Here is a 109,758-nt window from a genome sequence, read left to right as displayed (position 1 = left end):
AATTGTACATTTTTCGGTATAAGTTAAGAAAGAATTCTCTTCTTTAAAGCTTGGTCTGAATTTGCTGCTCAGAAAGTATGTTTTCATCCCATAAAAATAAAACTTCCTAAGATTCGTTTTTTACTAATGTATCAGTTTTATGTTTTTATATTTTGTTTTGAAGGAGAGAGCGTATGAAATTAAGGTCCCAGCAAAGATTCGGTTTTACATTGATTGAGTTACTGGTAGTAATAGCTATCATTGCAATTTTGATTGCGCTGTTACTTCCAGCAGTGCAGCAGGCGCGTGAAGCGGCACGTCGTAGTACTTGCAAAAACAACTTAAAACAACTCGGACTTGCATTCCACAATTACCATGATACCCATAAGGTATTTCCTCCGGGGGCAGTCAACCCTGGCAGTCGACGTTGTGCATCGATTTTTGCAGATGACAATATTTTGAATCACACCTGTTATCAGATGCTATTACCATTTTTAGACCAAGCGCCTTTATACAATCAATATAACTGGTCAATTCCCAGTAGTCCTGCTCATTATTCAGGTGACTGTGCGCATACTCCTCCACCGTCAACCGCAAATCAATTTAGTGTATTGGATGCAAACTTACCTGTTTTTGTTTGTCCTTCTGATGCCGAAAACTCGATTGGAACAGGATCAACTACGGGGCACTACGCTTCGAATGGCGCGCACAAAACAAGCTATGGCGCTGTTTCGAATCGATATGATTCGGACATGTACCATTCGTGGAAAAAAGAAACCTATGCCTTGAAAGGAGCAATCGGGTTAAATGGTTCAGCTCAGATAGCGAATATCACTGATGGGACCAGTAATACAATTCTTTTGATGGAAACCCCACTGATTAAAACGAGCAATGGTTCAAATTTGTATCCGAACTTCGGTCCTTTCTGGGATACTTATACGCATACTTTTCTGATTCGTCCAACAGGTCAAGGTATTAACAGACCTAGGGATGCTGCATTAAGTCAGCGAGTTTATGCCTGGGGGGCTGGTAGTTCTCATGAAGGAGGCGTGCACATTTTGATGGCAGATGGCGCTGTTCGTTTTCTAAGTGAAAATGTCAATATGACCGCGGTAGTGCGAGCACTTATTTCTGTGAAGGGTGCAGAAGTAATACCGGAATTTTAACCGTATAACCTGTGTATAAACTGAGCCTCACCATGGCGGTAAATTTATCTGCATGGTGAGGTTTTTTAGAATATATGTTGCTTTATTTTCTGTTTTTTGACTGCTTCTTAAGAGGATACGAATAATGAATTCAACGAAGCGCCCGTTTCTTTTTTCTTTTTTTTGCGTATTGCTTTGTCTGGTTTTAGTTGGTTGTTTTGGAGGAAGTCAGGAACCACTTCCTGAACTTACTGATGTGATTGGAGTAGTGACTTTAGATGGGAAGCCTCTTGCTGATGCAAATGTGACATTTAATCCCAAAGAAGGTGGTCCCTCTTTTGCTTTAACGGATGAGAATGGAAAATTTACATTAATGTTTAATAAAGACACCAAAGGAGCGACTCCAGGCACACATGTTGTCAAAATTATTAAAGAAGAAAACGCTGAAGTGGCAGGGTCTAATCTAGTTCCTGCAAAATATAACGAAAACTCAACGTTAACAGCGGATGTAAAAAAAGAGGGGCCCAACGAATTTGAATTTAATTTAACCAGTAAGAAAAAGTAAGCTTTGCATGAAGTATTTAAATTTGGTAGAAATAATAAATTCTTTGATTTCGTTACCACCTGAATTCCTTCGTACTCTGTTCGTGGTAAATAAGTCGCGTTTGAGCTTTGCTGCCGCTAAATTGATAAACTATAGTTTTTTGCGGATCTTGTAAAAACCGGTGATGGATTTCCAGCCTAAAAGTAAAATGAAAAACCAGAGAAGATAATTCAATGTGTTTGGAAGAAGATAAACTTCAATGGGCAGCCAGGCATAAACAAGCAATCGAGGACGGATTAACCAGCTGTAGGGAATTGCCAAGGAACTGCGAATCATGGCAAAGACGATCACCAGTGTATAGAAAACAAGATACAAGCTACCTGAAATTACGTTGATCAGTCCGTAGTGAATCATAGTCATTGTCGTAAACGCAACGACGAGCTGGTCCGATGTGGTGTCCGTAAAAGATCCACGATTGCCAGCCATTCCCGTTAAGCGTGCTAAGGGACCATCAATCCCATCCAGCAAAACATGAAGTGTTAATAGACAAAATGCAAGTGGTTTTGCAAGATACCAGTTCAAAGCATAGGTAAAACAAAAGCTGAGACCACAGAGAAACGAAAGGAAAGTGAGATGGTTAGGAGTAATTCTCCATTTCACAAAGAGCTTCAGCAGGGGGAGTAACAACAAATGGCGTTGTTGCTGCGAAGTGTCCATCAATGTTTTTTCGCCTTTGGCGTAGACGGAAACTTTTCGTTGCAATTTCTCTTTTGAAGTCACGTACGTAATCCTTAAAGCGTTCAATTATTGCAGTTTGTTTGGTGAATAATTGTTTTTTCTTTAAGGCGTAAAAGAAGAGAGGGGATCACGTTTTATTTTGAAATATTCTCGAAGAAACGAGAATTCGTTGCTTCCAATAGTTGTAAATAGTGTTTTGCTAATTATTTAAAAGTGATGTGCTTCGCCGACTACAAATCGAACAATTGCTGTGATGACTAAACCAGCGACCATGATTAGAAAGCAGTTTCGCTTTCCACAATGTTCGATTAATGAGGCATGTTTCATTTCGTGCAGCGTGCCCATATATAGGAAAGTACCTGCTCCCAGCGAGAGCATTGTTGCTTTAACCAATGCCGTAGAAGCTGCAAATTCCTTGTGAACAAACCCACCCAAAAGGATTCCCAGCGGAGTGGATGAAGCAAAGAAGGTAAACAGGATCACGGTTTGTGATCGGGTGAGCGTGCTGCGAACCATCGTAAGCATCAAGGCGAAGGCAGCGGTTCCTTTGTGCAGAATAATGGCGATGAAAACGAGTGTGGCTGCGGTATTATCGCTCATCCCTAGCGTTGTGCCTAAAAAGAATGAGGGAAGTGCAATCATTGATGTCATGATCAACGGAATTCTCGCTGGCAAACGGTCGCTTTTTACCTTGATTCGTTCACACTCGATTGCATGTGTCGTCATGTGTTCCATAGCAAGCAAACTTAAAAAGGCGATAATGGCAATGACGGAACCGATTGGATAGTTCAACTCTGGAAGCTGTTGCCGAAAGATTTGAAATGCAGAAGGGAGTAACATCGTTAATGAAAGTGCAAGAAAAACACCAGACGAAAATGCTTCCCCTTGCGGAAATCCACCATTTGTGCGAACCTGTTCTGGTTTTGCAAAAGGAAAATATCCACCAACAAGGGAAATAAGAAGGATCGAAAAAAGATAAGTCCATTGAATTGTTGTCAACATAGGTAGGCCGAATAGATGGGAGTCAAGCTTGGTGAGTCAGCAGTGGAAAACGACTATATTATTCTGAATTATCTTCGAATGAATTTAACATTTTTTCAATGGCTCCAGTGGCTTTAACTTCTTCAAAAGTTTTACGAAATGTTTTCTTGGATTCAGGATCAAGATCGGGAGCATGCCCATGCTCCAGTATGTAGTCGCGCATCGATTCCAATGTTGCCTGGTCAAAATAATGATCGGTCATCGCCAGTGAGATGATCATTTCATCGTCTGTACGAGGTCTTGCCTGACATTGATCGCAGGGGACAAATGAGCCAAATTTCAAATGGCCACATTGGAAGCAGACTGCCGTCGTCATAACACATCTTTCTGATAATTACCGTCAGTGAATTCTCGAAAATTGCTTTGCTATTTAGTGATTTTGAAGTGCTGGGCTGATTGTAGCAAACTTTGCCCAGAAAATGCTGAAGAATTATAGCGTTTGCTTTTTATATCGGTAGATTTTGATATTATGAATATCATTCGGTCTTATTTCCAATAGTGATCTTTTTTGATTTACAGGATAGATCGAAATGTCTACTGACCTACTTTTGAGTTCACATCATACACGAGATCTCTCGTTGTTGACTTTTGAATGATTTCAGAACTGAGTGCAAGATGCATTTGCTTGATTACGGCGTGATTTTAGCCTATTTACTAGTTTCAGTAGGACTTGGTATCTATTTCGGTCGTAATCAATCGCGTAAAGAGTTTTTCGCTGCAGGTAAGTCTATGGGTTGGCTTCCTGTAGGTTTAAGTGTGATGGCGACGTTATTTTCGTCTAACAGTTTTGTCATGTACCCTTCCATTGCTTACGGAAGTGGGCTGCGAATCTGTTTATTTCTAGTTTCTGTTTCCCTGATGGCGCCGTTGATTTTATGGGTCTTTATTCCCGTTTATTCCCGCTTGAATTGCCAGACGGCGTATGAGTATCTGGAACGCCGATTTCATGTTTCGGTGCGTTCTCTGGCTAGTGGTTTGTTTGTTCTCTTACGTATTGGCTGGATGGCATCTGCCACATTTGCAGCTTCTGTGGTTTTGGCAAACGTAATGCAGGTCTCGCAAATTTCTGTGATAGTTGTACTGGGAATTGTTTCTATCTTCTACACAATGCTAGGTGGTTTGCGGGCTGTGATGTGGACTGATGTAATACAGTTTTTTATTTTCACCCTTACTATTATATTGACTCTCGGTTTAATTCTTAGTCAAACTGAACTGGGAGTTTCGGGCGTCATTTCGACTTATTTTGAAGGTCGGAGTAACTTGCTGGTTGATTTCACACCTTCTATGACGCTCGAGTACGGCAGTTGGGCTCTCTTGATCGGGCTGTTTCTCGAAGCACTTTCCGCTTTTGGGGCCGATCAAGTGGCCGTGCAGAGATATATCGCCGCTCGATCTGAGAGGACATCACAGGTCGGTTTTATGATTAATGTGATTGGGATGTGGACTGTGGTTCCAGGGTTACTGGCAGTTGGGGTTGGCCTTTATACTCATTATCAGCAATTTCCAGAAGAGATGGTGACGGTGCTGGCGACAGAACTCGACGGAGAGTTGCCTGATTGGAGAACGAACGGCACAGATCATGGAAATAGAATGCCTGTTCCCGAGTATTATCAATCGTATCCCGAATATGTTGCCGAAGATATTCGGGCATTGAATCTGCAAGATCAGGCTTTGCCTCAATATGTAAGGTTGCATTTTCCTCCTGGAGTGGTGGGCTTGTTTTTAGTTGCGTTGATGGCCGCAGTGATGTCCAGTATTGATTCGGGTATCCATTCTGTTACCACAGCATTAATGGTGGATTTTCGCGATCGTCATTTTGCACATTGGAAACCGAAAACGAATAAAATCGAAGTCTTGCAGGATCGCGCATTAGTCATTTTGATAGGTTTACTATCTGTCGTTTTGGCTTGCAACGTGGGTGAGATGGGAGATGTTTTCGCAATCGGAAAAAAAGTAACCGCCGGTTTTGGTGGTCCATTGCTGGCATTGTTTATAATGGCTCTTTTTTTTAAACGTTCTACCACAGCAGGAGTCATGGTGGGAACTCTGGCGGGAGCTGTGATTACAATTGCATTGATGTATGGTGCTTCAGATTGGTTTTCTGTCTGGTTTTGGCCGATCGGATTCGGTTTAACTATGGGGATAAGCTTACTTGTCAGTTTCCTGACAGGAGCTCAGCATCAAGATTCGGAGGCAGAACCACTTACTTTTTGGACTGTAATTCAAGGTCGACACCAAAAATAGTACAGATATAAGAGAGTGATTGTCAGATGAAGTATATGGAAATGACTGCAGTTGAACTCAAGAATGTTTCTCGCGATGAGACGCTTGTTGTTTTGCCAATTGCCGCAGTGGAACAACATGGTCCTCATATGCCAACTGGTACAGATACGATCATCACTACCGCAGTAGCTGAGCAAGTGGAACAGAAACTCAAAGAATCCGTATTACTATTGCCTACACTCTGGCTTGGTGCCAGCCAGCATCATTTAAGGTGGGGCGCGACTTTGACTTCACATGTAGAAAACTATGAAACTCTGCTCTGTGAAATATGTGAGTCGTTGTTGGATGATGGTTTCCGTCGTGTTTTGATCTTAAACGGACATGGAGGAAACATTGGTCCCATGCAAATTTCTTTAAGACGGCTTCAGGTAAATTATCAAAACTGTCAATTAATGGCGGCGTCTTACTGGTCTATCGCAGAAAAAGAGATTGCCTCCTTAATGGAAGGGCAATGCAAAACTGTTGGTCATGCCTGCGAGGCAGAAACCTCTTTGATCATGCACCTCCGTCCGGAATTGGTACACAAAGCAAAAATTGAAAACTTTGATGACTACGCTTTGGATGTGGTCGATGGGGTCTATCTCTGCAATGACATGTACCAGCGTACGCAAAAGGGGGCAACAGGTCGTCCCGATCTGGCATCTGCTGAAAAAGGCGAAAAGATGCTCTCATTGATTGTGGGACAAGTATCACATGTGTTTTCTGAACTCCTTAAGACCACTTTTTTTGAGTAGTGATTTAATTTTTTGCGAATTGCCTACAATTCAGATTAACCAAGATAAGGGTGCAGAAATTTGGATAAGTCCCGCGATTGCAAAGATTGAAGTACCTCTTCAGGTGTAGGCGCGGTTTTCAAATAATAGGATGCGACTTCATCTGTGAAGTCACTGTTTCGAGTGTATTTGAGTTCCTGTGATTTATCTTGAGTGACGGGATCAAAATCGAAAATCGTACCTGATTTCAAATGACTGAGTAATCCCTCATGAGCTGCCTTTACGGCTTGCATTCCCAGCACAAATGGTGTGGTTTTTTGTGGCTTTGGTAATGCGTGGAATAACATCGGGCCAGAATCCAGACCTTTTGTCAAAAGATGAATTGTTGCTCCCACATAATCGGGATTTCCCTCTTGGACTGCCCAGAAATTACAGCTGCTTCCACGATAGTATGGTGATGCCCCCATATGGATGTTTAAAGCTTTCTGGTTCACCAGGAAATCACAAAGGTCTCCTTTAATGAAACTACTCCCAAATACGATGTAGTAATCGCTTTCCAGGCCAGGCTTTAACGCATCCAGTTCTAATCGGTTCAGGTCGCCTAGCTTCATCGACAGTGATTTGACATTCAGTGGAGAAAACCGAGGCCGTCCGAAAATCTCCTTTTCTGCATTTAAAACATGACTGAAGTATTCTTGCATGACTTCAGACCGTTTGAAGAAGTCAGCAACTTGACCTGGAAAAATTGTGTTACATTCCTGGATTGCATAAACTTCATCTGCAATCGAAGCAAGTGACTCAATTAAGGAAAGGTGCCGAGGTTGATTGCTGGTGAAAACAGTGATTTTCATGCTGCAATCCTCTCCATAATATTAGCATGGTCTTCTCGGGGAAATTCCAGATTTGTTAAAGGATGTTCTTTCATGTTTGATCGGAAACCAATTTTGATTTCCAGGTCATTCAAAATTTCGATTGTATCATTGTTGTATGAGTTACATGGGTGTGACATCGTTACTGATGCTGAGTTTAGTAACTGATTTAACGTATCATAATTTGTTTCGTATTCATTTCGCTGGCCCTTCGCGGCTAAAGAGGCCAGTGCAGTGGGATGAGTATGAGAGTGTAGGCCAACAATATGATTTTTAGAATGTAGTTCAAATACCTGTTGCTTATTCATCCACAAATCACTCGAAAAACTCGGTATGTCAATCTTCCACTCGCGAATCATGACATTCTGGATTTCATTGTATGCTTTGACTCCTAATGCAATATCTCTCACGAAACGAAATCGCTTATCTTCATTTGTATAGAAGGGGAATTGACTAAGGTATTCATCTGCAGAAAAGTCTTTTAATGATTCTTCAACGGTTTTCTGGTATTTTGATGAAGCGACTGTCTGGAAAAAACTTTCATAAAAGTCATCAATATTATCAAAACAGACTGTTCTGAATTTTCGATAGATTTCAAGATTTTCCGTACCGCCTGTGATGACAGAAGAATAGACAAACCAGAAAGCACTCAAGTCAAATGATTCCAGAACGGGTAGTGCAATTTCATACTGGCATAGTAGTGCATCATCAAAAGTCAGACAGACGTCATTTGTAGAAAGTGAGCCTTGAACTGCTTTTTCTAACCATTCTCTAGCATGTAAAAGATGATGGTTTTGTTGATAGTGCTCTATGATTTGTGCAAGATCATCCTGAGAAATGGCGCCTTGCCCTTTGATATGTTTTTCATCATAAAAATGATGAAACATAATTCCATGTGGTCGTGTGTTTGAAGTTTTCAAGTGATACCTGCAAAAATGCTTGCTATGTTATGAAATTCTATTTCTTGAAGGCTGATGATTTAGCTTATGACTTAATCGTGAGGTTACATTTTTCTCATGCTGCTTTGATTGCTTTCTTGTTCTGTAGAGCTTGAATCACAACATTAGCAATGCGTATGTGAGATCGCCCATCACAGTTCCAGGCTTCGCGAATTGCTTTTCCGCGTTGGTGCTGTGTTTCAGTTGTTTCTTTTTTCAGTTGTGAAAGAGCATTGATTCCTTCATCAATGGTGATTGAGAAACTGCCCCAGTCAAAGAGGTGTAAGGGAATACCATGAGTTGGATAATCGTGATTTGAATGAAACAAGGCAACTTGCCGACCGAGTAAAGCTGCTTCTACAGAGACTGTTGATTTATGGGTGATTAATGCATCACAAGATTCAATTGTGAGTGGCAATGAAGTATTTTCATTCAGAAAAGATGCCTTCCCCAAACGTTTTATTACATTTTCTGCCAGACTACGATCACCGTTTGGGTGGGGTCGTACTGCAACCTTCAATGAAGGTCTCTGAGGCAAGACTTTTTCCAGACTACTGACAATCATCTCTTCGTGTTGATCCCAATTGGGCTTCATCGCATATAGTGCCAGAAGATCTTCAGGTTCAACTTGATGTTGAATCCGCCAAAAAGATTCAGGTTGACTTTTTTTGAGGGAGAATTCATGAACCCATTCGAAGTTCGGATTTCCGGTAACAACGAGGTTTTCCTTTTTTAAACCGCGATCTACCAGGATTGAGACAGCCTGTTTAAAAGGGACGCAAACACTGTCTGCCGGAATGTCGTTATACGGTTGTAGTCCAAAGAGATCGAGCACTCCTACTGAAGGAACGCCACGTTCAGCAGCAACATGAATTGATGCTAGTTCTGCTCTGGGAGAGTTTGTTGTTAAAAGCACATCTGGTTGTATTTGATCAAAAAAACGTCGAATCGGATTGAGAGGCAAAAACGCTTGTCGTCCTTTTTGCTCAAATGCAAGCTCTGCACCACCAATACCAAGCTGGTCTTCCAGGTCTGCGTATGAGAGACCCAAGTAGGAAATGGATTCCTTAAGCGAATTCACTTTATTCCCCTGATGCATTTTGGTCGCCAACCTTTTTCCATGTGCTAGGGCTTGGGTATCTTCAGGTCGGATGATGTCTTGGAAGCCTAATGGATCAAATCCGGCATTTCGCAATGGAGTGGCGGCAGTTGTCAGCCCAAGCACATGAACCTCGTAACCCAGTGACTCGAGATGTTTGAGAACAGGAATCAGCATGAGAACGTGTCCACCTCCATAACAGACCGCCAGGACACGATTCAATTTTTTGTTGGGGAGCATGATGAGTGATTCTGTAAAATTCGGAACGTTTCTCGTTAAAACATCGCAGATTAACTGAGAAATTTGAGATTCTGTCAAGATGAAACCTACCAGAGCTTACCCAACAAAACTCGAGGGAGCCCGCAGTTTAGATTTCCAACTTATAATGATCTTAAAATGCGTAAATCAACGCAATTTGTCGTTTGTCATAGAACGAGCCTGTTTACTGGTCTACTGTAGTATCTTCAGGGGAATTTAGTTCGAGTTTGAAAGTGTTGAAGTTGCTATAGTTAAATTGGCAGCGCTTTATAAATAAACAAAAGGAAAGTTCAAGAAACTGAGTTAGTGTGATAAAAGAAAAAGGCTGTCTTTCTAAACATTTGAATATATCTTTGATTAGTTCGGCTGAGTTTTTAATGAAGCAGTAGATTTATTTCTCTATTTGCCAGAAATTGATCTTCCTAAAAAACCCCACAATATTGAAAATGCCCGACTTCAAGTTCAGGAGAATTAGAATTAATCGGAAAGCAGTTCGTTTTACTGGAGGCTGGTATGCGAAACTTTGCGGGCAACGACATCGCTTTTATGTTTTTGTGATCTGAACACGGCTGTTCTAAGGGGACGGAAGGATTCGTAATGTGTGGTATTATTGGTGGGTATGATCGCGAGAATCGTCCCTTTGGCACTGCATTAGCAGAACAGGCTTGTGAAAGGATACTCCACCGAGGTCCCGATGATCAGGGATTTTATGAAACAGATGGTATGTTGATTGGAAACCGGCGTCTTTCCATTTTGGATCTCTCTGGCGGACATCAACCCATGTTTTCTGATGATCAACAAATCATAGTGGTTCAGAATGGAGAAATCTATAATTTTAAGGAATTAGCAGAGGGGCTTTCTTGTCGAACTAGCTGCGATACTGAGGTGATTTTAAGACTTTATGAGCGTGATGGGGAAAATTTTGTAAACCAACTAAACGGTATGTTTGCGATCGCGATTATAGATCGACGTAATCAATCACTTTTACTGTTTCGTGATCGAATCGGACAAAAACCTGTCTATTTGTATGATAATGGGAAGCGATTCTTGTTTGCTTCAGAGATAAAATCTCTTTTCGCAATGGGCGTTAAAGCAGAAATGAATTGGGAAGGGCTTGATGCTTATCTTACTTACAATTTTGTGCCTCCTCCTATTACTCTCTTTAAAAACATCAATCATCTGATGCCAGGGCATATGCTGAAGATCACCCCACAAGGCTCTTTGGTGCGTCGATGGTGGAACCTGGCAGAAAAGCCTGTTGAATCTCGAACAGAAGATTTTTGGTGCGAAGAAATTGTTGATACATTGCAGGCAGCTGTCAAGATCCGTTTGCGATCAGATGTTCCATTAGGGGCCTTTCTATCGGGGGGAATCGATAGTTCGTCTGTCGTTTCTCTAATGAGCAGAGAACTGCCAAATCCGGTTCAAACATTTTGTATTGGCTTTGATGATCCCCGATTTGATGAATCAAAATATGCACGAGAAGTTTCAGATCTTTGTAATACGCGTCACACTTGTGAGATTATGAATCCAAATCTCATTGCAACCTGGCCTTTGACTGGATATCACAATGATCAGCCACATGGAGATGTCTCCTTTATGCCTACTTACTGGGTAAGCCATCTTGCGCGGCAGTCAGTGAAAGTGGTTTTGACCGGAGATGGGGGGGATGAATTATTTGCTGGTTATGATGTTCATCGACATTTCTTTGCAAACCGGAATTTAATGATACCGCGCGAGGATATAGAAACGGATTACATAAAAGCAATTAGCTTAATGCAGCCTGAAGCTAAGAGCTTATTGTATTCTGCTGAAGCGAAAAGCAAGTTGGGTGAAGTTGATGCTACTATTTATGCTACTTCTCATCTTAAGGAGTTTCGTCACTTAGATCCGATAAATCAAGCAATGGCTTTGGACATAAGGTTATTGTTACCGGGAAATAACTTAGTGAAGCCTGATAAAATGGCAATGGCTGTTTCTCTTGAACCTCGTGCACCATATTTAGATTATCGAATGGTCGATTTGGCATTTCGAATTCCTGGTTTATTAAAACTTCGTAATGGGGTGACGAAATCGATTTTGAAGAAAGCTTGCGAGAGAATTCTACCTCAAAATATTATCTATCGGAAGAAGCAGATGTTTACGGTTCCAATTGGAGAATGGTTTAAGCGCGAATTATCCCCATTTGTCAATGAGGTTTTGTGTTCGTCTCGATCTTTAGAAAGAGGTTTGTTTCGGCCTGAGAGAGTTCGTGAGATAATTCAAGAACATCAATCGAATCAAGTCAATCATACTCGTTCAATTCGCGCGCTAGTAGCGTTTGAGCTTTGGCAACGAACATTTATTGATGAAACTTTTGACCACGCGCCTACTTATTCAGAGTTAGGAATCAATAGTCCGATTGATTTTCAAACAGATATGAAAAAGTCTGCTTAAGAAAGAATGTTTTTTTATAATCAATTCTATTTATAAAAGTGCTTTTCATGGATGACTTAAACCTCTCGCAAGAATCAATCAATACAAAAAAAACAGAAATAGGAAGCCCACATTTAATCAAAGAAGACCGAACTCTCTCTGGATTATCTAAAAAAAATGTATACTTCCTGAAACGCCCACTTGATTTTTTGTTAAGTGCGTTAGCTCTTTTGGTATTGTCTCCTGTTTTTCTTGTGATTGCACTGATTATCAAGAAAACATCGCCCGGTCCTGTCTTTTATAAACAAGAACGACTTGGGGTGAATGAAAAGCCATTTGTGATTTTGAAATTCAGATCTATGAGATCTGATTCCGAAGAAACAGGACCAAAATTTACTAAGAAAAATGACTTAAGAATCACAAAAATTGGAAAGCTTATTCGAAAAACGAGCTTGGATGAGCTTCCACAATTAATCAATATCGTTCGGGGAGAGATGAGCTTAATAGGTCCACGCCCCTATGTCGGATTTGAATTAGCAGACGTCTCAAAAGTAGACCGACAGATACGGGCGAGTGTTAGACCGGGGATCTCAGGTCTTTCTCAAGTTTCGGGTAGAAGCCAGCTTTCTCAAGAAACCACTATTTCATATGACCTGATGTATGCAGAAAACTGTAGTCTTAAGCTAGATCTAAGCATTTTGTTTAAGACGATCCAAAGAGTGTTATCTTGTAAAGGCACTAATTAAGCAAGCTTCGAATTCTGTATTATGTTTTATTCAGTGCTGTAGCTTGATAGCCGTCAAAAAAGTGCCTTCTAGTGCTTCTGAATTGACTCGATAAAATGGCTAGCATGATGATGGCCGGAATAAACGCCATCATGAGTATGGAATAAGCAAAAGATGATAAGAGTAATATTAGGGTCATACAATATGTCGTAAATAATAGCTGTGGATTGTGGGAGAATTGGCCTCGGTAGATATAGATGAAACTGGCCAACAGAACCACAAAACCAACGTGCAAGATTTTTAAAAGTAAGTGTTTTTCAATTTCAGGTTCTGCTGGTGGAAGAGGCATGTGATTGATAAACAATTCTAAAAAATCCCTGAGCCAACTCAAGGTCCCGTGTTGTGTCATAGCAAGGATGCCAGTTCCCCCTTCACCGAAGAACAAAATGTTTTTGTGTATCAGGCTGCATATGATTGGAGTATAGCATAGGAATAGGGTCAACACGTAGATTGCAAAGAAGGTATAGACCGTAGTCCTTTTTTTAAAGGCGTGCTTAAGAAACACTAACATGAGAGAGGCCGCAAGAAAATAGAATGAGATGGCTATTCCGCTGCTAATCGAAGAGAGAAAAAGTGCGAGTGAAATCAAGGATAATGAGATGAGAGATTTCTTATAGTCACTTTTTTTTTCCCAGAGGAAAACACTATAGATTATTAAGGAATACGCACAAAAGCCAAATATTAACCTACCATTCATAAACAAAGAGAGTAATGCAATAAAGAGAAAGATCATCAACTTGATTACCCAGATATCTTTTACTTTCTGGAAAAGTGCAATCGCGTTGGCAAGCGTAATTGAGATGATGACACACATCATTACAACACTTAAAGAAAAAATCTTATTGGGGTCTGCGTGAAGTAGGTTTGCTATCGGGTAGATCGGAGATACTAATAAAAATCGCATCCCATGTGGATGAAAGTAGATCGTTGTGAAATTGAGTTCTACACCTTGATTTCGCAAAAATTCAATTTGGGGCCATATTTGAAACTCCTTTACACCAAAGATAATGAGTAACAAATAAGTAGACAGGACTCCAAGAAATAATAATTTAACTAAATGGTTCGTTGATTGAGGGGGCATTGGTAGTCTCTTTGGACCAAAGAATTTAGACTCAACTGACTAGAAGTAGTTGTTGAAAGGAGGATTTGTAAACTTTGGAGATATGATTCTTTAGTTATCACAGGCTAAGATGAAGAAGTGATACTATTGAGAGGAGTGAAAGCAGTTTAAAAGATGTTTTTAAGCCTGTAAAGATAAATTGAATTCGATAAGGTAGGCAGTTTTGTTCAGAATTCACTATGTGTTAGGGGGGAAAGTGCTTCTGAAAGCACAGGGTGGGGTAAAGACCTCAAGAAAAAAACGGTTCATTTTGGATGTTATCTCGATAGGAAAGAAGACTTTTAAAAAGTATGGCAATGTAAATTCATTTAGTAAATTTTATTGATTTTTTTGTGCAGTGCTCGTGGCTTAGAGCCTCATTGGTAGTTTTAAGAATGATTTTTTCGCAGTATGTCGCTACTTGGACTCATTGGAAAATTAGTATCGCAATATATCTAAATTCATGCTATTGAAGCCTTGGATATATGTAGTAGTTCTTTCTATTTGGTGGGCACAAACGACTTTTGACCTTTATTTACAATACATTTAGGTAAAGTTGTCAAACTGGATCTAACACAATGCACATTTTTGAGGGTAATTTGAGGCAATCTGGTCCTCAATATTTGATGAATTTGAATCGGTCGCGATTTAAAGAGCAAGCTTACCAAACGGGAATTTTACTCTCAATCGCAACGGGATTTGCAATCCCTGTTTCAACATCATTGACATCGATTTTGAGCTTTGGAGTGCTTGTCTGTTGGGTTATATCAGGACAGTATTTAGTTTCATTTGAGATACTCAAAAAATATCGAGTTTCAACAGCATCAGCAGTATTCTTTAGTTTTCTGATGGTTGGCCTATTTTACACGCCGGAATCATTTTCGATTGCTGCCCGAAACTTATTTAAATATCGTCAGTTTATTTTAATTCCGGTCTACCTATCTTTTTTTCTTGATCCCCAAACACGGCATCGCGGCATTCAGATGTTTGAGCTAGCGATGATAATGACTCTGCTGGGGTCAATTTATTATACATTTTCTCCTCTCAATGGGTTAGATGACCCATTTGGTGATCGATCTATTTTTAAGAATCGGATCACACAGAATATTCTTATGTCGTTTTTAGTTTATCTGGCCGCTTGGAAGTTTTTAGAAAAGCCAAGGCAGTGTTGGCCTTATGCCATTTTAGTTCTTGTCGCAACCTTTAATATTATTGCGATGGTGCCTGGACGATCTGGCTATCTTGCCCTTGCTATTCTTATTTGTGTGTTGATGTACCAAAAAATGGGGTTAAAGGGACTCATTCCAGCAGCCGTTTGTGTTGGAGGAGTGGGGCTTCTTGCTTATAGTCAATCAGAACTATTTCAAGGTCGTATCAATCAAGCTATTAGTGAAATCAGTGAATATAGAGTTTCTAAAACACATCATAGAGGTGTTAATTTACGAATGGAGTTTTATGAAAACAGCTTACATTTAGCTAAGTCAAATCCACTGTTTGGCTCAGGAATTGGTAGTTTTAATTTAAAATATCATCAAATGATGCAGGAAAAAGGGCAAATTTCTACTGCGAATCCTCATAACGAATACATAATGCTGCTTGTTCAAAATGGAGTGATTGGTGTTAGTCTTTTTTTGACCTTCTTTTGGATTTGTTGGCGCGCAACGCGATCTATGATAGGTTTAGATCGAGCATTTGGACAAGCGGTCATAGCAGTGTATTTTGTAGGATGCTTGGTGAACTCTTTGATGTTAGATACAACTGAAGGTATCCTGTTTGGTTATTTGATTGGGATCACATTTGCCGGGGGAATATCTTCTGAGGAGGAGCGGAATTCTGTCCTCCCAGAATCATCTACTGAAACTGTGGAGCAGGCTATTGTGCGGAATGCCGCCTGATATCATGTTGGTTCATAATGAGTAGGCCTTAAAACAAAGCGTAAAGCAAGCGTTGCTTGCCTAGCTTACTTTCGTTCCACCTTTACACAAAAACTAGTTTTAAATATTATCCGTATTAGTAACGCTGGAAGTATTTTTGATTGCCTTAAACTTAATATTATTTTCTCTGTGATTGTTTTATTGCGATTGAAATAAAGACAACTAAGAAGGGGGCTATGGATGGCCGGTGTGGTTGGGTTGATCACAGCACGAGGTGGTTCGAAAGGGGTACCTCAAAAAAACATTAAATTATTGGCTGGGAAGCCGCTGATTGCCTGGACGATTGAGGCGGCATTACAGAGCCAGGAATTGGATCGCGTGATCGTTTCAACAGACGACAGAGAAATCGCGTCGATCTCTCGGCAGTTTGGTGCCGAAGTCCCTTTTGTTCGTCCCCTCAAATTGGCTTTAGACAGTTCAAGCCACGTTGATGTCGTATTGCATGCCATTGATTGGCTTGTAGAGCATGAGCAGTATAATACAGAATACGTGACATTACTTCAGCCAACTTCTCCCTTTCGTATCGCTGCTGACATTGATGGTGCAGTCAAATTTGCCAGAGAAAAAAACGCAAAAGCAGTTATTGGTATGATGGAGGCTCCTAGTCATCCTGTCTGTTTGCGAGGAATGAATGAAGATGGACTGTTGTTGGAACTTTTTCCTGAAAAGGAAGAGTCAGCACTCCGCAGACAATTATTGGCAGATGTCTATGCATTCAATGGGGCTCTGTATGTAGTCAGATCAGATTCATTTAAAGAAAATAAAACATTTCGTCCTAGTAATGAAACATACGGGTACAAGATGCCAACTGAAAGGTCTTGGGAAATCGATACCGAATGGGAATTTTTAGTTGCCAGCTTTTTGATGGAAAACCAAATTCAATCAGACTCCATTCGCAATGCAGCTTAGCGATTTTTACTGGAATAATTCGACCGTATTTATATTTGAATTGTTAAAATGATGCGCGAGTCGATTCCTTTATCGATACCGCATATTTCTGGAAATGAATGGAAATATGTGAAAGAGTGCCTCGATACGGGGTGGGTTTCTTCTGTTGGATCGTATGTAGATCAGTTTGAACAACGTATCAGTGAATATGTTGGTGTAGAATTCGGAATTGCAACGGTGAATGGAACCGCTGCGCTCCATCTTAGTTTGCTGGCTTGCGGTGTTCAGCCAGGCGATGAAGTCATCGCCCCGTCGTTTACATTTATTGCGCCTATTAACGCTATTCGCTACTGTGGTGCCTCTCCGGTATTTATTGGATCAGATCCAGAAACTTTAGGATTGGACGTTAACAAAGTAAATGATTTCTTAGCGCACGAGTGTGTTTTACGAAATGGAGAGCTGTATAACAAACAGAGCGGTAGAAGAATAATCGCTATTTTACCAGTACACATTTTTGGTCATCCAGTGGATATGTCACCTTTGAATGAAGTTGCTGGACAGTATGAACTTCCAGTTATCGAAGACGCTTCAGAGAGTTTGGGATCCGAATACTATGAAAGAAAAACAGGATCGTTGTCTACTGTGGGTTGTTTTTCGTTTAATGGAAACAAAATTATTACATGTGGCGGGGGTGGAATGGTCACTACGAATGACAAATCTCTTGCAAATCGAATTCGGCATTTGAGCACACAAGCAAACAAAAAACCTTTTGAATATGAGCATGATGAAGTTGGCTACAATTATCGCCTGACGAATATGCAAGCTGCCTTAGGGGTGGCGCAGTTAGAGCAACTTGATTCTTTTGTAGAAATTAAAAGAAAAAACGCAGCTCACTATCGTGAAATACTAGCAAACATACCAAACGTGGACTTGGCCTGGGAAGCATCATGGGCCAAAAGTAATTATTGGCTTTGCACTTTAATAGTTACTCCTGCAGACCGAATTCCGCTTATGGAATATCTACTTACACAAAATATTCAAGTGCGCCCCGCGTGGAAGCTAATACATACTTTGTCCATGTATCAAGATTGTCAGGTATATAAGATGGAAGAGACAGTGGCCGAATTTGAAAAATGTATTTCGATTCCCTCCAGCGTTCAACTTACCGCAGATGATATTCGATACGTGGTTGATCGTATTAAAGTATATTTTGATCAAAAATGAATAAAACATCGAATGCGATCATACTACTAGGTGGAGGTGGACATGCAAAAGTCCTGATCGATCTGATTACTGAAAGTGGTGATTTTAAAATCGTTGGAATTCTTGACCCGGAGTTGGAATGTGGAACACAACTGAAAGGGATAGAAGTTCTCGGAACAGATGAAGTATTACCTGAGTTACGCGATCAAGGCGTACAAAACGTTGCGGTTGCAGTCGGAAGCATTAAATGTAATTTATTGAGAAAAACACTATTTAACCGGAGCCGAGAATTAAATTTCCAGATGCCTGCGCTTATTCATCCTAACTCAATCTGTTCAGCCGATATTTCACTCTCTGATGGCGTGCAGGTTATGGCTGGTGCCATTATTCAAACAGATTCAATACTGGGAGAAGGAACAGTTGTTAACACAGGAGCACAAGTTGACCATGATTGTCAAATTGGGAGTCATGTTTTTCTCGGTCCAGGAGTTGTGCTCAGTGGAGGAGTCACTATAGGAAACAACACTTTTGTTGGAGCAGGGGCTGTTTTGATTCAGGGAGTGAGAGTAGGAGATAATGCAGTAATAGCAGCTGGAGCTGTTGTCATACAGGATGTTGAAGATGGTGCATTAGTCAAAGGAGTGCCAGCAAGATGAGTGTCTTTGTAATCGCAGAAGCAGGAGTGAACCACAACGGGAGTGTGGAAACGGCGAAAAAAATGATCGATGCTGCTACAGAGGCAGGGGCAGATGCGATTAAGTTTCAAACTTTCAAAACCGAAAAGCTTGTTTGCAAATCTGCTCCACAAGCGGAATACCAGCAAAGAAATAGCTTAGCAAATCATGAAGATTCGACGCAATTTAGTTTATTAAAAAAACTGGAAATCGACCAGAAAGCTCATCAGGAGCTTTTTGATTACTGCAAGCTGGCAGGGATTGTATTTATCTCAACACCATTCGATTTAGAAAGTGTTGATTTACTCAAATCGCTCGGTTTAAAAATTATCAAGGTACCTTCAGGTGAAATTACAAATTATCCCTACTTGAAGAAAGTGGGTAAAACGTTTGATCAAGTGGTGCTTTCAACTGGGATGGCCGACTTGGGAGAGATTGAAGATGCGTTGGAAATTTTAATTAATAGTGGCGTTGATCGAAGTAATATCACTGTATTGCACTGTAATACAGAATATCCAACTCCCATACAGGATGTAAACTTAAGGGCTATGTTAACGATCAAAAATGCTTTTGGTGTGAATGTTGGCTATTCAGACCATACATTGGGAATTGAAGTTTCCATTGCTGCTACGGCGCTCGGTGCCACTGTGATTGAAAAGCACTTTACGCTCGACAAGAATATGGAAGGTCCTGACCATTCTGCCTCTTTGGAACCAGATGAATTAATGATGTTAGTCCGAGGGATTAGAAATACGGAAAATTCATTAGGCAGCCCGATCAAAAAACCATCTGTTTCTGAATCAAAAAATAAGCCCATTGTACGTAAAAGTATCATTGCAGCACGTGCTATCAAAAAAGGAGAGTCATTCACAGAACTTAATTTGTGTGTAAAACGCCCTGGCACAGGTATCAGCCCGATGAACTGGGACAAGGTGATAAACCAGATTGCTAAGCGAGATTTTATTGAAGACGAAATAATCGATCTATGAAAAAAAAGACCGTCTGTCTAGTAACTGGTTCAAGAGCGGAATATGGTTTATTAAGGCCGCTGATAGATGAGATTATTTCCGAATCAGCTTTGAAACTTCAGATACTGGTGACAGGTTCGCATTTATCACCCGAGTTCGGACTCACTGCTCAAGAGATCGAAAGTGATGGATATACGATTGACGAAAAAATTGAAGTGCTAATGAGCTCCGATTCTCCGATTGGTATCTGCAAATCGATGGGACTGGGGTTGATTAGTTTTTCGGAAGCATTTGCTCGTCTCCAACCTGACTTGGTTATTGTTTTAGGTGATCGATATGAAATATTCAGCGCTGTCTCTGCCGCACATATCAGCCGAATTCCTGTAGCCCATCTTCATGGTGGCGAGATTACAGAAGGGGCCTTCGATGATGCTTTACGTCATTCTATTACAAAGATGAGCTATTATCATTTTACTTCTACAGAGGTGTACCGAAAAAGGGTCATCCAGTTAGGAGAAAATCCTGATCGTGTCTTTAATGTTGGCGCAATTGGCTTAGACAATATTTCACGTTTGAAATTGTTGTCTAAAGAAGAGTTCGAGAAGAGTATCGGATTTAAGTTGAGCCATCGAAACTTATTATGCACATTTCATCCGGTTACACTGGAAAAAAATTCTTCAGTTCAGCAAGTTCAGAATCTTCTTAAAGTTTTAGGACAGTTGGATGAGACAAATATTATTTTTACTAAAACAAACGCAGATACAGATGGTCGGGTGATAAATCAATTAATTGATGAATTTACAAGCATAGACACCAATCGATATAAGTCATTTGTGAGTTTAGGGCAATTAAGGTATTTATCAGCGATGCAATTTGTAGATGCAGTGATTGGAAATTCTTCAAGCGGTATCATTGAGGCCCCCAGCTTTGGAATTGGTACAGTCAATATTGGTAATCGCCAGAAAGGTAGAATTAAGTCTGACTTAGTTATCGACTGTGAACCAACTGAAACCGGTATAGCTGTAGCCCTGAAAACATTGTATTCTCCCAAAATTGACAGACTGCGGAACGTAGCGAAGAACCCTTATGGTGATGGTCAAACGTCATCCAGAATCGTGAAAATACTCAGGGATTCTAGCGTGGATGCTACGACACAAAAGAAATTTTATGATCTTGTCGTTGATTAGAAAAAAACAAAACTCGACTGAGTCAAAATGTAAACGTTCTTAAATTAAAGCCAAAGTATGGCGTTGCCTTGTGTTTAAAAGAGTAGGCCAGTGATGGACTCAATGGAAAAGTGCCTGATTAATGAATCTGTGGATATGAGACAGGCAATTCGAGCAATCGAATTAGGCCAAAAAGGGATCGCCGTCGTCATTGATGCAAACAGATGTTTGCAGGGGGTGGTCACCGATGGTGATGTACGTCGTGCATTGCTTGCCGGATTAAAACTAGATGAGTCTATAACTACCATCATGAATCGTAAGCCCACGAAGGCAGAAAGTAGTATGTCTCAGTCTTCGATTATTGAATTGTTGCAGCAAGGAGAATTGGAAGCGCTGCCTTTGGTCGACTCTAAAAATTGTGTGGTCGATGTTATTCTGCTGACGGATTTGACTCAAAGAAAAGATACTGAAAAGGCGGATGGTTTTAGTTGTGCATTAATTATGGCAGGTGGTGAAGGTCGCAGGCTGTTACCACTTACAGAAAATCTCCCGAAACCTTTAGTAGAGGTAGGGGGTATGCCACTTATCGAACGACAAGTCCGTAGAGTGGCTAGTGCTGGAGTTAATAAAATATTTATATCGGTCAACTATCTTGCAGGAATGATTGAATCGCACTTAGGAGATGGAAGTCAGTACGGTGTTGAGATTCAATATTTGCGTGAGAAACAGAAACTGGGTACAGCTGGAGCCCTATCTTTAATTCAGGATATACTTGATGATCCGTTGCTGTTGATGAATGGAGATGTTTTTACGTCAATTAATTTCCGGTACTTGTTGGATTTCCATTCGGCTCATCAACCTTTTATGACCGTGGCTGCTATCGATTATCATGTTGAAATTCCCTATGGAGTAATCAAAACAGAAGGCCCCTATGCGCAATATCTTGAAGAGAAACCATCTCAGCGGTTTTTGTGCAATGCGGGAGTCTATGCCATTTCACCAGAGGCAGTGAGTCGAGTACCCCAAAATCAATCCTATAACATGACAGATTTAATTGAGTTGAGTATTTCTGAGAAGTCTGGAGTCGCAGTGTTTCCAGTACATGAGTATTGGTCAGATATTGGAACTCATGACGAATTGAATAAAGCACGCACAGAGTTGAAAATTGTTAAAGAAACTTTGGGTGATTTAGAAGAGTTTGATGAGGGAGCAGTGAATATTGAACTAAATCATCGAAGAGCTGCTTAATCTCTTATAACCATACTTTTTAAATAAGAAAATATTAGAATGACTGAGTCATTAGCTGGTAAGCAAGTGCTGGTTACCGGAGCGGATGGTTTTATCGGGAGTCATCTAGTCGAGCAGCTTGTACAAAGCGGAGCCAGGGTTCGGGCACTTGTTTATTATAATTCATGGAATCAGATTGGCTGGTTGAATGATGTTTCCCATGAAGTTATACAATCTGCAGAAATCATCCAGGGGGATATTCGTGACGCTGAGCGAATCAATGGTGCAGTGAGAGGCTGTGACTATGTATTTCACTTATCCAGTTTAATCGCGATTCCTTATAGTTATGTGGCCGCACGTTCTTATGTAGACACAAATGTGACAGGAGCCTTGAATGTGTTACAGGCAAGCCGTAATTCAGATTGCTTGATAAGGTTAGTGCATGTTTCGACTTCGGAAGTTTATGGAACTGCACAACTTGTACCAATAGATGAAAATCACCCTTTAGTCGGTCAATCACCTTACTCAGCCAGTAAAATTGGAGCCGACAAGATGGCAGAGAGCTTTTATCTCTCGTTTGGATTGCCAGTTGTCACTGCGAGGCCATTTAATACATATGGACCAAGACAGACTGCCCGGGCAGTCATTCCCACCATTGCCAGCCAATTACAGTCTGGATGTGCAGAATTGAGATTAGGTGCACTAACACCGACGCGCGATTTTAACTTTGCGACAGATACCGCAGCAGGCATGATTGCATTGGCTTTATGCAAACAGTCTGAAGGGGAGGTAGTGAATATTGGTAGTGGCGAAGAATGGTCAATTGAAGAAACTGCTAAATTACTGATGGAAGTGACTGGAAGAGAAGTTCCCATAATCTGTGATGAGGATCGAATTCGGCCAGAAAAAAGTGAAGTCAATCGGCTTCTAGCTGATAACACCAAAGTCCGTCAATTAACCGGTTGGAAAAGTCAGGTCTCATTCAAAAGCGGATTAGCCAAGACTGCAGAGTGGGTCGGACGTAATATTCACTTCTTTAATGCAGAACGTTACACGATTTAACAAATTATGGTTTTGAAGAGACGACTCCGAAGGATTGGAGAATATTTATGCAACGGATTGTGTGGATCATAACATCATTTGAAAACCCTTTTAAGATTTCAGGAAGGTTTTAGATCAAATGATGGGGAGATCCCTTTCACTGGCAACACTGTTAGTTGCCGTTGCGATATTGCTGGGACGTTTAACTGGATTGTTCCGAGTGCTGGGGCTTGCTTCCGTGTTGGGAGTTTCACACGCAAATGATCTGGCGATACTCGTAATCTCCGTCCCTGATATTTTGAATGCGATGTTAATTGGTGGTGCCATGGCTGCAGTGCTAGTTCCTGAAATGCATCGGAGAAGTCAAAATATTTCAGAACAGAACGCTAATCAATTGATAGTTCAATCTTTCTTTGTTGTGGCAATAGTCTCCAGTTTATTTGCACTTACATTGGCTATTTGTTCGTCATGGTTTACTGAAATATTAGCTTTTGGATTTACATCTTCACAAATTAATGAAGCTAATAAGCTGATTATGATTGTTTTATTAGCTTTCCCCATTAGTGCCGTTACTGCGGTTACCGCGGCTGCTTTGCAAGGGCATCACAAACCAACGATTCCAGCATATGGCAACTTATTTTTTAACGTCATCCTACTAGTGGCAATTTTTTTCTGGGTATCACCTGAAAATATCAACGTAATTGCATGGGCTGTTGTGGTGGCTGTTTCATTTCGCTTACTAACTCAGATAATACGCTGCTTTATGGCTGGAGTATTTAATGGTGGATTTCAATCATTAACACGATTCTCCACTTTGAAGCGGAGCTTGTTGCTGAAATATTTCCATGCCCTGACTGCGATCGGGGTTGTCGTTGCTTTTCCAGTTGTGTCACGCTCTTTTGCCTCAGCATTTGAAGGTGGGATCAGCCTATTTGAATATGCATTAAAGCTGGTGGAATTCCCTCGTGGGTTGTTGGGGGCTGCATTAACAATGGTGATTTTCCCGCGAATAAGTCACGTTTTTTCTGAAGGAAACTTAGCCGAAGCTACAAAATTAATCAGCCACGCTGCGGGATTAATTCTCTTGGTAACAATTCCAGTTACTGTTGCCGTTTATGGTTGTGCAGAACCAGTTGTTTCTCTACTTTTTCAAAGAGGCTTATTTTCAGCATTAGATGTTATCAATACAGCAAAATTATTACAAATTGCCATTATTTCGATGCCGGCATTGATATTGTCGATTCTCACAATGAATGTGTTTTACGCAAGACATGAAACCGTGCTTCCATTCAAGATCAGTATTATTTCGTTGAGTTGTTTGATATTGCTGTCTCTGGCTGTAAGAGACTCAATGGGAGTCTCCGGACTCATGTTTGCATTTGTTATTACGAGCTGGTTTCACTTTTTAGCATTAACAATTTCATTGCAGGTAAAATTAAACGTCTCTGTTATTGATGGTGTCAAAATTAAGCACTGTGCTGCTTTAATCCTTTTAACATTATTTGGGATTTCCTTTTCAGCAATGATGGTCAAGTTTGTTTTAGAGCCAGTACTACTGATTGCTTATTCTTTAATTCTGGGACTGGTCTGTTTTGGAGCTGTCTTATTGATCCTGAAGAATCACTTGCCTCGTTTCCACAGGAGGCTATTTTAAAATGAAGTATTTATTTATCACTGATTGCCCAGAGATTGCCAGATATGTAGATCAATGTGGTGTTGATCGGATCTTCGTCGACTTGGAGTTTCTCGGCAAAGTCAAACGACAGGGAGGCCGTGATACGGTGATATCTCGGCACCGCAAGGAGAATATTTCCAGAATAAAAGCAGCGGTGAAACAAGCAGAAGTCTTAGTAAGGCTCAATCCTCTGAATCCTGATTCAACTGAAGAAATTGAAAATGCATTAGATCAGGGGGCAGATTGTTTAATGCTTCCCATGTTTCGGTCTGTAGAGGAAATTGAATGGTTTTGCCAGCGCGTGAATCATCGTGCCTCCGTTGTTCCTTTAGTTGAAACGGTAGGAGCTATGAAGAACCTGTCTGAAATTGTTCAGATTCCCGGTGTGACTCAGATTCATATTGGTTTAAATGATTTACATCTCGATTTAGAACTAAATTTTATGTTCGAACTGATCTCAAATGGCATGGTTGAAAAAATGGCTGAAATATGTCGAAATGTAAATATGCCTTTTGGAGTGGGGGGGATCTCGACAATGAATCAAGGGCTCGTTTCGGGAAAGCTGGTTTTGGGTGAGTATGCCAGACTGAGATCGGAGTGGGTGATCCTCTCTCGTTCGTTTCATCAGCGTGCAACAAGTTTATCCGAACTAAAGGAAAGAATTAATCTTCAGAAAGAACTTCAGGAAGTCAACAAAATTTACGAAATGTTAATAAAGAGATCAAAATCCGAAGTCGAACAAAATAAGCAACAGCTCTATCAGACGATTAATGAAGTTGTAATGCAGCACAAATTAAAAAGAAATGCATCATGACAACCGGATAGAAAATTATACAAATCCACAGACTGGCGTTAGCAGAATCTGTAAATAAAGGCCACTTTGTTCTGTATATAAAACGAGAAATAAATGACTGAAACACCCAATGATCAAATTATTGATCAACAGAGTAAAAAAATCTGTTTCGTGTTTTTGTTTTCTTTATTTGGAATATTCGGAGTCATATTTCTGACGAACTACATTGTCAATCCGTATGGTTATTACGCTACCACTATTTTTCGGCCATGACTTTTTTAACTTCGGCGTCAATTCCGCAATGCCTGAAGATTACCTCGCTATTTTGCGGTACTATGAAGAATGCTGTGGACAACCACCCAAAAGAGTGATTTTAGGGATAGATATCTACTCGTTTACTGACACGTTACCCATGGATTACCGTTTAGCTAATTGTCCTGAACTATTTAATAATCTACTTGAGTTACAGGGAAGGTCATTTCAAAAATAGAAAACTCAATTTTCTCGTCAGCGAAAATTAATCAAAGAAAAATTTAAATTTTATCTATTTAAAGATTAGATCTCTGAAGTTAGAGCTTTGGGATAGGAGAAAGGATTCTTCAAATATTCTGGTTTCTTTGCACAGTCGATTAATTCTCTGACTGACTGGATTGCCGGTGGTGGAGAGATTCCCGTGCCTGATATTATTTTGCACACCGGAATATCATTTTATACGTTTCAAACGATGAGTTTTTCGATTGATGTTTATCGTAGACAAGCAAAGCCAACAGTAAGTTTCTGGCACTTTGCTGCCTATGTTTCCTCAGCTCATTACCGGCCCGATTGTGTGTTATACGGAAATTGAAAGTCAACTAAATTCGATCTCTGAAAAGATAAATCAAAATCAGTTCGCCTTATCAAACTACGAACATTTCAGATTTCTGGTGACGTTGGCATATGACACTTTCAAACTGCTTGCGGGATTATTTGTTTATTCCTTTGGGGGGGAGTCGTGGAAAGCATTTGCGAACCTTATGCAATTTAGTGATAGTCATGTTTTAGGGGGCCTCTGGTATGGAGCAAATTGGACATTCGTGATTTGGAGACTCTATCATGGGGGATTGCTAATTGCCTATTTTGCATTTCGTTCCTGGATAAAATTCGAAATTCTTTCTTCGATAGGACAACTGGTTACATTTCTCCTGGTGGTAGTTGGTTGGGTTATCTTTCGGTCATCAGACATGACAATGGAGCTTCTATGCTAGGACTTCATTGTATTCATGGATCTCCTGAAGATTGGACAGCCATTCAAAAATCACTGCCACTTTTGATTTCGTTGTTATTCATCGTTTTTTGTCTTCCAAACGCATGGAATTTGAACTCTAAACCAGGATGGCAGATGGCGGTTGCGCTAGGGACATTATTTGCCCTTTGTGTTTTAAGGTTCAGTACTGAAAGTCCCTTTCTCTATTTTCAATTCTAAATTCGAGATAAATTGAGGCTTCTAAGGAACTTCTATTTCTCGCTATTAGTAGGACCTTGCTGTAAACTAATAGTAGTCTTTGCAACTGAATAGGTTACTGATCTATTTTTTAAATCAATATCTACTTGAAGGGCAAAAATAACCGATGGAATCTGTGTTAGTAACAGGTGGTGCTGGGTTTTTAGGAAGTCATCTCTGTGACCGCCTGGTTGAGCGAGGGAAGTATGTTATCTGCCTGGATAATTTCTTTACAGGAAGTAAACAGAATATTTTACATTTGATGGGACATCCTCGATTTGAATTAATCAGGCATGACATTGTTCATCCGATTCATTTGGAAGTCAGCGAGATTTATAATTTGGCTTGTCCTGCTTCACCAGTTGCCTATCAATATAATCCGATTAAAACTATCAAAACCTCGACAGTAGGTATGGTAAATCTCTTAGGATTAGCAAAACGTTGTCAGGCAAAAGTATTGCAGGCATCAACCTCTGAGGTTTATGGTGATCCTGAGGTACATCCACAAGTCGAAGAGTATTGGGGGCATGTGAATCCTATTGGCCCGAGAAGTTGTTACGATGAAGGGAAACGTATCGCCGAATCGTTGTGTATGAATTATCATGAAGCGCATCAAGTCCCAATTCGTATAGTGAGGATTTTCAATACCTATGGGCCGCGGATGGATCCCAATGATGGACGAGTGGTTTCAAATTTTATCAATCAGGCTTTAAGGGGGCAGCCTCTTACAATTTATGGTGATGGAACACAAACTCGATCATTCTGCTATATTGATGATTTAATCGATGGGTTTTTGAAAATGATGGCACAAGATGAGACGTCTGGTCCTATCAATTTGGGAAACCCTGTTGAGAATAGTATGTTCGAGTTGGCAGAGTCTGTGCTTCAAATTGTTAAATCAAAGTCGCAGTTAGAGTTTCGTCCTCTACCGACTGATGATCCCAAAAAACGCTGTCCTGATATCACAAAAGCGAAAACGCTTCTGAACTGGGAACCTCAAGTCTCTTTACATGAAGGGTTAACCAAGACAATAGCCTACTATCAAGACTTAATGAATCAGGAAACATCATGAGCCATATTCTGGTGACAGGTGCAGCGGGGTTTATCGGTTTTCATGTCACGTCCCGCCTTCTTTCTCAAGGGTACCATGTGGTTGGGATTGATAATCTGAACACACATTATGATGTGCAATTAAAGCGAGACCGCCTTCGGGAATTACAACAGAAATCGGCATTTCAGTTTCTTGAAACTAACGTCACTGAGGTGAAATCAATCTCACAACTTTTCCAGCAATTCACTTTTGAAAAAGTAGTGCATCTGGCTGCGGAAGTGGGAGTACGTAACTCCCTGGAAAGACCTTTGGATTATGTACAAAGTAATGTAGGAGGCTTTGTCAATCTTTTGGAATATTGTCGAGAAGCTCAGGTTAGGCATTTTGTTTACGCATCGTCCAGTTCTGTCTACGGAGCGAATCGAAAAACACCTTATTCCACACGAGATCGTGTAGATCATCCCATTAGCCTCTATGCAGCCACTAAGCGAGCTGATGAATTAATTGCTCATAGTTATAGTCATCTGTATGATTTACCGACAACAGGTTTACGTTTTTTTACAGTGTATGGTCCATGGGGGCGACCTGATATGGCGGTCTTCCTCTTTACCAAAGCAATTCTTGAAGGCACACCTATAAAAGTGTTTAATCACGGAAATTTGAAACGCGATTTTACTTATATCGATGATATTGTAACCGGAGTAGTTGGCGTGTTAGGAGATATTCCTAGTCATAGGCAAGGGCTGTCAGTCAATGAACTTATTGAGACAGAAGCACCTTACAGGATTTATAATATTGGGAATCATCAACCCATTGGAATCTCAAAATTGATTGACGTGATTGAACAACGAGTTGGTAAGCAGGCGATTCGTGAAAACTATCCAATGCAACCAGGAGACGTCTTAGAAACCTATGCTGATATCTCTGAACTCAAACAGGCGATACATTTTTCGCCATCGACTACGATTGAAGAGGGAGTAGATCGATTTGTCGATTGGTATCTCTCTTATTATTCAAGCTCACACTAAGTGTTGGAGCGTTAAGGACTTTTTGAATCTGAGAGCTTGATAGGAAAAGCGGAGAAAGATCTTTCAGAGATTCGCAATGATTTGAGGGATCAGCCGAGCTAATTTCTGTCCACCCTCTGCTGCGACTTTCAAGATCTTGCTGATTTCCACTGGTTCGAGAGCATCAGGCAGACAGATATCTGTTACTACAGAAAGCCCCAAAACCTTCATTGAGGCATGGTTGGCCACAATGCATTCTGGAACGGTCGACATCCCAACACAATCAGCCCCCATTTGTCGCAGCATTCGATATTCGGCGCGTGTTTCGAGGTTTGGCCCGGTCACTGCTACAAACGATCCGATTTGCGTACGAATCTTAAGTTCAAGAGCCATTTCTTCGGCTAATCCAATTAATCTCTGATCGTAAGGTTCACTCATATCCGGAAAACGAACTCCCAATCGGTCATCGTTGATACCTCTTAACGGGTTGTCTCCCATTAAGTTGATTTGATCTTCAATGATCATAATATCAGCAAGTTGATAATTGGGATTCATTCCTCCCGCAGCATTGGTAATGATCAGTGTTTCTACACCAAGCGCTTTCATTACTCTGACGGGAAATGTGACTTCTTTCATCGAGTAACCTTCGTAGTAATGAAAGCGACCTTCCATTGCGACGATAGGAGTCCCGTTGAGAGTGCCAAATACTAACTGACCGGCGTGTGACTCCACTGTTGAGTGGGGAAAGTGGGGAATTGTCTCATAATTGATTGAGATGTCTTGATTGATCTGTTGGCTTAAATCACCCAGGCCTGTACCCAGTATCAAACCGATTTGGGGATACTGATTAATTTGTGGATTCAGAAATTCAACAGCATCATTAATTTTTTCGACCAATCCTTGCATACAATTATTTCTTTTCAATGTTAGAAGCTAAGCGGCATGGAGAAGCAAAGTGACTCAAGCCGCTCACGATAGAATGAGTTGTATGAGACTGGCTGTTAATATTAATCTGAGGCTCACCTTTGGTGGTATTCAATGGTGAGCCTCTTTACTTATGGATGAGTGATTTAAAAATCATCGTCGTCATCGAACTCTTCATCTTCAATTTCGTCGTCATCGAACTCGTCATCTTCGTCATCGAATTCGTCTTCATCATCGTCGTCGAATTCATCATCGTCATCGAAATCTTCATCATCAAGGTCTTCCAGATCATCGAAGCCAATGTTTTCCTCATCATCGTCTAACGACATGAAAACAGTCGGAGTCTCTTCGGTAACAGTTTCGAGTTCTTCAGGGGATTCGATGAAAATTGAATCAGCTAATAACACAGTTTGATCCTCGTAGTTTTTAGTGCAATCTTTCCAAATTTCTAAACGATTTTTTACAAATACTAAAAGCCTGATGTCAATGTTCAATCGTGGGATTTCATTAACAATCATGAGGGAACTTTCCCTGTTTTGCGGGGAAATTTATTGTTCACGATATTCCCAATATTATATTTATTTTGCTTTGTCAAGTGCGAAAAAAATGAACTGAGGATATATAGAAATATTTCCGCCAGAGTAGCGGAATCACATGAGAAAAAACTCGTAGTTTTTCATTTTTTGGAATAAAAAATTAGCGCAATCTGAGGGCTTATAATCCCTATAGGTTTAAGGGTACTGACAAAATGAATAGTCTTTGATTTGGTTTTTTTAGTGGGAGTATTAATGATTTGTAAGCCAGTTCAATATTTAGTCTTCACTCAAAAAAGACTGCGCAACGCAGTATTTAGGGCAGGCAAAGTACAGAGGTCTAGAGGCTTTGAATCGCCCCTCCACAACTGGAACCGGCTCCTGCTGTGCATCCATAACAGTGTTGGTTGGTTACGATTTTTCTTTCATTCAATTCATTGTAGTGAAAGTCTCGGATATGTCGTCTGGTAGAGACAGAGACAGGGAGACTCAGCATCTGATTGAAGTCACAGTCGTAGAGAAAGCCCTGCCAGTCTACTGATAAGATAGAGCGGCACATGAGCCCTGAGACTGTCTCTGGATTGAATGCATTAATGAGTCGCTCCATATACTCTTCGAGCCGTCCCTGATTAACCAATTCACTGAGAAACCGACTGATGGGCATATTGGTGATGGTAATCAAATTTGTGAATTCAATATCGAACTGTTTTTTCAGTTCTCTTCGATAAGCCAACTCCAATTCCGATTGATCAGGGGGTAATGAAAATCCAACAGGATTATATACCAGGCTTAATTTCAATTCTGAATCTGATTTGCCATAACCAAGAGAGTTCAGTTTTTGTAAGGCTTGAACTGATTTTTTAAATGCACCGTTACCTCTTTGATCGTCCGTATTTTCTTCAAGGTAACAGGGAAGGGAAGCAACGAGTTCGACTTGATGGGTTGCGAGGAAATCAGGCAGATCGGTATAACCTGGTGCTAACAGAATTGTCAGGTTACAGCGATCGATGATTTGTTTTTTGAATTTAGTGGCCTCTGCAACCAAATTTCGAAAGTGAGGATTCATCTCAGGTGCTCCCCCTGTTAAATCCAGTGTTTGAAAACCAGGATTTTTTAAGGCTTTCAGGCAGTCCTGAATCGTTTCCCAAGTCATAATCTCTCTGCGATCTGGACCAGCATCAACATGGCAATGCTCACAGGTCATGTTGCAGAGTTTTCCCAGATTTACCTGGAGTGTATTAATTGTGTTTGCTTGCAGAGACGGAAGCTGATTTTGCGCTAGCTTTTGATCAAAATCAGGGTACTGATTTTGATTGTTTAACACAAGCAATTGTTGTTGAGGATCAGCGAGTTTGCTATGTTGTCGCAGTAGAGTTAATGAAGCCATATATCTTCCTGATAAGATGATTGCAGAATCAAATCTTCTGTCATGTCTTTTATTTAACAACACTCACTATCAGGACTGCAACAGGATTCCATGATTTCACTTGTTAAATCATAGTTTTTGCCCTTAGTTTCTCGAGGATGTCGAACAACATTTCGCCGACAGTCCATTTCCTGGGCTTCGTCTAGAGGTATATTTTGATAAGGTTCAACGGGAATAAAGTGTCCCTCATAAGGGGGAGCTTGTAGTAATTGATAGGTTTTATCGCAAACAGCAATTCGTTGTCCTCGAAAGTAAGTATGATGATCATCATCTTCAACTTTTTTAAATGGTCCACGATAAACCATTGCTTGATTTCTTTCGAGACACGGTCCTTGTTTGCCTTTATAAGCTGAGACCGTGATTGAGCGGAATTCAATTCCTTCAATGGTTTGCCAGGGAGTTTCTTCGCGTTTGAGAATTTCGATGCCATGGAAGCCGGCACTCTCAAATGCTTTTAAAAACTCATCTTCACGAAAAGCACCAGAGAGACAGCCCGACCAGAGCGTGGGGTCTTGTTTCAGATGTTGGGGGACGTCTTCATCACAGACGATATCGCTGATCACAGCTTTGCCACCACGTTTTAACACGCGAAAGACTTCTTCCAGCAGTTGACTGCGGTCACTTTCACGGACCAGATTCAGGACACAATTAGAAATGACGCAGTCGGCGCTCTCATCTGCAATCATGGGAGCTTCCTGACGTAGACGTTCTTCGAGATTCCTTAATTCCAGCCAACGCGCATGACTGTCAATCGGGTTGGAAGACAATTCCTGATTTAGCTGATCCAGATCCAATTTTAAGTCTTGAATCAAGCCACAACGGAATTCGACATTTGCGAATCCCAGTCGATCGGAAACCTGCTGTTGGTATTTTCTGGCTAGTGACAACATTTCTGCATTGCAGTCGACTCCAATCACTTTTCCTTCAGCTCCCACAATTTGCGAGGCGATGTAACAAATTTTTCCGCCTCCTGAACCCAGGTCGACAACAGTATCGCCTGCCGAAAGATATGAAGTTGGATCGCCACAGCCATAATCACGTTCCAGAATTTCCTCGGGAATGATTGATAAGTATTCGGTGTTGTATTCAACAGGGCAACACAGAGCTGGTTCTTTTTGATTTGCAGCATCGGCGTAACGTGAATAAACAGATTCTTCTTCTGTAGAAATCTGGTGTGCGTTCACTGAATTCATGGTTGTCTGAGTTCCTTTCAATTCCAATGTCAGTCTGTTGAATTCCCGGAAGAACCTTGATTACGATCTGGATCTAAATGACATGTTAGTATAATCATGTCAAAGAAGTCGAGAAATATTGTTGTTCCAGAGAGATAGCGACTTTTTGATATTTATAGTATCCATTATTATGGACAAAAAAACTGTGAATCAAATCACATTTTACAAGTTCAACCCGAAAAAAATGAGTTCAAGTCACGAGATGGTTTCAGAGCCTCAGCTTTCCGTAGTGATTCCTGTTCTGGATGGTGAAGATCATTGGAAGGCATTAATCAAGGATTTATCTTTTTTTCCGGACTCGACTGAATTTTTATTCATCGGTAGTGGTAACCAACCAACTGAGTTTGATGAACTGGTACATCAGTTTGAGATTGGTGGTCGAAGTCATTGGGATCGTTCTTCGACTGGCAGAGCAGTTCAAATGAACCGAGGGGCATCTGAATCGCATTGTTCTTATCTTTTATTTTTACATTCGGATTCGCGGTTGAGTGAACCGGCAGTTCGATTTTTGATACAGTCTTTGAAGTCGAGTCCTCATGCTTTGCATTATTTTAATTTAAAATTTCATGACCAGAGCCATTTTCTAATGCAACTTAACAGATGGGGGGTTTATTTTCGTTCACATTATTTGGGGATTCCATTTGGAGATCAGGGGCTTTGTCTGAAACGTGATCTGTTTTTTGAACTTGGTTGTTACGATGAATCGGTCTCTTATGGAGAAGACCATCTTTTGGTCTGGAAAGCGCGTCGAAATAGAATTCGTTTAAAATGCACTGGTGCAACGATTGAAACCAGTTCCAGAAAATATCAGCAACAAGGTTGGTTGAAAATCACTGCCACGCACCTTGTACTTACGGTAAATCAGGCCATTCCACAATTTATTCTTTTGTTAAAAGAACGTATTGGTTCATGGTAGCAAGGCAAGGCGCAATCGCCATCTTCGTAAAAACTCCTGGTTTTTCACCTTTAAAAACCAGATTGGCTCAATCCATCGGGCAAACTCAGGCAGAACAATTCCATACACTTTCGGCTAAAGCGGTTGAGGCAGTGGTTCGATATGTTTCAGAACGAGAACCTGTTGTTCCTTATTGGGCAGTTGCTGAGGAAGCGGCGCTGTCGAGTCCGATCTGGAAAGAGTTTTCCACTGTTTTTCAAGGAACAGGGGATTTAGGGATGCGCCTGGCGCACATTGATCAGTGCCTGTTCGATGCGCACGATTATATTATCTTTCTTGGCGCGGACAGTCCTCAACTTCCCGTTAGTTATCTGTTAGAAGCCATTGAACTCCTCTCAAAAAAAACTGATCAGCCTCAATTCGTAATTGGGCCCGCCATTGATGGTGGTTTTTATTTGTTTGGTAGCCAGGTCAGTCTGACTCAGAAAGAATGGCTCAATATTCCCTATAGCGCTTCCAATACTACCGAAAAGTTGCTTGAGCAGATCCAAAGACGTGGGAAGATCCATCAACTTCCCCTCTTGACCGATGTCGATACGATTGATGAACTTGAAATGATTGAACAGCAGGTTGAAATTGATAACAATCTTCTCTGGGAACAACATCAGGTTCTTGAGTGGATTCGGAACAGGAACTCGTTTGATTCTTAATCGTCTGCTTGCTTTTTCAGGAAGGGGCGCTTGGAAAGATCGACTTTTAATTCAGTGGAGTCAGCACGAGGCGAACTGCCTATAATGAGCATATATAGCGAGAACACGCCCAGCAGTGAGAGTAGACATCGTTTGAATAACACCGGATTAATTTGTGGTCCCAAAAGCGTCCCCAGTTTCATACCTAAAATGACAACTGGAATAAGGATGCAGGTGGTCAGCAACACTTCTGAAGTTGCCCATCCCATTAATGATAGTCCAATGACTCTAGAGATGGAGATCAAAATAAAAAAACCGAAAATGAACCCTTTATATTGATCTTGAGTCCATGGTTGACGAATTGCATAGATCACGATGGGAGGACCCGCAATACTTGTCGTACCCGCAAGGAATCCACTACAAAAACCAGCAAAAGTACCCCAGAGAGATGTTGGGTTTTGCTGTTCTTCCATAACAGCGGGTGTTCGTTTGAAAAATCCGTCAATCGTAATTAACAGAATCACCAGTCCGGTGCCCCGCACCAGGAGATCAATTTTAACGAGTGTAAAGATTAGCATACCCAATGGTAAGCCGATCAGCGAACCAATAATCGCGCCTGCCAGAATCCGGGCATTAGAGTGCCGACGATAATTCCAGAAAATCCAGATGACAGGCAATACAATACTGAAGGCGACCAGCAAGTTTGCCTCGCGAAAATTAATCACTAACGGCAGAGTAGCCATCGCGACAATCGCATATCCAAACCCGATGATACCCTGAATCAAAGCCGCAATGAAAACAATCGAAAGCACTATTAACCACAATTGTGGATCAGAAAACATCATTATCGTATACAAGTCATAATGAGTGATGCAGGGATGCATTACCCGGTTAAGCGAGAGTGAACGCAGCAGGAGGGAGTTGTTATTCCATCAATGCACTACCTTTGGTTTCTTTGGCAAAGAAGGGCAGGATAGCTCCAATAATATAGAGCATACTAAGGATTGTTGCAGTTTGTGCCAGGGTATATCCCCAATCTTTTTGCATCCAACCACCAATAAACAAGATGGGAGCCGCAAGAATGCGTCCTGCATTGAAGCAGAATCCTGTCCCTGTTCCTCTGAGACGTGTGGGATAAAGTTCCGGGAAGTAAATTGCATAACCTGCATGCATACCTAAAGTCAGAAAGCCAAAAACAGGTAAAAAACAGCCAATGACAACAGTATTATGGAAGACTTGAAAAAGCAACACCGTGCTGATCAGCCCACCAACGTGAAATAGAAAAAACGCGCCACGTCTTCCAAACCATTCACAAAGCGGCCCAAATGCTAACAGCCCCAATCCTCCACCGGTTGTTGCCAAAAACATACCCAGCATCTCCCACTTTTTTAAAGTCGCTTTGATAGTTTGAAAATATTCGTCTTTTTGTTCTTTCGGTACATCTATTTGCCCCTCAAAGTGTTCAATGATATAATCATTTTTGACCGAGTTCAAAAAAACATTTTTGCCATAAATGTGCACCCCCCAGAATGTTGCCAGTCCGATCGCTGCCAAAAGGACTCCAATGCATGTGCTCTTTATAAATTGCGGTAAAAACAGATTACTAATGCTGCCCATCGATTGGCTGGTATCTTGTTTTGCAGTTTCCTGTGCATGTTTCCAGGAATCCGGTTCTTTCAAGGATCGCCGAATCCAGATGATCAAAAATGAAGGCACAACTCCTAATGCAAATCCGATTCGCCACGGAAGACTAGGATAACCTGCTTCCTTGGCATACTCGAGAATACTTTCGTTCCCAATGATAAACGCACCAGCCAGAATCGCGAGGTATGTTCCAAGAACACTTGATGCATGAAAGATACTGCCAACCCGTGCGCGCGCTTTAGGGGGAAACGATTCTGCAACTAATGTACTGGCAACTGCCCATTCACCTCCTACTCCTAACGCGACCAGAAAACGAAAACCAGCGAGCTGCCACCATTCTTGGGAAAACGCAGAGAGACATGTAAATAATGAGTAGAATAAGATTGTCAGTGACATTGTCTTTTTGCGACCAATCCGGTCGCTTAAAGCACCAAATGCGATGCCTCCCAAAGCGCCTCCAATCAAAAAAGCGCCTAAGGCGACATTATTGTAAAGAGCCAGACGACCTTTAATCTCTTTTTGATGTTCCTCAACAGCAATGGGATTCTTTTGGGCTACTTCATCTAATGGTTCTGTTTTAATGAGAGAGGGCATGGCTTCGTTCATGCTAGCGACGAAGATTTGTCCTTCGAAGACATCAAAAACCCAACCCAGAGAAGCGATCGTCAGCACGAGCCATTGGTAACGAGAAATACCATGATACCATTTGTCTTCTTTCAGTTCGTTCTGCATCAAGCTGATTCTCTCAGATTAAGGTTCAAAAACATTGATCGCTTTATGTCCGCTCAGCACTAAACGCACATCTTGACAAACAGACTCAACCACGCGGTTTTGTGCTTCAAGAGTAAAGGCGGCGATATGGGGAGTTAAGATAACGTTTTCCATCTGGTTTAAAGGACTTTGTAGGGGAGGCTCAGTTTCTCTGACATCCAGCGCCGCACCGGCCAGTTTATGTTCCAGGAGTGCTTGCGTCAGGCCATGTTCGTCGACTACTTCTCCACGTGAGGTGTTGATAAAAAATGCGTCTGGTTTCATTTTGCAAAAATGCTGATAAGTCAACATTTTTCTGGTATTCGATGTCAAAGGGCTATGACAGGAGACGACATCTGCCTGGGAGAGCAGTGCATCCAGAGGCACAAGTTGTCCGTTTAATTGCTCGAGTTGCGGTGCATCTGCAGAGAGATAGGGGTCCGCTGCGATAATTTTCATTCCGAAAGCGTGAGCACGAGTCGCTGTCAAAGTTCCAATGCGGCCCATCCCAATCAGGCCGAATGTCTTACCATAAAGTTCAGAGCCGGTAAACTTGAGTCGATTCCAGCCTCCTGTCAGAGTATCCTGGCGTGCTTCGGGTATCTTTCGTAACAAGGAAAGCATTAAGCCAATCGTTAGCTCTGCCACAGAGAGAGAATTCGCATCGGGAGTAAAACAGACCACAATCCCTTTCTCGTGCGCATATTGTGTATCTACATTATCGAGGCCAGCGCCTGCTCGTGCCACGATTTTCAAATGAGGAGCAGCATCAATCAGCTCCTGGTTGACTTGTGTCTGATTTCTTACGATTAAAGCTTGGGTTTTCTGGATTTTCTGTTTGAGTAAATCTCTATTTTGCCAGAGGTATTCATCGAATTCGACGTCAAGATCCTTTATGAGGCGATTCATGGCCGCCCCTTGAATATTCTCGGTTACTAGAACATCGTTCATCTCAACGCTTTCCACTCTGGTATTTCAAAAGGTCATACATTTCAGGTAAAAAGAGAGAAGTCAATCGGCTGAGTGATATCGATTGACTGATCAGCGGGGGGGAGTTCGTATTTCAAACCAGATGCACAATTAAATAAAACAGCGCTTTCATCGGGGCTGATACGTCCTGATATGAGTTCCTGCTTATACGCTGCATAAGTTGCGGCCCCTTCCGGGCACATGAGGAAGCCTTCCTGGCGGGAGACTTCGTCTAATGCTGCGGTGATTTGCGCATCATCCACGGCAGTGGCGAACCCTTGGCTTTCTCGCACTGCCCGCAAGATTAGAAAATCACCAACGGCAACAGGTACACGAATGCCTGCTGCTACAGTATGTGCATTTTCCCAGAGATCGGCGTGTTCTTTGCCTTCGTCATATGCTTTTACCATTGGAGCGCATCCACTCGCCTGGACGGCAACCATACGAGGCAGTTTTCCTGTCAGCCAGCCAATTTCTTTAAGCTCGTTAAAAGCTTTCCACATGCCGATCAGGCCGGTTCCGCCGCCGGTGGGATAAAAAATGACATCGGGAACCTGCCATCCCATCTGGTCAGCTAGTTCCAGGCCCATCGTTTTTTTACCTTCAATACGATAGGGTTCTTTGAGTGTTGAGAAATCAAACCAGCCTACAGATTCTTTTCCCTGTGCAACGATCTTGCCACAGTCATTGATCAATCCGTTGACCCGCCAGACCTGTGCACCTTGCGCGGCAATCTCACGCACATTGATTTCGGGGGTATCTTCTGGGCAGAATATATAAGACTTCATACCGGCACGTGTTCCGTAGGCAGCTAGTGCTGAGCCGGCATTACCATTTGTGGGCATGGCTACTTTTGTAACGCCAAGCTCTTTCGCCATTGAGACTGCCATACAAAGTCCGCGTGCTTTAAACGAACCGGTGGGAAGTCGACCTTCATCTTTGATCCAGATTGAACCTTTACCACCCTGCAAATTCGGAGCAGGGATCAACGGAGTTTGAATTTCTCCCAAACTGACAATATTTTCTGATTTACGAACCGGCAGGAATTCTCGGTAACGCCAGAGATTTGCTGGGCGGCTTGCCAGGTCCGCTTGAGAGACTGACAGTGCAATTTGGTTTAAATCGTATTTAACCAGTAGTGGTTTTCCTGCCTGTGAAAGACCGTGCAATTGATCGGCTGCATAGTGGTCGCGTTCCATGCCACATTCAAGATGGGTTACAAAAGTAGGAGTCTCCGGGAACGAATCGTGCATTTGGTAAAACCTGTCGCTTTAGACGAAGTATCGAGGAGTATATAGTTGTAAAATCTTTGGGATAATATAGTTCTGTTATCCAGCTATTGCTCAAAAAGTCAACCCATTGACGTTGATGAATACCGTTTTGAATCTTTTCGATCCGGCCCTTTCCATCAATTTCGAGCTTTGTCTGGTGCAAGTCTAAACGAAGAGAGATAGACTCTCATTTCTAAGTGATTTCGCTGTATTGATTTGAAGAAAAAACGACCACCTGAATTCAGGTGGTCGTTAAAAGTGATCTACAGATATAAGAGTATCTGCCGTTATTCGATGGGGCCTTCAATACCGCCAGTATAATGCTCTCCGATGGGTTCTTCACCGTGGAGAACCTCAACCTGATATCCACCCTTGGAGCGGAAGTATAAGACGAGAATAAAGTAACCAATGGCCATGATCAGAGGCACTAACGCCGTACATTTCAATGCCATACGACCACCATAGATCCCTGCTTCATCTACAGGCTCCTTGTCTTCAGAAGCATATTTCTTTGCACCCTGCCACCATTCATTAAGTGCGGTAATATTTTTATCCGTTTTGCCTTCTTTTTTTAGTTGTGTGACGGTTTCTTCCAAATCTTTGCCATCGTTATTAAGAACACTTACTTTGGCTCCATCGAGCCCTTTAATCTTGGGCAAAAACAAGAAGCCACTTTTCTCTGCGACGGAATACCGTTCATACGCTTGAGGTGAGAGTTTTTCCAGATCTTTGGTAGCGTAATAGTCTTGATTATAACCAATTCCAGGACCACCCAAGAGACCGGCGGAAAGCATTCCAATACCGCCCATCGCTCCCATCGTAATCGCGCCCCCTTGAGGGAAACGTTCGCCAACGACACCAAGCATGGTTGGCCAGAGAAAAGTTTTTCCTAGACCATACACGGTGACCGCGATCCAGATCATATAAGCAGCTTCAAAAGAGCCAATCATGTATAAGCCAACAGCGCCAAAGCATGCACTCACACAGAGCAGACCCAGCGGGTTAATTCTTTCTACAATCGGGCCAGCAAAGAATCGCAGGACAAACATGATCAGGGATGCATAAACGAATAGAATCAGCCCCTGACCAGTCAGAATAGAATCTGTAATACTCGCAATCCAGCTATCAGTTCCTAGCTCTACATATCCCACACAAGCATGTAAGAAGAGTAAGAATATAAGTAATGGACTGGCAAATGTCATCAGCATCTGTCCGTAACTTACGCCGGCAGATTTGGCCTCCGAAAGTGGGAACTTTTCTTTAATGACAATGAATCCATAAATCAGAGTCGGAATCAAAAAGACCGCCATAGGTATTTCCCAGCGGAGTCCGGGAATCGTTTCTTTTAAATTACCATATATTGCGGCGATGATTCCACCAATAATCAATCCGCCAGGCCAGCCCGCATGTAAAATATTTAGGTAGTGGGTTTTCTGTTTAGGGTAGAGAGTGGCAACGAGCGGATTAATTACCGCTTCACAGAGACCATTGGCAACAGCAAACATAAACATACCAACGTAGAGACACCAGTAAGTTCCATCCTTACCTACGGATTCGAAAATCGGAGTTGCCGCAAAAGTCACTAATGCAGAAAGTACATGTAATATAAAAGCCAACAGCAAGATTGGTTTGTAACCAACATTGTCGGTAATGAGGCTGGCTAACAGAATCACAATTCCGAAACCAACAAGGCCACCTCCAGTAATTGTTCCCAGTTCCAGTTTAGTAAAACCGTATTGGGCACCCCAGTCCGCCAGGATACCTCCTCGGATTGCGAAACCCACGCCGGCGGCAATGAGTGTCATAAAGCTCGCAATAAACAGTGGTTTATTGTTATTCATAGTTGCAATTTCTTTGATTGAACAGGGCGAGAAACGGGTGTAATGTGTTTTACAAGCAGTATTAATTCAGAAGCGATTAAGATCGGAAGCTGATCAGGAATGGGTGCTTCGAATGGTCTTGATCACACGACAATAACACAAAACATACTTCATCTTGACTCTCAAATCGTGACGAAGCGGTGTTGCATTTTTTATCAGCAACGCCAGATTCTAACCAACCTGAAACAAATTTTCCACAATACATATGCTGGAATGCGAATGTTTATCAGATTCCCGGGGCTTACTATAAAGTGGGGGCTTTCAACCTGCGTAAAATAAGTAGTCGTTCACGGCGCTCTGCATTGATTCCGTCCGGCAGATTTAATTTCTGATCCGACCTGGAGAGTTTTAACAATCTTTGCCAGTGATCAAAGCCCATTCGTTTTCGTGGCCAATCCATTCTTTGCCATATTTTTAGAAAACATTGTCGAATGATATAGTCTGGAGTATTTTTAAAAACATCGCAATCTAATCGCCATATTTCCTGATTTTTGTCTAAGGTTGCGGCAGTCAATATCTGCTCCGCTTGTTCATCAATAAGCGTGCTCACTTCATCGGCCTGATGAGAGAGCCGGTTTAATGCTTGAATTACGTTTGAATTCAGTTCTTTTTTTAAGAAAGGTAATAATTCGTGTCGTATGCGGTTTCGAGTGAATTTGACATCAGAGTTAGTTTCATCTTGTCGAAATTCTTGAGAGCATATTTTTAAATAGTTGAGTATTTCTCCGCGGCTGATTTCGAGTAGAGGACGGATTAAAAAAATTCCCTTCTGCAAATGGCGAATACGAGGGATTCCTTTGAGACCTGAGATTCCAGTACCTCTGATAATATGGTGCAAGACAGTCTCAGCTTGATCGTCGCATGTATGTGCAATGGCAATTCGTGTGCACTGATTTTCCTGGGCCATGCGGACTAAAAAGTCGTACCGCACCTTTCTGCAGAGTTCTTCTAAACCTTCACCCGATTCTTGTTGAAGACGGCTTAGTTCCTGTTTTTCATAAACAAAAGGGATTGCCAACCGCTCACATTCGGTTTTGAGCCATTTCGCATCAGTGTCCGAGCGATTTCCTCTCAAGCCATGATTGAAATGCGCCACGGTTAACGAAGCAGTGTAGGATGAATTGCTTAATTGGTGTAATGCTTGCATTAAAGCAACACTGTCTGCTCCTCCTGAGACAGCGATCAGAATGCGATTTTCTAAAATAGAAGTAGGTGGACTTGCGTTAATATCTTTTAGGGATTCTGATTCAACCCGCCCTTCACATTCAAGTAACCCCTGTTTTACTGCTTGAACAAACTGGTTCATCGAGAAATTGAATTCTGGAAAGTGGGAGAGATTAAGAAGTTATAGTAATAGCTTCAGAGAGTGAGATTTGAGTTTCAGCCAATATTTGTAACTATATACTATCGAAACTAGATTTGTCTTGTTACCATAAATAATGGAAATTTAAGAGAAGTTTCACCTACGTTTCAGTTTGAGACTGATTCCGTCTTTTTTTGAAGATCTTATTCTCTTCAAATTAGGAGATGAGTAATTCTGTTTTTTACTAGAGGCGTGGGCGTTCACTTTTCATAATAATTTCATCGTTTTTTATTTTTTAGGTTTCCTTTCGGCATTTCTTGGTTTGTTAGGGAGCATTGTTACAGCGACATTTTTTGACTCAATGTGTGTTGAATAAATCACTGTAATTAAAGAGTTTTTAAAAGTAGTCCCAGGTTCAGTGGAATTGGAAAATCAACAATGTTTGGTATTCTCAATGAGACAATTTTAGCAATTTATGTTCTTCTTACTAAATTGGTGAGAGTATTGCCGACGCTGATTCGTTCTCGAGAGTCGTCTTCTTTTAAGAGAAGTCACTTTTGGGATGTTGAGTTTATGACTCAATTGAAACAGAGAAATGAGATCGTGCGTCGTTTTTTGTCTCGTTTGGGAATAGAGCAGCGGTCTCGTGTGCCCGTAAAGGTAAGATCTGACGAATGTCGTTTTAAACGTCGATAACTAGATCAAAATACGGACTATCTGTTTGTTGTATAAGTGTTATCCTGGGCTGCAAAAAATTAAATCATGTCATTGAATTCATTTCTTTAATCAGGCATATTTAATTTCAAAACTCTCTGGCGCTCCTGTCATCCTAAAGAAATTCCTGACAACATGATTTGTGCTGATCTGTTTATTCTCTTTTTGGAGTTTAAATCGAGATGAGTTCAATTTTGTCTCTGTTGTTTGCTAAGGCCATATAGCGGATAACAGGAAAGGGACTTTCACTATAGGCGCATAGGAAGCACCTGGAATATGTTTACTGAAGTTGCTATTGGGGCTGGCCTGGCGTTTATCGTCGGGGCTGTCATTGGTTATTTTTTTGATCGAATTCGCCGCGGATCCGCTTACCAATCGTATGCACAGATTCTGAAACAAGCAGAAATCGATTCAGAAAATTTGCTCAAGAGCCAAAAGCTGGAAGCCAAAGAAGAGTTGTTGCAACGTCGAGAAGCTCTTGAAGAAGATGTTAACAAACAACGAGAAGAGCTATGGTCGATTGAAAAGAAACTTAGTAAGCGAGAAGCCACTTTAGAGGACCAACAAGCAGATTTCCTCAAAAAGGAAGCCATGATTCAGGCAACTCAATCCAAAATTGCATCCCGATCCAAGGCGGTCGAAGCCAGAGAACAGGAACTCGAGCGCGCCCTTAAAAGCCAGCAAGAAGAGCTGTTTAAGATTAGTGGACTTGATCGAGAGACCGCTTCCAAGATGTTATTGGATCGTTTGGAAGGAGATTTGAAGAATGAAACCGGGGCACTGATTCTCAAGCATCAAGCTGAATTAAAACAGACGTGTGATAAAATTGCGCGTGAGACGATTGGAATGGCCGTTCAGCGGTTTGCCTCTGGTCATGTAGCAGAAACAACAGTTTCCACTGTGGAATTGCCAGAAGAAGAAATGAAAGGGCGGATTATCGGTCGCGAGGGTCGCAATATTCGCGCTTTTGAAAAAGCGACTGGAGTTGATGTGATTGTAGACGATACTCCGGGGGTCGTTGTCGTGTCTGCATTTGATAATGTGCGGCGTCAGATTGGTAAAATGTCTCTTCAGAAATTAGTCAACGACGGTCGAATTCATCCTGCTCGTATCGAAGAAGTTGTTGAGGAGACTCAGAAAGAGCTTGAAGAGTATATTCAGACAATGGGACAGAATGCATGTCAGGAAGTGAATATCTCAGGGGTGAATCCCAAGTTAGTCGACTTGTTGGGGAGACTCCATTTTCGAACAAGTTATAGTCAAAATGTGTTAAGGCATTCAATCGAGGTTTCTGCGTTAACTGGTATTATGGCAGAACAACTTGGTCTGGATGGTACAATTGCTCGTCGGTGTGGACTGTTTCATGATGTTGGAAAAGCAGCAGACCATGAGATGGAAGGGGGGCATCCTGCTGTCGGTGCCCAGTTGTTGAAACGATATGGAGAGTCGCAGGAAGTTGTACATGCGGCGGCGGGACACCATGATGATATTCGTCCTGATTATATCTATACCGTATTAGTAGCTGCCGCTGATGCGTGTTCTGCTTCACGTCCGGGAGCGCGTCGAGATACACTTGAGAAATATGTTCGACGTTTAGAAGAGTTGGAAACACTTGTTTGTGGATTTCCAGGTGTCGACCATACCTATGCCATTCAAGCGGGGAGAGAAGTGCGTGTTATTGTGGATTCAGATCAGGTAAATGATCGTGAAGCGGCAAAAATGTGTAAAGACATCGCAAAGGCGATCGAGGAAACGTTAACGTATCCAGGTGAAGTTCGTGTGACAGTCATGCGAGAGTCGCGTACGATTGAGTATGCCCGTTAATCGGTTAATTGTGCACGCATCAACGAGGCGATGGCTTGAGGGTTGTCGCCACGTTCTTGCTTTAAATGATTGATGACTTTTTTTCGTCGTTCAACTGAGTGATTCTGGTTGAGTTTAAATTTGCCTTCAATGCGGTCGATCTCAATCGTAAATCCGACGATCCCCTTCAGTAACTGATTGATAAGCGTAGAGTCTACATTTTGTATCGACCATTGAGCAGGTTGAGAGGCTTCAAAAAAGTCAACATATTGCTCAAGAATGTCCTTCAATTCTTTTGGATCTTCAATTTGGGAATAGCGTCCATAGACATGTACGGCGAGATAATTCCAGGTGGGAACCGTATCTGGGTTTTCGTACCAGGTTGGTGAGATATAAGCGTGGGGGCCATGGAAAATGGTGAGCACACTCTGGTGCTGTTTCATCTCGGCATGTGGATTCGCTCTTGCAAAATGACCAATTAATCTACCTTGTTTGCGATCAAGTAAAATAGGTAAATGGCTGGCAAATGGTTCATTATCCATTTGGGAAATCAGAGTCGCAAAACTGTGTTGTTCTATAAAATTATGAAGTTCATTCAAATCCGTAATGCTGAAAGCAGATGGCACATACATTATCGAATCTGTCCTCTGGAAGTTCTGTGGTAATAAACGATTTATCACATTGTGGTCAACGAAATTGGCTTTTACCAGTTTCATTTCTACCAAATCGAAGTTCTTAGGTATTGGACAGGCTTTTGAGCCTACAGGTTCAGGAAGCTATCAATTCTTTAACCGTTTATTTAACTTGGGAGTGATATAATCATTTGAATGTATAATTAGTCTCTTTACTAAGGAACTTGATAGATATGCCGTTTATTGACATCAATACAGTAAAACCGTTAGAAGTTCTTCCTGGCTGCAAAATGCGTACTCCCTATGGGGAAAATCTGATGTTGTCTTATCTGGAAATGGATGAGGGAGCAGTTGTTCCTTTGCACGATCATCCCCACGAGCAGGGAGGGATGTTGCTTAAGGGCAAATTAGAGTTCACAATGGGAGACGAAGTGCGGATTGTCGAGGCTGGCGCGATGTTTATTATCCCTCCAAATACGCCACACAAAGTCATCGCCATCGATGGGCCAGCTGTTGTTTTGGATGTATTTACCCCAGTTCGTGAAGATTATGCAGAGCTCTACAACAAATATATTCCCGTAACAGATGGGGATTCTTAATTATTGAGGTATCGTTAGTCGGACTCTGATTGAAAATCATTGACAGCGCATGATGTTAAGTTTCTACTTTCATGATTTTTCAGTGGCGTTGAGTAATGTCTGTCCAAATCCTTCTAGATGTTGCACATTATCGCAAAATGCAGCATATTTAATTTGATGTCGAATTTCTTCATTCAAAGCACGGCCACCGACTACGAAGGCAACGTCCAGTCCAAATTCATCATAGAGCTCTGTGTAACCACGAATAAAATTCGCTTCATCTTTCAAGTGGCTGACACTGAGCCAGATCAACCGAGGTCTCTGTTGTTTAATGGCCGCAGCGAGTGTCTTAAATGGCAGGTTAGAGCCAAGCGAGACTGCATTCCATTTGTTGTCGCGAAGTACCAGTTCGACCATTGTTGTAGCCAGGGAATATAAATCACCTTCGAGTGTACCCCCAATCGCGAGTGGAGCTTCTGGTGGTGGGGGCGGGAGTAGCATGCGTAATTCGTGAAACACACGTACTGTAATTTCACAAGCAAGGCGTTCTTGGTAGATCTCAGCATCGCCGCATTTCCATCGGTTACCGATTGCCTCAAATGCTTTCACGAATACTAAGTCGCAGATAGAACTCATACTGTGTTCTGCAAGATACAGATCGAACACAATTTGGCGGCATTGTTCTTCATCACCATTCAACAGAGCATCGGTGATTTGGGACGCAGCTCGGTCAATTACACGAACTGTCTGACCTGTTGTTGCCGGTAAACCGAGGACCTCTGGTCGAATCAGCTCGTATTTGCTTGATCTTAAAAAGTCGATTAGCACGGAAAGCAAAATACGACGGTGTCCGCCAGCTGTGTAATGAGTGGAAATCGTGCCCTTATCGCACCATCGTTTAACGGAGGATTCACTCACTTGAATCGCACGCGCAACTTGTTTTGGTGTCAGGAATTCGCTCATATCATAATCTCTTAAAGGTTGCTTTTTTGAACGTTATGAACGTATTTGTTTTTTGCTCAATTACTAAAATCTTTATAAATAGTAGTATGATTTTTTGAATTAGCCAGTTTGTTTATTTGATATATAAATTTAAAAAATATAAATTTATCAACTATTTTTCGGTTTTGAATGATTTTCCAGTTGAAATCCACCGATCCTCGGTTATAAATTAATTTGAACGTTTTGAACGAATTTAACCTAGGGGATGGTAATATGGCGTTATGTTCAGTTGTTTCTGGTGGTCAAAATATGAATTCCGCTAAAGATAATTTAAAAGAACGTGTTTTAAAATTATTAGACGCTGAGATTGATTTTGTTTCCAATCGGTCATTTAACAGCCCAGATTTCGAATTGGAAACCTTTAAAGGTCTAAACTTTCCAAAATCAGCTGCGTCCAATGTTTCGATGCAAGACAAACAGTCTCAAAATCTGTCGCCGCATTTAGCACGTCTCTGTGAGGCTGAAGTCCTTTCAGTTGATGAGGAACGAGCACTTTTTCGACGCATGAACTTTCTCAAATTCAAAGCGAATTCTCTTCGGTCACAGCTTGACCCCGATTTCCCGGATCTGGAAAAAATCAATGCCATTGATTTGGCAATGCATGAGTCAGAGAATATTCGTAACTATATTTTTCGCTCTAACATGCGACTTGTTGTATCAATCATCAAAAAATGTGTTACTCCCTATATTACCTTTGAAGATTTACTGAGTGATGGCATCTGGACATTGATGAAAGCTGTTGACAAGTTTGATTATGATCGTGGTTTTCGTTTTAGTACATACGCATATCGTGCCATTTCAAACTATGCTTATCGCAAAATTGCCGATCGCAAAAAAGAAACGATGCGATTCACTCAGGCACCTCATGATCGTGTACTAGAGGAGACCAGAGATTCAAAACGATCAATGATGGGTGAGCAACCTTGGGAAGAAATGTCTAATGTGCTCACGAAGACAATCGAGAAACTGGATCAGCGCGAACAATTCATTGTTCGAGGCCGTTTCGCTCTTGGAAATTTTCGCAGTATTAAGACATTTCAAAAGCTTGCCGATGAGCTTGGGATTTCTAAAGAGCGAGTCAGGCAGCTTGAGCAACGTGCTGTAGCTAAATTACGCTCGATGGTTGAAGATGCTAAGTATGACATGTTACGTGAATTAGCAGGTTTTTAGTTTGAGTCTACTATGCGACATGATTAGGTGAAATACTATGAACCATAAATTCGAAATTGAGGCATTTTATGATGGTGCATGCCCTTTATGCCGACGTGAAATAAATATGATTCATCGCTTGGACAAACAAAACAAAATTCTCTTTACCGATATTTCTGATTCAAGCCTTGATATTCAGTCTTTAGGAAAATCTTATGATCAACTGATGAGTGAGATGCATGCACGGTTACCTGATGGAAGATGGATTACGGGAGTTGAAGTGTTTCGCCGACTCTACACGGTAATTGGTTTTCGATACCTTGTCTTACCAACCAGATTGCCCGTGATTTCTCAATCCCTGGATTTTATCTATCGTATTTTTGCGAAAAAAAGATTAAGTATGACTGGGCGATGCAATAATGGAAATAGCGCTTGCCAAACCACTTATCAAAAAAATGAGGTGGAGATTTGAAAATTGCGATCATTGGCGGTGGTATCTCGGGGCTAACTGCCGCCTATGGCTTGTATCAGCATCATGAACTGACATTATTTGAAGCGAATAGTTATATTGGCGGTCATACAAATACAATTGATGTAGAACTTGATGGTGAGCGTTATGCCATTGATACAGGATTCATTGTTTTTAATTACAATACATACCCAAACTTTACACGAATATTGAATGATCTAGATATCGCATCGCAACACACTTCAATGAGTTTCAGTATGAAGTGTGCTCGAACGGGACTGGAATATCGGGGGGCTGATTTAAATGGCTTGTTCGCCCAAAGACGAAATTTGGTAAGCTTGCGTTTTTATCGACTTTTAAAAGATATCCTACGCTTCAACAAACAATCTCTTTCTATTTTAGCATCGAAAGAGGAATCTCAAACTGTAGGCGAATACCTTACACGTGAACGTTACTCGAAAGAGTTTCTGGAGCAATATTTTCTACCCATGGGTTCGGCTATCTGGTCTTGTCCACTCGGAGTTTTTGAAAAATTTCCCATCCGTTTTATTGTCGAGTTTTATAAAAATCACGGTATTTTGGCAATCAGAGATTTACCTCAGTGGAGAGTCATTCGCGGCGGTTCGAAATATTACGTTGAAGCAATGATAACACGGTTTGCATCCTCGATTCGTACAAATTCTCCAGTTACTTCAGTGATTCGAAAAGAAGATTTTGTTGAAATCTGTCCACGCGGCGGTTCACCTGAACGATTTGACCATGTCATTTTTGCGTGTCATAGTGATCAAGCCTTGAATATACTAGGTAAAAATGCAACACCTGTTGAACGTGAATTACTTTCGGCATTTCCCTACGAAAAAAACGTAGCTCAATTACACACTGATATATCAGTCTTGCCGCGGAATCGGAGAGCGTGGGCATGTTGGAATTATTTTGCACCACCTGGTAGCAATGAGAAAGCGACCGTGACATACAATATGAATTTATTGCAAAATCTGAATTCCAGTAACACTTTTAGCGTGACTCTCAATGGTGAGGATCGTGTGGATCCGAATAAAGTCATTCGTAGGATCAACTATGAACATCCTATTTTTAGTGTTGGACGTGCTGCTGCACAACGACGTCATTCAGAAGTCATCAATCAGCGGCGTACATCATTTTGTGGTGCTTATTGGGGGAATGGTTTTCACGAAGATGGTGTGAATAGTGCATTGACTGTTTGTGATGCGTTAAACGGAACAAGAGAAACATGGAAAGCGGCATCTACGAAGGTTGGGTCCGACACCGGCGATTCGCACCAGTTGAACACAGCTTTCTAAATCGAATATTTTTGATGTATCTGGATCTTGATGAACTCGACAACGTTTTTCGAGGTCGTTTGCTATGGTCAGTGAACAGAACGGCTCTCGCTCGATTCTATCGTAAGGATCACTTAGGCGATCCGCAAAAATCACTCTCTGAATCTGTGCGAGAAATTGTAGTTGAAAGCGGCTATCCCAAACCAGAAGGACCGATTCGGTTACTAACTCATTTGCGATATTTTGGCTTTGTGATGAATCCCGTATCTTTTTACTTTTGTTTTGACCGCAATTCTGAACATCTTCAAAATGTTGTGGCTGAAGTCAATAATACACCTTGGGGAGAACAGCATTGTTATGTTTTAGATGCGGCCCAATTCACTAAGGGAAGCAACAGAAAACCAATTGTAAAGGAGTTTCATGTCTCACCATTTATGCCGATGGACATGCAATATTACTGGCGGTTGTCTGAGCCTCAAGATACTTTGATGGTCAATATTGAAAATCACCAATTGGAACAAAAGAAATTTGACGTAACGATGCGGCTTCAGCGGCGTGAAATTACATCAGCAAGTTTGATGCGATCACTGCTTCGTTTTCCATTGATGACTTTTTATGTATTTGTAGCAATTTACTGGCAAGCTTTACGTTTGTGGATCAAAAGAGTGCCGTTTTATCCACATCCAAAACATTCGAAATCTACAGAACAAAGCACGAATTCCGCAAAATCATGACAGCACTTAACAACACGATTGACAATCGAGAGCTAGATTCTTCCACACAACTTGGAATGATTAATTCTATTTCTCGTAGTTTTTTGATCAAGCGATTGAATCGGTTGATTCAGGGACATGTCATTCTCAATGATCGGCAAGAGCAACTCTGCTTTGGTGAGCAAAACGCAAACTTGCGAGTTGAGGTTACAATTCATAACCCGCGCTTCTACCGACGTGCAGTTACGGGAGGTGGCCTTGGAATTGCACAGTCGTTGATTGATGGAGATTGGACCTGCAATGATCTGACGTCGCTCATTCGTATTTTTATTCGAAATTTGGAGGTAACAGATCGTTTTGATGGAGGACTTGCCTGGTTTCGCCAGATGACGGCGAGAACAGGACACTGGTTAAGAAAAAATACTCGATTTGGGGCAACTCGTAACATTCGCGCTCATTACGATTTGGGAAATAATTTTTATCGGTTATTTCTTGATGAGACGATGAACTATTCAAGTGGCGTGTTCAAATATCCTGAAGATACTATGCAGGATGCTTCGATTGCAAAAATGACACGTGCTTGTCGTAACTTGAATTTACTACCTGATGACCACCTGGTTGAAATCGGCACAGGTTGGGGAGGCCTGGCGATCTATGCTGCAGAGAATTATGGTTGCCGAGTCACAACGACGACCATTTCACGTGAGCAATATAATTTGGCTGTCGAACGGGTAAAAAATGCAGGACTTACAGATCAGGTCTCGGTTTTACTGTGTGATTATCGCGACTTACAAGGGAAATTTGATAAATTAGTTTCAATAGAAATGATTGAAGCCGTTGGCCATCATTATTTCGATACGTTTTTCCAAAAGTGCAGTAACTTGCTTCGAGATGATGGATTAATGTTACTGCAGAGTATTGTGATCAAAGATCAGCGTTTCAAGGAGTATTTGAGAAATGTTGATTTTATTCGCAAGTACATTTTTCCAGGCGGTTGCCTCCCGTCAGTTTCGGCAATACTGGAATCCACTTCTAAAGTGACTGATATGCGTTTGTTGCAATTGGAAGATATTGCTCCACATTACGCGCAAACATTACGATGCTGGCAGCAGCAGTTTAATAATCGTTTAGATCAAGTTCGAGATCTGGGATATTCTGAGTCATTTATTCGGATGTGGAATTACTATTTTAGCTACTGTGAGGCTGCGTTTGAAGAACGCCAATGTAATACCGTTCAAATGTTATTTGCCAAACCAGAAAGTCGCTTCGACTTAGTCAAGCATTCCTTTGAGACAACTGGTTTCTCCAGACAGGAGATGTGAACGTGAACCCGTGGTTGATGATACTCATTGCTTGGTTCTCGATGGCGATTGTGATGTCCTTATTATGGGGCTTTCAGCGTCGTACAAATGATGCAGGAATTGTTGATGTTGCCTGGGGAATGGGGGTTGGTCTGCTGGCTCTGTTTTTTGCCTGGGGTAGTACAGATGGTGATTTGACGCGAAGAATAATCATCGCAACGCTTTCACTCGTCTGGGCGATACGTTTGAGTGCGTATATTTTGTGGCGTGTTTTTACCATGCCCGAGGATGGTCGTTATCAGTCTTTGAAAAAAGACTGGGGCGCTGTGGCACAATTAAAGCTGTTCTGGTTCTTTCAATTCCAGGCGATCGGCAGTCTTCTGTTTGCATTACCCATGTTAATTGCTGCACGTGGTAAATCATCACTAGGTATTTTTGATCTTCTCGGAATCTGCATCTGGCTTATCGCTATTATTGGTGAACTCATCGCCGATTGGCAACTTGCTCGATTTAGAGCGAAGTCTGAAAATCAGGGGCAAGTTTGTCAGGAAGGGCTTTGGAAGTATTCACGGCATCCAAACTATTTTTTTGAATGGCTACATTGGTGGGCTTATGTGTGCCTGGCGGTAACCGCACCTTGGGGATGGGTTACCATATTGGGGCCACTATTGATGCTGCATTTCATTCTTAACGTAACAGGAATTCCGCCAACCGAAGCACAGGCGCTAAAGAGCCGCGGGGATGCGTATCGGGAATATCAGCGAACGACGAGTGCGTTCTTTCCCTGGCGACCAAAATTGGAAAAGGTAGCGGTATGAAAATGGACCGATTCGTTAAGTTGGCTATTGAATTAATTGAAAAAGGTTGGGTTCCAGACCGTTTGATACGGCAAGCCATTCGCCATTTGTGCAAGAAGCGTCTGAGTTCGCTTGATGCAGGAAGCGATGATGTTAATGAGTCAATCCAACAGTCATTTATTGAGTCGGCTCAGCAGAGCCCCATTGCGCTGGTACCAGAAAAAGCAAATGAACAACATTACGAAGTTCCCGCAGAGTTCTACGATCATGTGTTAGGACACCGCCGCAAATACAGTTGCTGTTATTGGCCAGATGGCGTTACTACATTAGACGAAGCAGAAGATGCGGCCCTTCGAATGACTTGCGAACATGCACAGCTTGAGGATGGTATGCAGATTCTTGAACTCGGATGTGGGTGGGGTTCATTGTCGCTTTGGATCGTTGAGAACTATCCGCATTGTCGGTTAACGGCAGTATCGAATTCACACTCACAGCGTGTATTTATCGAACAGCAGGCTATCGATAAGGGGGTTTCCGACCGCTTAACTGTTATTACTGCTGACATGAACGACTTCACGACTTCACAGAAGTTTGATCGTGTCGTGTCTGTCGAAATGTTTGAGCACATGCGGAATTATAAAACGCTTTTAAATCACATTGCAAACTGGTTGACAGATGAAGGCAAGCTCTTCGTGCATATTTTTTGTCACCGCAAGTTTGCTTACCCCTTCAATGATGAAAATGCCGATGATTGGATGGCGCGTCATTTCTTCTCAGGTGGCATTATGCCAAGTGATGATTTATTATCCCACTTTGCAGACCATATGCGCGTAGAGAAACAGTGGCGGTGGGATGGTCAACATTATCAGCGCACTTCTGAAGCATGGTTAGAAAATCTTGACCTGCAAAGTGATCAACTTATGCCAATTCTCGCTTCCACCTATGGTGAGCAAGAAGCAAGTCGCTGGCAAATGCGTTGGCGTCTCTTCTTCCTGGCTGTAGCAGAACTATTTGGTTACCTAAATGGTGAAGAGTGGTACGTGTCGCATTATCTGCTGGAACCTGTGCAGAGTCTTGATCAAAGTGATAAATTAAAAATGCTGTCTAGATCAGAAAATAAATATTCTGCTATCTAAATTTCATTTCTTGATAGTTTCAATTATTCTGGATTTCTGAAGCAATTGTTCCAAAGCATCACAAGCATTTTTAACCCCGTCTTCTTTTCTTATCTCTTCCTTTATCTCTTTAGCCCGGCGTGAATATTCTGGGTTTTCGAGCAAATGCCGCAATTCTGTCATTGCACGATTTGGAGTGTAGCGATGTTGGGGAATGATGCGTGCAATTCCCAGTCGGGCTGCGCGTTCGGCGTTGTCTGGTTGGTCCCATGCATGAGGAACGATCAGCATGGGACGTCCTGAGTGCATCGTTAGCCCTGTCGTACCGATACCACCATGGTGGACGATGGCAGCCGCCCTAGGAAAGAGTTCAGAGAAGGGGGCATAATCGATGGCCATGACTCCATCCGGCAGGGTAGTTGATCGATTTTGAACGTTCTTGCCTACAATGAGCACAGCTCTCTGGTTCAAAAGTTTTGCTGCAGCGGTGCTGTGCTCATAGAACAGACCTGCATTCTTCGAGATGGCTGAGCCGAGCGTAAACACGATGGGAGGGGGCCATCATCCAGAAAACGAGATAGCTTTATTGGCAGTCCGGCTTTGATATCTTTGTCAAAGAATGGAAAGCTGGTTATGACGGTTTGTGAGGGCCAGTCAGGTTGTTTGTCGGCCAGTAACTTCGAGAACGGGGCCAGAACCAGATCGGGAGAGTGACTGTCGGCTAGCGGGTTCCCCTCCTTAGTCGGGGGGAGGCCGATTTCCGCACGCAATCGGTACCAGGGTTTCACCATGAACCGACTTACTCTCTTTCCGAACCAGAATAATGGTTTCCAAAATTCAGGACCAAGGCAACGCAATTTTTTGGAAAGAACCGGGGCGAGAGGAATGATGGGAACATCATAAGTCGAGAAGAATCCCAAGGGGATATGCACGATAGATACCCACGCGATACCAGTCTTTTCAGCAACCAGCCTGGCAGAGTAAGTGGCTAACATTGATACCAATAGATCTGCACCTTCTGTTGCAGCTAATATATCTTCGTAAGACTCTCTTAATTCTAGAATCAACCATTCACGACCCACCCGGATAAAACCCATTCTCAAGTTGCTGCGCCGTCGCATCAATTCAGGATCATTTACCCAATCAGAATTGGGGCGAATAGCCCGGAATTTCATATCCAGTTGCTCGATTTTATTCTGGTAACACTTGCTCGTTGCAAAAACCACTTCATACCCTCGAGCTTGCAAACCACAGGCAATGGCAATATAGGGGGGCAGATCACCTAACGAGCCGATTGTGGTGATGACGATTTTTTTTGCAGTGGTGTTTTGCAGTTTCTTTTGCATGATCTGCTATACGTACTGCCTTTGTCTCGAAGACAAATAAGAATTAAGACTTTTTTCAGTATAGCACATTCGAAACACGATTTGAAAAAAGAAAGTGAGCTCTTTATTGAAAAGTCGAGAGAAGTATTTGTAGCATCAGATGTTGATACTCCCCATTTAATAAATGGGTTTTATAGTTTGTCGACCTGAGGAGAGATCAGATGAATGATAGTATGAGTCGGTTTTCAGTGAAGGGTAAGACGGCTTTGGTCACAGGTGCTTCCAGAGGAATTGGTGCAGAAATTGCGATGAATCTAGCTCAGGCAGGGGCAGAGGTGTTGATTACGGCAAGGCACCATTATGACCTTACACAAGTGTGTGAAAAAATTCGTTCTTTTGGTAGTAAGTGCGAGGCAATCGAAGCCGACCTTGTCTCTATAAATGGAGCAGAAGAAGTGGCTCAGAAGTCGTTTGAGCATTTCTCGACAATAGATATTCTGGTAAATAATGCTGGTACAGTCAAAGTTGCCCCCTTCTGGGAAACCACGGTTGAAGATTGGGATCAGATGCAAGCAGTCAATCTACGTGCTCCATTCATTCTTTCCAAAATATTAAGTGAACCGATGCGAGCACAAAAACAGGGAAAAATCATCAATATCTCTTCTGTCGCGGGCATTGCAGCACTCTCCGGTCATGCTGCCTACAGTGCTTCCAAGGGAGGATTGAATCTGTTGACGAAGGTCATGGCGGCGGAACTCGGGCCGTTTAATATCCAATGCAATGCTGTTGCACCGACGGTGATACTGACTGAGTTAGGGCAGAAAGTATGGGGATCACCAGAGAAAGGTGAGCCCATGAAAGATAAAATTCCCTTACATCGTTTCGGTAAGCCTCTGGAAGTCGCAGATTTGGTACTCTACCTGGCGAGTCCGGCTTCCGATATGATGACAGGGCAGGTCATTGCTCTCGATGGTGGTTATACCGCTTTATAAATGTTACTAAGAATGGGCTCTCTTGCTTTCATAATTCTTCTGGTATCTGAAGTCCAAGATTGATAAATTGGAAACATAGATTTACGATACGAATACGTGTTGCCCATGTTTTTGGTTCGTAGACAAGTCGTGTGAGGATTTCTTCCTCATATTTAAAATGATGCTAAGGATCAGATTCTGCAAATTCGCAATGAACGACTAAATGTGGCTTTCTCACCATAATATTGGCTGTAATTTCGATAGGGAGACGACCTCTGTGAAAGTGAATCGTTATACTAAAAAGAGGAAACGATCTTCTCTTCTTAGTCGAGTTGTTTTTTTATCCCTACTGCTCACTTTATTTTCGTCCTTTGGATCTCTCGAAGCGGCTGTCCCCCGCGTCGCGCGTGGCTTACAAGTGTTGTACACATTTGATGCCACGCGGGGTGATATCATCCAGGACCAGTCCGGGCTAGGGCAGGCCTTAGATTTGAAGATAGAGAAACCATCCGCAGTTCAATGGAGGAATGGGGTTCTCGTCGTTCGCTCATCGACTAAGATCAAGTCGTCTGTTCCAGCAAAGAAAATTATCAATGCTGTTAAACGCTCGAACAGTCTCACTGTAGAAGCATGGGTAAAACCAGCTAATAATCAGCAGAAAGGGCCGGCACGAATTGTTTCAATTTCTTCAAATTCGAGCCAGCGAAATATGACGCTTGGTCAAGAAGCAAAAAATTTTGATGTGAGGTTGAGAACAACGTCGACAAGTACGAATGGTCTTCCTTCAACGGCTACATCAAATAACTCGGTAACATCTGCTTTAATGCATGTGGTTTTTACACGCGATGTAACTGGTACTGCGCGAATTTATATTAATGGTAAACAACGAGCCAATAAAAAAGTTCCCGGTAAGCTTAAGAACTGGAGTAAGGACTTTCCATTGATCCTGTCTAATGAAAAATCAGGCGATCGCCCCTGGTTGGGAGAATTTCATTTAGTAGCCGTTTTTAGTCGCGCACTGACCACCAATGAAATCAATCAAAACTATCGAGCTGGAACCAATGTGAAAACTGGAAACAAGCAGACAAAGGAAGAATTGGCTGCCACACGTGCCCATCAATTGTTTGAAACGCGAATTGCCCCCTTACTCGCGCAAAATTGTTTAGACTGTCATGATTCCATAACTAAGAAAGGGCGATTAGATTTATCACAGAAAGCTGCAGCACTGGCCGGTGGTGAAAGTGGTAAGGTGATTGTGCCAGGCAAGGCCAGTGAAAGTTTACTGTGGGAACAAGTCAAATCCGGTGATATGCCACCAGAGGGAAAGCCGTTATCAACTCAAGAAATAGCGTCATTAAAAGAGTGGATTAACAATGGGGCAATCTGGTCAAGTGATGTGATTGATCCTGCAGTTTACGCACATGACAGTCGTGCTGGCGATGTTTGGGTTCAACGACTTACAAATTCCGAATATATTGAAACGGTTCGTCGTGCCGTGGGAGTCGATATTTCAAAGGAAGCACATGAGATGCTTCCACCGGATTTGAGGGCAGATGGCTTCAGTAACACTGCTTACAATCTTAACGTTGATCTTAAGCACGTAGAGATTTATGCGCGTCTTGCCGAAATTATTGTCAAGCGAATGGACGTGATGAAGTTTGCAACCCGATTTTCCAAAAGCCGAAAGCTGTCTACCGATGCGACGATGCGCGAGTTTGTGGGGAGTATGGGGAAATGGCTTTTCCGTGGTCCTTTGGATGATCGAGAAGTCACAACCTATAGCGGAATTGCAACGACGGTTGCCAGTGCTGGCGGAGACTATAAAGAAGCAGTCAGTTATATAGTCGAAGCTATGTTACAATCTCCTCGTTTTATTTATCGTATCGAAAACCAGCGTGGTGATGGAACTGCCTGGCCTGTTGGCGAATATGAACTCGCGTCGCGCATGAGTTATATTATCTGGGGTGGGCCTCCGGACGAGGAATTAATCAGAGCTGCCGATTCTGGTGAGCTTCACGATCCTCAAAACGTCGACAAACAAGTAAGTCGTATGCTTCAGAATCCACGTGCAGTGGAACGATCATTGCAATTCGTCTCGGAATGGTTGAATCTGGACAGATTGAGTAACTTGAGGCCTGACCTTAAAAAATTTCCGAAGTGGAATGGTGCACTCGCTACTGACATGCGGGAAGAAACGTTGGCGTTCTTCAAAGAAATCGTCTGGCAAGAGAAACGGCCGCTTGCAGATCTGTTGAATGCACAAGTAACTTATGTGACACCACAACTGGCAGCGCATTACGGACTCAAACCAAAAGGCACTGGATTGGTTCGTTATGATTTGACAGCAATTCCCGCGCGTGGGGGACTACTCACGCAAGGAAGTGTCTTGACCGTGGGGGGAGATGAAGCTTCTATGGTGACTCGTGGTTTATTTATTTTACAAGATATTTTGCGTGGTACGGTGAAAGATCCACCTCCAGGACTCGATACGACTCCTGTGCCCTCAAAGCCGGGACTGTCTCAACGTCACATTGCGGAGCAACGAATCGCGAATGCTTCATGTGCTGGATGTCATGTGAAATTCGAACCACTGGCATTTGGTCTCGAAAAATTCGATGGCCTTGGTTCGTTTCACAACAAGGACGAGCACGGAAATCAATTGCGCGATGATGGTGAAATTCTCTTTCCTGGTACAGCCAAACCGGTTTCTTATCAATCCAGTGCTGAATTGATGAATCTGCTTGCAGGAAATCCAAGAGTTCAACAATCGATTACCTGGAAAGTCACTCAATTCGCACTTGGTCGTCCACTTGTTGCAGCGGATGCGCGTATTATCGATCAAATTCATAGAACTGCTCAGAAAAATGGCGGAACATATTCGAGCTTGATCACCGCTATTGTGATGAGTGATTTGGTTCAGCTGACACGAACAGAGGCAATTTCATCGGAGGTTCACGAATGACAATACAAAAGATCAATCGACGTACCATGCTCAAAAGTGTGGGAACTGCTACCGTGGGGTTACCACTGCTTGAAGAGATGCTGGTTTCATCGACACAGGCTGCTCAAAATCAAACGAAAGAAGTGCCCGTCAGAGCATTCAACGTTTTTTTTGGTCTCGGCATACCCGCGCCACTACAAACTGAAGGTTTTGAGGGAGTTTTGGAACCACTTAAACCATTAAGTAATAAACTGCTCATCATGCGAAATGTAGACCAGGTTCGTTGTGACGAGAAAGGAATCAACGCTCACTACGATGGTGCTTCTGGTGCATTCACGGCGGAGCCACCGGACGGCGAAGCCAAATCGGGTGGACCTTCAATTGATCAGGTCATTCGAAAAGCGCATTATCCCAAGGGGTTGCCACCCGGAATGGTTTCAACACTGATCGGTGGTACGTTTTTCAGACGGAGTCGTGTGGGGCGCTACGTTCATAGCTACAATCAGGATTGCACAGTTGCTGCTACTATGCAAGAAAGACCACGCGATCTTTTTGATCGTGTTTTCGGTTCTATTTCTGTAGGCGGTGATGGTACTGACGTACGTCGCAAACGAATTAAACGAAGTGTATTGGATTCGGTAGTTGATGATTACAAATTTTATACGGGTGTGAATTCTCCATTAGGCTCTGCTTCGAAAGCACGCGTTGCAGACCATCTTGATCGAATTCGGGAGTTTGAGCAACGTGCCTTTGCATTAAAGAAAAAAAATCCCAATGCCCCCCAACTACCACCGCGTTCAAAAATTTTACATGGTGGACCTGCTGATCCTGGTGGTATGGGAGTCGATATTACGCTCGAAGAACTCACTACCGAATGGCGTTTGATGGCCGATTTGTACGCTCTGGCAATTCAAATGGATCGTGTTCGCTTTGGTGCATTAACATTTCTGGCTGCCGGAGAGCGCATCCGTTTGACGGGCGATTATGAGTATAACGGCAAAAAAATTTGGAAGTTTGACGATGCCCGTCAACAGAACGCTTCAGGCGATAAAGGGTGCAGCCATGAATGGTGGCATAAGTTCAACGAAAAGAAGAAAAATGAAGCACTGCGCGCTCACGCTCATATGAAAATGCGCGAGGTGGCTTATTTCCTGCAGCGACTCAATGATAAAGATTCGATCGAAGCTAACGGACAGACGATCCTTGAAAATTCTCTAATCACAATTTCCACTGAATCAGGTGATGGTCGTCACAACGATGTCAAACGTGAGCTGTCCGGGGTCTTCCATGCGATCACAGGAGCAAATGGTCGTTTTAAAACGGGGCAGATCATGGACGTGGGGGCCGAGGGGCTTGACGTGTACAATACGATGCTTGCTGGAATGGGAGTTAAAGATCGGCTCGGTCCCTCAAAGCGGAAGATGAGTCCTGTCGATTCGATTCGAGCGTAAATCGACGTTGCAACCATAATAACACAAAACTTATCATAGGTATGAAAATATCTGTGTAAAAAATGACGCCTGCGTTTCCTGATGCATAATTCTGAGTCATCATCATCTGGTACGCGTGTCCTCCGGCAGCCCTTAGAAGAAACAGTGCTGGCCCCACTACGGCAGCAAGACGTAAGCCAAAGCTCCCTCGAAATGCTAGAAAGCCGACGACAGCATATCCCAGGCTGGCTGTACCGACTTCAAACTGAAACGGGCTTTGTTCCCAACCAATGAACCGAGCTGCTGTCTCACCAAAGAAAGAATGCATTACGAAGTTATAGAAGAAGGAGAAGCCAATTGAGAACAAGAGAAAATAGGAAAACAGCGCTTCGACAACAGTCGATGCTGTTATCGGACTTTGTTGCCGTAAGAGTGAGATGGCAGATGCAATCAATCCCAGAATCAAGAAGCTGAGCGTAAAATTTTCGAGCAGAAAAGGGATAAGAGTACTCACTGATTGTCTCTGACGTTAATTAGTCTTTATGTCGTTGCAAATAATTTCCAGCTGTTGCCATCATTCTAGCACAATTTATGTGGTAGAAAATTATGCTTCTGCTTTTTCGAACGATTTATTCGCATAACTTGCTAACATTTTAATCAGCTTATTTCTCACGATCGGTTTGGTGGCGTAGTCATCACAGCCTGCATCGATGCATTTCTGTCTGTCTGTTGACATGGCATGTGCTGTCAGGGCGATAATGGGAGGGGAATATCCGGCATTCCGCAGTTTTCGAGTTGCGGCATAGCCATCCAGGACAGGCATCTGCATGTCCATAAGAATGACATCAAACGGTTGATTTTCTGATAATGCTTCGGTCGCTTTGTCAAACGCAATTTGACCATTCTCAACCACCGTGACATCTGCACCCGATTTCTTCAAAACAAAGCCAATCAGGCGCTGATTGTCCGGACCATCTTCTGCAAACAGGATACGGCTATCTTTCAGCAACAATTCGGGTTCCTGAGAGGTATTGCTTTCTGCATTCTCGGTGATCGATTCTGCAGCGTTTGTAATCATTCGCACTTTGTTCAACGGGCCGGTAGTCACAGTGACTGAAAACGTGCTCCCTTTCCCATTTGTACTTGTAACTGAAATCGTACCACCCAGAAGTTCCACCAGACGTTTGCTGATTGTAAGTCCCAGTCCCGTTCCACCAAACTTTCGGGTTGTTGAGCCATCGGCTTGAGTGAATGGGGTAAAAAGTCTGGCAATTTTCTCTTCAGGGATTCCGATTCCAGAATCGATTACGTCAAATTGTAGTTTTGGTTCAAGCCTTTCTCTGTTTAAAAGTCGGACAATTATCTGAATTGTACCCGTTTCCGTAAACTTAATTGCATTACCTACAATGTTGATGAGGACCTGACGAAGTCGTGTGGGATCAGAGCAGATTGTTTCAGGAATCGGTCCATCAAATTGAATGTTCAATTCCAGACCCTTGGCCTTTGTCCGCACTCTCATTAGTGATATTACATCAGCAACGACCTGACGGGGAGAACAATCAATCTGTTCTACATCGAGTTTACCCGCTTCGATCTTGGATAAATCCAGAATATCGTTGATCAGGCAGATCAGACTTTCCCCATTTCGCTTGATTGTTTGTACCGAGTCAATGTCCTCCTGTTTGGAGACACTTCCAAGCAGCACGTCGGTGAATCCCAAAATGGCTGTCATGGGGGTGCGGATTTCATGGCTCATGTTGGCGAGAAATTCGCTTTTAGTTTGGTTTGCAGTTTCAGCTGCTTCCTTCGCTTTAATTAGATCATTTTTTGCTACTTCCAATGCTTGATCAATCAAAACGCGTTGGCTGACATCTACCGAGTATTTTACCACCTTAAATGGTTTTCCATTTAAGTCCAGGATCGGTGTGTATGACGCTTGAATCCAGATTGCCTGGTCATTCTTTCCAATACATTTCAGCTCTGATGTTACGAATTCACCTTGATTAAGCTTATCCCAGATTGTAGCGTACCTTGCGCTCTCACGCTCTTGTGGGTCAATGAAGAGATTGTGTTCCTGGCCGCTTACTTCTTCCTGAGAGTATCCCATTATTTCTATAAAGTTATTATTTGCTTTGACGATTGTACCATCCATCTCGAATTCAATTACCATTTGTGACTTGCTGATGGCATCAATCTGCCCTTCATAATCGGCATTGAGTTGTCGCTGATGAACTTCATTTGTCAGGTCTCGAATGATGCCTGTGAACAGGATTTCTTTATTTTTTGCATCATCTTCCACGACGACCTGGCTTACAGAAAGATGGAGGGGGAACGTGCTACCATCTTTACGTTGCCCGACTGCCTCACGTCCGCTACCGATCACGTTTGCCTTTCCAGTTTCCAGGTAGCGAGACAGATAACCATCGTGTTCTTCACGATAAGGGGAAGGCATGAGCAGTTTTATGTTTTTCTCTAAAATTTCGTCTGCTGCATATCCAAACAGACGTTCGGCGGCCGGGTTGAATGATCTGATCAGTCCTTTACCCGAAATCGAAATAATTGGATCGACGGCCGTATTTACAATCGCTTCGATACGACGCTCGTTTGCTTTGCTTTTCTCCGTGGCTATTTGTAATTCCCGTGTGCGTAAATCGGCTTCTTCTTCTTTTCGCTTCTGTTCTGTTAGATCACGAATGATACCCGTGAAAAGGATCTCTGGATTTTGTGCATCATCTTCTGCAAGAACTTGGCTGACTGAAAGGTGCAGAGGGAATGTACTCCCATCCTTACGTTGCCCGATTGCTTCGCGTCCACTGCCGATCACATTTTTGATTCCGGTTTCCAGGTAGCGAGCCAGATAACCATCGTGTTCTTCCCGATAAGGGGAGGGCATGAGGAGTTTAATATTCATGCCGAGGATTTCGTCTGCTGCATAACCAAACAGACGTTCGGCTGCGGGATTGAATGATTTGATCAATCCTTTACCGGAAATCGTAATAATTGGATCGACGGCCGTATTCACAATTGACTCAATACGACGTTCATTCGCTTTACTTTTCTCTGTGGCGATTTGTAGTTCCCGTGTGCGTAGCTCAGCCTCTTTTTCTTTTTGTTTCTGTTCCGTCAGATCGCGAATGATGCCGGTGAAAATGATTTGTGGATTTTGAGCGTCATCTTCCACGACGACTTGACTGACTGAAAGGTGTAAAGGGAAGGTCGTTCCATCTTTGCGCTGTCCGATCACCTCGCGGCCACTACCAATCACATTTTGAATTCCCGTTTCCAGATATTTGGCTAAATAACCATCGTGTTCTTCCCGATAAGGGGAGGGCATGAGGATTTTAATATTCATACCCATGATTTCGTCCGCAGAATATCCAAACAAACGTTCGGCAGCGGGGTTGAATGATTCAATCAATCCCTGACCAGAGATCGTAATGATTGGATCGACGGCCGTATTCACAATTGATTCAATACGACGTTCATTGGCTTTACTTTTCTCCGTGGCGATTTGTAGTTCCCGTGTGCGTATCTCAGCCTCTTTTTCTTTTTGTTTCTGTTCCGTCAGATCTCGAATGATACCCGTGAATAAAACCTCTTTATCTTGGCCATTTTCTTCCAGAAAAACTTGACTGACTGAAAGATGGATAGGAAATGTCGTTCCATCTTTGCGTTGTCCGACTACTTCTCGGCCGCTACCAATAATTTTTTGTTTACCCGTTGTTAGATACCGTGCGAGATAGCCGTCATGCTCTTCACGGTAGGGGGAGGGCATGAGCATGTTGATATTTTTCCCGAGTACTTCGCTTGTAGAATATCCAAACAGACGTTCGGCGGCAGGATTGAAGGCATGTATGATTCCACGAGAAGTAATTGTTATTATGGCATCGACGACATTTTCTAGAATCGCCTGGTGGGATGAATTTTGTTTTTGCCGCTCTTGGATTATCGCGAACTCCGAAGCAGTTCGAGTTTGTTCTTTTTGAGAACTCTTTTGTTTTAAACAGATGATTGCTGTCACCCAAATTGCCAGTATGGAGAGTATTCGGTTTGTGATGACCTTTCCAATTGACGATCCAACTGGTGAGAATACGAATCCTAGTAATGTAAGAATCGTCGATGCAATTGCGACAACCCAGGTTAATTCTCTTCGCGGTGACCAAAGTGTACTTGATACAAGAAGAACGTAGAGAACACCGCAAGCTACTCCCAGTGGAGTCATTAGGTCAACTATCAAAATTGCGAATAACAGAGTCAGACCGCTTAACAGATATCGTAACGGAATAGTCTGCTTGATAGATTTAAGAGGAGTAGACCAGGACCACTTGGACCATCCTCGTTGTTGGTTGCGATTTTCCATTGTCCTACACTTATTCCTAACCTCAGTATGCTCAACTGAAGTTTTTGATTGAGATGGAGATATGGGTAATTTTACCCACTCCCAAAGAATAGGTTGCGTTCTGGCAACATGCGTGGAGGTAAAGAACTGGAATCAGGGCAGAAACGTCTTGCAAGCAAGGGGGGCAGGACTGAGAACCGCTACAACTTGCACAATTAGAAACTCTCGGAATCACTGACTTTGGGAGTTCGTTGTCGTCAGTTCAAACTTCCATGCGCCCAGATCGGTGCGATTTTTGCGCTGGTTTCCACCAAAATCTGAGCCAACTTCCTTGGTTTTGATACCGGTGTTACGTGCAGGTGAGTTGCTCTGGAGCTGGTAGTCTTTTGCATTTTTGGAACCACCTTTGATAAAGAGCGGATCGGCATAAACATCATTGGCACTTTTGACTGCTCGATGTGGAATTCCGCCATGCCAGAGATTATTTCGGAACTCTATTTGATCAGTCGGGCCTTGAATATCTGTAATCTGCGCTTCACCTGTTTGCTTGAAAATATTATTCACGAAACGGGAAACTTGATGGCCCTGGTCAGCATCAATATGGAGCAGGGGGCCCGTTGATCCGTATGCAGTATTATGAGCAAAGATGGTGTGACGCAGTCCTCCGCCACGCTGATAGCTTCCTGAATAAAAGGCGAAATAGTTGCCGATGAGGATATTGTTTGTAACTGTATTGTGTGACGACAAGTTTGTGTATTCTCTATAATTTTCATTAGCAATTTGGATGCCTGATGCCGGCTGATTGAAGCGATAAAACTTGTTGTCGTTGGTTGTATAAACCAGATTCCGGGTGACTTGAGTGTTGGTTGTATTGTCCAGATAGATGTTGACTGAATAATTGTCATGAACAACGTTGTCTTCGATTACACCATGGTCTGATAAATATAGTCCGATTCCCTCACCATAGCATTCAGAGACAGTATTATTTTTGAGCGTGACATTTTTTGAAAGACCTGCCCCGAGACCAAAATTCCAGCTGGAACTAGACAGCTTTTCATTAATCAGTACACAATTCTTGATCGTATTGTCTTTCATTAGAATATCTCGGACTGGATCACTCAGATTATTAAATCCGGCGTATGCTCCACTACGTCGGCAGTGATGAATGTTGTTTCCGATGATTTCGACAGCATGGATACGACTACCAGGTCCCCAAGCCCCGATTCCGATCCCGTTAGAATTACGTATTTCCAAACCTTGAATTCGAATATGATGTGTCAGTACGGCAATGAGATTTGCATCTGTCGGTGTATTGCTGCCATCAATGATGACTTTTTCATCTTTGAAAGAGCGCAGTGTGATGTATTTACCCTTTGAACCTGAATTGACAATGTTGATTGTCCGAGACTGTGAATAAACGCCTGCTCGTACAATCACACTATCACCGGGTTTCCGTGCAGCAGCTAAACCACGTGAAATGGTTCTAAAAGGTTGCCTCAAGCTACCCGGGTTTTGGTCACTACCTGTAGTTGCAACATAATAATCTGCCGCTGGTAACGTAGTGGTCATTGTCAATACAATGAGAATCGCTTTCATGTTGCACCTTACAGGTTCGTTCTCTTGGAAAATTAGTTTTTCGTTTTCATTAGCCACGCGAGTACTTCAGTCATGAAAATTTGACTGTCTTTTCCCCAGTAGGTTGTTTTGGCTGGATTTCTTGGAATTCCGCTGAGTCGTACTCCCTCCTTTGTTCCCATTAACATAGAGGACATGCCTTCTGCCAAAACGATGATCTTTCCACCTCCGTCAACCTGTTGGAAAGCGGCAAATGGTTGGGCGGGTTTCCCCGCTTTGTCGAGTTGAAATCCAAACGGAGTGCCCCCTTCGATCGCGCGTCCGCCGCTGAAAGGAAGTTCGCGGTCAGCCCGGTTAATCAGACCTGCTTTCGCAATCGCACCACAGTTATGCAGGTATTCCGTATCAGCGGTGAGTTTCATGTTGAACGGTTTGAGAATCTCATTGACTCCCGTTTTTTGTAATGGCATTCGTCGTTCTTCATCCATGACTAACAGAAAAGCACCACCACTTTGTATGAATTCAACGATTGCCGCTTTTTCTTCAGTTGAAAATGTTTGAGAGGGGCCACGGATATAAAGCAATTGAACGTTTTTAAGTGACTTGGAAGAAATCGGTTGATCGGAAATTTTAACTGCGAAATTATGATTCCGTGCCATCGTTTCCAGGCCGTTAGCCAGACCCTCTCCATGCGCGCGGTCGTAATACAAAACATTTCCAGTTGAAGTTGTACTCGTTGTTTTTGTCGAGGTTGATTTGGTGGGAGCCGTCATTCGCATCTTGGGGTCGAGTCGATTGACCAAAATGCTATGGAATGTTACCTCACTATTTGTGTACAGCCCGGCTTGATCTGTTTTAGGGATTTTCCAGGCTTCAAACATTGATAGTGATCTGGGATTACCGTTCCAATTCAGAGAGGGACGACCATCCAGTTGTGATGAAATTGATGCGGTATTTTTTTTGACATCAACTTCGATGAGCAAGCGATAAGGATGGTTATTTTTAAGTGTCCCGGGTTTGATGGTTGTCTGGTTATCGCGCGCTAATTTTCCATCAATCAAGCCAATTCCATGGGCCTCACCATTGAATGCCGACAAGTTGAACAGGCATTGTCCAGGACCGACGGGAAGGATGACACCGATAGAGTTATCACCTGCAGTTCGTGTGAATTCGGCAGTGATTGAGTAACTGCCTGCTAACTTTCCGGGTAAGATGAGCCGCGATCCCTTGCCTGTAGCAATAAGATCGTTCTCTTTTTTTGTCCAGGTTCCCGATACGCTTGCTGCTTTTACATCTAATGATGGCAAAATATTGCGATTGTTTGTCTGCGCAAATAAGGCAGCGTCAGGCAGATTAAAAAAGCTGATTAATGCAATGAGTATTGTGTACCGAGTCGACATGGATGTTCTCCCAAAGAATATGGTATCTTTAGTCACTGTATATAATAAAACGCTGAAGCATGCTGCTTGATTGCAAAAATCCTAAAAAAATTCAATCCTTGAAAAAATTCTCAATGACAAAAGGCTTTGTCGTTTGTAACCTGAGATACAGGCCGGCTCCATGTCAATCGGCTGATCTCATTGTTAAAATTACACGAAATAAAGTGTTGATTGTAAGTGTATGGCTTTGCTAAGTAAGGGAATCAGGGTTGAACCGATCTGAGAATCAACGCATTGATGATCGACAGTTGATTAATTCGGCGTATCGTTACGCCATGTCACTCAGTCACGATCAGCACGATGCGGAAGACCTGATACAGCAAGCATGTTTGAAAGTGCTTCGTAGCCAGGGGACTCTGGTTAGTAAGAGCTATCTCTTCACGGCGGTTCGAAATTTGTTTTATGATGGTTTGCGTAAACAGCGTTCGATTTCGGAGGAGCGAGTCACAGAGGATTCTATCGCGGATAAAAATGCTTCTCATACCCGTGCTGTGGACCAAAAACTTGATCTTGAAGAGATTCTGGGTTGTCTTCGTTCTGAAGAACGCGAAGTATTATTTCTGCAGTGTGTTGAAGGCTACACGGCTCAGGAAATTGGTACGTTGACAAATCAACCACGTGGTACTGTGTTGAGCCTGCTATCCCGTGCTAAGCAGCGGCTCAACAAACGATTCGATCCAAATCAAATGATGAGGACAAAATGAGCAAGTCGTCATTCGAATCAGAAATTCGGAATTTCTATACGGACCTCAATCTAGAGGAAGATCGTGTGGATCATATTCTTGATGCTGGGCAGTTTGCTGCATCGGCTAGACGGTGGAAAAAAATTGCGATCACAGCGTCGGTCGGTCTGGCAGCGATGACTTTGCTCGCCATCAGTTTGTTTTTAAAAAGTCCGTTGCAAGATCAACCTGTTGCTAACTCAGTGAGTCCACCCGAGCGAACCTCAAGCCCCAAACAAAGCACAGTAGCTCAAGCGACCAAGATGAATAACGGAGTGAAGAATCAGGAAATGGACAGTGAAAGTGTGGCTTCTTCTGTAGAGTATCGTCTCGTCGCGTTCCGTAGCCACAGTAACGCGTGCCCACACTGTCGTGCTACGGGCGAAGTTTATCATGAGCTTGAAGAATCTCTTGAAGATACTCCATTGAAGTTTATCGAGTTTGACTTGAGTGACCCGAGATTGCGCCAAAAAACAGATCAACGTATTAATGAACTTCAACTCACTCCGTTGATCGATGGCCGTTCCGAAACCGCATTCATTGCGCTGACAGGAGTTGACGGAAAACCCATTCAAGAATTTAAGCCATCGATGGGAACCAAACAAATTGCGAAACAGGTTCGCAAGTTGATTGAGCGTTAATGCAGACAGGTTACATTCAGATTCTGAAATTTAAATATCATGCAAATATTAACAGATCAAAATACAGCGTTCGAGTTGGATGAACTCAAACCTAATCTGGCATTTCTACCCATCGGAGCGACCGAACAGCATTCACGGCACTTGCCACTAGCTACTGATACGATTTTGGCAGACGTACTCTCAACTGAAATCCTGGCAAACATTAATTGGCCTGGGCATGTCTTTCTTTTGCCTACTCTGCCGATCTCTTCCTCTGAAGAGAATACAGGATTCAAAGGGACGATTAGTTTTACTCCACTCACGATGCGATCCATCATCCGGGACATTTGGAATTCTCTGGAAGCAGAGGGAATTCAGCATTTAATCGTGTGCCCCTGGCATGGTGGTAACTTTATTCTGAAGCCGATCATTCGGGAATTAAATTGTGAGAAAAAACAGTGTCACCTCTTCTATATCAATCCCTGGGAATTAGTGCCGCAAGAGATTTATGACACATTCGCACGTGGCTTCGAGGTTCACTGCGGCGATGTAGAAACATCGCTCATGCTTGCTTTGCAAGCAGAACATGTGAGAGATGAGCGGATTGATAATCCGACTCCTCACTTCAAAGCTCCTTTGCAGGATATGTGGTCGATGCATACGCTCTCAGAGGGAGAAGGGCATACGGGGCATCCAACTCAGGCAACAGCTGAGAAGGGTGAGCTGTTTAAGAATGCGGTTATCAAATCATCGGCCGCCTATCTGCAAGAGTTGCTGGAATTGTCAAACATCTATAAACAATATTGAGTTTATGGTATTGTTAGGCACATCATTTTCATGATTAGTCTGAAATTGGTCAATAATTCCATCCCCCACGTAGTAAAAGACTATTGCCGAATGATTGTTCTTCTGCGGTTTCTCTGTATTCGAGTTTCCGGCTGAACCCGGTACCTAATTCGGCGAAAAGACGACCTGCCAACTCGGTAGAATGCTCAATTCCCATCACTGCCTGAAACTCTGTGTAAGAAAATTCATCAGTCGTTCCATTTGTGCGGAGTACATCCCAGGTACCGCCACCCAGCCCTCCAGAGAAGTAGATCCAGGTGGACGATTCACCAATGTTGTGAATCCGGTAGGCGATTTTGGGCTTTGGTAGAATTACCGAAATATTCCAATCCTCGTTAGGATTCCATTGTAGACCAGCCATTGGTAAAACAGGAATATCGTCGCGGCCTGTATAAGCGGCACCTGCCGTTAGTTTCAATTTATTCGGAATCCACTGCCAGCTCAACATACCCATCGCAAACACTCTCACATTATCACCCAAAGAATCTGCATCACCAGTGATTGACGGATTCGCTCCAAATGAAAGCATCGTCCGCTCGTTAATCCGCTCCATCCACATCATATTTAAGCCAATGTTGTAAACTTCTGACGGTGTATCGAATAGAGCGTCGACATCAAATGATGTCGTTGAGAACGACGGTTGGAGCATCATCATGCGTTTCGGAGGGTTAATGGGTATGATCCCCCGCCCATTGACCCGAATTTGTCCTGCAGAAAGGTCGCTCCCAGTGGAATAGCCTCCACTCACTCCGATTCCAAAGGGAGATCCGGGGTTACCTCCCATTCCCATTTGATTTTTCATTTTTACTGAAGGAGCTTCTTCAGTGGCTGCAACTTCAGGAGCGGATCTTGGAAGTCCTGAGCAGCCTGCAACTATTCCGAGATAGAACAAGAGCACGCTCCTGACATAACCGAGGTGAAGTTGGAATGTCTTGATCATCAGAAAATCCTTTTCGAGTAGCGTAGTGTACTACCTAGTAATTGTTCGAAGGCTCACATCGGAGGTATAGCAAGTATGGGATTATGAGGCTTTGATGGCTTTCAAGAGAATTTGTGTTGGATACAGTTAGTTTTGTTGGTATACGGGGCTTGAATGTGTGTCGATGACTCCAGTCAATGTTGCATATGAGGAATTAAAAACGGGTATTAAGTAGAGCACAAGAAATGTAGCGAAAATCAGACCAAAAGAGAGGCTGGTAGCCATCGGTATCAAGAGCTGTGCCTGGATAGAAGATTCGCTTAAGATCGGAAGTAAACCGAGAACGGTTGTGAGAGATGTTAGTATCACTGGTCGAAAGCGACGTTTTCCCGCTTCGATAATAGCCTGTTCAATAGGGATTCCCTGATCCCGAACCCGTGTGTTGATAAAATCGACCAGTACTATGGAGTCATTGATGACGATTCCTGTAAGAGCAACCATTCCAAAAACACTAAACATTGTAAGTGGAAGCCCCATGATAAAATGTCCGGCGATGGCACCAATCGTACCAAAAGGAATGATGGCCAGAATCAATAACGGCTGAAAGTAGGAGTTGAACTGAAACGAAAGTAGAACAAACATTGCCAGGAGCGCGACTCCAAATCCTGCACCGAGCGAATTGAATGATTCATTTGTCTGTTCAGCCTGACCTTCCCAAAGGACTTGTACCTCTGGGTATTTTCTAAGAAGTTCTGGGAGAAATTTTTGTTTTAGTTCTTTTGTGATTTGATTTGAGTTCGCCAGAGTTTCGTTAACATCGGCAGAGACCGTGATCGCGCGGAGTTGATTCCGACGGTTGATAGTCGAGTAGCCTCGTTCAACAGTAACTTCTGCTACTTCGGACAGGGGACGCTCCTTTCCATCTCCCGTTCGCAGACGGATTTCATCAAAGTGGCTTAGGTCACATCGTTCATCGCGGGGATAGCGAACCATAAGACGAACCTCGTGTCGCCCTCGCTGCAAACGCATCACTTCTTCGCCGTGGTATGTAGCTCGCAAGGTTTCCGCAATATCGGCGGGTTGCACACCCAAAGCTATAGCGTCATCTTTGACACGCGTTCGAAACTCAAATTTGCCGACATTGGTGTCATCTCTGATGTCAACGACACCTGGATAAGAAGCGAGTTTGGATTTGATATCCTCTGCAACGGTCTCCAGATCCGATGCACTATCTTTGTTCGCGAGAAGTTTGAGTTCGATCGCAACACCTGCTGGCCCTCCGACTGCTGAGCCAAACTGAACCCGTTCCGCCCCATTAATCTGTCCGACCTCTTTTCGCCACAGATTCACAATCTGATCACTGGTAATAGAACGCTCTACAACGTCGACAAGCTCAATCTCAACTCCGCCGATGTGACTCCCGCGGTTTCCAGAGCCTGTTTGTCGAAACCCGCCCATTTTCATTTCCTGCCCAACAACACGATGAACTACAGTAGCCATATTCACTTGATCGAGATTTACACTGACCCTCTGGAAGGCTTGTTCCAAGTTGCTTGTCCAGTGATTTGTGATTCTTTCCGGTGTACCATCTGGGAAGACAACATTGGCTACGATGATATTGGAGTCCAGTTTTGGCAAGACAATAAACGGCACATACCCCGATCGGACGAATCCCAGAGCGATCATCAGCATCGCGATGGCACCTGAAATAACGACAGAACGGTGGTGTAATGCCAGATGCAATGTTGGAGCATAGATCGATTCAACAAATATTTTCAGGCTCTTTGATGCGAGACTACGTAGCCGGTTGAAAGGAATCAAGATCCAGCGAACAGCGTAAAATATCACTCCCAAAATTCGAAATACCAGGTTATCTTTGTGAGAAAGATGACTTGGTAGAATAGTTCCACTTTCTAAAAGTGAAGCAATTAGCATCGCAATTACGCCTACGGGCATCACAGCTATAAATTTCCCCATCATACCTGTCACGTACAACAATGGCATGAAAGCAATGATTGTTGTTACCACCGAGGTGATGACGGGAGGCATCACTTCGAGAGTCCCATCAATGGCAGCATGTTCTAGAGACTTTCCCATTTCTCGATGAGCAAATACATTCTCACCTACTACAATAGCATCATCCACAACAATTCCGAGTGCCATTACGAATGCAAACATTGAGATCATATTCAGTGTCTGATCAGTAAACAGCAAATATGTTCCGGCTGCGAGGACTGAAAATGGAATTCCCATCGCAACCCAAAAAGCAAGCCGCATGTTAAGAAATAATGCCAGAGCAAGAAATACAAGGCAAAGACCCTGAACTCCATTTTTTAGTAGTAGATTCAGTCGGCCACGTACTTCTATAGATCGATCGCTCCAGCTGGACAATGAATATCCGGCGGGTAATTTTTTTGTCGCAATGTATTCATAAACACTGGCTACCATTTCGAGGATATCTTCGTCAGACGTTCTTTGAACTGCTAGACCCAGACTAGGTTGGCCATTAATACGACTGACAAAGGCAGTATCTTCAAAACCATCTTCTACATTACCGAGATCACCAACTGTAAGTACCGTTCCGTCATACTTCGTAATGAGTGGTAGGGCAGAGATGCCTTCCCCATCGGTTCGACGATTCTCTCCGCGTACCAGTAATTCCTGTGAGTTACTTCGAATTGAACCTGCTGGCATCTGATGGTTCTCACGGCGGATGATGTTGGCAGCATCTTTCAGTGACAGATTGTAAGCGCGCAGCGCCTGTTCTGGAAATTCGACATCGATCTGGTAAGCTGGTGCACCGATAATTTCGACTTCCGAGACTCCCGGCAACATTAAGAGTTCGCTACGAACCTCTTCTGCCATCTCTCGTAATTGCCAGTTCGTTGCATCACCGAGCGTGTTAGGACCAATAACACCAACTTTGATGCTGGTTTCTCGCATCGTCATTTGGCGAATTTCGGGTTCTTCCGCAAATTCAGGAAAACTGGTGATTTGATCGACTTCAGATCGTATTTCATTAATAACTCTGTCTGGGCTATCGACACTTGATTTTAGTTCGATAGAAATTGTTGCCATTCCCTCGGCAGCAATAGAGCTGATCTTTTTGATGCCATTGACTCCCCGTACTACTTCTTCAACTTTTTGGCATACACCTTCTTCTACCTCTTCGGGTGTGGCTCCCGGATAAGGGACTCTTACTTGGACTATATCCATATTGAATGTGGGAAATGCTTCGCGCTGAATGCTGATTAGGCTGAAACTACCTACCAATAAAACGGTAATCATGATGAGATTCATAGCGGGCGCATTTTCAATGGCTTTTCTGATGAGTCCTCTCATAATACTATTTGATCACCTTCACCCGCATACCTTCTCGTGCGTCAACCACGGGGGAGATTACAACCAAATCACCGACTTGCAGAGAAGATTTTCCCGCATTGATAACGGCAGTTTCGCTATTCAGGGACAAAACATCAATTTCATTCTGAAGTATTTGTCCATCAGAAACAGACCAAATTGAGTCTCCCGGTTGAATGGCGCTGGCCGGGACTTGAAGCAATTCACGGTTTATTTTGGCCTGTATTTCTACGTTAACAAACATTCCATCCATAAGTTCCGGTTGAGCTGACGTAAGAGTTGAGCGCATTGGTCTCAGCACACGTATTCGGAGCGGCACAGTCCGCGTGCTTTCATCAACGCCAGATGAAGCATAGCGATGCAGAATTCCCTGCCATTTGTAGTCGATTTCGTTTGAGTTGAAACGAATGATTGCAGGCAATTCGGGCAGTTCGTACTGTTTAAAATTGGCCTGAATTTCAGATCCCGCGGATTCCCAAATCCATTGCATTTTTGTGATTGGCAGACTCAGATCTACTTCGAATGTATTAGTATCTTGAATTGTAATAACCTCAGCACCCTTTTGAATAAAGCTTCCTTGTTCGACATTAACCTGGGTAATCAAGCCGCTGATAGGAGCAATGATTTTAGTGCGTTCAAGATTTAACCTGGCCTGTGAAAGCTGTGTTTGTATTCGTTTTAGAAAGCTTTCGCGTCCCTCAATCTTTGCATGTGAGATTCGAATCTGGCCTTCTAGTTTCTGTAGATTATTGCGGGCGCTCAATTCATTAAGACGCGTTGTATCGAGATCAGCCTGTGAGAATGCCCCACGAGTGGCGATCTTTTCGTATCGTTTTAATTCACGATTTCGAATTGCTAGTTCTTGTTTAGCAATCTCGATCTGATCAGTTGTGTTGACACGATCTGTTTTCGTTTCGTCTAGATTGGCTTGTGCCTCAGTAAGTTCCGATTGCAAGCGTTTCACTTCGAATTCAAAATCACGGGGGTCAATTTGTACTAGGACATCACCTTTTTTGATATAACATCCGATTCGAGAATTGGGTGACTTGAATGTAATCCGTCCCTGTACTTCCGCACCAACTTTGACTTCACGGAGTGGAACCACTTCACCATCAGAGACAATCGAAATATATTTTTCAAACGGTTTGACTGTAGCTACATCTATTCGTGGAATGAATGGCTCAGGTGATTTTTTTTGAGGATGAGTTGTCGATCGTGAGAGTAATCCATATCCAGCTATGCCTCCACCTAACAAGAGAATCGATAGTATCCCGCGGTAAAGTTGCTTGTAGACTGGTTTTCCAGCACTTAATTGTTGGCTATGTGGTGGATGGTTTCTTCCCTGACGAGTTTGAAGACTCGGAAGACTTGTAGTTTGACGTCCTGTTTTTTCGTTTGCGATAGCAGACATGGTGCAAGAACCATTTTGCAGATAGGTGGATGAGTTTTGTGGCGCAATCTATGCAACACAATCATAGGGTATAATTAAAACGATTGTATTAATTTTATGAAACAGTTGTTTCATTGTCAATGTTGTTTTTGAGAAGTGGAATGCAGTTGAACTGATCTTGAAGGTGAGTATGGCTTTGGGGAAATGGATAAGAATGGGATCCAGCTTGAAAACAGGCCGGATCCCATTTGACTGAAATGTTTGGGGCTGTTGTGTGTGTGTGAGTTAGGTTTGGTTGGTCCTTGTGTTGGTTGGCTCTATGAACCAAGCTTGAAAACTTTGAGGTTCAGTTGGTTTTCTCTTGGTTCGATCCGGAACTTAGTGGTTTTCCAACTTGGCTTCTTCTTTGGTGGAAAGGTAGGCTTGCTCGACATTGCTGATCCAGACATTCCAATAGGCTCTGTAGGAAAGCCGATGAAGTTTGTGTCCATCCGATTGTTGCCATTCTGGTCGCAGAAAGTCATGATAGAGTATTCACCGGGGGGGAGTCCTTTAATAATTGCAGAGGCTGACCCTGTTTTGGCAGAAGCTTCGTAGATGCTGTGGTAATGTTTCCATTGTTTCCGGTTCTTCTGAATCATCTTAGACTTCAAGGCAAGTGTCATTTTCTGTTCATTATCGAACAGGATAATAGTCGCAGTCTTTGAGTTCATGGGAATTCCAGAGACAGTTACTTTGAGTGATCCTTTGGGTGCTTGTTGTGCTTGCAGTTGCTCTGCTAGGCAGATTGTGGTGACAATCGTTACTAGAGTAAGTTTTAAACACATGAAAATCTCCTTATTGTTGTGGGAGTGGAGCAGGAAATGGTAGGCGCTTTTAATCCCCGTATTCTATGTTTTGAATAGAAAAAAGCTGTTTCCAGGGTGGAAATGTGAGATGGGATAGGGTGGTATTGGCCGCCGGTGAGCCTCGGGCTACTGCTCGTTGGTTTTGGGTTGGACATGGAAAGAGTGAGCGGCGGCGACAGTCACTCTTGTGATATGGTCTGCGAGGCGTTTTGCCGTTATTCGGTCGGATTCTGATTTTGTGATCACAATGTCCATGACCATGGTGTTGAAGCGATAGCTGGTAATTTGCCCCATTACTGAAAATGCTAAGAGGTGACGATCGAATTCTGGAGTATCTTCCGGTAGCAATTTTGCAAGGATTGTGTTGAGCAGCTTCCAGATTGGAATTACGAACATTTTGATTCCAGCCTTCATGGCTCCAGTGGGCTGCTGCATCTCTCGGAATAATATCTGCATGGCGCGTGGATCGCCTGATTGGCGGCGCTTTGCCAAAATGACTTTGACCATTGAGTGGATGAATGTGTGTAACTGCTTTTCTGCTTTTGCATCTACTGGTATGTTCGGTAGTGAAGGGGGGCCTACTCGCTCTTTGCATACCTCTAAGACAGCAATGTACAATTCCCACTTGTCTCCAAAGTGGTATTTGATCGAATTTAAATTGGCTTGTGCTCGATGGCATATATCACGAACCGTTGCACCGTCATATCCCTTGGCGGCGAATTCTTCTAGGCCAGCTTGGAGTAGTCTCTCACGTGTGGAGACTTCACTCGGGCTCAGTGGTTCTTCAGTTGGCTTATCCATGGCATTTGCTATATTTCGTGAAACGCCTGTATCAATTTAATGAAACAATCGTTTACAGTCAAGGCTGATTTTCGTGGAGTAATTTAAACAAAAAGTATTACTGCTTCGTTACTGCCGTAAAAGCATTTATCATACCCATTTAGAGTAACTCAGGCAACTTTGTCAGAAGCACGTTTGCCAAATTTATGAGACCGTCGATCATGTACTTGATCGTACAAGGATTCCTGTTTAGGAATCTACAGAAAAGAATTCAGATGAGATAGCTCTGAACGAAGCTTGATGTGATCATCTAACTTTGACATGAAGTATTAGAATCTTGAAAAAATAGCGAACCGAATTGTGATCTTCGTCTCTAAGTATTCAGTCAAATAATAAAGCACAGGAATTCAATCAACGGAATTTACTCATGTTTACAACTTTGTGGTCAATCGATTTGTATGGCTATCTGAATCATGATCTCTCTGCCAGTTATCCGACAGAGAAATTACTCGCAATGCCTTTGCGCCTGTGATGCCTGGTCGATTTACACAGAATCTATTTCACCCGGTGTCATAAGGCAGCGGGTTTTTTCGTATCCCAATCTTAATATTATCATTGGTATCAGAGCAAAAATGAATCAACTGCTTTGTATTGCGCTCAAGTTGCGCGATTAATATGGCCCGTTCGACTTCGGGTGAGGTCATCGGTTTCTCAAGCCGAGCAGGTAGGGTTCGACTCCCACACGGGCTATTTTCAAGCTTTATAAAGGAACATGAAAGATGTGTCAGACTCAGCGTTTGAAACAGAAACGCCCAACCCGTAGAGGAGGTTGTGGTGTAACGGTAGCATCCCTGGCTTTTAACCAGGCGGGTGGGGGTTCAAATCCCTTCAACCTCATTTGCTGATTGAATCAATCGCTTAACTTAATATAAGCACCGGTCGTCTAGTGGCTAAGATTCCGCTCTTGTAAAGCGGCGACGTGGGTTCGAATCTCACCTGGTGCTCTTGTTCATTGACAATCAGAAACTTATTTAGCGCTTATGATGTAATGGTAGCCTACTGCCTTGCCATGGCGGAAGTGCGGATTCGATTCCCGCTGGGTGCTCTTCATTTCAGGGTGTGGGGAAGTCTGGCCATCCCGCGTGTTTTGGAAGCACGAGATCACTGGTTCAAATCCAGTCATCCTGACTCCACCATTGGCGGTTTGATTGTTGATGCGGTGGTGCTCGTGTTGGTACGGGCAGGCGGCTGTTAACCGTCCTGACGCAGGTTCGATTCCTGCCACTGCAGCTTTTTTAAATTGATTATATACGCTTCTGATGTAACGGCAGCATGACTGATTCCAAACCAGTTGGTCAGGGTTCAAATCCTTGGAAGCGTGCTTGATTTGGAACTAATACTATCTAGATCCAGAAAAAGAAAAACAGGGCTCGGTAGGCAACTGGCAGACCACTTTGGTTTAGAACCAGAGATGCTGTGGGTTCGAATCCCACCCGAGCTATTGGAAAACAATTCGTCCTCATGGAGCAGTCCGGAATGCTCGTCTGCCTGTCACGCAGAAGGTCACGGGTTCAAATCCCGTTGAGGACGCTTAAGTCTGGCACGGTACGCAAACAGGCAAAGCGACGAAGCTTAAAACTTCGTGATTGTTTGCGGGTTCGACTCCCGCCCGTGCTACTTTTGGACAAAATATGCGTTGGCTGGGCAATGGCGAGCCCAAGTGGCTGTAACCCACTCGCCTTCGGGCTGTGGCGGTTCAACTCCGTCCCGACGCACTTTGATGGAAGGCAAAGTGGCGAAATTGGTAGACGCGCGACTTTCAGAAAGTCGTTCCTTCGGGATTGCGAGTTCGAATCTCGCCTTGGCTACTTTTTTATTGACGCAGAGGGGCAGGTGCCCAACCGGCTCTCATAAGGCTGGACTGCCCGGATCGATACCGGGCTCTGCTATTTATTTTTTTAAGGGCTGGCATGTACCAAGGGGGGGACTGACTTTTGCAAAGTCGGTGTGATGGGTTCGATTCCCATCCGGTCCATTTTGTTTAACTAGGAAGGTAGCCGGATACGGTTTGCCGGGCCGGTTTGCTAAATCGTGCGGCCTTCGGGTCATGTGGGTTCAAATCCCATGCCTTCCGCTCTGATGAAATATATCAAGTGAGAATTTTGACCAACAGAGCCCGTGGGTGTGACGGATTGCATCTCAGCTTACGAAGCTGGTGGACCGGGTTCAATTCCTGGACGGGCTAATTTATCTTGTTGGTGACAGGAAAAGTCGACAAATGCATGCTAACAATTTCCTTGCAAGTTCGAACCTGTTTTCCATCAATCATCTGAGGGAATTTTTTCTACAATGCCCAGGCAGCAGGAAGCATCAGTCGGATCCAATTGGACACGATATGCTATGAAGGTGGAGCCATTACTCAAGTAGCGTTTTCTTGAGTCTTTGGAAAAGAATCCGGTAGTTTGGGGGATGAGTTCCGAAATGGCCATCTCGTGTGAAATGACCTCAACACCATTTGCTGAATTGGAAGTGACCAAAATTTTACCTTCATTATCTGTGATGTAGATTTCACCCAGGCGATTATCTAAACCATTTAAAATGTTCTGGATTTGACCGATAATATTGGCTTCGATTGCAACTAACCCAAAGAAATTTCCTGATTGTTCATCGAAAACGGGAATTGCTGCTAGAATTTTTCGATGTTTGCTCTTCCGGTGATTAACTGAAAGCTGCTCATCAAGCGACAGTTTGACATCTCCCGGGGCAAGTTCCATCACAGATTTGAACAGTGGTGACAATTCCAGCGTTGCCAAACGACTTTTGGGTACACGGCGAATATAACTCTGGTCTGACGCGTGGCGTTCGACACGTACAATTTCTTGTGGTTTGTCGGTATCAATGGCAATATAAGCTACTGTCAAATAGTTCGTATTAGCGCGCAGTAATCCTTCAAAAATCGTTTCCAGACGACCATGCCAAACCTCTTCCCCTTCCGATTCTTTCATGCCGACACGTGCCTCGATGATCCCTTGAATCGGTGGTAATGTTGACATGAATCGTACATCCACGCTGAGCTCTTTTGCAGCGGAAACGAGTTGAACTTCCACCTCGCGTTCATCAGATCGCATCTCTTCGAACTGAGCTTGTTGTGCAGCAAGATGGTTCTGTCGTGCAGAAATCGTCAATGTCGTACCCGCTACAATCAACATTATCATACCGACTGCGATTAGTTGAGAGAGTCGCTGGTGATGTTGAATCCAGCGTCCGATGCGTTGCGAGAAACGCTCCTTATAGGCTGAGACAGTTTCTCCTGCCATCCAGCGTTGGACGTCCTCAGCCAACGCTGTTGTGGATGTATAACGTGCATAGCTTCGTTTGGCCATCGCCTTGGCACAAATGGCTTCGAGTATGGGATCTGCGTCTTCGTTTGCAGTGCTCGCATGCGGCGTTGGCCCACTTGCGATTTCTGTGATCAATTCACGTGTTGTTGCACTACCTGATGATTCGCGGGTCTTTTCATGTGGAGCATGTCCGGTGATGATAGCAAATAAGATCGCACCCAGCCCAAAAATATCGGTCGACTCATTGACTTCATCTAACCGTCCTGCTGCCTGTTCAGGGGCCATATAAAGTGGTGATCCTAGCACTTGCCCGGCGAGAGTGCGTTGCCCGTCGATGACTTCCATGAACTCATCTTCGCTAAAACTGTCGTTGAGCATCGCATCATCTAGTACTTTGGCTAGTCCCCAGTCAATCACAATCACCTGGCCGAAATTGTCAATGGCTACGTTTTCCGGTTTCAGGTCACGGTGGATTACCTTACGGGAGTGGGCATGTCCAATCGCCTGGCAGATCGTAACAAATGCTGCCAGTAAATTCCGAAGCAACATAGGGTTATCATCACCAGCTTCACGGCGTTCATGATATTCGATGATTGCATCTTCTAAAGTCTGCTTACCAAGAAACCGCATTACATAGAAGATTTGGCCGCTCGTAGCATCTTCACCAAGTTGGTAGATAGGAACAATCGCAGGATGTTCCAATCGGCCTGTAATCTCAGCTTCGCGACGAAATCGATCAAGTGCAGCTTTGCTAGTTGTTTTTCTGGTTCTGATTTCTTTGAGTGCGACATATCGTTGCAATTCTTTATCGCGGGCTAGCCAAACCGTTCCCAGTCCACCTTGCCCAATTTTGTGAATAAGTTGATAGCGTGATAAGTGTTCGCGCAGCTCATCATTTTGAACAGAAGAGACAGCGGCACTAATTCCCAATAGCTTTGCGATACGACCTGATTCATCCAAGCGTTCCAATGCTGCTTTTGTAAAGGTGCTGGCGTTAATAGTATTTTCGTTGTTTTCAATTGCTTCGTCCCAGAGTTCCTTCAGCCGGCATTCAGAACGTTGCTCAAGCTCAATTTGTGTTTTCTGTGTGATTAATCCTTTTTTTAGTAAGTGATCTGAAAGAAGAGTACTACCATGTAGCGTCCAGTTTGCCAGTGCAGAGGCCAACTGTCGTTCATTGATGACCGCTGCACTCATAACTTCAACGGCGAAAGCAATGTCGCGGTCTTCTTTCGAATAGTCAGCTCTCTCGACGATTTGTGTTGCGGCGAACTCATCGTGTTTAGATTTTTTTGATTCAGAGGAATTTTTCGACACAGTATTATCTCCACAACACCAACTTTGAAATACTTGATTTTAGAAGTGCATCGCTCACGAATCATTTCCACTTTAATTTAACCAAATTAAGCCTTATAACCATAACGCTTGATACTCATATCAAAGTGGCTTGCACACAGGAATAGCGTAGAATCAATGTCGCTTAGACGATTTACGTTATGTAAGAAACTTTCGAAACTAGTATTGTTCTAAAGTTCCTATTTTCCTTGCTAATGAGTTATAGAATTTTAGTAGAGAGATGCGTAGTCGTAGTCTGTTAAATAAGAATACTCCCGATTTCAGATCATGTCCAGAAATGGTAGAGTGTGACAGTATTCTGAGAAGGAGTAGTTCGCAACTTCAGAAATAAAATATACTTATGAAGAGGCCAACTTTCGTTACCGATGTGCTCAACACACACGAAGTGAGGTCAGAGTTTCAGATCCACAACGTAATGCGAACTAACAACTTATGTGCCTGTGTTTAATTTCCTAATGGTCTTCTTGTGTTAAAATCAGAGTACACGATTTTTGTGATACCTTACCGTTTTTGTAATCTCTTAATACTTTTGAAAAAGTAATGAAAAATTTTGGAACCAGAGAGATCACTTGTAGCAGCAACGACTCGTTCAGCGAGTTTCAGCTGCAGACCAATATTTTTAGTATGAACCAAAGTTTGCTTTCGACTGTTTACTTCTCTTTTTCTGAATCCCAGCGTTTTTTTCGTGTTCGACATTTTTTTCGAGAGAGTAAAGTGTCTTCGTCAGAGCGAAATGATCGATAGAGCCCCACAGGAAAGCGGAGGATGCGCAAGGGAGTGACTCCCACTAATTGAACCACAATCTGTACTGTCCAGTGTGATTCAGGTTCACGAATTGTTCGTGCAAACACTGCAGCGGCCAATCTCAAAACTAAGCTTATTGCAAAAATAATATGAAAATGGTTAATTTCAATTTCCCCTAAAGCTATACTCCACCCGGATGTGATGGCTAGAAAGGCTCCCGTCAGAATTGATGTGAGGCCTCCGACCATGCCTGCTACAGCGGTTCCGGCAGCGATAAACATGGTTCGGTTTTCAGCTGGTGAGTTCTTGAGCATGAATCCGTTGTTTGCAATGGCGATTCCCGCATTGAGCAAAGAGTCGAAAATAAAAATAGGAACCATAATCCAAAACGCAACGATGGGATCCTGAGGCAATAATAAGAGGCCTAGCATGTTGGTAGACTTAAATGCCGTGCACAAAATCAGAGTTGGTCGATTTCCAAAATGTTCTGCCATGTGGCCTAGACGTTTCGAAAAGATCGCTCCACCGACCCAGGAACAAGTCCACAACAATAAGAGGAGAAATACGTCCATACCGATGTAATCGAGTAGATAAAAACTAATGAACGGAGATCCGACCATTGCCGCAAAATGCCAAAAGCACGTAAAGAAAATGAATGACCGATATCTTTTATTCTTGAAAGGGATTAAAAGCACCTCTTTTAATTTGGGTTCTTTCATTTTTGTGACGGGCGGCTCATCCACTTTAAGGAATATAAGAATGTCAATGATTCCAAACAAACCACCAATGCAGACGAGGATTGCGAAGCCCTGTCGGATGTCCAAGCCGCTTTCAGACAGGAAAAATGCTCCCCCCAACAAGGAGAGCGCTCCACTCCAATACATCCACAGCTGGCGAATTCCCCAATAGCGGTTGAGCCCGGTGTGAGGAAGGTAATCTCCCATCCACGACAGCCATAATGGTGTCGTAAAATGGATCAGAGCGTGATTCATGGCTGTAAGAGCGATCAAGCACCAAAGCCAGGTTTGATCGCTAAAGCTGAGAAAGAACCAGGGACCCGCTGCGATCGGAATCAACATCAATCTTTGCAGAATGCTGAAAGAAAACCAGGTCCAGCGACGATAGTGCAGGTGGTTGGCAAGGATGGCTGCGACAAACTGCATGAACAACATCAACGTGGGCAATGCCCCGAGAAGACCAATATGCCAACCGGTTGCTCCCAGAGAGCGTGCGAATTGAATCGTTGCCGGTGACATTGTCAGTTGAGTGTAAACCATGGCCAGGCAACCGGCGATGATAATCGCCCGCTGTGCAACCTTCTGTGACCACACGTATTTTATTATCCCTAAAAATTTTGGTGTTAGATTGAAACAACCAGGATGTTCTGTCGCAGTGCAAGGGGTGACATCATGACTAATGGTCAGAAAATTAGCAAGAACCGGGTAGGGTAATTCAATCTTGTCTTGCCACAGAAAATTGTTTACTCAGCTTAAAAGATGTTTCGGGAATCCAGAGATTTAGGACCTGATTCACGCATCTAGGACGATGCTCGATGATGGCGGCCTTGTTGCTTAAATCTTTGAAAGATTAGATCACGACGTAAATGGGGAGTGTTTACAAGAAAACTGATGGTATTAGATTCAGTCCACGCGGATAGAAATAATTTGCTTACTAATTTTTGGAGAGGCTGGAACGCATCGACTAGTAGACCACTTAGGGTGATTGTAAAACAGGATTCTTAATTAGTGAGATCCTGATACGAATTTATCTAAATAGTCGACATTTAAATAAGTATTGTTGAGTTCACATGTGGTTTTTTGTCATAATGCAATCAGACTAGAATTACAAGAGATATACCAACAGAGCATAAAGCCATAGGTATCTATTATGTCAGAAGCTTCACAGGGGCGTCTTACTTTACCCAAAAAAGTACGAATTAAGGAACAGGCATATCTGAAAAAGCGGAGAAAAGCAGCAAAGCTCCAGGGCGTCTCTGAGCAAGCAACAGACTCCGTTGGATTAGCAATATCGGGGGGAGGAATTCGATCTGCCACTTTTGCATTAGGAGTACTACAAAAGCTTGCTAGGAAAAATAGTCTTCGTTTAATTGACTACATGACGACAGTTTCGGGAGGTGGGTATATTGGTTCTTGCATTTCTTCCTTAATGTCGATTCCAAATCCAGATGTACCACCAGAAGAGGACGAAGTAAGCATTGATCAAAAAGCATTTGGAAACTTTAATTTATCAGATAATTTTCCTTTGCTTCGCGCCGATCAAATGCATCATCTACGAAAACATGGCAGTTTTTTGATCTTGCGGGAAGGTCTCTTTCGTAAAGATGTTTTACGCGCAGTTGGGATGTTCTTTGTTGGAATATTCTCAACGTTTCTTATCTTGGCTTTACCGTTACTTACCATTGTTGGCCTGGCTATCAGCTATCTCTCACTGGTTGGTGAAACCTCTTTATCGACTCGAGAACTAAGCGAAATTAAGTGGTCTTCCTGGAGTACTGCATCGAAATTGGACGGAAACCATGTGGTCGTGTTCTGTATCGGAACACTTACAGGAATCGGTATTGCGTTGTCGATACCGTTTATTCATTCCTACTGGAAAAAAACAGGCGGGAATTTGGGAGAAACAGAGGAAGAAATCGTTGAGAGAACTTGTTTAACGTACTACTTTTGTGTGATTTTTGTTGTCTGTGGAGGAATATTTGCCGCATCTGAAGTCATAAATAATCAGCCAAAATCTAAGGATTATTTTACGTTCTCCACTTTTATGATACCCCTATTCTTTAGCTTGGGGGCTTTTATCGGTTCCATGCTTTATTATTCTCTCATCGTGTGTAAGAGAAATTCCATATGGACTCCCAAAAATCGTTCTTTGGTAGGAGCGTCAATTGCAATTATTTTTAATGCAACGATTGTTTTTTTATTATTAGCCATCGTCGCTTTTTGTATTTGGGCAGTTCTGGGAGAGCATTTAGGAACGCCTGGTTTGGGAATTTATAAAACAAAATCCCCTCCAGGCATGTTTTTTCTCATCTTGAGCGGTCTTTCATTTCTTGTGACTCGACTCTTTGCTTTACGAGGAGAAACTCCGAAATCAAACAGTGGTCCGCTGGCTGTGATCGCTTCAAAAATTCCGCAATTAATCCTACAACTAGCAGTTCCACTCTTTCTATTCTGTACGTTTATGGTCGTGATTGAGTGGACTATTAAATATGGTGATGTTGATCGTTGGGAAAAAGGGTTATTGCTTGCAGGGGGAAGTTTTTTTGCTCTTATCATTGCTGGATATTTGATCGATGTGAATCGACTCAGTATTCATTATTTTTACCGAGATAGACTGACTGAGACCTATTTACAAACAGAGCGACATGAATCTGGTGAACTGAAACTAATCCGCGATGACAGTTCTATGAAAATTACAGATCTAAATCGTGAGGGCAAAAACAAAGGAAATCCGCTTCCTTATCATATCATTTTGTGCTCCTTGAATTTAGCAGGGTCGAGAGATCTGGCACGGCGTACTCGTAAATCAGATCATTTCATTTTTTCTCGTGAATATTGTGGTTCCAGTTCGACCGGATATGTACCGACTGACACATATCGTAATGGCAGGACAAAACTAGCGACTGCGATGACGATTTCCGGTGCTGCCGTTGGTAGCAATATGGGTTTTCAAACTTCATTTTCACGAGCGTTCGCTTTAACCATGTTTAATATTCGGCTTGGATATTGGCTGGTTAATCCGCGCGTTTATGATCAGGAGATGATTGATGATGAAGAAGTTATCCAGTTCCCCGTCGAAAAGAAACCGAAAACAAAATGGCTTGATGAGAATTGGAAACATAAATTACTTCCATTTAGTTCTTCTTGGCTGGAAAAACATATCTGGTGGCCTTGGTTTCTTCGGTCAGAGCTTTTAGGAAGCACAAATAGCCAGGGCCGGGTAGTGAATCTATCAGATGGAGGGCATACCGGTGACAACATTGGTCTTTATCCTCTCTTTCAACGACGTTGTAGACTAATCATTGCGAGCGATGCCGAGTGTGATCCAGAATACAATTTCAGCTCTCTGATTAATGCTGTGAATCAGATCTACATTGATGAGAATGTAGAAGTTGAAATTGATATTACGCAATTGCGACCTGACGAAAAAGACCATCCGGCAAAGACACATTTTATTATTGGAAAGATTAACTATCCCAAAGATCCCGATCGATTAGAGCTAGATGAAGAAGATCAAGATGCTGAAGCTTCAACCGGCTGGCTTATTTATCTGAAGTCTTCTCTAATTCATAATTATTACACATCGATAGAAAATCGGCACCACCATGATCATGGCTTTAAACAGCATGAACCTCCTGCCATCCAAAGTTATGCAGCACGAAATAAGCAGTTTCCACATGAATCGACTGCAGATCAATTTTTCGATGATGATCAATTTGAAGCGTATCGCGCATTGGGTTTTCACGTCGCTTCTTCAATGTATGTCTCTTTCGATAATTGGAGAAAGGAAGTCGAACAGAAGGATTCGAAAGCTGCTCCTACCATAGATGAACTCATTAAATGGTGTGAATACGAGTATCATCCAACCTCCAAAACCAATGTTAATTATTGTTGAGAGTGGGGGGGTGAGGCTGAATTTTGACTTTATGCTTTCCTTGAATGGTTTTGATCTTTTCAGTGGCTGTTTTTACTGCTGACGTACCGTTATGTAGGCCGCAATCGATTGTGAACCGTCGCATTTTTCCTGGTGCCAACTTTGGGACACGGCCAGCTGCTCGCTCGACTTTGCGATTATATGGGTAGCCCGTTGCTGGCTCGATTCCAGTGACATATCCATCCTCTGTTGCAGCAGTGTTTTTCCAGATTGTCAGATAAGGTAGCTGTTTTGTAGACCAGTACATAGATGCGGCACGATTTCCTTTCGCATTTTGCAGCACAGCACCCGTCATACCGTCTTCATTTGACAGAGGCTCAATCAAATAGACTTGTTCAATGAAGTCTTTCGTTGGACCTTCGTAGGTTGCATAGGAGTTGATACTTTTCCCCGCATGTTCGTTCATGGGAGCAATTTTTTTTATCGCCGTATGCAATTTTGTGCCTTTACCCAGCAGTGGTGCACCAAAATTGGTGTGATAGATCAGCTGGAATTCCTGATCAGATGAGCCTAAGTTGGTAACTGTGTCGTCAATACGAAATGTATCTTCGCCGGGTACGACTGAGACCTCTGCGATGAGTTTGAGTTTCGGTCCATAGAAAAATTTCTCATAAACAATACCACGTACGCGGATACGGTGTGGTGCCTCTGAATCAACGATTACTTCTACTTCGCTCGCTGGGATGTTCCCGATTTTACCATGCAACGTCAGGTCCATAGTGGCTTTATCGCCTGTGTTATTGACAAATTCATCTGTGCCTGGGTGTCCGGCAAATTCTAATCCACAACGCACCATCCATTCGTTAAAACCTTCAAGCCAGCCAAGGCCACCTCGACTGTCGAGATCCACAAATGATGGGTGAACGATTCCTTCGACGGGAGAATTCCAACCGAGCCGCATCTCTTTGTTGCGAACTTCATAGATACTCATTCCACGAGTGGGGATGATAACGATCTGCATCACACCGTTGTCAATGGTGATTAACTCGATGCCTTCCTGCTTGCCACCATGTAATGTTTCTTTCCTCACAGACCAGCCATTACCCGAGAGATCCCATTTTTCCGTCTGTACTTTACCATCAGCGCTAGTTAGTACATAACGTTTCTCAGCGGCTTGTGCGTAACTTGAAAAGGGGGATATCAGGCTAAGTACAAAAACGAGACAGATGCAAATGCGGTTCATGCTGAGTTCTCCGTGGTGACATCGAAAATTTCTTCAAGTTTGGTTCGCATTACAGTTGGGTCGACATCTCTCCCTGACCAATATTTGATTCCAATCACGCCTTGGTTCACTAACATACCAAGTCCGTCTATTACGGTGCAACCAATTTGTCGCGCCTCACGGATGAGTCGTGTTTCAGGCGGATTGGGAATGACATCGGCAACGACCATACCCGATGTGAGTGTATTCATATCTAGTGCAAGGCAGGCATCGACATCGGGAAACAAGCCAATTGATGTGGCATTAATCACAATATCAGTTCCTGCTGGAATTTGGAAATCGCCATCCCAGCGGACAAATTCCGCATTCGTTGCAGTTTTTTCATTTAAGAGTGAAACGACTGCATTGCCTCGTTCTTCAGAACGATTAACAACGGTGATCTTTTTCGCACCGGAAAGTGCGGATTCGACGCCGATTGCACGTGCAGCACCACCAGCGCCAAACATCACGATCGTTTTGTCTTTAGGGTCAACCGATTCTCGCAACGATTGGACAAATCCTTTGCCATCAGTATTTTCGCCAATCAGCTTACCATCACGAAGCACAGCACAATTGACTGCCCCAATGACTTCAGCAGATTTGCCCAGTCCATCTAGAAACTCAACCACAGCGACTTTGTGTGGAATCGAGCAATTGAATCCCGCCCAACCCATGGCTCTTGCTCCACGGACCGCATCTCCGAGGTCATCTGGAGCAACTTCGCAGTTGATGTAACGCCACTCGAGTTCATGATGACGGTAGGCAGCTTCGATCATTGCAACAGTCGGATTTTCAGCACATGGTTGTGCAAAGCTACCTGTGAGTTGACTAAGAAAGTTCATTGCACATCAGACTCCTCAAAAGTATTTTTAGGCGCAATCAAGTTCGACACTGGAAGCAGCTCCTGAGACGAGTTCTCCCAATTGTTCAAATTCTGACTCCAAAATTCGCGATGCGGGACCTGCAATTGTGATTGCTCCTACAGGATATCCGTGACGGTCTCGAACTGGTGCCGCGACGCAACGAATTCCTTCCATCCATTCAGCTTGATCGAGTGCAAAGCCACATGCTGAGATTCTTGCAAGCTCTTCTCGCAAGCTTCGACGGGTGGTAATCGTATTAGGGGTAAATTTTTTGAAACGAATACGAGAGACCAACTCTTCACGATCTTCTTCGGGAAGACTTGCGAGGATAGCCTTTCCAGGGGCACAACAGTAAGCAGGGCAGCGGGCACCGAGTTCCGCAGAGTATTTAAACGGATGAGTTGAGACTAACTGATTTAAGATTACAATTTCGACCTCGATCAGACAGCAAATTTGTGTCGTTTCTCCCGTTGCTTTTCGAATTCCGCGCATCGCAGGTAGGGACGCTTCTACCAATCCTTGTTCGCGCCCCTGTGGTTGACCTAGCATAAGAAACTTATTGGTCAGGCTAAACCGTTTTGTTGCGGGATCGCGCGAAAGGTAACCCATTTCTGCAAGTTCCTGTGTAATACGGAATACGGATGCTGAAGGATAACCCAATCGCTCAGACAATTCTGCTATGGTCGCGCTCATTTGATGTTTCGAAAGGAATTCCAGGATGGACATTCCTCTTTGGAGGTTTGGTACTGTGGATTTTTTCGTTTCCGCTATTTTGATTTCAGTCATTATTATTCCCAAATGGAATTGATTCAGGTGAATGTCAAAGAAATGCGAGAGCAAAATTCATTCACACTTGAAATTCAATTCTTATATGAATACGATATCTTTCACTTTCAATCAAGCTTGTTTCGTCCATCTGTTGATTTTTTTGGAGATTAAGCGAATGGTCCGGCTTTCTCTGGCATTGATTCTGAGCCTGTTAGTAGTGACTTCAGGTTGTGGTAATACCCCTTCTGAATCGTCATCTGATAGTAAATCAAAAGATTCTGACCCTGTTGAAAGCAAAGGGACAATTGGTTTTTCAGCGCTTACCTTGACGAATCCCTTTTTCAAGGTGATTGCAGACAATATGCAGGAAGAGGCGGCAAAGCACGGGTACGAATTGATTGTGCTCTCTGCAGAACGCGATGTGAAAAAGCAAGCCGATCATGTGGATGAGTTTCTGGTAAAGGGAGTTTCGGCGATTATTCTGAATCCCTGCGATTCGAATGGAATCGGACCTGCAATTAAAAAAGCAAATGAAAAAGGAGTCCCGGTCTTTACCAACGACATCAAATACGACGGTGATGAAGGAAAAGTCGTTTGTCATGTGGCAACCGACAATTATCAAGGCGGTAAATTGGCTGGTGAAGCGATGGTCAAACTTCTTGGCGATTCGGGAGGCAAAGTGGCGATTCTACATTTTCCACAAGCAGAATCGTGTCAGTTGCGCGTCAAAGGGTTTCATGAAATAGTGAATGCTCACAACGACAAAACAAAAAATGCAAAGATAGAAGTTGTAGCGACGCTTGATGGAGGTGGGGATCGTGATGAAGGTTCTAAAGTAACAAAAGATGTGATTGAATCGAATCCTGACCTTTCTGCGATTTTTGCGATTAACGATCCATCGGCTTTGGGGGCGCGCGCTTCATTGGAAGCTGCTGGCAAAGCGGACCAGGTTACGATCATTGCTTTCGATGGGCAGGAGATTGGTAAGCAGGCGATACTGGAAGGTAAGATCTTGTGTGATCCGATTCAATTTCCTGATCAGATTGGAAAAGTTACCATTGAACAAATCATTAAATATTTTAACGGTGATGATGTAAAACCGGAAATCTTGATTCCTTCCAAGCTTTACTATAAAGCAGATGCTGAAAAAGATCCTCTTTTTAATAAAGGGTAGGTTGTTATGTCGTCACCTGCCTCAGTCGCAGAATCACCATTGCTTGCCATGAATGGGATCGAAAAGTCCTTTCCCGGTGTGCGCGCTCTGGGGGGAGTCGACTTGAGGTTGGAACGAGGTGAAGTTCTGGCATTGCTGGGTGAAAACGGGGCTGGCAAAAGTACGCTTATTAAGATGCTTGGCGGGGCTCATTTGCCGGACATGGGTTCGATTTGCATTGAGGGAGTGGAGATGCAATTTTCGAGTCCGATAGAAGCGAACAAGGCGGGGATTGGAATCATTTATCAGGAGTTTAATCTGATACCAGAACTGTCAGTCTGGGAAAATATCTTTCTCGGACGCGAGGCAAGTTTCGGTTTGGTTCGCAGAAGCGAAGAACGGCGCCGCACGAAAGAGCTGTTTGAGCAAATTGGTGTGTCAATTCCGATTGATGTGCCATGTAGTGAATTATCTGTTGCTCAGCAGCAGATCGTTGAGATTGCAAAAGCATTATCCCAGGACGTTCGGCTGATTGTTATGGATGAACCATCGGCGGCACTCACGCCCCAGGAAGTTTCTAGACTATTCGATATCATCCGCGACTTGAAGCAAAATGGAATCGGAGTGATCTATATCAGCCATCGTCTTGATGAGATTTTTGAGATTTCAGACCGCGTTGTCATTCTGCGCGACGGTGAAGTCGTAGGCGAAGCATCAATAGACCAACTCACACGAAAGAGAATGATCGAGTTGATGGTGGGGCGCGAAATCAACAACGAGTTTCCAAAACATTACCATCAGATTGGAAAGTCTCGTCTTGCTGTAGAAGGTCTCAATCGTGCTGAAGCAGTTCGAGATGTCAGTTTTGAGATTCATGCCGGAGAAGTACTTGGATTAACAGGGCTGGTTGGAGCGGGGCGTACTGAGACAGCACGAATCATCTTTGGAGCGGATCAAGCCGATTCAGGGACGATCCTTTTAGATGGAGAAATGCTGGAAATTCATAGTCCGCGACATGCCATTCAAGCAGGTATCTGTCTCCTCACCGAAGATCGTAAGAGTCAGGGATTAATTTTAGATTTGAGTGTGCGCGAGAATTTTGGATTACCAAACCTGAATGCGTTTTCTAAATGGGGTTGCGTCAATCAGAAAAAGGAACGAATTACTTTTGCTGATTATGTTTCACGACTGAGTATTAAAATTCCCCATCAGGAACAACTTGCCCGCAGCCTCTCAGGAGGCAATCAACAAAAAGTCGTACTTGCAAAATGGATGGAAAAAAATGCAGAAGTTGTCATTTTTGATGAACCGACGCGTGGTATTGATGTAGGGGCGAAGTATGAAATTTATACCCTTATTAATGAACTGGCGAGTCAAGGAAAAGCAATTCTCATGATCAGCTCAGAACTGCCGGAAGTATTGGGGATGAGTGATCGTATTCTCGTAATGTACAAAGGGCGAATCACTGGAGAGATTCGCGATGTTGCAAACGCGACGCAGGAAGAAATCATGAAACTGGCAGTGATCTGACAAATGACAAACGAACATCAATCCAATTTGTTTCACCACCCATTCTTCCGGGATTATGGCATGATTTTCATGCTGTTGATGCTCGTGATTCTCTTTAGTTCTTTGACCGTAAAAGAACAACATCCAACCGGAGCAAGTGCCGGTAATCAGGTAGGTAAAACTATTTTAAAACAATATGGCAATAAAGCTCGCGTTCTTATCGTCACACGAGATACTAAAGAAGATCGGGCCTTCGCTGAAGCTGTGGTTGAGCGATTGAAGTCAGGCGGGGTAGATGTTCTTGGGCAGGTGAACGGTTCCGCCTCTGATGCACGGAGAGCAATTGAATCACTGCTTGCTAAAGGGCAATCTATCGATGCGATTGCGGCTAACAATGTGACCGCCAAATGGACAGTATATGACCGCTTTGAGTCGGTTGGTTCGTCGAAATGCATCACACCAACGTCATACACATGGCCTAATTTTTTGAAACTCAGCAACCTTATGAGTGTTGCAAACCAGACTTCGATTTACGCGATTATTGCAATTGGCATGACGATGGTGATTATCACCGCAGGAATTGATCTGTCGGTTGGCTCCCTGATTGCACTCGCTTCGGTAAGCTCTGCGCTCTTCATTCGGGATTACTGTGGTGGGGCTGAAGCAAGTGTCATGATGGTTGTGCTTAGTGCTTGCATAGGAATTGGTGTTTGTGCTGCTGCTGGTGCCTTCAATGGTTTGATGGTCACGGCTTTTCAAATACCGCCTTTTATCGTGACATTGGGAATGATGATGATGGCCAGTGGCCTGTCATTTCGACTTGCAGAGGGACGTTCAATCCCCGAGTTGCCATCAGCATCTTTTTGGTTAGGACGTGGAGAAACATTCGGTTTGCCAAACCCGGTTCTTGTAATGATAGTACTTTATTTGGTTGCACATTTTCTAATGTCGAGGACGATTTTTGGACGCTATACCTATGCAATTGGTGGGAACGAGGAAGCCGCGCGTTTGTCTGGTGTTCCTGTCAAACGAGTTCTATTGACAGTTTATACGATTTGTGGGGCACTCGCGGGTTTGGGAGGGATCATGCTGACGTCTCAACTCTCTGCAGGTGATCCCAAGTACGGATTAATGTACGAGTTGGAAGTGATTGCTGCAGTCGTCGTTGGTGGCACGTCTTTAATGGGAGGGCAGGGTAAGGTCTTTGGTACTCTGATCGGCGCTTTCATTATTGCAGTGATCAAAAATGGAATGAATTTGACAGATGTGGATCCGTTTAATCAGAAGATTGTCTTGGGAGCCGTCCTTACGGCGGCGGTTCTCATCGATCGATTAAAGCGTCACACAGTATAAACAAAAAATTGTTGATGAATATCATTTGGGAAAAACTTTCATGAAGTTTCGAATTGTGAGTAGTGTCATATTTCTCTTTCCATTTACAGCAACAGTTGCATTTTCGGCGGAGAAGAACGATTTTTTCGAGAAGAAAATTCGACCCGTTTTGGTACAGCATTGCTATGAGTGTCATAATAGTCTCGGGAAGAAGAAGGGAGGCCTTGCGCTTGACTATAAGGCAGCGTTATTAGCAGGTGGTGAGTCCGGTAAGGTCATCGTTCCTGGAAAAGCAAAAGAAAGTATTTTGATCTGGGCGTTGCGCCATGAGCAAGGTTACGAGATGCCAGCAAAGTCGCCTAAGCTCGATGATGCTGTGATTCGAGATTTCGAACATTGGGTCAATCAGGGAGCACATGATCCACGTTTGACTAAGCCAACGCTGGCTGATCTGAATAAAAAGCTACCATGGAAACAGGTACGAAATCAACGTTTGACCTGGTGGTCTTTTCAACCATTAAAGGATTCTCCCATTCCCAATGTTTCTACTAAAACATGGTCGAAAAATTCGATTGACCGCTTCATCTTTGCTCGCCTGCAGCACGAGCATTTACCAGCTTCTCCCGAAGCCTCGCCAGAAGTTCTGGTACGTCGCCTGCACTTGATTCTGACGGGGTTACCGCCGAAACCGGAAGTTGTTCAAGAATTTGTGAAAAATTATTCTCTTCAAACGTATGAACAACTGGTTGACGACTTACTCGCTTCACCACAATTTGGAGAACGCTGGGCGCGGCATTGGATGGACTGGTATCGCTATGCAGAAACACATGGCAGTGAAGGGGACCCGCCCATTCCCTATGCGAGCGCGTACCGTGATTACCTGATCCGGGCGCTCAATGCTGATGTCCCCTATGATCAACTTCTGAAAGAACACTTAGCAGGAGATTTACTAAAAGATCCTCGAGTCAATCAGGAACTTGGGATTAATGAGTCAGCGATCGGTCCCGCCCATCTACGTATGGTTCCGCATGGGTTTGGGGTTACCAACGCATACGCAGAACAGATCACATTCACAGATAATCAGATTGATGTCATTTCCAAAGCGATGCTGGGGATAACGGTCTCGTGTGCACGTTGCCATGATCATAAATTCGACCCAATCAGCCAGAAAGATTTCTACCGATTTTTTGGAGTGATGGTGAGCAACAAACCTGCAACCGTGCTGATTGATACCAGGGAAAAGCTTGAGGCAAACAAAACTGAAATTATGAAAATCAAGCGAGAGATTCATCAAGAATTAGCCAACTTTTGGATTGGTGAAAGTGAAAAATTACCGACCAGGTTACAAACGTTGCCAATATTCAAGGAATTAGCTGAAAGAAAAAATCCCCCAAAATTACCGGCTAATTTTGGAACATTGAAGAAGAACGAGCAAAATAAAGTTCGCCAACAGTTTGAAGCAGAGCAGGCAAAGTGGAATCTCGTCAATTCGATGCGAAGTGTGACGCACCCATTCGGGCTCTGGTCAGGGCTTCAATCGGTTAAGCCAGAAGCATACTCGACAACGATTAACCAACAGCGAACAAAATTGAAAGAAATTAAAGAACAGAATCAGAAGGCGATTGCAAATGCTGAGTTCTATCTCGACCTACGCAATCAGGCAACTTTCGATCAATGGTATTCGATGGGAAACGGAACAACATTCCAAGTGAGTCCTGCAGGCTCTTTTGCGTTGCATTTTGAAGGTGAAAAGGCAATTACCGGGATTTTCCCACGAGGTATCTATTCGCATCTCATTTCAGATAAGCATGCGGCTGTCCTCAGTTCAGGCAATTTCAAAGCGAGAGGTGAGAAGACTATGGTTCGGGTTGCCGGCAATAGCGCACGGCTCAAAGTACCGATCCGCAATTATCCTTTGGCACATGGAGGACTGCATCCGGCCGAAGATATGAATAATCCGACGCTTCAGTGGAGAAATACGCAACGGAAATGGAAATACTGGCGTGGAGAACTAGTTCATTATGAGTTACTAACCGCAAAAGACTTTCTTCCAATTCCAAGAACAAATGATCGTTCCTGGTTTGGAATTACTGAAGTGTATGCCGGTAATGATACCATGCAGGAAGAAGGGGCTTCGCTATTAGATCTGATTGATAATTCGCATGAAATTGTTAATCAAGAAAGCCTGATACGTGCGTATGTGGCAATGCTCAAACAGGCAATCACTCATTGGCAAGCCGATAGTATGACTGATAAGGAAGCTGAATGGCTCGATACATTCGTAAGGCTCAAATTGCTGACAAATCAGGTTGGGCAACTCCCTCCTTCTTTACGGAAAAAAATAAACCGCTATCGAGCACTGGAAAAAGCGATCCCTGTTCCACGAAGGGCACCAGGCGTTTTCGAGGCTGACCCCATTGATCAACCACTGCTGATTCGCGGAGAACAGAAGCAGGAATCAGACCCTGTTAAAAGAAAGTTTTTAGAGATTTTTAATGATCAGTCTTACAGCGCTAAGAATTCCGGACGATTACAACTTGCTGAGGACATGGTGAGTGAAGCAAATACTTTGAAGACGCGCGTTTTGATTAATCGGCTTTGGGCTTATGTTTTTGGTAGAGGTATTGTGGCTTCAACAGACAATTTCGGCCGGCTGGGTAAAAAACCGACCCATCCGGAATTACTCGATCATTTGGCGCTGGACTTCGAGCGCAATGGCTGGTCGATCAAAAAAGCACTACGAAAAATGGTAACCAGTCGCACATTCCGCTCTGCCAGTCAGACTTCCTTAAAGATGCGAGAAAAGGATGCAGAAAATCTTTTTCTTTCATACTACACACCTCGAAGGCTTGATGCAGAATCGATCTTCGATTCGATTCACTTTGTTACGGAAGGTAACCAGCGTGCTATCTATCTGCCCGTAGTTCGTAATCGTCTGAATCCATTTTTACAAGCATTTAATGCTCCAGTTCCCACCTCAACTGTCAGCGTTCGCAGTAATACCAATGTGCCTTCTCAGTCACTGGCAATGTTAAATGGGCCGGTCGTTGAGAAAGCCGCTAAAGCATGGGCCAAACGAATACAACAGGATAAAAAGCTTAGCACTCTCGCCGAGAAAATCAATGCGATGTTTATTCAAGCGTATGCGCGGCCTGCGACATCGGAGGAGTTGAAACTGTTCATCGAATATCTCCAATCAGGAGGAAGCGATTACCACGTCGCGCATGCAATCCTTAATTCTAAGGAATTTATCTATGTCTATTAATACACATAACCGTCGTGAGTTCTTAAAGCTGACTGCCTCTGGCGTGAGTGCGACTATGTTGTCCAGTCTCATCAATTCGTCAGACGCATCTGAAATTCCAATACCGACATTGCATCACCCGGCCAAAGCAAAATCGATCATCTTGCTTTATATGTCGGGTGGATTCTCACACGTTGATTCATTTGACCCCAAACCGATGTTAAAAACGATGCATGGTAAACCTATGCCCGGCACAATCGAACGTACCCAGTTTGACGCGGTAGGGAACATTCTCGATACATTTTGGGAAACGAGACAGTACGGCAAGTCCGGAATCAAAATGACAAACATGTTTCCTCAAATGGCAGAGATGGTCGACGATTTGGCCATCGTGCGGTCTATGACGACTAATTTCTCTGAACATGCTCAGAGTAATTTCTTTTTGCATAGTGGCTTTCCGTTTCTTGGTTATCCCAGTGCCGGGGCATGGGTTGCTTACGGGCTAGGCAGTTCGAATAAAAATTTACCACCGTACATTGTTTTACGGACAAATTCAGCAGGGATTCCGCATGGTGGTGTGAGTCTGTACGGAAATGGGTTTTTACCTGCAATTACAGGTGGGTCGATCTTTAACCTGACCGATAAGAATGCGGTTCCGAATATCACGCCGAAGATGGCAAAACAAGAACAACGCAAGGCGCTTGACCTCATTAAATCACTGGACCGAGGATTCGCTGATCGTGTCGCGGCAGAGAATGCCATCATCGATTCTACCCATAATGCGGAAACGGCTTTCGAAATGCAGCAGGCTGTTCCTGAGTTGACTGACCTGACTGGTGAGACACAAGAGATCCAAAATGCTTACGGTGTGAATGATAAAGACCCACACATGGCACAATATGCCAGGCAATGCCTGATGGCACGTCGTCTTGTCGAACGGGGGGTTCGCTTTATTGAGCTTTCCTGCAGTAGTCCCGGTATTGGTGCCGGCGGCGCTGCCAATCCATGGGATCAACATGGCGAAATTAAAAAAGGCCACGGTGCCATGGCAAAACAAGTTGATCAGCCAATCGCGGCTTTGTTGAAAGATCTCAAACAACGTGATTTACTCAAAGATACATTGGTTGTGTTTACAGGTGAGTTCGGACGCACTCCCTTTGCTCAAGGTAATGGTCGCGATCACAATCCCTATGGATTCAGCCTTTGGCTGGCTGGGGGAGGGATGAAAGGTGGTGTTACTTATGGTCAGACGGACGAGTTCGGGTATCATGTAGTTGAAAAGAAATCGACCGTCTACGATCTCTGGGCAACAGTTTTGCATCAACTTGGTATCGACCATGAAAGACTTACTTACCGATATAGCGGCCGAGACATGCGACTTACCGACGTGCATGGTAATTTGTGGAAAGATATCATCACTTAATTCCAAGTAATGTGAGATCAAGTTGGCCGTGAAACTCACAAACGCTAGCATGAATAGAAAAGGTTACATCGAGTGAAAAAACATTTTTTAATCGTCTGGGCGATCGTATTATTTATTTCTCCTGCGCTTCTGGCAGAGGAACGAGGCACGTTGATATTCGAAGATGATTTCGAACGAAACGAATCTCAGGAAACCAAAGATGAAATTGGTAACGGTTGGGGAACTAATAGCCGCTGGCGTGCTGCAGGGAATAAGCAGGTCGATCTCAAAAATGGCGCAATGTATATTTACATTCACAAAGTGGCGGATCACGCAGTTTCAGTAACCCATCCTGCTGAGTTTCGAGATGGATCCGTCGAACTCAGGTTTATGCTAGAGGACAAAAAGGATAGCCTTGGTTTAAATTTTGCGGATTTGAAGTACAAGAAAGTTCACGCCGGTCATTTGTTTGCCACGAAAATCAGTACCCGAAACGTGGAAATGATCGATCTCAAAACCGGGAATATGGACTTAAAGACGCGCGAGTTGAGAAAAGCCAAAAAACTGACGCCCGCGCTTCAGGAATTATTAAAATCGAAGAGAAAAAGATTTCCTCATAAACTTCAAACCAAAAAATGGTATGACCTAATCGTAAAAGTTCGCGAAGACACGATGACCGTTTTCATTGATGGAAAGCAAGTAGGCTCTTTTTCATCCGAAGGGATAGCACATCCTACCAAACGAACTTTGCGACTGGCTGTAGCCAAAAATGCCGTTGTTGACGATGTGAAGATTTACTCGCTTCCTGCCCGCAATAAATAAGAATTGAAATCTATTCTATTATCGCAGGTCAGCAAGCTTTCGAAGTTTTTTTTCCAGCAGTTTCTTCTCATGCGGAACGACGGTTTTAGTCAATGCTGTCAGGTATGAGTCGATCGCTGCTTTTGTATTCCCTTCCAGTTCGTGAATACGAGCAAAAGCGCAATCCAATAAGAAGTAGTGCTTCATATCGTCTCTATTCCGTAAATTCTGCAGTTGAGAGAATGCATCACCTGTATCGCCTGCCTGGCCCATAGCAATCGCCTGGTTTAATTCATAAACAGGGGAATCGCGTAGGTGTATGAGCCGGCTATAAAAGTTGACGATGGAGTTCCAGTCTGTGGCTTCGACACTTGGAGAAATACAGTGCTGCATTGCAATGGCTGCTTCGAAATGAAATGTCGTTGGCTGATCGGTTTTTGAGTTTGCTAGCCAGCTTTGTGCAGTACCGATCAGGCAACGATTCCATTTTTCACGGTCTTGATCTTCCAGAAGTATCACTGCTCCGTTTTCATCAGTTCTCGCATCGAGTCGCGCGGCATGGAACAATTGCAAAGCGAGCAGTGCTTTTGTTGACGGAGATGAGTAAGGACTTTCACAAAGCAGATGACAGAGTCGGACTGCCTCCTCGCAGATTTCGTCGCGAATTGGCTCTGTTCCGTGGGAAGTGCTATAGCCTTCATTAAACATCAAATAAAGTACATCATGTACGACATCTAGTCGCTGTGTTAGCTGATCATCGCTGGGTAGTTCAAGTCGCACATTTGCTGTTGCCAGAGAATGTTTTGCACGTTGAATACGTTTCTTAACCGTTTCGCTGGGTAATAGTAGTCCCCGAGAGATTTCAGAAATTCCAAATCCACAAAGTGTTTTTAACGTCAGTGCAATCTGCGACTTTCGTTCCAGCGATGGATGACAGCAGACAAATATCATACGCAATAAACTGTCGGGTAGCTCTTCTTTCTCAAGCCATTGATCAACCATTGATTCCTGAGCATTAATTGATTGACTGGCAATTGAGAGACCAGATAATGTGATCGCTTTTTCATATGTTTTTTCACGACGTATGGAATCGAGAATGCGATTCTTTGCCACATGATGAACCCAGGCAGCGGGATTTTCCGGGACGCCGCGTTGTTTCCAGGCGTGCATGGCCTCTAAGATTGCGACCTGAACCATGTCTTCAATCAGGTCAATCCGGCGCATACCAAAGGCGCGCGTCAGCACTGCAATCAGATTCGCAGACTCGTGCCGAAAAAAGTGTTCGACCAGTTGGTTGGTCGACTGCTTCATTTGTACTGCTTTCCATTATGAGTGAGTTCCCGAATTTCAACTGTGCCACCCGAATTCGGCATTGGGGAATCTTTGGCTAATTCGATTGCCATGCTTAGATCGGGTACCTCAATCATCGAATAGCCACTGATGAGCGATCCCGATTCAGTAGATAATTCATCTTTAGTCACCGTCAAGTCCATGTTGACGATTGCACCACCCGGCTTCAAACCATCACCAGCATCCAGTACCCAGCCGGCTTCGATGCCTTGATCGATCCAATCCATCCACATTTGCAGCACCTGTTGTATCTGTTCGGGTGAGGCGAATTTCAACTTTTCCTGCCCACCACGATAAATGAACATATACTTCGGCATTTCAAGACTCCCACTGAAAGTCCTAATAAAAGGGATGGCTCAATGACTGCCCCGAATGCGGCTGGCGTTCGATTTCATGGCGAACGCCAACTCGCACCAGGGAGAAAAAGTCATTTACAGTTTACTAACTTACTGGCCGACATTCGCAATTTCACGAACTTCGATCTTTCCAGCACCTGCCATTTTAATCGTCCGTTTAGCCAGTTCACATGCAGCTGCCAAATCGGGCGCTTCAACGATAGTGTATCCGCCAACAAGTTCCTTCGATTCAGCAAAGGGACCATCAAGGACTGTCATATCAGACTTGACGACTGCACTACTACCACTAAGTGGAGCACCCGGGTCCAGCAACCACCCTTCATCCTTTCCACTCTGCATCCATTCCATACAGGATTTCATTTGTGCTTCCATTTGTTCGGGAGTCATCTTTGGTGGATTATCACAATTACCACGCTGTAAGAACATAAATTTGGCCATCTTAAGGTCCTTTGCTAAAACATGAAATTCGCTGATGCGAGTTGATCGTACACAAAGATGGCGAACGACTGACAGAGTAGGGGACAATTATTTCTGAAATTTCTTATTGCATCAGATCAATCAGATAATTCAGGCCTGAGAGAACGTAAATTGATTTAATTTTCGATCGCAATCAGATGAAGTGGCACAGTCCAGGAAATCGAATTACTGAAGCCAAATTCATGGCTTAGTTGGGTACTAACTACAGAAATCTCAATGCAAAAATTCGATCAATGAGTTACAATTTGCTGAATGTTAGAACAATGCAGTTAGAGGTTTTGAATTCTCGAGTAGATGATACGGGCGGTCTAACTTGTCATAGGCCATCAAATCATGAATGCCCATAGCGTGATAGACTGTATGAGTAATGTCCCCCGGTGTGACTGGACTCTTGAGAGGAAATTCGCCATAGCGGTCGCTGGCACCAAATGTCTGGCCTCCCTGGATTCCGCCGCCGGCGAGTACGTCAGTCAGGCAGTGTGTCCAGTGATCGCGGCCGGCTCCTGAAGTTCCACCGGAGCGAGGATCACCAATTTTTGGCTTGCGACCCATTTCACTGGTTACCAGAACTAAAGTTTCATCTAGCAGGCCACGGTCTGCCAGATCTTCAATTAAGGCGGAATAAGCTCGGTCGAATTCGGGAAGCAGATCTTCTTTGAGGCATTTAAAATTGTTACCATGCGTATCCCAACTTCCGGCACTTTTGCATTTCTTGCCAAGTCGATTCAGGTCACCTTTCCAAAAGACTGTGATGAAGGGGACCTCGGCTTCGACTAGACGGCGCGCAGCCAGCAGGCTCATACCGTTGATGGTTTTACCGTAACGCTCCAACATGGCTGGCGTTTCTTGTTCCAGATCGAATGCGGACGTTGATTGCGAAGAAAGGAGTAACGACAAAGCACGCTTCTGATTTTGATTCATTGCCGCGATATTGGCAAACTCATCAAACTGTCGTCGGGCAGAATCAAGTTGTTTCAGAAGTGACATCCGTTCGGTCAGTCGATCAACGGTGATTTCCCCTTCAAGAGACATGGCCGGTCCACGAAGTTTGAGAGGCTCCTCGTTACTTCCGTGAATGTACATTGGATCGTGTTCAACCCCCAATCGCGCTGCAAACTGTCCTGGTCGCGTATAAGGTGCGCGGCTTGGCATGTGTGGTAGAGAGATTGCATTGGGCAGATTCGGATGGCTTGGACGACGTGAGGCAACAACCGAACCCATATAAGGCCAGTCATCCGGTTGCGGAGTGCGATTGTTTCCTTTGGTGACGAATGACTGATCCGGAATATGCCCGGTCAGATTGTGATAATACCCGGCGTGATGATCATTGGTGTTAACCGTAGCACCAACCGAATTGACGAGTGCCAGATGATGCGCTTGTTTAGCCAGCATTGGCAGATGCTCAGAGAGCCGGACTCCCGGGGCAGACGTTTCAATCGGTTGAAAGGGACCGCGATAGTCCGAGGGCGCGTTTGGTTTCAGATCCCACAGATCGAGATGAGACGCACCACCACACAAAAAGAATAGAATGGTTGATTTTGCAGGCTTGCGCGAAGGAGAAATTTTCTTCCGGGGAGCTGCGGAAGTCGGCGTTCCGAAGCGCATACCAGCAAAGCCGAGTCCCGATGCCACCAGAAATTGCCGCCGTTGCATAACCTGTTCCCCCGATATCAATTGGGAGCCCTGATTGAGGCCCGTTTGTTTCTGCAGCGAAAAATGATTCGTTTCTTGTCTGACTGGCTACATTGAAACCACGTCCAACATATAAACGAATGCTAACATGTTAACGCAAGCATGTCTAGCGCCTATTTAATCAACCGCAATGGTTTCGACATACCAATATTGTCTTGAATCTGCTGCAAACAGAGGAGAGTTCACTGATCTTGCTTCTGAATTTTCTCCAGTAACAGTGAAAGGCGCTGGACGATTTCGGGATGCTCATTCCAGACGTTTTTGGTTTCTGATGGGTCGTCTGTCAGGTGATAGAGTTGTCCCGCAGGTTCTTCGTTTGCTGGTGTAATTTCACGGGGGCGGGTGAAGCCACCTGAGCCACGCTTCGGGATCATCTTCCAGGGGCCCTGTCGAATCGCAAAGTGTCCCCATAACGAATGGTGCACTGCATACTCTCGCAATGGTTTGTTGCTTTTTTTCCCGAGTAGCGCTGGCAGGATATTGATACTGTCTGCGCCGGCTTCGGCTGGCAGCTTCGTGTCTGTAATCGCCGCGCAAGTTGCCAGAAGATCGGTTAACTCAACAAGTTCATCGTTCGTCGAACCTGCGGGAGTATGCTTGGGCCAGCGAACGATGAATGGTACCCGGTGGCCACCTTCCCAGATATCTGCTTTGGTACCTCGCAGGTGCGCATTGCCTTGATGGCCGCGTTCTTTCACATACTTTGCGCGATGCGAGAGTCGATAATTCTTGAGATCATCAGCTTCTTGCGGAGTCCACCAGTGATACAGACCGCCATTATCAGAAGTAAAAATAATTAGTGTGTTCTCAGCCACACCGGCTCGTTTTAACGCCTCCATAATCGCACCAACGGTGGCATCCACTTCGAGAACAAAATCACCATACTCGCCGGCCTCACTTTTACCTCGGAATTCGTCGTTGGGAACCAGAGGTAGATGGGGCGCTGTCAAAGGAAAATAGAGAAAGAATGGTCGCTTGGGAGATGCTTTAGAATGTTGTTCGATATAACGCACTGCCTGACCGGTTAATGTGGGCATGACACCGGAAATGGTAAAATCAGGGGAACGCATGCCTTGATCGACAGAGAGAAATTCAGTTTGAATTCGTTCCGATGGAATCGTGGGTATGATCACGGGTCGATCATTTTCAAGATAGCAAAAGGGAGACATATTCAGCGAAGCCGAGATGCCAAAATAAAAATCAAACCCGTTTGCCAAAGGTCCACCGATTACAGGCTGAGTGAAATCCACATCATCACCTACACGGGGACGTTGCCGACGATCGATGGGAACAGCGGGTACGGGCTGACCGTTTTGGTCAGTCCACTGCATGCCCAAGTGCCATTTACCCACACAAGCCGTATCGTAACCGGCCTGCTTGAGTAAAGAGGGTACGGTAGTCTGGTCTTCTTCAATCAAAGGCGGATCAAATCCATCTAACACACGATACTTCAAACGGGTTCGCCAGCAGTAACGTCCCGTTAATATTCCGTAACGAGTAGGAGTGCAGACAGCGGAAGGGGTATGTGCATCGGTAAATTTCATACCCTCGGCAGCCAGTCGATCAATATGTGGGGTTTGAATTTTTGATGCAGGGTTGTAGCAACTCACGTCCCCATAACCGAGATCATCGGCGAGAATATAAACGATATTGGGGCGTTCGCCTGCTACCGCCTTGGATACCAGAAAGAATAAAATGAGGACCATGTACAGAATTAATTCAGAACGGAATTGTTTACTCAATGTCATCATAGAATGAGACTCTCCAGTTAAGTATTGCTGCTGATAGGAATTCACTATACAGGGAGGAGCAGAGAGAAATCAACATGTCCCAAAAGGTTCGAACGTGAGTTAGCAGGAATCTCAGAAGTTTCCTGTTATATCGGAACTCAAACGTCTGATGCTTCTAAGCTGAAAGGGATGAGTACTTCTTCTTCGTCGTATAAAAACGTAACACCACCTGTCGCGAAATTGGGAACATCCGCGACAGTTTCCTTTCCTTCCGGGCTATCGAGAATGGCCTGCATCGCGGCTGCGGATTCGGCATATAGACTAACAATGAGATAATAGGGGGGAGCGCTGTCTGCTTCGGCGGAGATACATTTTCCAATCGTCCACCCTTTGAGTCCTTTCATCTTTTTCGCGAGCGGAATATGGACCTCGTGGTAATAGCGATCAAATTCGGCAGGATTTTCCGGATGCCCATAGAGTACAGTTAAACGATACATGTTCAATTTCCGTGATAAAGTTATTGAGAAAAGCGGTGACGGCGGCTAAGCCTTTGACAATCGTAGATCTCCAAACTGGCGTACCTGGTCTGTCATCGCTACTTCCGTAGGCAGACGTTCCATCGAACTGGCCCCGTAGAAACCATCGATACCAGCGACGCGATCGAAAATGTATTGAGCGTCCTCAGGCATCGCAATGGGTCCGCCATGACAGAGCAGCAGCACGTCTTCCCTTTGGCTCTTGGCTGCGTCAACCATATTGCGGATAGCCGTAACCGAATCGTCCAGCGTCTTACCCGTTTCCGCACCGATCGTTCCGCCACTGGTCAACCCCATGTGAGTCACCACAATGTCAGCTCCAGCAGCAGCAAGTTGCCGTGCCTGTTCGGCATCGAAGGCATAGGGGGTAGTGAGCATGTTGAGATCGTGGGCTGCGCGGATGCAATCGATTTCCAGATCAAAACTCATTCCGGTCTCTTCCAGATTGGCTCGAAATTGTCCGTCGATCAGGCCAACGGTCGGAAAATTCTGAATACCTGCAAAGCCCATTGCCTGAAGTTCCTTGAGAAACAGTTCGCGAAGCATAAATGGATCCGTTCCGCAGACTCCTGCCAGCACAGGAGTTTGATTGACAATGGGAAGTACCTCACGTCCCAACTCTTTAACAATCTCATTCGCATTACCGTAGGGCATCAGTCCCGAGAGAGAGCCCCGTCCGGCCATACGGTAGCGCCCCGAATTGTAAATCACGATCAGGTCAATACCGCCGGCCTCTTCACATTTGGCGCTCAAGCCAGTCCCTGCGCCGCCCCCGATGATGGGTTTGCCTTGAGAAACTTTTTCTCGCAGTCGTTTCAGGATCGTCTCTCTGGATTCTGTCATAAATCAGTTCCTCAAATTTATTGTCTCTATTAACATTGGCTTCCACTTACACGTTCAAATGCCGCCACGAGCGCGTCTGCAAACGCTGAGTCATTAATGTGGCAGGGGTGACGGGTGATGCGTCGAATGTCTGTCTGCTCAACTTCCTGTTCTAATGTCTCAAACAGACTCTGGTCGGCTGTGGGATCATAAAATGCTTCCCCTTTGGCGTCGAGCATCGAGAGGCCCTGCTCGGGAATCAGGATTTCTAATGGAGCCGTCGATTGGTTGACTTTCTCGGCAATCCATTTTGCAAATTCACGGTTTTCGTCAGTGGTTGTGCGCATCAGTGTTACCTGCGGATTATGGATAAGAAAGTGGCGACCGGCAAATCGTTCCGGAACGGTATCACGAGCACCGAAATTGACCATGTCGAGTGCACCCAGGCTCATCACATATGGGATTCTGCTTTTGATGATTGCATCGAAACGATGTGGACCACCGGGCATGATTCCTCCCACGACTTCGTCCGCCACTTCAGTCGTAGTGACATCCAGGACTCCTCCAATCAATCCATCTGAAACGAGTTTTTCCATGGCTTGACCCCCGGTGCCAGTCGCATGAAAGACGAGAGGATCAAACCCTTTAGTTTCCAGTAAATCGCGAACCATGTCCACACATGGCGTCGTAACGCCAAACATCGTCATGCCAATAGCAGGTTTCTTTTCAGGGAAGTCAGAGGAGTGGCCAGCCATACCCGCGATTGCGTGGGCAGCGTTACTCAACACGCACCTCGATACTGAGTTCAGTCCCGCCACGTCAACCACCGAATACATCATCGTAATATCACTATATCCTACATAAGGCTGTGTGTTTCCACTGGCGACGGTCGAAACAATCAGCTTGGGTAGTCCGATAGGCAGTGCCTGCAAAGCAGGAGCCACGATTGCCGTCCCACCGCTCCCGCCGAGTGCGATGACTCCCAGAACTTTTTTTTCTCTGGCTTCGTTAGGTAACCAATTTCGCAACGCTTCCGACATCGCAGTTACTGCTTGGCCACGGTCGGTTTGCCCTAGCACTTTCTCAGATCCATTTGGGTGTTCCTGAGCGATTGTGCGCGCCGCGATATCTGCGTGGCTCGAGTTATTTCGGGTACTCAAATCAACCAGTACTACGTCGAAACCTGCCCGGCGAATACAGTCGGCCACAAAACAGAGTTCTTCACCTTTGGTATCCATCGTAGCCATCGCATAGATTGTTTTTCGCATGGTCGTGCCTTTGGGCTTAGTCAGTAGTCAAACTTAAGTCAATGACTGATAAATTGATTCTAGTTTGGTCATTCAGAGAGAACCAGAAATACAAGACATGAAATAATCCGAAAACCTTGCTTATGCTGGTGAAAAGGCAGGCAGGGAGCTCAAAAAAACGGTTACTTTTGACAAGTAATGGTCAGCTTTTGGAGTTAGAGTTTTTGTGAAAAACACGATTTGTGAGACCGGTAAAAATAGATGATCAATCCTGGGCTGATAACGAGGCAATGCAATCGGCGACAATTGCCATCCCTTCGTCGATCAATTCCATCGGAATGGTTAACGGTGGCAAAAAGCGGATGACATTCCCATGCATACCACAGGAGAGCAGGATTAGTCCCTGGTCTGCAGCAGCAGTAACCAGGGACTTGGTCAATGGGGCGTCTGGTTGATTCGGATCACCTGATTTGACCAACTCCATGGCAATCATGGCACCGCGGTTGCGGATGTGTCCCACGTGGTCAGGAAACTGTTGCTGAATCTTGCTCAAGTGAGACATAAAACGCTGACCGATTTCGTTGGCTCGTTCAATCAGTTGCTCTTCGGCAATCACTTCCAGGACCGCCAGACCGGCTGCACAACCCAAAGGCGAGCCGCCATATGTGCCACCCAGTCCGCCCTGATGTGGGGAATTCATGATGGATGCTTTTCCAGTTACCGCGGCGATGGGAATACCACCGGCAATCCCTTTGGCCTGAGTGATCAAGTCCGGTTCGACACCGGAATGCTGCATACAAAACATTTTACCTGTGCGGCCAAAACCGGTCTGGATTTCATCTGCGATGAAGACAATGCCATGTTGATCGCAGGTTTTACGTAATGTGCTGAGGAAGTGGTCGGGGGCCGGGTAGAAACCTCCCTCACCCAGGACCGGTTCAATAATCAGAGCAGCAACGTCTTCGGGGGCGATATCCACCTTGAATAGAGTTTCGATAGCACGGTTGGCATCTTCAACGGAGACTCCATGATATTCCATCGGGAAGGGGACATGATAGATTTCAGCCGGGAAGGGACCGAATGATTTTTTGTAAGGAGTGATCTTGCCAGTCAGACCCATGGTCATGTTGGTACGACCATGGAAACCGCTTTGAAAAGCGATCACTCCACGTCTACCTGTATGCGCACGGGCAATCTTGATGCTATTCTCTACAGCTTCCGCACCACTGGTGACAAAAATCGTTCGGCACTCGGTGGAAATTGGAGCGGCCTCATTCAGTTTTTCCGCCAGTGCTACAGCAGATTCATAGGGAGTGACCATCACGCAGGTATGGCTGAAGTGTTCCAACTGTTCGGCTACTGCAGTTTTTACTTTGGGGTGACAGTGACCAGTATTGACCACGGCAATGCCAGCACCAAAATCAATATAGCGACGGCCCTCAACATCCCAGAGCTCAGCGTTTTCAGCACGCTGGATAAAGATGCTATGAGCGTTGCCTTGACCCTGAGCGAAGGTAGCCAGCTTGCGTTGTTGGAGTTGCTCGTTTTGGTTCATATC

Annotated in this window: 87 protein-coding genes and 15 tRNA genes; 57 read left to right on the top strand and 45 right to left on the bottom strand. The window is 43.7% G+C overall.

Features of this window, described 5'->3' with window-relative positions; translation table 11 throughout:
- Nucleotides 1–173 precede the first annotated feature (173 nt).
- Together V202x_RS15180 and V202x_RS15175 are read left to right on the top strand one after the other, a co-directional pair.
- Nucleotides 174–1,145 (top strand): DUF1559 domain-containing protein, encoded by a 972-nt coding sequence (locus V202x_RS15180; RefSeq protein WP_145176506.1) that lies wholly within the window; start codon nt 174–176, stop codon nt 1,143–1,145.
- Between the two features lie 124 nt (nt 1,146–1,269).
- The gene (locus V202x_RS15175; protein WP_145176503.1) at nt 1,270–1,689 is read left to right on the top strand and encodes a carboxypeptidase-like regulatory domain-containing protein; all 420 of its coding nucleotides are present in this window, start codon (nt 1,270–1,272) and stop codon (nt 1,687–1,689) included.
- 129 nt (nt 1,690–1,818) lie between these two features.
- Here V202x_RS15175 and V202x_RS15170 read toward each other — a convergent pair whose 3' ends face one another.
- The 3 genes from V202x_RS15170 to V202x_RS15160 form a co-directional block, all read right to left on the bottom strand.
- Complete coding sequence (locus tag V202x_RS15170) at nt 1,819–2,448, bottom strand: CDP-alcohol phosphatidyltransferase family protein (protein WP_145176500.1); 630 nt, start codon at nt 2,446–2,448, stop codon at nt 1,819–1,821.
- 165 nt (nt 2,449–2,613) lie between these two features.
- Nucleotides 2,614–3,408, bottom strand: coding sequence for a ZIP family metal transporter (locus V202x_RS15165; protein ID WP_145176497.1), 795 nt, complete (start codon nt 3,406–3,408; stop codon nt 2,614–2,616).
- A 58-nt stretch (nt 3,409–3,466) separates the two neighbouring features.
- Nucleotides 3,467–3,763 carry a hypothetical protein gene (locus V202x_RS15160; RefSeq protein WP_145176494.1) on the bottom strand — a complete coding sequence of 99 codons (297 nt, stop codon included), beginning with the start codon at nt 3,761–3,763 and terminating at the stop codon, nt 3,467–3,469.
- Between the two features lie 299 nt (nt 3,764–4,062).
- On the opposite strand from V202x_RS15160, the gene V202x_RS15155 reads away from it, so the two are divergent.
- On the top strand, nt 4,063–5,691 hold the full coding sequence (locus tag V202x_RS15155) for a sodium:solute symporter family transporter (RefSeq protein ID WP_145176491.1): 1,629 nt from the start codon (nt 4,063–4,065) through the stop codon (nt 5,689–5,691).
- A gap of 41 nt (nt 5,692–5,732) precedes the next feature.
- On the top strand, nt 5,733–6,464 hold the full coding sequence (locus tag V202x_RS15150; protein ID WP_197992888.1) for a creatininase family protein: 732 nt from the start codon (nt 5,733–5,735) through the stop codon (nt 6,462–6,464).
- A gap of 35 nt (nt 6,465–6,499) precedes the next feature.
- On the opposite strand, the gene V202x_RS15145 is transcribed toward V202x_RS15150, so the two are convergent.
- From V202x_RS15145 to V202x_RS15135, 3 genes are all read right to left on the bottom strand, one after another.
- Complete coding sequence (locus V202x_RS15145; RefSeq protein WP_145176485.1) at nt 6,500–7,294, bottom strand: formyltransferase family protein; 795 nt, start codon at nt 7,292–7,294, stop codon at nt 6,500–6,502.
- Nucleotides 7,291–8,199 (bottom strand): polysaccharide deacetylase family protein, encoded by a 909-nt coding sequence (locus V202x_RS15140; protein WP_145176482.1) that lies wholly within the window; start codon nt 8,197–8,199, stop codon nt 7,291–7,293. The genes V202x_RS15145 and V202x_RS15140 overlap by 4 nt, the downstream gene beginning before the upstream one ends.
- Before the next feature lie 127 nt (nt 8,200–8,326).
- Nucleotides 8,327–9,589, bottom strand: coding sequence for a hypothetical protein (locus V202x_RS15135; RefSeq protein ID WP_145176479.1), 1,263 nt, complete (start codon nt 9,587–9,589; stop codon nt 8,327–8,329).
- A gap of 615 nt (nt 9,590–10,204) precedes the next feature.
- On the opposite strand from V202x_RS15135, the gene asnB reads away from it, so the two are divergent.
- Together asnB and V202x_RS15125 are read left to right on the top strand one after the other, a co-directional pair.
- Nucleotides 10,205–12,043, top strand: coding sequence for an asparagine synthase (glutamine-hydrolyzing) (gene asnB, locus V202x_RS15130; protein WP_145176476.1), 1,839 nt, complete (start codon nt 10,205–10,207; stop codon nt 12,041–12,043).
- Nucleotides 12,044–12,090: 47 nt separating this feature from the next.
- Nucleotides 12,091–12,768 carry a sugar transferase gene (locus V202x_RS15125; protein ID WP_145176473.1) on the top strand — a complete coding sequence of 226 codons (678 nt, stop codon included), beginning with the start codon at nt 12,091–12,093 and terminating at the stop codon, nt 12,766–12,768.
- Between the two features lie 19 nt (nt 12,769–12,787).
- Here the strand turns inward: V202x_RS15125 and V202x_RS15120 are convergent, their stop codons facing one another.
- Nucleotides 12,788–13,888, bottom strand: coding sequence for a hypothetical protein (locus V202x_RS15120; RefSeq protein ID WP_145176470.1), 1,101 nt, complete (start codon nt 13,886–13,888; stop codon nt 12,788–12,790).
- A gap of 596 nt (nt 13,889–14,484) precedes the next feature.
- On the opposite strand from V202x_RS15120, the gene V202x_RS15115 reads away from it, so the two are divergent.
- The 12 genes from V202x_RS15115 to V202x_RS15060 all read left to right on the top strand — a co-directional run bounded on the left by V202x_RS15115 (nt 14,485) and on the right by V202x_RS15060 (nt 29,034).
- Nucleotides 14,485–15,801 (top strand): O-antigen ligase family protein, encoded by a 1,317-nt coding sequence (locus V202x_RS15115; RefSeq protein ID WP_145176467.1) that lies wholly within the window; start codon nt 14,485–14,487, stop codon nt 15,799–15,801.
- A 219-nt stretch (nt 15,802–16,020) separates the two neighbouring features.
- Nucleotides 16,021–16,749: an acylneuraminate cytidylyltransferase family protein gene (locus V202x_RS15110; RefSeq protein WP_145176464.1), complete on the top strand. Its 729-nt coding sequence runs from the start codon at nt 16,021–16,023 to the stop codon at nt 16,747–16,749.
- Between the two features lie 48 nt (nt 16,750–16,797).
- Nucleotides 16,798–17,952, top strand: coding sequence for a LegC family aminotransferase (locus tag V202x_RS15105; protein ID WP_197992887.1), 1,155 nt, complete (start codon nt 16,798–16,800; stop codon nt 17,950–17,952).
- On the top strand, nt 17,949–18,587 hold the full coding sequence (locus V202x_RS15100; protein WP_145176461.1) for an acetyltransferase: 639 nt from the start codon (nt 17,949–17,951) through the stop codon (nt 18,585–18,587). The genes V202x_RS15105 and V202x_RS15100 overlap by 4 nt, the downstream gene beginning before the upstream one ends.
- The gene (gene neuB / locus V202x_RS15095; RefSeq protein ID WP_145176458.1) at nt 18,584–19,594 is read left to right on the top strand and encodes an N-acetylneuraminate synthase; all 1,011 of its coding nucleotides are present in this window, start codon (nt 18,584–18,586) and stop codon (nt 19,592–19,594) included. The genes V202x_RS15100 and neuB overlap by 4 nt, the downstream gene beginning before the upstream one ends.
- The gene (gene neuC, locus V202x_RS15090; RefSeq protein WP_145176455.1) at nt 19,591–20,760 is read left to right on the top strand and encodes a UDP-N-acetylglucosamine 2-epimerase; all 1,170 of its coding nucleotides are present in this window, start codon (nt 19,591–19,593) and stop codon (nt 20,758–20,760) included. Before neuB ends, neuC begins: the two co-directional genes overlap by 4 nt.
- A gap of 93 nt (nt 20,761–20,853) precedes the next feature.
- Nucleotides 20,854–21,987 carry a nucleotidyltransferase family protein gene (locus V202x_RS15085; RefSeq protein WP_232099014.1) on the top strand — a complete coding sequence of 378 codons (1,134 nt, stop codon included), beginning with the start codon at nt 20,854–20,856 and terminating at the stop codon, nt 21,985–21,987.
- Between the two features lie 39 nt (nt 21,988–22,026).
- The gene (locus V202x_RS15080) at nt 22,027–23,028 is read left to right on the top strand and encodes an SDR family NAD(P)-dependent oxidoreductase (protein ID WP_145176449.1); all 1,002 of its coding nucleotides are present in this window, start codon (nt 22,027–22,029) and stop codon (nt 23,026–23,028) included.
- Between the two features lie 118 nt (nt 23,029–23,146).
- Complete coding sequence (gene murJ, locus V202x_RS15075; RefSeq protein WP_145176446.1) at nt 23,147–24,661, top strand: murein biosynthesis integral membrane protein MurJ; 1,515 nt, start codon at nt 23,147–23,149, stop codon at nt 24,659–24,661.
- Between the two features lies 1 nt (nt 24,662).
- Complete coding sequence (locus V202x_RS15070; protein WP_145176443.1) at nt 24,663–25,496, top strand: aldolase/citrate lyase family protein; 834 nt, start codon at nt 24,663–24,665, stop codon at nt 25,494–25,496.
- Between the two features lie 1,586 nt (nt 25,497–27,082).
- Nucleotides 27,083–28,027, top strand: coding sequence for a UDP-glucuronic acid decarboxylase family protein (locus V202x_RS15065; RefSeq protein ID WP_145176440.1), 945 nt, complete (start codon nt 27,083–27,085; stop codon nt 28,025–28,027).
- A complete protein-coding gene (locus V202x_RS15060; protein WP_145176437.1) occupies nt 28,024–29,034 on the top strand; it encodes an NAD-dependent epimerase/dehydratase family protein in 1,011 nt (336 codons plus the stop codon). Before V202x_RS15065 ends, V202x_RS15060 begins: the two co-directional genes overlap by 4 nt.
- 63 nt (nt 29,035–29,097) lie before the next feature.
- On the opposite strand, the gene V202x_RS15055 is transcribed toward V202x_RS15060, so the two are convergent.
- The 4 genes from V202x_RS15055 to V202x_RS15040 form a co-directional block, all read right to left on the bottom strand.
- Nucleotides 29,098–29,919: a purine-nucleoside phosphorylase gene (locus tag V202x_RS15055; RefSeq protein WP_145176434.1), complete on the bottom strand. Its 822-nt coding sequence runs from the start codon at nt 29,917–29,919 to the stop codon at nt 29,098–29,100.
- A 164-nt stretch (nt 29,920–30,083) separates the two neighbouring features.
- The gene (locus tag V202x_RS15050) at nt 30,084–30,455 is read right to left on the bottom strand and encodes a hypothetical protein (protein ID WP_145176431.1); all 372 of its coding nucleotides are present in this window, start codon (nt 30,453–30,455) and stop codon (nt 30,084–30,086) included.
- A 355-nt stretch (nt 30,456–30,810) separates the two neighbouring features.
- Entirely contained in the window at nt 30,811–31,857 is a 1,047-nt protein-coding gene (gene arsS / locus V202x_RS15045; RefSeq protein ID WP_145176427.1) for an arsenosugar biosynthesis radical SAM (seleno)protein ArsS, read from the bottom strand.
- Nucleotides 31,858–31,910: 53 nt separating this feature from the next.
- Complete coding sequence (locus tag V202x_RS15040; RefSeq protein ID WP_145176424.1) at nt 31,911–33,089, bottom strand: methyltransferase domain-containing protein; 1,179 nt, start codon at nt 33,087–33,089, stop codon at nt 31,911–31,913.
- A gap of 223 nt (nt 33,090–33,312) precedes the next feature.
- Between V202x_RS15040 and V202x_RS15035 the strand changes: the two genes are divergently transcribed.
- Together V202x_RS15035 and V202x_RS15030 are read left to right on the top strand one after the other, a co-directional pair.
- Nucleotides 33,313–34,044 (top strand): TIGR04283 family arsenosugar biosynthesis glycosyltransferase, encoded by a 732-nt coding sequence (locus V202x_RS15035; protein WP_145176421.1) that lies wholly within the window; start codon nt 33,313–33,315, stop codon nt 34,042–34,044.
- The gene (locus V202x_RS15030) at nt 34,038–34,733 is read left to right on the top strand and encodes a DUF2064 domain-containing protein (protein WP_145176418.1); all 696 of its coding nucleotides are present in this window, start codon (nt 34,038–34,040) and stop codon (nt 34,731–34,733) included. The genes V202x_RS15035 and V202x_RS15030 overlap by 7 nt, the downstream gene beginning before the upstream one ends.
- On the opposite strand, the gene V202x_RS15025 is transcribed toward V202x_RS15030, so the two are convergent.
- From V202x_RS15025 to tilS, 6 genes are all read right to left on the bottom strand, one after another.
- A complete protein-coding gene (locus V202x_RS15025; protein WP_197992885.1) occupies nt 34,730–35,557 on the bottom strand; it encodes a sulfite exporter TauE/SafE family protein in 828 nt (275 codons plus the stop codon). The two genes, V202x_RS15030 and V202x_RS15025, sit on opposite strands and share 4 nt — an antisense overlap.
- Before the next feature lie 79 nt (nt 35,558–35,636).
- A complete protein-coding gene (locus V202x_RS15020; RefSeq protein WP_145176411.1) occupies nt 35,637–37,088 on the bottom strand; it encodes an MFS transporter in 1,452 nt (483 codons plus the stop codon).
- Between the two features lie 18 nt (nt 37,089–37,106).
- The gene (locus tag V202x_RS15015) at nt 37,107–38,057 is read right to left on the bottom strand and encodes a hydroxyacid dehydrogenase (RefSeq protein WP_145176408.1); all 951 of its coding nucleotides are present in this window, start codon (nt 38,055–38,057) and stop codon (nt 37,107–37,109) included.
- A 41-nt stretch (nt 38,058–38,098) separates the two neighbouring features.
- Nucleotides 38,099–39,328: a threonine synthase gene (locus tag V202x_RS15010; protein ID WP_145176405.1), complete on the bottom strand. Its 1,230-nt coding sequence runs from the start codon at nt 39,326–39,328 to the stop codon at nt 38,099–38,101.
- Between the two features lie 305 nt (nt 39,329–39,633).
- On the bottom strand, nt 39,634–41,187 hold the full coding sequence (locus V202x_RS15005; RefSeq protein WP_145176402.1) for an MFS transporter: 1,554 nt from the start codon (nt 41,185–41,187) through the stop codon (nt 39,634–39,636).
- A gap of 283 nt (nt 41,188–41,470) precedes the next feature.
- Nucleotides 41,471–42,532, bottom strand: a complete 1,062-nt coding sequence (tilS, locus tag V202x_RS15000; protein ID WP_145176399.1) for a tRNA lysidine(34) synthetase TilS — start codon at nt 42,530–42,532, stop codon at nt 41,471–41,473.
- Between the two features lie 987 nt (nt 42,533–43,519).
- On the opposite strand from tilS, the gene rny reads away from it, so the two are divergent.
- Nucleotides 43,520–45,067: a ribonuclease Y gene (rny, locus tag V202x_RS14995; RefSeq protein WP_145176396.1), complete on the top strand. Its 1,548-nt coding sequence runs from the start codon at nt 43,520–43,522 to the stop codon at nt 45,065–45,067.
- Here rny and V202x_RS14990 read toward each other — a convergent pair.
- A complete protein-coding gene (locus V202x_RS14990) occupies nt 45,064–45,678 on the bottom strand; it encodes an FMN-binding negative transcriptional regulator (RefSeq protein WP_145176393.1) in 615 nt (204 codons plus the stop codon). The genes rny and V202x_RS14990 overlap by 4 nt on opposite strands.
- Nucleotides 45,679–45,911: 233 nt before the next feature.
- Here V202x_RS14990 and V202x_RS14985 point away from each other — a divergent pair, with 233 nt between their 5' ends.
- Nucleotides 45,912–46,277, top strand: coding sequence for a cupin domain-containing protein (locus V202x_RS14985; RefSeq protein WP_145176390.1), 366 nt, complete (start codon nt 45,912–45,914; stop codon nt 46,275–46,277).
- Nucleotides 46,278–46,346: 69 nt separating this feature from the next.
- On the opposite strand, the gene V202x_RS14980 is transcribed toward V202x_RS14985, so the two are convergent.
- Nucleotides 46,347–47,219 carry a MerR family transcriptional regulator gene (locus V202x_RS14980; RefSeq protein WP_145176387.1) on the bottom strand — a complete coding sequence of 291 codons (873 nt, stop codon included), beginning with the start codon at nt 47,217–47,219 and terminating at the stop codon, nt 46,347–46,349.
- Nucleotides 47,220–47,471: 252 nt separating this feature from the next.
- Here V202x_RS14980 and V202x_RS14975 point away from each other — a divergent pair, with 252 nt between their 5' ends.
- The 7 genes from V202x_RS14975 to V202x_RS14945 are packed head-to-tail and all read left to right on the top strand — an operon-like array spanning nt 47,472 to nt 54,121.
- Complete coding sequence (locus V202x_RS14975; RefSeq protein WP_145176384.1) at nt 47,472–48,428, top strand: sigma-70 family RNA polymerase sigma factor; 957 nt, start codon at nt 47,472–47,474, stop codon at nt 48,426–48,428.
- Nucleotides 48,429–48,465: 37 nt separating this feature from the next.
- A complete protein-coding gene (locus tag V202x_RS14970; RefSeq protein ID WP_145176381.1) occupies nt 48,466–48,879 on the top strand; it encodes a thiol-disulfide oxidoreductase DCC family protein in 414 nt (137 codons plus the stop codon).
- Nucleotides 48,876–50,195, top strand: a complete 1,320-nt coding sequence (locus V202x_RS14965) for an NAD(P)/FAD-dependent oxidoreductase (RefSeq protein ID WP_145176378.1) — start codon at nt 48,876–48,878, stop codon at nt 50,193–50,195. Before V202x_RS14970 ends, V202x_RS14965 begins: the two co-directional genes overlap by 4 nt.
- The gene (locus V202x_RS14960) at nt 50,126–50,908 is read left to right on the top strand and encodes a DUF1365 domain-containing protein (protein WP_145176375.1); all 783 of its coding nucleotides are present in this window, start codon (nt 50,126–50,128) and stop codon (nt 50,906–50,908) included. Before V202x_RS14965 ends, V202x_RS14960 begins: the two co-directional genes overlap by 70 nt.
- Nucleotides 50,905–52,209: an SAM-dependent methyltransferase gene (locus tag V202x_RS14955; RefSeq protein ID WP_145176372.1), complete on the top strand. Its 1,305-nt coding sequence runs from the start codon at nt 50,905–50,907 to the stop codon at nt 52,207–52,209. The genes V202x_RS14960 and V202x_RS14955 overlap by 4 nt, the downstream gene beginning before the upstream one ends.
- Before the next feature lie 2 nt (nt 52,210–52,211).
- A complete protein-coding gene (locus tag V202x_RS14950) occupies nt 52,212–53,006 on the top strand; it encodes a DUF1295 domain-containing protein (protein WP_145176369.1) in 795 nt (264 codons plus the stop codon).
- Between the two features lie 2 nt (nt 53,007–53,008).
- Nucleotides 53,009–54,121, top strand: a complete 1,113-nt coding sequence (locus V202x_RS14945; protein WP_145176367.1) for an SAM-dependent methyltransferase — start codon at nt 53,009–53,011, stop codon at nt 54,119–54,121.
- A gap of 3 nt (nt 54,122–54,124) precedes the next feature.
- Here the strand turns inward: V202x_RS14945 and V202x_RS14940 are convergent, their stop codons facing one another.
- Together V202x_RS14940 and V202x_RS14935 are read right to left on the bottom strand one after the other, a co-directional pair.
- Nucleotides 54,125–54,646: a glycosyltransferase gene (locus V202x_RS14940; RefSeq protein ID WP_197992883.1), complete on the bottom strand. Its 522-nt coding sequence runs from the start codon at nt 54,644–54,646 to the stop codon at nt 54,125–54,127.
- Nucleotides 54,568–55,446, bottom strand: coding sequence for a glycosyltransferase (locus tag V202x_RS14935; protein WP_145176361.1), 879 nt, complete (start codon nt 55,444–55,446; stop codon nt 54,568–54,570). Before V202x_RS14935 ends, V202x_RS14940 begins: the two co-directional genes overlap by 79 nt.
- Nucleotides 55,447–55,646: 200 nt before the next feature.
- Between V202x_RS14935 and V202x_RS14930 the strand changes: the two genes are divergently transcribed.
- The 3 genes from V202x_RS14930 to V202x_RS14920 all read left to right on the top strand — a co-directional run bounded on the left by V202x_RS14930 (nt 55,647) and on the right by V202x_RS14920 (nt 60,788).
- On the top strand, nt 55,647–56,417 hold the full coding sequence (locus V202x_RS14930; RefSeq protein WP_145176357.1) for an SDR family NAD(P)-dependent oxidoreductase: 771 nt from the start codon (nt 55,647–55,649) through the stop codon (nt 56,415–56,417).
- Nucleotides 56,418–56,673: 256 nt separating this feature from the next.
- Nucleotides 56,674–59,358: a DUF1592 domain-containing protein gene (locus V202x_RS14925; protein WP_197992882.1), complete on the top strand. Its 2,685-nt coding sequence runs from the start codon at nt 56,674–56,676 to the stop codon at nt 59,356–59,358.
- A complete protein-coding gene (locus V202x_RS14920; RefSeq protein ID WP_145176352.1) occupies nt 59,355–60,788 on the top strand; it encodes a DUF1552 domain-containing protein in 1,434 nt (477 codons plus the stop codon). Before V202x_RS14925 ends, V202x_RS14920 begins: the two co-directional genes overlap by 4 nt.
- Here the strand turns inward: V202x_RS14920 and V202x_RS14915 are convergent.
- From V202x_RS14915 to V202x_RS14900, 4 genes are all read right to left on the bottom strand, one after another.
- Nucleotides 60,727–61,281, bottom strand: coding sequence for a DUF6790 family protein (locus V202x_RS14915; RefSeq protein WP_145176350.1), 555 nt, complete (start codon nt 61,279–61,281; stop codon nt 60,727–60,729). The two genes, V202x_RS14920 and V202x_RS14915, sit on opposite strands and share 62 nt — an antisense overlap.
- Nucleotides 61,282–61,371: 90 nt before the next feature.
- Nucleotides 61,372–65,127, bottom strand: coding sequence for a PAS domain S-box protein (locus V202x_RS14910; protein ID WP_145176348.1), 3,756 nt, complete (start codon nt 65,125–65,127; stop codon nt 61,372–61,374).
- A gap of 210 nt (nt 65,128–65,337) precedes the next feature.
- Nucleotides 65,338–66,702 carry a right-handed parallel beta-helix repeat-containing protein gene (locus tag V202x_RS14905; RefSeq protein ID WP_145176346.1) on the bottom strand — a complete coding sequence of 455 codons (1,365 nt, stop codon included), beginning with the start codon at nt 66,700–66,702 and terminating at the stop codon, nt 65,338–65,340.
- A 32-nt stretch (nt 66,703–66,734) separates the two neighbouring features.
- Nucleotides 66,735–68,081 (bottom strand): hypothetical protein, encoded by a 1,347-nt coding sequence (locus V202x_RS14900; RefSeq protein ID WP_145176344.1) that lies wholly within the window; start codon nt 68,079–68,081, stop codon nt 66,735–66,737.
- A 248-nt stretch (nt 68,082–68,329) separates the two neighbouring features.
- On the opposite strand from V202x_RS14900, the gene V202x_RS14895 reads away from it, so the two are divergent.
- The 3 genes from V202x_RS14895 to V202x_RS14885 are packed head-to-tail and all read left to right on the top strand — an operon-like array spanning nt 68,330 to nt 70,269.
- Nucleotides 68,330–68,824 (top strand): RNA polymerase sigma factor, encoded by a 495-nt coding sequence (locus V202x_RS14895; RefSeq protein WP_145176342.1) that lies wholly within the window; start codon nt 68,330–68,332, stop codon nt 68,822–68,824.
- Nucleotides 68,821–69,483, top strand: coding sequence for a hypothetical protein (locus tag V202x_RS14890; RefSeq protein ID WP_145176339.1), 663 nt, complete (start codon nt 68,821–68,823; stop codon nt 69,481–69,483). The genes V202x_RS14895 and V202x_RS14890 overlap by 4 nt, the downstream gene beginning before the upstream one ends.
- Nucleotides 69,484–69,522: 39 nt before the next feature.
- The gene (locus V202x_RS14885; protein WP_145176335.1) at nt 69,523–70,269 is read left to right on the top strand and encodes a creatininase family protein; all 747 of its coding nucleotides are present in this window, start codon (nt 69,523–69,525) and stop codon (nt 70,267–70,269) included.
- Nucleotides 70,270–70,318: 49 nt separating this feature from the next.
- On the opposite strand, the gene V202x_RS14880 is transcribed toward V202x_RS14885, so the two are convergent.
- The 6 genes from V202x_RS14880 to V202x_RS27530 all read right to left on the bottom strand — a co-directional run bounded on the left by V202x_RS14880 (nt 70,319) and on the right by V202x_RS27530 (nt 78,309).
- Nucleotides 70,319–71,248 (bottom strand): DUF6268 family outer membrane beta-barrel protein, encoded by a 930-nt coding sequence (locus tag V202x_RS14880; protein WP_145176332.1) that lies wholly within the window; start codon nt 71,246–71,248, stop codon nt 70,319–70,321.
- A gap of 126 nt (nt 71,249–71,374) precedes the next feature.
- A complete protein-coding gene (locus V202x_RS14875) occupies nt 71,375–74,569 on the bottom strand; it encodes an efflux RND transporter permease subunit (protein WP_145176329.1) in 3,195 nt (1,064 codons plus the stop codon).
- 4 nt (nt 74,570–74,573) lie between these two features.
- Complete coding sequence (locus tag V202x_RS14870) at nt 74,574–75,998, bottom strand: efflux RND transporter periplasmic adaptor subunit (protein ID WP_145176327.1); 1,425 nt, start codon at nt 75,996–75,998, stop codon at nt 74,574–74,576.
- Nucleotides 75,999–76,294: 296 nt separating this feature from the next.
- Entirely contained in the window at nt 76,295–76,804 is a 510-nt protein-coding gene (locus V202x_RS14865) for a DUF2141 domain-containing protein (RefSeq protein WP_145176324.1), read from the bottom strand.
- A 147-nt stretch (nt 76,805–76,951) separates the two neighbouring features.
- Nucleotides 76,952–77,626 (bottom strand): TetR/AcrR family transcriptional regulator, encoded by a 675-nt coding sequence (locus V202x_RS14860; protein WP_145176321.1) that lies wholly within the window; start codon nt 77,624–77,626, stop codon nt 76,952–76,954.
- A gap of 539 nt (nt 77,627–78,165) precedes the next feature.
- Nucleotides 78,166–78,309 carry a hypothetical protein gene (locus V202x_RS27530; protein ID WP_197992881.1) on the bottom strand — a complete coding sequence of 48 codons (144 nt, stop codon included), beginning with the start codon at nt 78,307–78,309 and terminating at the stop codon, nt 78,166–78,168.
- On the opposite strand from V202x_RS27530, the gene V202x_RS27525 reads away from it, so the two are divergent.
- From V202x_RS27525 to V202x_RS27500, 15 genes are all read left to right on the top strand, one after another.
- A tRNA-Glu gene (locus V202x_RS27525) sits at nt 78,283–78,355 on the top strand. The two genes, V202x_RS27530 and V202x_RS27525, sit on opposite strands and share 27 nt — an antisense overlap.
- 75 nt (nt 78,356–78,430) lie before the next feature.
- A tRNA-Lys gene (locus V202x_RS14855) sits at nt 78,431–78,502 on the top strand.
- 35 nt (nt 78,503–78,537) lie between these two features.
- Nucleotides 78,538–78,609 (top strand) — tRNA-Thr (locus V202x_RS14850).
- Between the two features lie 30 nt (nt 78,610–78,639).
- Nucleotides 78,640–78,710: transfer RNA gene (locus tag V202x_RS14845), tRNA-Gly, on the top strand.
- A gap of 8 nt (nt 78,711–78,718) precedes the next feature.
- Nucleotides 78,719–78,793, top strand: a tRNA-Pro gene (locus V202x_RS14840).
- A gap of 27 nt (nt 78,794–78,820) precedes the next feature.
- A tRNA-Asn gene (locus V202x_RS14835) sits at nt 78,821–78,895 on the top strand.
- A 20-nt stretch (nt 78,896–78,915) separates the two neighbouring features.
- Nucleotides 78,916–78,986: transfer RNA gene (locus V202x_RS27520), tRNA-Trp, on the top strand.
- A 46-nt stretch (nt 78,987–79,032) separates the two neighbouring features.
- Nucleotides 79,033–79,106: transfer RNA gene (locus tag V202x_RS14830), tRNA-Leu, on the top strand.
- Nucleotides 79,107–79,120: 14 nt separating this feature from the next.
- Nucleotides 79,121–79,195: transfer RNA gene (locus tag V202x_RS14825), tRNA-Asp, on the top strand.
- A 9-nt stretch (nt 79,196–79,204) separates the two neighbouring features.
- Nucleotides 79,205–79,282 (top strand) — tRNA-Leu (locus tag V202x_RS14820).
- A gap of 16 nt (nt 79,283–79,298) precedes the next feature.
- A tRNA-Tyr gene (locus V202x_RS27515) sits at nt 79,299–79,380 on the top strand.
- A gap of 11 nt (nt 79,381–79,391) precedes the next feature.
- Nucleotides 79,392–79,473, top strand: a tRNA-Leu gene (locus V202x_RS14815).
- Nucleotides 79,474–79,567: 94 nt separating this feature from the next.
- Nucleotides 79,568–79,640 (top strand) — tRNA-Ala (locus V202x_RS27510).
- 13 nt (nt 79,641–79,653) lie between these two features.
- Nucleotides 79,654–79,739, top strand: a tRNA-Ser gene (locus V202x_RS27505).
- A gap of 39 nt (nt 79,740–79,778) precedes the next feature.
- Nucleotides 79,779–79,850, top strand: a tRNA-Arg gene (locus tag V202x_RS27500).
- 76 nt (nt 79,851–79,926) lie between these two features.
- Here the strand turns inward: V202x_RS27500 and V202x_RS14810 are convergent.
- Together V202x_RS14810 and V202x_RS14805 are read right to left on the bottom strand one after the other, a co-directional pair.
- Nucleotides 79,927–82,263 (bottom strand): serine/threonine protein kinase, encoded by a 2,337-nt coding sequence (locus V202x_RS14810; protein ID WP_145176318.1) that lies wholly within the window; start codon nt 82,261–82,263, stop codon nt 79,927–79,929.
- 689 nt (nt 82,264–82,952) lie between these two features.
- Nucleotides 82,953–84,377, bottom strand: coding sequence for an MFS transporter (locus tag V202x_RS14805; RefSeq protein ID WP_232098519.1), 1,425 nt, complete (start codon nt 84,375–84,377; stop codon nt 82,953–82,955).
- A 556-nt stretch (nt 84,378–84,933) separates the two neighbouring features.
- On the opposite strand from V202x_RS14805, the gene V202x_RS27495 reads away from it, so the two are divergent.
- Nucleotides 84,934–87,678: a patatin-like phospholipase family protein gene (locus V202x_RS27495; protein ID WP_197992880.1), complete on the top strand. Its 2,745-nt coding sequence runs from the start codon at nt 84,934–84,936 to the stop codon at nt 87,676–87,678.
- Here V202x_RS27495 and V202x_RS14795 read toward each other — a convergent pair.
- The 3 genes from V202x_RS14795 to V202x_RS14785 are packed head-to-tail and all read right to left on the bottom strand — an operon-like array spanning nt 87,665 to nt 90,567.
- The gene (locus V202x_RS14795) at nt 87,665–88,900 is read right to left on the bottom strand and encodes an aldose 1-epimerase family protein (RefSeq protein ID WP_145176315.1); all 1,236 of its coding nucleotides are present in this window, start codon (nt 88,898–88,900) and stop codon (nt 87,665–87,667) included. The genes V202x_RS27495 and V202x_RS14795 overlap by 14 nt on opposite strands.
- Complete coding sequence (gene aroE, locus V202x_RS14790) at nt 88,897–89,760, bottom strand: shikimate dehydrogenase (RefSeq protein WP_145176312.1); 864 nt, start codon at nt 89,758–89,760, stop codon at nt 88,897–88,899. Before aroE ends, V202x_RS14795 begins: the two co-directional genes overlap by 4 nt.
- A gap of 27 nt (nt 89,761–89,787) precedes the next feature.
- Nucleotides 89,788–90,567, bottom strand: coding sequence for an IclR family transcriptional regulator (locus V202x_RS14785; RefSeq protein WP_144987077.1), 780 nt, complete (start codon nt 90,565–90,567; stop codon nt 89,788–89,790).
- Between the two features lie 157 nt (nt 90,568–90,724).
- On the opposite strand from V202x_RS14785, the gene V202x_RS14780 reads away from it, so the two are divergent.
- From V202x_RS14780 to V202x_RS14755, 6 genes are all read left to right on the top strand, one after another.
- Complete coding sequence (locus V202x_RS14780) at nt 90,725–91,723, top strand: substrate-binding domain-containing protein (RefSeq protein WP_197992879.1); 999 nt, start codon at nt 90,725–90,727, stop codon at nt 91,721–91,723.
- A 6-nt stretch (nt 91,724–91,729) separates the two neighbouring features.
- Nucleotides 91,730–93,232 carry a sugar ABC transporter ATP-binding protein gene (locus V202x_RS14775; protein ID WP_197992878.1) on the top strand — a complete coding sequence of 501 codons (1,503 nt, stop codon included), beginning with the start codon at nt 91,730–91,732 and terminating at the stop codon, nt 93,230–93,232.
- A 60-nt stretch (nt 93,233–93,292) separates the two neighbouring features.
- Nucleotides 93,293–94,564, top strand: coding sequence for an ABC transporter permease subunit (locus tag V202x_RS14770; protein WP_232098518.1), 1,272 nt, complete (start codon nt 93,293–93,295; stop codon nt 94,562–94,564).
- A gap of 40 nt (nt 94,565–94,604) precedes the next feature.
- Nucleotides 94,605–97,808, top strand: coding sequence for a PSD1 and planctomycete cytochrome C domain-containing protein (locus tag V202x_RS14765; RefSeq protein WP_145176306.1), 3,204 nt, complete (start codon nt 94,605–94,607; stop codon nt 97,806–97,808).
- Nucleotides 97,798–99,210: a DUF1501 domain-containing protein gene (locus V202x_RS14760; protein WP_145176303.1), complete on the top strand. Its 1,413-nt coding sequence runs from the start codon at nt 97,798–97,800 to the stop codon at nt 99,208–99,210. Before V202x_RS14765 ends, V202x_RS14760 begins: the two co-directional genes overlap by 11 nt.
- A 90-nt stretch (nt 99,211–99,300) precedes the next feature.
- Nucleotides 99,301–100,011 carry a hypothetical protein gene (locus tag V202x_RS14755; RefSeq protein WP_409996683.1) on the top strand — a complete coding sequence of 237 codons (711 nt, stop codon included), beginning with the start codon at nt 99,301–99,303 and terminating at the stop codon, nt 100,009–100,011.
- A gap of 18 nt (nt 100,012–100,029) precedes the next feature.
- Here the strand turns inward: V202x_RS14755 and V202x_RS14750 are convergent, their stop codons facing one another.
- The 9 genes from V202x_RS14750 to gabT all read right to left on the bottom strand — a co-directional run bounded on the left by V202x_RS14750 (nt 100,030) and on the right by gabT (nt 109,755).
- Nucleotides 100,030–101,301: an RNA polymerase sigma factor gene (locus V202x_RS14750; protein WP_145176299.1), complete on the bottom strand. Its 1,272-nt coding sequence runs from the start codon at nt 101,299–101,301 to the stop codon at nt 100,030–100,032.
- On the bottom strand, nt 101,298–101,657 hold the full coding sequence (locus tag V202x_RS14745; protein ID WP_145176296.1) for a YciI family protein: 360 nt from the start codon (nt 101,655–101,657) through the stop codon (nt 101,298–101,300). The genes V202x_RS14750 and V202x_RS14745 overlap by 4 nt, the downstream gene beginning before the upstream one ends.
- Before the next feature lie 129 nt (nt 101,658–101,786).
- On the bottom strand, nt 101,787–102,134 hold the full coding sequence (locus V202x_RS14740; RefSeq protein WP_145176293.1) for a YciI family protein: 348 nt from the start codon (nt 102,132–102,134) through the stop codon (nt 101,787–101,789).
- Between the two features lie 294 nt (nt 102,135–102,428).
- Nucleotides 102,429–103,826: a DUF1501 domain-containing protein gene (locus tag V202x_RS14735; RefSeq protein ID WP_145176290.1), complete on the bottom strand. Its 1,398-nt coding sequence runs from the start codon at nt 103,824–103,826 to the stop codon at nt 102,429–102,431.
- Nucleotides 103,827–104,047: 221 nt separating this feature from the next.
- Complete coding sequence (locus V202x_RS14730; RefSeq protein WP_145176287.1) at nt 104,048–105,616, bottom strand: sulfatase family protein; 1,569 nt, start codon at nt 105,614–105,616, stop codon at nt 104,048–104,050.
- A 137-nt stretch (nt 105,617–105,753) separates the two neighbouring features.
- Nucleotides 105,754–106,092, bottom strand: coding sequence for an EthD family reductase (locus tag V202x_RS14725; RefSeq protein WP_145176284.1), 339 nt, complete (start codon nt 106,090–106,092; stop codon nt 105,754–105,756).
- A 45-nt stretch (nt 106,093–106,137) separates the two neighbouring features.
- Nucleotides 106,138–106,974, bottom strand: coding sequence for a phosphoenolpyruvate hydrolase family protein (locus tag V202x_RS14720; RefSeq protein ID WP_145176281.1), 837 nt, complete (start codon nt 106,972–106,974; stop codon nt 106,138–106,140).
- A 29-nt stretch (nt 106,975–107,003) separates the two neighbouring features.
- Entirely contained in the window at nt 107,004–108,221 is a 1,218-nt protein-coding gene (locus tag V202x_RS14715) for a Tm-1-like ATP-binding domain-containing protein (protein ID WP_145176277.1), read from the bottom strand.
- A 244-nt stretch (nt 108,222–108,465) separates the two neighbouring features.
- The gene (gene gabT, locus V202x_RS14710; RefSeq protein WP_145176274.1) at nt 108,466–109,755 is read right to left on the bottom strand and encodes a 4-aminobutyrate--2-oxoglutarate transaminase; all 1,290 of its coding nucleotides are present in this window, start codon (nt 109,753–109,755) and stop codon (nt 108,466–108,468) included.
- Nucleotides 109,756–109,758: the final 3 nt, after the last annotated feature.

The sequence above is a fragment of the Gimesia aquarii genome (genome assembly GCF_007748175.1).
Taxonomy (GTDB): domain Bacteria; phylum Planctomycetota; class Planctomycetia; order Planctomycetales; family Planctomycetaceae; genus Gimesia; species Gimesia aquarii_A.
Note: the sequence above shows the minus strand (reverse complement) of the source record. Positions and strands in the feature narration are given on the sequence as shown.

What these genes read in the sequence shown, in the direction of transcription:
- V202x_RS15180 (WP_145176506.1), top strand. Translation starts at nt 174, where the DNA reads ATGAAATTAAGGTCCCAGCAAAGATTCGGTTTTACATTGATTGAGTTA.
- V202x_RS15175 (WP_145176503.1), top strand. Translation starts at nt 1,270, where the DNA reads ATGAATTCAACGAAGCGCCCGTTTCTTTTTTCTTTTTTTTGCGTATTG.
- V202x_RS15165 (WP_145176497.1), bottom strand. Translation starts at nt 3,408, where the DNA reads ATGTTGACAACAATTCAATGGACTTATCTTTTTTCGATCCTTCTTATT.
- V202x_RS15160 (WP_145176494.1), bottom strand. Translation starts at nt 3,763, where the DNA reads ATGACGACGGCAGTCTGCTTCCAATGTGGCCATTTGAAATTTGGCTCA.
- V202x_RS15155 (WP_145176491.1), top strand. Translation starts at nt 4,063, where the DNA reads ATGCATTTGCTTGATTACGGCGTGATTTTAGCCTATTTACTAGTTTCA.
- V202x_RS15150 (WP_197992888.1), top strand. Translation starts at nt 5,733, where the DNA reads ATGACTGCAGTTGAACTCAAGAATGTTTCTCGCGATGAGACGCTTGTT.
- V202x_RS15145 (WP_145176485.1), bottom strand. Translation starts at nt 7,294, where the DNA reads ATGAAAATCACTGTTTTCACCAGCAATCAACCTCGGCACCTTTCCTTA.
- V202x_RS15140 (WP_145176482.1), bottom strand. Translation starts at nt 8,199, where the DNA reads ATGTTTCATCATTTTTATGATGAAAAACATATCAAAGGGCAAGGCGCC.
- V202x_RS15135 (WP_145176479.1), bottom strand. Translation starts at nt 9,589, where the DNA reads ATGCTCCCCAACAAAAAATTGAATCGTGTCCTGGCGGTCTGTTATGGA.
- asnB (WP_145176476.1), top strand. Translation starts at nt 10,205, where the DNA reads ATGTGTGGTATTATTGGTGGGTATGATCGCGAGAATCGTCCCTTTGGC.
- V202x_RS15125 (WP_145176473.1), top strand. Translation starts at nt 12,091, where the DNA reads ATGGATGACTTAAACCTCTCGCAAGAATCAATCAATACAAAAAAAACA.
- V202x_RS15120 (WP_145176470.1), bottom strand. Translation starts at nt 13,888, where the DNA reads ATGCCCCCTCAATCAACGAACCATTTAGTTAAATTATTATTTCTTGGA.
- V202x_RS15115 (WP_145176467.1), top strand. Translation starts at nt 14,485, where the DNA reads ATGCACATTTTTGAGGGTAATTTGAGGCAATCTGGTCCTCAATATTTG.
- V202x_RS15110 (WP_145176464.1), top strand. Translation starts at nt 16,021, where the DNA reads ATGGCCGGTGTGGTTGGGTTGATCACAGCACGAGGTGGTTCGAAAGGG.
- V202x_RS15105 (WP_197992887.1), top strand. Translation starts at nt 16,798, where the DNA reads ATGATGCGCGAGTCGATTCCTTTATCGATACCGCATATTTCTGGAAAT.
- V202x_RS15100 (WP_145176461.1), top strand. Translation starts at nt 17,949, where the DNA reads ATGAATAAAACATCGAATGCGATCATACTACTAGGTGGAGGTGGACAT.
- neuB (WP_145176458.1), top strand. Translation starts at nt 18,584, where the DNA reads ATGAGTGTCTTTGTAATCGCAGAAGCAGGAGTGAACCACAACGGGAGT.
- neuC (WP_145176455.1), top strand. Translation starts at nt 19,591, where the DNA reads ATGAAAAAAAAGACCGTCTGTCTAGTAACTGGTTCAAGAGCGGAATAT.
- V202x_RS15085 (WP_232099014.1), top strand. Translation starts at nt 20,854, where the DNA reads ATGGACTCAATGGAAAAGTGCCTGATTAATGAATCTGTGGATATGAGA.
- V202x_RS15080 (WP_145176449.1), top strand. Translation starts at nt 22,027, where the DNA reads ATGACTGAGTCATTAGCTGGTAAGCAAGTGCTGGTTACCGGAGCGGAT.
- murJ (WP_145176446.1), top strand. Translation starts at nt 23,147, where the DNA reads ATGATGGGGAGATCCCTTTCACTGGCAACACTGTTAGTTGCCGTTGCG.
- V202x_RS15070 (WP_145176443.1), top strand. Translation starts at nt 24,663, where the DNA reads ATGAAGTATTTATTTATCACTGATTGCCCAGAGATTGCCAGATATGTA.
- V202x_RS15065 (WP_145176440.1), top strand. Translation starts at nt 27,083, where the DNA reads ATGGAATCTGTGTTAGTAACAGGTGGTGCTGGGTTTTTAGGAAGTCAT.
- V202x_RS15060 (WP_145176437.1), top strand. Translation starts at nt 28,024, where the DNA reads ATGAGCCATATTCTGGTGACAGGTGCAGCGGGGTTTATCGGTTTTCAT.
- V202x_RS15055 (WP_145176434.1), bottom strand. Translation starts at nt 29,919, where the DNA reads ATGCAAGGATTGGTCGAAAAAATTAATGATGCTGTTGAATTTCTGAAT.
- V202x_RS15050 (WP_145176431.1), bottom strand. Translation starts at nt 30,455, where the DNA reads ATGATTGTTAATGAAATCCCACGATTGAACATTGACATCAGGCTTTTA.
- arsS (WP_145176427.1), bottom strand. Translation starts at nt 31,857, where the DNA reads ATGGCTTCATTAACTCTACTGCGACAACATAGCAAACTCGCTGATCCT.
- V202x_RS15040 (WP_145176424.1), bottom strand. Translation starts at nt 33,089, where the DNA reads ATGAATTCAGTGAACGCACACCAGATTTCTACAGAAGAAGAATCTGTT.
- V202x_RS15035 (WP_145176421.1), top strand. Translation starts at nt 33,313, where the DNA reads ATGAGTTCAAGTCACGAGATGGTTTCAGAGCCTCAGCTTTCCGTAGTG.
- V202x_RS15030 (WP_145176418.1), top strand. Translation starts at nt 34,038, where the DNA reads ATGGTAGCAAGGCAAGGCGCAATCGCCATCTTCGTAAAAACTCCTGGT.
- V202x_RS15025 (WP_197992885.1), bottom strand. Translation starts at nt 35,557, where the DNA reads ATGATGTTTTCTGATCCACAATTGTGGTTAATAGTGCTTTCGATTGTT.
- V202x_RS15020 (WP_145176411.1), bottom strand. Translation starts at nt 37,088, where the DNA reads ATGCAGAACGAACTGAAAGAAGACAAATGGTATCATGGTATTTCTCGT.
- V202x_RS15015 (WP_145176408.1), bottom strand. Translation starts at nt 38,057, where the DNA reads ATGAACGATGTTCTAGTAACCGAGAATATTCAAGGGGCGGCCATGAAT.
- V202x_RS15010 (WP_145176405.1), bottom strand. Translation starts at nt 39,328, where the DNA reads ATGCACGATTCGTTCCCGGAGACTCCTACTTTTGTAACCCATCTTGAA.
- V202x_RS15005 (WP_145176402.1), bottom strand. Translation starts at nt 41,187, where the DNA reads ATGAATAACAATAAACCACTGTTTATTGCGAGCTTTATGACACTCATT.
- tilS (WP_145176399.1), bottom strand. Translation starts at nt 42,532, where the DNA reads ATGAACCAGTTTGTTCAAGCAGTAAAACAGGGGTTACTTGAATGTGAA.
- rny (WP_145176396.1), top strand. Translation starts at nt 43,520, where the DNA reads ATGTTTACTGAAGTTGCTATTGGGGCTGGCCTGGCGTTTATCGTCGGG.
- V202x_RS14990 (WP_145176393.1), bottom strand. Translation starts at nt 45,678, where the DNA reads ATGTATGTGCCATCTGCTTTCAGCATTACGGATTTGAATGAACTTCAT.
- V202x_RS14985 (WP_145176390.1), top strand. Translation starts at nt 45,912, where the DNA reads ATGCCGTTTATTGACATCAATACAGTAAAACCGTTAGAAGTTCTTCCT.
- V202x_RS14980 (WP_145176387.1), bottom strand. Translation starts at nt 47,219, where the DNA reads ATGAGCGAATTCCTGACACCAAAACAAGTTGCGCGTGCGATTCAAGTG.
- V202x_RS14975 (WP_145176384.1), top strand. Translation starts at nt 47,472, where the DNA reads ATGGCGTTATGTTCAGTTGTTTCTGGTGGTCAAAATATGAATTCCGCT.
- V202x_RS14970 (WP_145176381.1), top strand. Translation starts at nt 48,466, where the DNA reads ATGAACCATAAATTCGAAATTGAGGCATTTTATGATGGTGCATGCCCT.
- V202x_RS14960 (WP_145176375.1), top strand. Translation starts at nt 50,126, where the DNA reads ATGGAAAGCGGCATCTACGAAGGTTGGGTCCGACACCGGCGATTCGCA.
- V202x_RS14955 (WP_145176372.1), top strand. Translation starts at nt 50,905, where the DNA reads ATGACAGCACTTAACAACACGATTGACAATCGAGAGCTAGATTCTTCC.
- V202x_RS14945 (WP_145176367.1), top strand. Translation starts at nt 53,009, where the DNA reads ATGGACCGATTCGTTAAGTTGGCTATTGAATTAATTGAAAAAGGTTGG.
- V202x_RS14935 (WP_145176361.1), bottom strand. Translation starts at nt 55,446, where the DNA reads ATGCAAAAGAAACTGCAAAACACCACTGCAAAAAAAATCGTCATCACC.
- V202x_RS14930 (WP_145176357.1), top strand. Translation starts at nt 55,647, where the DNA reads ATGAATGATAGTATGAGTCGGTTTTCAGTGAAGGGTAAGACGGCTTTG.
- V202x_RS14920 (WP_145176352.1), top strand. Translation starts at nt 59,355, where the DNA reads ATGACAATACAAAAGATCAATCGACGTACCATGCTCAAAAGTGTGGGA.
- V202x_RS14910 (WP_145176348.1), bottom strand. Translation starts at nt 65,127, where the DNA reads ATGGAAAATCGCAACCAACAACGAGGATGGTCCAAGTGGTCCTGGTCT.
- V202x_RS14905 (WP_145176346.1), bottom strand. Translation starts at nt 66,702, where the DNA reads ATGAAAGCGATTCTCATTGTATTGACAATGACCACTACGTTACCAGCG.
- V202x_RS14900 (WP_145176344.1), bottom strand. Translation starts at nt 68,081, where the DNA reads ATGTCGACTCGGTACACAATACTCATTGCATTAATCAGCTTTTTTAAT.
- V202x_RS14890 (WP_145176339.1), top strand. Translation starts at nt 68,821, where the DNA reads ATGAGCAAGTCGTCATTCGAATCAGAAATTCGGAATTTCTATACGGAC.
- V202x_RS14885 (WP_145176335.1), top strand. Translation starts at nt 69,523, where the DNA reads ATGCAAATATTAACAGATCAAAATACAGCGTTCGAGTTGGATGAACTC.
- V202x_RS14880 (WP_145176332.1), bottom strand. Translation starts at nt 71,248, where the DNA reads ATGATCAAGACATTCCAACTTCACCTCGGTTATGTCAGGAGCGTGCTC.
- V202x_RS14875 (WP_145176329.1), bottom strand. Translation starts at nt 74,569, where the DNA reads ATGAGAGGACTCATCAGAAAAGCCATTGAAAATGCGCCCGCTATGAAT.
- V202x_RS14870 (WP_145176327.1), bottom strand. Translation starts at nt 75,998, where the DNA reads ATGTCTGCTATCGCAAACGAAAAAACAGGACGTCAAACTACAAGTCTT.
- V202x_RS14865 (WP_145176324.1), bottom strand. Translation starts at nt 76,804, where the DNA reads ATGTGTTTAAAACTTACTCTAGTAACGATTGTCACCACAATCTGCCTA.
- V202x_RS14860 (WP_145176321.1), bottom strand. Translation starts at nt 77,626, where the DNA reads ATGGATAAGCCAACTGAAGAACCACTGAGCCCGAGTGAAGTCTCCACA.
- V202x_RS27530 (WP_197992881.1), bottom strand. Translation starts at nt 78,309, where the DNA reads ATGACCTCACCCGAAGTCGAACGGGCCATATTAATCGCGCAACTTGAG.
- V202x_RS27495 (WP_197992880.1), top strand. Translation starts at nt 84,934, where the DNA reads ATGTCAGAAGCTTCACAGGGGCGTCTTACTTTACCCAAAAAAGTACGA.
- V202x_RS14795 (WP_145176315.1), bottom strand. Translation starts at nt 88,900, where the DNA reads ATGAACCGCATTTGCATCTGTCTCGTTTTTGTACTTAGCCTGATATCC.
- aroE (WP_145176312.1), bottom strand. Translation starts at nt 89,760, where the DNA reads ATGAACTTTCTTAGTCAACTCACAGGTAGCTTTGCACAACCATGTGCT.
- V202x_RS14785 (WP_144987077.1), bottom strand. Translation starts at nt 90,567, where the DNA reads ATGACTGAAATCAAAATAGCGGAAACGAAAAAATCCACAGTACCAAAC.
- V202x_RS14780 (WP_197992879.1), top strand. Translation starts at nt 90,725, where the DNA reads ATGGTCCGGCTTTCTCTGGCATTGATTCTGAGCCTGTTAGTAGTGACT.
- V202x_RS14775 (WP_197992878.1), top strand. Translation starts at nt 91,730, where the DNA reads ATGTCGTCACCTGCCTCAGTCGCAGAATCACCATTGCTTGCCATGAAT.
- V202x_RS14770 (WP_232098518.1), top strand. Translation starts at nt 93,293, where the DNA reads ATGATTTTCATGCTGTTGATGCTCGTGATTCTCTTTAGTTCTTTGACC.
- V202x_RS14765 (WP_145176306.1), top strand. Translation starts at nt 94,605, where the DNA reads ATGAAGTTTCGAATTGTGAGTAGTGTCATATTTCTCTTTCCATTTACA.
- V202x_RS14760 (WP_145176303.1), top strand. Translation starts at nt 97,798, where the DNA reads ATGTCTATTAATACACATAACCGTCGTGAGTTCTTAAAGCTGACTGCC.
- V202x_RS14750 (WP_145176299.1), bottom strand. Translation starts at nt 101,301, where the DNA reads ATGAAGCAGTCGACCAACCAACTGGTCGAACACTTTTTTCGGCACGAG.
- V202x_RS14745 (WP_145176296.1), bottom strand. Translation starts at nt 101,657, where the DNA reads ATGCCGAAGTATATGTTCATTTATCGTGGTGGGCAGGAAAAGTTGAAA.
- V202x_RS14740 (WP_145176293.1), bottom strand. Translation starts at nt 102,134, where the DNA reads ATGGCCAAATTTATGTTCTTACAGCGTGGTAATTGTGATAATCCACCA.
- V202x_RS14735 (WP_145176290.1), bottom strand. Translation starts at nt 103,826, where the DNA reads ATGCAACGGCGGCAATTTCTGGTGGCATCGGGACTCGGCTTTGCTGGT.
- V202x_RS14730 (WP_145176287.1), bottom strand. Translation starts at nt 105,616, where the DNA reads ATGATGACATTGAGTAAACAATTCCGTTCTGAATTAATTCTGTACATG.
- V202x_RS14725 (WP_145176284.1), bottom strand. Translation starts at nt 106,092, where the DNA reads ATGTATCGTTTAACTGTACTCTATGGGCATCCGGAAAATCCTGCCGAA.
- V202x_RS14720 (WP_145176281.1), bottom strand. Translation starts at nt 106,974, where the DNA reads ATGACAGAATCCAGAGAGACGATCCTGAAACGACTGCGAGAAAAAGTT.
- V202x_RS14715 (WP_145176277.1), bottom strand. Translation starts at nt 108,221, where the DNA reads ATGCGAAAAACAATCTATGCGATGGCTACGATGGATACCAAAGGTGAA.
- gabT (WP_145176274.1), bottom strand. Translation starts at nt 109,755, where the DNA reads ATGAACCAAAACGAGCAACTCCAACAACGCAAGCTGGCTACCTTCGCT.